General features: G+C 48.0%; 99 protein-coding genes, 1 other RNA gene, 1 pseudogene and 1 riboswitch (2 of these 102 cut by a window edge). Of the genes and pseudogenes, 51 read left to right on the forward strand and 50 right to left on the reverse strand.

What is annotated here, in order from left to right; genetic code table 11:
- The 11 genes from RS889_RS18445 to RS889_RS18495 all read right to left on the reverse strand — a co-directional run.
- Positions 1 to 1,284, reverse strand: the 5' portion of a protein-coding gene (locus RS889_RS18445; protein WP_315708297.1) for an AMP-binding protein. Its footprint begins 192 nt before the window's first position; only the first 1,284 of its 1,476 coding nucleotides appear in the window; its start codon is at positions 1,282 to 1,284; the stop codon falls past the left edge of the window.
- Positions 1,285 to 1,287: 3 nt separating this feature from the next.
- A complete protein-coding gene (locus RS889_RS18450; RefSeq protein ID WP_315708298.1) occupies positions 1,288 to 3,249 on the reverse strand; it encodes an aminotransferase class I/II-fold pyridoxal phosphate-dependent enzyme in 1,962 nt (653 codons plus the stop codon).
- A complete protein-coding gene (locus RS889_RS18455; RefSeq protein ID WP_021014645.1) occupies positions 3,246 to 3,509 on the reverse strand; it encodes an acyl carrier protein in 264 nt (87 codons plus the stop codon). The genes RS889_RS18450 and RS889_RS18455 overlap by 4 nt, the downstream gene beginning before the upstream one ends.
- Positions 3,503 to 4,549, reverse strand: a complete 1,047-nt coding sequence (locus RS889_RS18460; protein WP_315708299.1) for a methyltransferase — start codon at positions 4,547 to 4,549, stop codon at positions 3,503 to 3,505. The genes RS889_RS18455 and RS889_RS18460 overlap by 7 nt, the downstream gene beginning before the upstream one ends.
- Positions 4,550 to 4,559: 10 nt before the next feature.
- Positions 4,560 to 7,121, reverse strand: a complete 2,562-nt coding sequence (gene pigE / locus RS889_RS18465) for a prodigiosin MAP biosynthesis aminotransferase PigE (protein WP_315708300.1) — start codon at positions 7,119 to 7,121, stop codon at positions 4,560 to 4,562.
- Entirely contained in the window at positions 7,118 to 9,718 is a 2,601-nt protein-coding gene (pigD, locus tag RS889_RS18470) for a prodigiosin MAP biosynthesis protein PigD (RefSeq protein ID WP_315708301.1), read from the reverse strand. Before pigD ends, pigE begins: the two co-directional genes overlap by 4 nt.
- A gap of 162 nt (positions 9,719 to 9,880) precedes the next feature.
- Positions 9,881 to 12,553 (reverse strand): prodigiosin ligase PigC, encoded by a 2,673-nt coding sequence (gene pigC / locus RS889_RS18475; protein ID WP_315708302.1) that lies wholly within the window; start codon positions 12,551 to 12,553, stop codon positions 9,881 to 9,883.
- Positions 12,550 to 14,562 carry a prodigiosin MAP biosynthesis oxidoreductase PigB gene (gene pigB / locus RS889_RS18480; RefSeq protein WP_315708303.1) on the reverse strand — a complete coding sequence of 671 codons (2,013 nt, stop codon included), beginning with the start codon at positions 14,560 to 14,562 and terminating at the stop codon, positions 12,550 to 12,552. The genes pigC and pigB overlap by 4 nt, the downstream gene beginning before the upstream one ends.
- Complete coding sequence (pigA, locus tag RS889_RS18485; protein WP_315708304.1) at positions 14,559 to 15,719, reverse strand: prodigiosin MBC biosynthesis dehydrogenase PigA; 1,161 nt, start codon at positions 15,717 to 15,719, stop codon at positions 14,559 to 14,561. The genes pigB and pigA overlap by 4 nt, the downstream gene beginning before the upstream one ends.
- A 921-nt stretch (positions 15,720 to 16,640) precedes the next feature.
- Entirely contained in the window at positions 16,641 to 18,305 is a 1,665-nt protein-coding gene (locus tag RS889_RS18490; protein WP_315708305.1) for an FAD-dependent oxidoreductase, read from the reverse strand.
- 47 nt (positions 18,306 to 18,352) lie between these two features.
- Complete coding sequence (locus tag RS889_RS18495; protein ID WP_315708306.1) at positions 18,353 to 19,213, reverse strand: MBL fold metallo-hydrolase; 861 nt, start codon at positions 19,211 to 19,213, stop codon at positions 18,353 to 18,355.
- Between the two features lie 130 nt (positions 19,214 to 19,343).
- Here RS889_RS18495 and RS889_RS18500 point away from each other — a divergent pair, with 130 nt between their 5' ends.
- From RS889_RS18500 to RS889_RS18530, 7 genes are all read left to right on the forward strand, one after another.
- Positions 19,344 to 19,700, forward strand: a complete 357-nt coding sequence (locus tag RS889_RS18500; RefSeq protein ID WP_315708307.1) for a metalloregulator ArsR/SmtB family transcription factor — start codon at positions 19,344 to 19,346, stop codon at positions 19,698 to 19,700.
- Positions 19,690 to 20,118 carry a YeeE/YedE family protein gene (locus tag RS889_RS18505; protein ID WP_315708308.1) on the forward strand — a complete coding sequence of 143 codons (429 nt, stop codon included), beginning with the start codon at positions 19,690 to 19,692 and terminating at the stop codon, positions 20,116 to 20,118. The genes RS889_RS18500 and RS889_RS18505 overlap by 11 nt, the downstream gene beginning before the upstream one ends.
- Before the next feature lie 53 nt (positions 20,119 to 20,171).
- Positions 20,172 to 20,594, forward strand: coding sequence for a DUF6691 family protein (locus tag RS889_RS18510; RefSeq protein WP_315708309.1), 423 nt, complete (start codon positions 20,172 to 20,174; stop codon positions 20,592 to 20,594).
- A 40-nt stretch (positions 20,595 to 20,634) separates the two neighbouring features.
- Positions 20,635 to 21,450, forward strand: coding sequence for a sulfite exporter TauE/SafE family protein (locus tag RS889_RS18515; RefSeq protein ID WP_315708310.1), 816 nt, complete (start codon positions 20,635 to 20,637; stop codon positions 21,448 to 21,450).
- A gap of 431 nt (positions 21,451 to 21,881) precedes the next feature.
- Positions 21,882 to 22,295, forward strand: a complete 414-nt coding sequence (locus tag RS889_RS18520; RefSeq protein WP_315708311.1) for a GNAT family N-acetyltransferase — start codon at positions 21,882 to 21,884, stop codon at positions 22,293 to 22,295.
- A gap of 29 nt (positions 22,296 to 22,324) precedes the next feature.
- On the forward strand, positions 22,325 to 23,014 hold the full coding sequence (locus RS889_RS18525; RefSeq protein ID WP_315708312.1) for a helix-turn-helix transcriptional regulator: 690 nt from the start codon (positions 22,325 to 22,327) through the stop codon (positions 23,012 to 23,014).
- A gap of 13 nt (positions 23,015 to 23,027) precedes the next feature.
- Positions 23,028 to 24,335 (forward strand): cytosine permease, encoded by a 1,308-nt coding sequence (locus RS889_RS18530; RefSeq protein ID WP_315708313.1) that lies wholly within the window; start codon positions 23,028 to 23,030, stop codon positions 24,333 to 24,335.
- A gap of 207 nt (positions 24,336 to 24,542) precedes the next feature.
- On the opposite strand, the gene RS889_RS18535 is transcribed toward RS889_RS18530, so the two are convergent.
- Positions 24,543 to 25,469, reverse strand: a complete 927-nt coding sequence (locus tag RS889_RS18535; protein WP_315708314.1) for a cation diffusion facilitator family transporter — start codon at positions 25,467 to 25,469, stop codon at positions 24,543 to 24,545.
- 299 nt (positions 25,470 to 25,768) lie between these two features.
- Here RS889_RS18535 and RS889_RS18540 point away from each other — a divergent pair, with 299 nt between their 5' ends.
- The 6 genes from RS889_RS18540 to queF all read left to right on the forward strand — a co-directional run bounded on the left by RS889_RS18540 (position 25,769) and on the right by queF (position 35,083).
- A complete protein-coding gene (locus RS889_RS18540) occupies positions 25,769 to 28,291 on the forward strand; it encodes a cation-translocating P-type ATPase (protein ID WP_315708315.1) in 2,523 nt (840 codons plus the stop codon).
- A gap of 57 nt (positions 28,292 to 28,348) precedes the next feature.
- Positions 28,349 to 29,620, forward strand: coding sequence for a ferredoxin reductase family protein (locus RS889_RS18545; protein WP_315708316.1), 1,272 nt, complete (start codon positions 28,349 to 28,351; stop codon positions 29,618 to 29,620).
- Between the two features lie 873 nt (positions 29,621 to 30,493).
- Positions 30,494 to 32,245, forward strand: coding sequence for a polysaccharide lyase family protein (locus RS889_RS18550; RefSeq protein ID WP_315708317.1), 1,752 nt, complete (start codon positions 30,494 to 30,496; stop codon positions 32,243 to 32,245).
- 506 nt (positions 32,246 to 32,751) lie between these two features.
- Positions 32,752 to 33,366 carry a helix-turn-helix domain-containing protein gene (locus RS889_RS18555; RefSeq protein ID WP_021014620.1) on the forward strand — a complete coding sequence of 205 codons (615 nt, stop codon included), beginning with the start codon at positions 32,752 to 32,754 and terminating at the stop codon, positions 33,364 to 33,366.
- Positions 33,367 to 34,236, forward strand: coding sequence for a queuosine precursor transporter (locus RS889_RS18560; protein ID WP_021014619.1), 870 nt, complete (start codon positions 33,367 to 33,369; stop codon positions 34,234 to 34,236). It begins immediately after the preceding gene.
- 4 nt (positions 34,237 to 34,240) lie between these two features.
- The gene (gene queF, locus RS889_RS18565; protein ID WP_021014618.1) at positions 34,241 to 35,083 is read left to right on the forward strand and encodes an NADPH-dependent 7-cyano-7-deazaguanine reductase QueF; all 843 of its coding nucleotides are present in this window, start codon (positions 34,241 to 34,243) and stop codon (positions 35,081 to 35,083) included.
- A gap of 249 nt (positions 35,084 to 35,332) precedes the next feature.
- Here queF and RS889_RS18570 read toward each other — a convergent pair whose 3' ends face one another.
- The gene (locus RS889_RS18570; RefSeq protein WP_315708318.1) at positions 35,333 to 36,244 is read right to left on the reverse strand and encodes a LysR family transcriptional regulator; all 912 of its coding nucleotides are present in this window, start codon (positions 36,242 to 36,244) and stop codon (positions 35,333 to 35,335) included.
- A 109-nt stretch (positions 36,245 to 36,353) separates the two neighbouring features.
- Between RS889_RS18570 and RS889_RS18575 the strand changes: the two genes are divergently transcribed.
- On the forward strand, positions 36,354 to 37,433 hold the full coding sequence (locus tag RS889_RS18575; RefSeq protein WP_315708319.1) for a tartrate dehydrogenase: 1,080 nt from the start codon (positions 36,354 to 36,356) through the stop codon (positions 37,431 to 37,433).
- Between the two features lie 56 nt (positions 37,434 to 37,489).
- On the opposite strand, the gene azuC is transcribed toward RS889_RS18575, so the two are convergent.
- Positions 37,490 to 37,567 (reverse strand): stress response protein AzuC, encoded by a 78-nt coding sequence (gene azuC, locus RS889_RS23880; protein ID WP_369685791.1) that lies wholly within the window; start codon positions 37,565 to 37,567, stop codon positions 37,490 to 37,492.
- A 293-nt stretch (positions 37,568 to 37,860) separates the two neighbouring features.
- Between azuC and RS889_RS18580 the strand changes: the two genes are divergently transcribed.
- From RS889_RS18580 to RS889_RS18620, 9 genes are all read left to right on the forward strand, one after another.
- The gene (locus RS889_RS18580) at positions 37,861 to 39,054 is read left to right on the forward strand and encodes a multidrug efflux MFS transporter (protein ID WP_037380628.1); all 1,194 of its coding nucleotides are present in this window, start codon (positions 37,861 to 37,863) and stop codon (positions 39,052 to 39,054) included.
- Between the two features lie 47 nt (positions 39,055 to 39,101).
- A complete protein-coding gene (locus RS889_RS18585; RefSeq protein WP_315708320.1) occupies positions 39,102 to 39,278 on the forward strand; it encodes a hypothetical protein in 177 nt (58 codons plus the stop codon).
- 105 nt (positions 39,279 to 39,383) lie between these two features.
- The gene (locus RS889_RS18590) at positions 39,384 to 40,613 is read left to right on the forward strand and encodes an ABC transporter substrate-binding protein (RefSeq protein ID WP_315708321.1); all 1,230 of its coding nucleotides are present in this window, start codon (positions 39,384 to 39,386) and stop codon (positions 40,611 to 40,613) included.
- A 157-nt stretch (positions 40,614 to 40,770) separates the two neighbouring features.
- Complete coding sequence (locus RS889_RS18595) at positions 40,771 to 41,643, forward strand: carbohydrate ABC transporter permease (protein ID WP_315708322.1); 873 nt, start codon at positions 40,771 to 40,773, stop codon at positions 41,641 to 41,643.
- A complete protein-coding gene (locus RS889_RS18600) occupies positions 41,640 to 42,467 on the forward strand; it encodes a carbohydrate ABC transporter permease (RefSeq protein ID WP_315708323.1) in 828 nt (275 codons plus the stop codon). Before RS889_RS18595 ends, RS889_RS18600 begins: the two co-directional genes overlap by 4 nt.
- Positions 42,468 to 42,476: 9 nt before the next feature.
- Positions 42,477 to 43,556, forward strand: coding sequence for an ABC transporter ATP-binding protein (locus tag RS889_RS18605; protein WP_315708324.1), 1,080 nt, complete (start codon positions 42,477 to 42,479; stop codon positions 43,554 to 43,556).
- Position 43,557: 1 nt separating this feature from the next.
- Entirely contained in the window at positions 43,558 to 44,322 is a 765-nt protein-coding gene (locus RS889_RS18610) for an MBL fold metallo-hydrolase (RefSeq protein WP_315708325.1), read from the forward strand.
- A complete protein-coding gene (locus RS889_RS18615) occupies positions 44,319 to 45,305 on the forward strand; it encodes a LacI family DNA-binding transcriptional regulator (protein ID WP_315708326.1) in 987 nt (328 codons plus the stop codon). Before RS889_RS18610 ends, RS889_RS18615 begins: the two co-directional genes overlap by 4 nt.
- Before the next feature lie 349 nt (positions 45,306 to 45,654).
- A complete protein-coding gene (locus RS889_RS18620; RefSeq protein WP_051391461.1) occupies positions 45,655 to 45,807 on the forward strand; it encodes a putative selenium delivery protein YdfZ in 153 nt (50 codons plus the stop codon).
- A gap of 104 nt (positions 45,808 to 45,911) precedes the next feature.
- Here RS889_RS18620 and RS889_RS18625 read toward each other — a convergent pair whose 3' ends face one another.
- From RS889_RS18625 to RS889_RS18675, 11 genes are all read right to left on the reverse strand, one after another.
- Entirely contained in the window at positions 45,912 to 46,598 is a 687-nt protein-coding gene (locus RS889_RS18625; protein WP_021014607.1) for a GntR family transcriptional regulator, read from the reverse strand.
- A 342-nt stretch (positions 46,599 to 46,940) separates the two neighbouring features.
- Positions 46,941 to 48,434, reverse strand: a complete 1,494-nt coding sequence (locus tag RS889_RS18630) for an MFS transporter (RefSeq protein ID WP_315708327.1) — start codon at positions 48,432 to 48,434, stop codon at positions 46,941 to 46,943.
- Between the two features lie 422 nt (positions 48,435 to 48,856).
- Positions 48,857 to 50,260, reverse strand: coding sequence for a glucuronate isomerase (gene uxaC, locus RS889_RS18635; protein ID WP_315708328.1), 1,404 nt, complete (start codon positions 50,258 to 50,260; stop codon positions 48,857 to 48,859).
- A gap of 177 nt (positions 50,261 to 50,437) precedes the next feature.
- Complete coding sequence (locus RS889_RS18640) at positions 50,438 to 51,928, reverse strand: mannitol dehydrogenase family protein (RefSeq protein ID WP_315708329.1); 1,491 nt, start codon at positions 51,926 to 51,928, stop codon at positions 50,438 to 50,440.
- A gap of 10 nt (positions 51,929 to 51,938) precedes the next feature.
- A complete protein-coding gene (locus RS889_RS18645; RefSeq protein ID WP_315708330.1) occupies positions 51,939 to 52,409 on the reverse strand; it encodes a NanQ anomerase/TabA/YiaL family protein in 471 nt (156 codons plus the stop codon).
- The gene (gene yiaK / locus RS889_RS18650; RefSeq protein ID WP_315708331.1) at positions 52,406 to 53,431 is read right to left on the reverse strand and encodes a 3-dehydro-L-gulonate 2-dehydrogenase; all 1,026 of its coding nucleotides are present in this window, start codon (positions 53,429 to 53,431) and stop codon (positions 52,406 to 52,408) included. Before yiaK ends, RS889_RS18645 begins: the two co-directional genes overlap by 4 nt.
- Positions 53,432 to 53,594: 163 nt before the next feature.
- A complete protein-coding gene (locus RS889_RS18655) occupies positions 53,595 to 54,890 on the reverse strand; it encodes an MFS transporter (RefSeq protein ID WP_315708332.1) in 1,296 nt (431 codons plus the stop codon).
- Positions 54,891 to 54,962: 72 nt separating this feature from the next.
- Positions 54,963 to 55,973, reverse strand: a complete 1,011-nt coding sequence (locus RS889_RS18660) for a Zn-dependent oxidoreductase (RefSeq protein ID WP_315708333.1) — start codon at positions 55,971 to 55,973, stop codon at positions 54,963 to 54,965.
- A gap of 32 nt (positions 55,974 to 56,005) precedes the next feature.
- Positions 56,006 to 57,220, reverse strand: a complete 1,215-nt coding sequence (manD, locus tag RS889_RS18665; protein WP_315708334.1) for a D-mannonate dehydratase ManD — start codon at positions 57,218 to 57,220, stop codon at positions 56,006 to 56,008.
- Positions 57,221 to 57,444: 224 nt separating this feature from the next.
- Positions 57,445 to 58,101 (reverse strand): DNA oxidative demethylase AlkB, encoded by a 657-nt coding sequence (gene alkB, locus RS889_RS18670; protein WP_315708335.1) that lies wholly within the window; start codon positions 58,099 to 58,101, stop codon positions 57,445 to 57,447.
- A 128-nt stretch (positions 58,102 to 58,229) separates the two neighbouring features.
- Positions 58,230 to 58,658 (reverse strand): multidrug/biocide efflux PACE transporter, encoded by a 429-nt coding sequence (locus RS889_RS18675; RefSeq protein WP_315708336.1) that lies wholly within the window; start codon positions 58,656 to 58,658, stop codon positions 58,230 to 58,232.
- A 95-nt stretch (positions 58,659 to 58,753) separates the two neighbouring features.
- Between RS889_RS18675 and RS889_RS18680 the strand changes: the two genes are divergently transcribed.
- From RS889_RS18680 to tehB, 3 genes are all read left to right on the forward strand, one after another.
- The gene (locus tag RS889_RS18680) at positions 58,754 to 59,620 is read left to right on the forward strand and encodes a LysR family transcriptional regulator (protein WP_315711111.1); all 867 of its coding nucleotides are present in this window, start codon (positions 58,754 to 58,756) and stop codon (positions 59,618 to 59,620) included.
- A 565-nt stretch (positions 59,621 to 60,185) separates the two neighbouring features.
- On the forward strand, positions 60,186 to 61,829 hold the full coding sequence (fumA, locus tag RS889_RS18685) for a class I fumarate hydratase FumA (protein ID WP_021014594.1): 1,644 nt from the start codon (positions 60,186 to 60,188) through the stop codon (positions 61,827 to 61,829).
- Positions 61,830 to 62,020: 191 nt separating this feature from the next.
- A complete protein-coding gene (tehB, locus tag RS889_RS18690) occupies positions 62,021 to 62,884 on the forward strand; it encodes an SAM-dependent methyltransferase TehB (protein WP_315711113.1) in 864 nt (287 codons plus the stop codon).
- Positions 62,885 to 62,946: 62 nt separating this feature from the next.
- On the opposite strand, the gene ribB is transcribed toward tehB, so the two are convergent.
- The gene (gene ribB / locus RS889_RS18695) at positions 62,947 to 63,600 is read right to left on the reverse strand and encodes a 3,4-dihydroxy-2-butanone-4-phosphate synthase (RefSeq protein WP_315708337.1); all 654 of its coding nucleotides are present in this window, start codon (positions 63,598 to 63,600) and stop codon (positions 62,947 to 62,949) included.
- 123 nt (positions 63,601 to 63,723) lie between these two features.
- A riboswitch (FMN riboswitch) is annotated at positions 63,724 to 63,892 on the reverse strand.
- Between the two features lie 158 nt (positions 63,893 to 64,050).
- Between ribB and ubiK the strand changes: the two genes are divergently transcribed.
- On the forward strand, positions 64,051 to 64,332 hold the full coding sequence (ubiK, locus tag RS889_RS18700; protein ID WP_021014591.1) for a ubiquinone biosynthesis accessory factor UbiK: 282 nt from the start codon (positions 64,051 to 64,053) through the stop codon (positions 64,330 to 64,332).
- 57 nt (positions 64,333 to 64,389) lie between these two features.
- Here ubiK and yjeH read toward each other — a convergent pair whose 3' ends face one another.
- Together yjeH and zipA are read right to left on the reverse strand one after the other, a co-directional pair.
- On the reverse strand, positions 64,390 to 65,640 hold the full coding sequence (yjeH, locus tag RS889_RS18705) for an L-methionine/branched-chain amino acid transporter (RefSeq protein ID WP_021014590.1): 1,251 nt from the start codon (positions 65,638 to 65,640) through the stop codon (positions 64,390 to 64,392).
- Positions 65,641 to 65,765: 125 nt separating this feature from the next.
- Positions 65,766 to 66,689: a cell division protein ZipA gene (gene zipA, locus RS889_RS18710; protein ID WP_315708338.1), complete on the reverse strand. Its 924-nt coding sequence runs from the start codon at positions 66,687 to 66,689 to the stop codon at positions 65,766 to 65,768.
- Positions 66,690 to 66,909: 220 nt separating this feature from the next.
- On the opposite strand from zipA, the gene cysZ reads away from it, so the two are divergent.
- The 5 genes from cysZ to crr all read left to right on the forward strand — a co-directional run bounded on the left by cysZ (position 66,910) and on the right by crr (position 71,808).
- Positions 66,910 to 67,683 carry a sulfate transporter CysZ gene (gene cysZ, locus RS889_RS18715; protein WP_315708339.1) on the forward strand — a complete coding sequence of 258 codons (774 nt, stop codon included), beginning with the start codon at positions 66,910 to 66,912 and terminating at the stop codon, positions 67,681 to 67,683.
- 147 nt (positions 67,684 to 67,830) lie between these two features.
- Entirely contained in the window at positions 67,831 to 68,799 is a 969-nt protein-coding gene (cysK, locus tag RS889_RS18720) for a cysteine synthase A (protein ID WP_021014587.1), read from the forward strand.
- 425 nt (positions 68,800 to 69,224) lie between these two features.
- Positions 69,225 to 69,482 carry a phosphocarrier protein Hpr gene (gene ptsH / locus RS889_RS18725; RefSeq protein WP_021014586.1) on the forward strand — a complete coding sequence of 86 codons (258 nt, stop codon included), beginning with the start codon at positions 69,225 to 69,227 and terminating at the stop codon, positions 69,480 to 69,482.
- A 47-nt stretch (positions 69,483 to 69,529) separates the two neighbouring features.
- The gene (gene ptsI / locus RS889_RS18730) at positions 69,530 to 71,257 is read left to right on the forward strand and encodes a phosphoenolpyruvate-protein phosphotransferase PtsI (RefSeq protein ID WP_315708340.1); all 1,728 of its coding nucleotides are present in this window, start codon (positions 69,530 to 69,532) and stop codon (positions 71,255 to 71,257) included.
- Positions 71,258 to 71,298: 41 nt separating this feature from the next.
- Positions 71,299 to 71,808 carry a PTS glucose transporter subunit IIA gene (crr, locus tag RS889_RS18735; protein WP_021014584.1) on the forward strand — a complete coding sequence of 170 codons (510 nt, stop codon included), beginning with the start codon at positions 71,299 to 71,301 and terminating at the stop codon, positions 71,806 to 71,808.
- Between the two features lie 50 nt (positions 71,809 to 71,858).
- On the opposite strand, the gene RS889_RS18740 is transcribed toward crr, so the two are convergent.
- Positions 71,859 to 73,211, reverse strand: coding sequence for an ATP-binding protein (locus RS889_RS18740; protein ID WP_315708341.1), 1,353 nt, complete (start codon positions 73,209 to 73,211; stop codon positions 71,859 to 71,861).
- Positions 73,211 to 73,891, reverse strand: a complete 681-nt coding sequence (locus RS889_RS18745; protein ID WP_021014582.1) for a response regulator transcription factor — start codon at positions 73,889 to 73,891, stop codon at positions 73,211 to 73,213. The genes RS889_RS18740 and RS889_RS18745 overlap by 1 nt, the downstream gene beginning before the upstream one ends.
- Before the next feature lie 190 nt (positions 73,892 to 74,081).
- Between RS889_RS18745 and RS889_RS18750 the strand changes: the two genes are divergently transcribed.
- Both RS889_RS18750 and RS889_RS18755 read left to right on the forward strand, forming a co-directional pair.
- A complete protein-coding gene (locus tag RS889_RS18750; protein ID WP_315711114.1) occupies positions 74,082 to 75,290 on the forward strand; it encodes an efflux RND transporter periplasmic adaptor subunit in 1,209 nt (402 codons plus the stop codon).
- 3 nt (positions 75,291 to 75,293) lie between these two features.
- The gene (locus tag RS889_RS18755) at positions 75,294 to 77,246 is read left to right on the forward strand and encodes a MacB family efflux pump subunit (protein ID WP_315711116.1); all 1,953 of its coding nucleotides are present in this window, start codon (positions 75,294 to 75,296) and stop codon (positions 77,244 to 77,246) included.
- Positions 77,247 to 77,562: 316 nt separating this feature from the next.
- Here the strand turns inward: RS889_RS18755 and idnD are convergent, their stop codons facing one another.
- From idnD to RS889_RS18770, 3 genes are all read right to left on the reverse strand, one after another.
- Positions 77,563 to 78,606: an L-idonate 5-dehydrogenase gene (gene idnD, locus RS889_RS18760; protein WP_315708342.1), complete on the reverse strand. Its 1,044-nt coding sequence runs from the start codon at positions 78,604 to 78,606 to the stop codon at positions 77,563 to 77,565.
- Positions 78,606 to 79,970 carry an MFS transporter gene (locus RS889_RS18765; protein ID WP_315708343.1) on the reverse strand — a complete coding sequence of 455 codons (1,365 nt, stop codon included), beginning with the start codon at positions 79,968 to 79,970 and terminating at the stop codon, positions 78,606 to 78,608. Before RS889_RS18765 ends, idnD begins: the two co-directional genes overlap by 1 nt.
- 115 nt (positions 79,971 to 80,085) lie before the next feature.
- Positions 80,086 to 80,853, reverse strand: a complete 768-nt coding sequence (locus RS889_RS18770) for an SDR family oxidoreductase (protein WP_315708344.1) — start codon at positions 80,851 to 80,853, stop codon at positions 80,086 to 80,088.
- A gap of 405 nt (positions 80,854 to 81,258) precedes the next feature.
- Between RS889_RS18770 and RS889_RS18775 the strand changes: the two genes are divergently transcribed.
- On the forward strand, positions 81,259 to 82,512 hold the full coding sequence (locus tag RS889_RS18775; RefSeq protein ID WP_315708345.1) for an enolase C-terminal domain-like protein: 1,254 nt from the start codon (positions 81,259 to 81,261) through the stop codon (positions 82,510 to 82,512).
- Positions 82,513 to 82,749: 237 nt separating this feature from the next.
- Here RS889_RS18775 and RS889_RS18780 read toward each other — a convergent pair whose 3' ends face one another.
- From RS889_RS18780 to RS889_RS18795, 4 genes are all read right to left on the reverse strand, one after another.
- The gene (locus tag RS889_RS18780; RefSeq protein WP_315708346.1) at positions 82,750 to 83,466 is read right to left on the reverse strand and encodes a FadR/GntR family transcriptional regulator; all 717 of its coding nucleotides are present in this window, start codon (positions 83,464 to 83,466) and stop codon (positions 82,750 to 82,752) included.
- A gap of 387 nt (positions 83,467 to 83,853) precedes the next feature.
- A complete protein-coding gene (locus RS889_RS18785; RefSeq protein WP_315708347.1) occupies positions 83,854 to 84,753 on the reverse strand; it encodes a Dyp-type peroxidase in 900 nt (299 codons plus the stop codon).
- 206 nt (positions 84,754 to 84,959) lie between these two features.
- Positions 84,960 to 85,550 carry an RpoE-regulated lipoprotein gene (locus RS889_RS18790; protein ID WP_021014578.1) on the reverse strand — a complete coding sequence of 197 codons (591 nt, stop codon included), beginning with the start codon at positions 85,548 to 85,550 and terminating at the stop codon, positions 84,960 to 84,962.
- Between the two features lie 196 nt (positions 85,551 to 85,746).
- Positions 85,747 to 86,172, reverse strand: coding sequence for a GNAT family acetyltransferase (locus RS889_RS18795; RefSeq protein WP_021014577.1), 426 nt, complete (start codon positions 86,170 to 86,172; stop codon positions 85,747 to 85,749).
- 175 nt (positions 86,173 to 86,347) lie between these two features.
- On the opposite strand from RS889_RS18795, the gene hemF reads away from it, so the two are divergent.
- Positions 86,348 to 87,283: an oxygen-dependent coproporphyrinogen oxidase gene (gene hemF / locus RS889_RS18800; RefSeq protein ID WP_315708348.1), complete on the forward strand. Its 936-nt coding sequence runs from the start codon at positions 86,348 to 86,350 to the stop codon at positions 87,281 to 87,283.
- Positions 87,283 to 87,738 (forward strand): YaiI/YqxD family protein, encoded by a 456-nt coding sequence (locus RS889_RS18805; RefSeq protein WP_315708349.1) that lies wholly within the window; start codon positions 87,283 to 87,285, stop codon positions 87,736 to 87,738. Before hemF ends, RS889_RS18805 begins: the two co-directional genes overlap by 1 nt.
- 55 nt (positions 87,739 to 87,793) lie before the next feature.
- Here RS889_RS18805 and maeB read toward each other — a convergent pair whose 3' ends face one another.
- On the reverse strand, positions 87,794 to 90,073 hold the full coding sequence (gene maeB, locus RS889_RS18810; RefSeq protein WP_021014574.1) for an NADP-dependent oxaloacetate-decarboxylating malate dehydrogenase: 2,280 nt from the start codon (positions 90,071 to 90,073) through the stop codon (positions 87,794 to 87,796).
- 416 nt (positions 90,074 to 90,489) lie between these two features.
- Between maeB and tal the strand changes: the two genes are divergently transcribed.
- Positions 90,490 to 91,440, forward strand: a complete 951-nt coding sequence (tal, locus tag RS889_RS18815; RefSeq protein ID WP_315708350.1) for a transaldolase — start codon at positions 90,490 to 90,492, stop codon at positions 91,438 to 91,440.
- Positions 91,441 to 91,519: 79 nt separating this feature from the next.
- Here tal and nudK read toward each other — a convergent pair whose 3' ends face one another.
- From nudK to grpE, 3 genes are all read right to left on the reverse strand, one after another.
- Complete coding sequence (gene nudK / locus RS889_RS18820; protein WP_021014572.1) at positions 91,520 to 92,101, reverse strand: GDP-mannose pyrophosphatase NudK; 582 nt, start codon at positions 92,099 to 92,101, stop codon at positions 91,520 to 91,522.
- Positions 92,102 to 92,191: 90 nt separating this feature from the next.
- Positions 92,192 to 93,430, reverse strand: coding sequence for an Nramp family divalent metal transporter (locus RS889_RS18825; protein WP_315708351.1), 1,239 nt, complete (start codon positions 93,428 to 93,430; stop codon positions 92,192 to 92,194).
- A 338-nt stretch (positions 93,431 to 93,768) separates the two neighbouring features.
- Positions 93,769 to 94,356, reverse strand: coding sequence for a nucleotide exchange factor GrpE (gene grpE, locus RS889_RS18830; protein WP_021014570.1), 588 nt, complete (start codon positions 94,354 to 94,356; stop codon positions 93,769 to 93,771).
- A gap of 136 nt (positions 94,357 to 94,492) precedes the next feature.
- Here grpE and nadK point away from each other — a divergent pair, with 136 nt between their 5' ends.
- The 3 genes from nadK (at position 94,493) to bamE (ending at position 97,634) form a co-directional block, all read left to right on the forward strand.
- Positions 94,493 to 95,371 (forward strand): NAD(+) kinase, encoded by an 879-nt coding sequence (gene nadK, locus RS889_RS18835; protein ID WP_021014569.1) that lies wholly within the window; start codon positions 94,493 to 94,495, stop codon positions 95,369 to 95,371.
- 84 nt (positions 95,372 to 95,455) lie between these two features.
- Complete coding sequence (recN, locus tag RS889_RS18840) at positions 95,456 to 97,117, forward strand: DNA repair protein RecN (protein WP_315708352.1); 1,662 nt, start codon at positions 95,456 to 95,458, stop codon at positions 97,115 to 97,117.
- A 181-nt stretch (positions 97,118 to 97,298) separates the two neighbouring features.
- Positions 97,299 to 97,634 (forward strand): outer membrane protein assembly factor BamE, encoded by a 336-nt coding sequence (bamE, locus tag RS889_RS18845; RefSeq protein ID WP_021014567.1) that lies wholly within the window; start codon positions 97,299 to 97,301, stop codon positions 97,632 to 97,634.
- A gap of 90 nt (positions 97,635 to 97,724) precedes the next feature.
- Here bamE and RS889_RS18850 read toward each other — a convergent pair whose 3' ends face one another.
- The gene (locus tag RS889_RS18850) at positions 97,725 to 98,009 is read right to left on the reverse strand and encodes an RnfH family protein (RefSeq protein WP_315708353.1); all 285 of its coding nucleotides are present in this window, start codon (positions 98,007 to 98,009) and stop codon (positions 97,725 to 97,727) included.
- On the reverse strand, positions 98,002 to 98,436 hold the full coding sequence (locus RS889_RS18855) for a type II toxin-antitoxin system RatA family toxin (RefSeq protein WP_021014565.1): 435 nt from the start codon (positions 98,434 to 98,436) through the stop codon (positions 98,002 to 98,004). The genes RS889_RS18850 and RS889_RS18855 overlap by 8 nt, the downstream gene beginning before the upstream one ends.
- Before the next feature lie 155 nt (positions 98,437 to 98,591).
- Here RS889_RS18855 and smpB point away from each other — a divergent pair, with 155 nt between their 5' ends.
- The 9 genes and pseudogenes from smpB to RS889_RS18895 all read left to right on the forward strand — a co-directional run bounded on the left by smpB (position 98,592) and on the right by RS889_RS18895 (position 105,563).
- A complete protein-coding gene (smpB, locus tag RS889_RS18860; protein ID WP_021014564.1) occupies positions 98,592 to 99,074 on the forward strand; it encodes an SsrA-binding protein SmpB in 483 nt (160 codons plus the stop codon).
- A gap of 48 nt (positions 99,075 to 99,122) precedes the next feature.
- Positions 99,123 to 99,486, forward strand: a transfer-messenger RNA (tmRNA) gene (gene ssrA, locus RS889_RS18865).
- 193 nt (positions 99,487 to 99,679) lie between these two features.
- Positions 99,680 to 100,117 carry an integrase arm-type DNA-binding domain-containing protein gene (locus RS889_RS18870; protein WP_345785303.1) on the forward strand — a complete coding sequence of 146 codons (438 nt, stop codon included), beginning with the start codon at positions 99,680 to 99,682 and terminating at the stop codon, positions 100,115 to 100,117.
- Positions 100,015 to 100,269 (forward strand): phage integrase central domain-containing protein, encoded by a 255-nt coding sequence (locus RS889_RS23885; protein WP_425475161.1) that lies wholly within the window; start codon positions 100,015 to 100,017, stop codon positions 100,267 to 100,269. Before RS889_RS18870 ends, RS889_RS23885 begins: the two co-directional genes overlap by 103 nt.
- Positions 100,270 to 100,314: 45 nt before the next feature.
- Positions 100,315 to 100,623 (forward strand): IS66 family insertion sequence element accessory protein TnpA, encoded by a 309-nt coding sequence (tnpA, locus tag RS889_RS18875; protein ID WP_315707813.1) that lies wholly within the window; start codon positions 100,315 to 100,317, stop codon positions 100,621 to 100,623.
- Complete coding sequence (gene tnpB, locus RS889_RS18880; protein ID WP_290180505.1) at positions 100,623 to 100,991, forward strand: IS66 family insertion sequence element accessory protein TnpB; 369 nt, start codon at positions 100,623 to 100,625, stop codon at positions 100,989 to 100,991. Before tnpA (RS889_RS18875) ends, tnpB (RS889_RS18880) begins: the two co-directional genes overlap by 1 nt.
- A 45-nt stretch (positions 100,992 to 101,036) precedes the next feature.
- On the forward strand, positions 101,037 to 102,623 hold the full coding sequence (gene tnpC / locus RS889_RS18885; protein ID WP_315708354.1) for an IS66 family transposase: 1,587 nt from the start codon (positions 101,037 to 101,039) through the stop codon (positions 102,621 to 102,623).
- 28 nt (positions 102,624 to 102,651) lie between these two features.
- Positions 102,652 to 103,299, forward strand: a pseudogene (locus RS889_RS18890) (tyrosine-type recombinase/integrase); the annotation flags it as partial.
- A gap of 23 nt (positions 103,300 to 103,322) precedes the next feature.
- Positions 103,323 to 105,563 (forward strand): hypothetical protein, encoded by a 2,241-nt coding sequence (locus tag RS889_RS18895; protein ID WP_315708355.1) that lies wholly within the window; start codon positions 103,323 to 103,325, stop codon positions 105,561 to 105,563.
- A gap of 618 nt (positions 105,564 to 106,181) precedes the next feature.
- On the opposite strand, the gene tnpC (RS889_RS18900) is transcribed toward RS889_RS18895, so the two are convergent.
- From tnpC (RS889_RS18900) to RS889_RS18930, 7 genes are all read right to left on the reverse strand, one after another.
- Positions 106,182 to 107,768 carry an IS66 family transposase gene (gene tnpC / locus RS889_RS18900; RefSeq protein ID WP_315707817.1) on the reverse strand — a complete coding sequence of 529 codons (1,587 nt, stop codon included), beginning with the start codon at positions 107,766 to 107,768 and terminating at the stop codon, positions 106,182 to 106,184.
- A gap of 45 nt (positions 107,769 to 107,813) precedes the next feature.
- Positions 107,814 to 108,182, reverse strand: a complete 369-nt coding sequence (gene tnpB, locus RS889_RS18905; protein WP_290180505.1) for an IS66 family insertion sequence element accessory protein TnpB — start codon at positions 108,180 to 108,182, stop codon at positions 107,814 to 107,816.
- Positions 108,182 to 108,490 (reverse strand): IS66 family insertion sequence element accessory protein TnpA, encoded by a 309-nt coding sequence (gene tnpA / locus RS889_RS18910; protein WP_315708356.1) that lies wholly within the window; start codon positions 108,488 to 108,490, stop codon positions 108,182 to 108,184. The genes tnpB (RS889_RS18905) and tnpA (RS889_RS18910) overlap by 1 nt, the downstream gene beginning before the upstream one ends.
- Positions 108,491 to 108,817: 327 nt before the next feature.
- Positions 108,818 to 109,831, reverse strand: coding sequence for a substrate-binding domain-containing protein (locus RS889_RS18915; protein ID WP_315708357.1), 1,014 nt, complete (start codon positions 109,829 to 109,831; stop codon positions 108,818 to 108,820).
- 9 nt (positions 109,832 to 109,840) lie between these two features.
- Positions 109,841 to 111,448 (reverse strand): methyl-accepting chemotaxis protein, encoded by a 1,608-nt coding sequence (locus tag RS889_RS18920; RefSeq protein WP_315708358.1) that lies wholly within the window; start codon positions 111,446 to 111,448, stop codon positions 109,841 to 109,843.
- A 772-nt stretch (positions 111,449 to 112,220) separates the two neighbouring features.
- The gene (locus RS889_RS18925) at positions 112,221 to 112,814 is read right to left on the reverse strand and encodes an undecaprenyl-diphosphatase (RefSeq protein ID WP_315708359.1); all 594 of its coding nucleotides are present in this window, start codon (positions 112,812 to 112,814) and stop codon (positions 112,221 to 112,223) included.
- A gap of 321 nt (positions 112,815 to 113,135) precedes the next feature.
- The gene (locus tag RS889_RS18930) at positions 113,136 to 113,978 is read right to left on the reverse strand and encodes an AraC family transcriptional regulator (protein WP_315708360.1); all 843 of its coding nucleotides are present in this window, start codon (positions 113,976 to 113,978) and stop codon (positions 113,136 to 113,138) included.
- 233 nt (positions 113,979 to 114,211) lie between these two features.
- On the opposite strand from RS889_RS18930, the gene RS889_RS18935 reads away from it, so the two are divergent.
- Positions 114,212 to 115,343, forward strand: partial view of an NAD(P)/FAD-dependent oxidoreductase gene (locus RS889_RS18935; RefSeq protein WP_315708361.1) — the 5' portion only. The gene runs 170 nt beyond the window's last position; the window shows 1,132 of its 1,302 coding nt (coding positions 1–1,132); it begins with the start codon at positions 114,212 to 114,214; the stop codon falls past the right edge of the window.

The raw sequence follows: 115,343 nt of genomic DNA on the forward strand, positions 1-115,343 counted from the left end.
CCGGAGATCCCCGAGTTCGACACATAGCGCCGCCCGATCAATCGCCGGATGCTGATGAAGTACCGATTCAATCTCGCCTAACTCCACTCGATAACCATTGATTTTGACCATATCATCAATACGACCACGGAATACCAGACCCTCTGGCGTCATCTCTACCCAGTCCCCGGTGGCATGGCATTGACGTGGATGCAAAGCGGCCTGCCGGGGAACGACCACATTGCTGTAGCCCGGCGTCACACACGGCCCGCTGATCAGCAACTCGCCGCTTAAGCACAGTTGTGCCGTCAGCGGATGTCGGTCACCATTTTCATCTTCGAGCTGTGCCGTCAGTCCTTCAAGGGGAAGTCCAATCGGCACCTGTTTCAACATAGCCAGTCGCGCCCGGTCAATCGCATAGGCCACGCAGACATTGGTTTCTGTGGGGCCATACCAGTTACTGACCCGGCATGGCTGAGGCAAACAAGGCAAGAGCCGTTTTAACGCCGTGACCGGATAGGGCTCGCCAGCGAAAATGACTTGCCGCAGAGATTGGCCGAGCGTCGGGTTCAACAGTGTACTTTTTTCCAGCATGGCTAAAATGGAAGGCACGCTGTACCACACCGATACCGCATGTCTTTGCAGCCCCTGTGCCAACGCGGCGCAATCTTTCTGTTCGCTTTCGCGAATAATCCAGGTGGCAGCACCGACATAAGCACTGGCAAACAGGTCAAAGGTACTTAAATCAAACGCAAAACTGGCGTGATTGGACAGCACATCCCGCGCTGTCAGTTGCGTATCCCGCACCGCCCACTGGATAAAAAAGCCCAGCATTTCGTGGCTGATTTGCACCCCTTTCGGGGTGCCTGTCGAGCCGGAGGTATATAAAATGGCAGCGATGGGATTGTGGTACACCACACGCCCAACCGGTTGCTCCGCATCGAAAGAGGGTTGGCTATCGAGTGTGGCTAACCACGCCGTATCAATAATCAACGCCGGGGCGGCGGCGGCAATAATGCGTTCAATACGTGATGACGGCTGACTATAGTCAATGGGAATGTAGTGGTTACCACTTAGCCAGGTGGCATATATCGCCGCAACCGCATCCAGACTTTTCGGCAGATTAAGCAAAATGGCCTGACCCGATAATCCGGCCTGTCGCAGGGCCGAGGCCATAACGTGAGCGCGAGTGACCAATTGCCGATAATTCCAGTGTTGATCACCACACAATAAGGCTGTCTGTTCTGGCGTTCGCTGGGCGTGCCTGATGAGACTGTCGATAATCACGGGAGTGGATATTGTCATCGGTTAAGCCTCCGCGACACTCGCGTTCTCTTCCTGATGAGCGGATGCATTAACCGGCACACCGACTTCCAGAGCCGATGCCACCAGGATCGCATACGCTTCGTCCAAATCTTCCCGAGTGTGTTCAGAGGTGATGCTAATGCGTAACCGCGCATCCCCTACGCTGACACCAGGGAAAACGACCGTTTGGCAAAACATTCCCCGCGCCCGAACCGCTCGACCAAAGAAGAGCGTCTTGGCATCATCGCCGACCACAATCGGAATAATGGCCGAATCAGAGTTCTCAAGATCAAAACCGGCATTGAGTAATCGGGTGCGGAAGTAGTAAATATTGTCCCACAGTTTGGCTAAACGCTCGGGTTCACGCAGCATCACATCAATTGAGGCGATCACTCCCGCCGCCACGGGTGCCGGAATGGTGGCGGCAAAGACATAGGAGTTGGAATAAAAGCGTAAATACTCAACCACGTCGCCATCACCACAGACATAGCCTCCCAGACCGGACAACGCTTTACTCATGGTTCCCAGTTCCAGATCCACCTGACCTTTCATATTGAAGTGTTCCGATGTCCCCGCCCCGGTTTTCCCTAAAACACCAGTGGAGTGCGCATCATCCACCAACACGCGTGCACCGTAACGCTCGGCCAACTTCATCAACCTGGGCAGGTCAACAATGTCGCCATGCATACTGAACACCCCATCGGTCACAATCAGTTTACCGCCAGGATGATCAGCATATTTGGCCAGGGATTTTTCCAGACTGGTCAAGGAGTGGTTGTAGATCTTGCGCTGCGCGCCAGCCAGCTTACAGCCATCCTGAATACTCATGTGATTGATGGCATCGGTAAACACCAAATCGTGTCTGCTGGTCAGCGCCGAGATGCACCCCAGGTTGGCTGAGTAACCGGAAGGATACACAATGCAGTCATCACGACCTTTAAGTTTGGCCAGTTTGCGCTCCAGCTCTAAATGCAGCACATTACTGCCGGCGATAATACGACAGCCGGTATTGGTGGCCCCATATAAGCTGGCCGCATCCTGGATGGCATGAATGATTTCCGGATGATTCGACAACCCCAGGTAGCTGTTGGAGCCAAACATTAAAAACTCACGATGTTGACCGGTTGCTTCATCAAACATAACGGCCCGGTTTTTACACGGCGTCTCCAGCGGCATGCCATAGAAATAGAGCTGCCGTTTCTTTTTATCCTGATAAAAGAGGTGGAATTCCCGCGCCTTGTGGAAAATATCCGGATGTTCTATTCCCACAAAATCACGCATGGTGCGTGGATCGCCGATCTCGGCATTGATCGCGACGGGTGTCGCTGTTGGCGGAGTCACCTCCGTCGTCGTGTCGGCATCATGGTCAATGTCGGAGTCGGATTGCCCTCTCCCACGTTGTTCAAACCAATCCTGACCTTTTTCTTGCACCAGACGCGCTGCTAAACACTGCTTCAACGCTGACAACGTGTTGCAATTCGCGATGATGGTTTCGCTATTTAATTGCAGCGTATTGAATAGTTCACCCTGAGCGGACGCCACCGACACCGAGTCTATCCCCAGATCACTTTCGATTTCAGCATCCAGCGCCAGCACATTAACATCATAGCCACTATGGCTGGCAAAGATCTGACGGACAAGATTACCAAGCCAAAGGTCAGCGTCCCCGGAGAGAGCAATTGCTGCCGGCTCGACCTTTTCCGACAATTGAAACTCGCGTTGCAAAATGCCGTCAAGCGTGTCCTGGATGGTGTTTATATCCTGAATCAACAATGGCGTATTAAGCTGAAACTGTCTGCTCAGCGAGACGGCAATCTCTGCCAACGCGATGGAATCCACCCCCAGATCATTTTCCAAATGGCTGGTTAACGATAGCTCTGACACGTTGTATCCGGTCAATTGCGCGAAGGTGTGCAATACAGATTGTTTCAGGGTTTCATAGGTCTCGGTCGTTACATCGTTCATGCCGCGCCTCCCTGCTCCGGATGCGCCTTCAGCCGTTGCACCAGCGCAACCATGCTCTGCACGGTGGCGAAATTTGCCGGGTGAATCTCTTGCATGCCAATCGAGACCTTGCTCTCTTGCCTTAAAAAATCCACCAGATCAAAAATTGCAGCCGAGTCAACTATATTCAGCTCAAACAAGGGCGTTTGGCTATCCAGGCCATCCTTTTCACCATCCAAAAACTGAGTAGCAATATGGTTTATCAATTTACTTTCTAACATTGTGAACTCCCGTTGTTATGCGTTGTTTTCTCGCCGACTATCAGTGTACGAGGACCGGATATATCCATGATCCGGGCATTGCTGAATCCTGCCTGATGAAACCGGGACAGATACTCCTGAGGACTGCTTTCGATACCGCCATCGGTGGATACCAGCATGTTCAGCGATAACAGTGCGGTAAACTCAGGGCCTGACTTATCCGCATTCAGCGGCGTTTCCGAGGCGATAAACCGACCACCGACCGGCATCGCATCATAGATATTTTTCAAGATGATCAATTGCGTTTCAGGAGCGTAGTCATGCAGCATCCATCCCAGGTGGATCAGGTCATAATCGCCAATCGGCAAATCACCGCTAATCACATCCCCCTCAAGCACCTGGATCCGCTGCCCATAACCTTGCTGAACCAACTTGTCACGCAAAAACGTCGACGTTTGGGGCAGCTCGCAAATCGCCAGATTCACGCCCGAATAGGCATTGGCTACCGCGATAGGCAAACTCCCAATCCCACTGCCAATATCTAAAAATGCCTGATGCTGTGAGAAGTCATAATCCTGAATAAACCCGTCGATAAAAGGGGCGGCGAATTTTCCCAGAAACTCCTGAAAATCAGTCACGTCATCTGGGTTCTGGTACAAAATATCGAACCAGCTTCGATCATCGCCGAAGACGGTCTGGCGCTGGTGGGTATCGTTTTCAACAGCCGCTTTCAACTCTCCCCATAGCGGGTATAGAAAAGTGTCGATATGACGGCCCAGCCATCCCAGCCACTGTGGTTCATCGCTGACCAAAAACGCCCGGTGTTCCTGCGGCAAATGATAAAGACCGTCCTGTTTTTCAAGATATCCCATCGCCTGCAAGGCAATGAGTAACTGCTCGCTCGAACGCAAAGGACAGTTGAGTAATGCGGCCATCTGTTTAGCGCTGCGATCCTGATCACGCAGGTGATCAAACAACTTTAATGACAGCGCCGTGATCAGCGTTTTGGACTGAAAAAAGCCCATCATCTGGTTGACTGCGTCTTGCTTGGTTAATGTCATTTCAGCGTCCTTACTCTAAAAATGTTGATAGCTCATCGCACACCGTGGCAAACGCACTGACAAAGCGATCGATCTCAGCTTTGCTGATGGTCAGTGGCGGTTGAATTCGAATAACGGTTGAGCTGTTGGCGGTAATAAAGGTCAGAATGTTGTGATCCTGACAAAGCTTGGTCACAAATTTCATGCAGAACATTTCACCCAGTGATTGTTCCATACGCTCCATCGCCGCCTTTAAGTGGGCTTGTACCGGATCAGGCAGGAATTTCCAGGTTGTGTGCCAGTCACCAGGCAGTCGGGTGGCAAATTCGCGGGCCGAAGCATTAACGGCACCAGCGAAGGTTTGATCGAACTGGATCCCTAACATCAAGCCGCGTCCGCGGATTTCCGCCACAAAGGGGTATTGGGCAGCGACATCGGTAAGCGCCTGCTTAAAGTACGTGCCCAGTCGCTCGGCGTTCCCAACCAGATCCTGAGCCAGAATTTCTCTTAACGCACTGAGTGCCACCACCGCCGCGATATTCCCGCCGCCAAAGGTCGAGCTGTGCATCAAAAAGCGGTCTGCGGTGCCATAGGCCCGTTGCCAAATGTCAGCCCGACATAACGTGGCGCCAATAGGCATTACCCCGCCGGACAGTGATTTCGATAGCATCAGTACATCCGGCTCGATCCCTTCCCACTCACAGGCAAAGAGCTTCCCGGTGCGCCCCAACCCGGTTTGTACTTCGTCAACCATCAGTAAGGTGTCGGTTTGGCGGCAGATCTCCTGAACGGCTTGCAGATATCCAGGCGGAGGAATATGGACCCCACCTTCACCCTGAATCGGTTCGATCATCAACGCGCCGATGTCATCACGGCTTAAGGTTTGCCGCAGTGCCTCAATATCAGCAAACGGCACTTCAACCATCAACTCTAGCAGTGGCTTAAAATGACGGCGGTGTTTTTCTCGTCCGGTAATGGATAACGCGCCCAGCGTTTTGCCATGGTAGCTATTTTTCAGATACGCAATGCCGGCCTTGCCCGTCGACGCTTTGGCCAGCTTCATTGCCGCCTCGACCGCCTCCGTCCCTGAATTACTGAAGAACACTCTCCCCATATTGCCAGGGGCGAAATGGCAGAGCACTTCGGCCAACTTGGCAGCTTGCTCGGGGATCGAAATATACTGAATAAAATTGGGCCCCTGAGCATCGAGATAGGCTTTTAAAGCATCGATGATCGGTTGCGGATTGTGACCCAGATTGATGCAACCATAACCGGCCACCATATCCAGAAAGGCTTCTCCGTCAGCGGTAAACAGCTGAGTACCCGAGGCCCGCCGGAATACATTGTCACAGTGTTGCAGTTTGAGAAATTCCACCATCATCGGGTTAATGAACTGATGGTAGCGATCCAGAGTGTCTTCTCTGGCGGGATCCTGGGCAATAATCGCGTCGATAAAGGCTAACTGCGACGCCGGTTGTTGTTCATTATCAGGTTCATCGGAATAAATATCATGGTGATAGTAACGCTTAAGATTGATCACCCGTTGACGATCAATCCGCTCACCATAAGAGGCCAGTGGATAGACCAGGAAACCATGTTTTTCCGCAAGTTCCCCGATTTCAAGCACGTTATCCAGCGCCAGATAGCGGCCCAACGAGAAATTCTCCCGGCGATTTTCCAGTGCCAAAACAATGGTTTCCGCCATACAGCCATTCAGTTGCTGTTTAATGGTGACGTTCAGTGACTCACCACCCAGTTTGACCGCATCGGTGGCCGTAACGCAGCCGCCGTCGATAATCAAAATGTCGTCCCGATCGGGACGCGTGTCAGAATTGATATCTCTGGGCAGTGCCACATCAATAAAGACCGAACCCGGTTGCAGTTTATACGGGTCAATCACGCCTCCGGCGGATGTTGCGGCGACAAACAGTTTACAACGCGGGTATAAATCCTCGGGATCACTGGTCAACGTGACGCGTGAGCGATACTGCTCCGGCAAATGGCTGAGCAACTCGTCTTTATCTTTATGGCCGGCCCGGTGCAGCAGATGCAGGGAAAAACCCTGGGCGAGCAATAACCGGCTCAGCGCCAAACAGATGGAGCCCGGATAGCCGACAATCGCAACCGGCTCCTGCTCTGGCTGAATATCCAGCCAGGACTGAATCTGCATCAGCGCTTTGTAACCCGCATAGGTGGTTAACGAATTACCGGAGGTCACCGGAACCGGTGATTTCTCGGCGGTGGCTTCACCGCGCCGCCCGACGATGGAGGTGAATCCTCCCAAACCGACCAGTTCAGCGCCATCCTCGACCAGCTCTTCGATACCCGACACCACACGATTGGCAATGCCGCGAGCATCAGCCAGCATCTCATCCGCGACCAGCGGCATGTATTTGATCACTCCCTCACAGGTAGCGCCGGTCGCTGAGGTAATTTTGGCAAAGTTCATGAAAGGGACCAGGTTTTCCCGGCGCCAAAGGTCTCGTTTGTACCCGCTATGCAACTCCGTCGAATTACGCTGCAATAAATCAATCATTTTGACATAGCGTTTTAAACCAACCGAGGTTGGATGAGCGATAAATCCAAACTTCATGATATAGCTTCCTTGTTTTGACCTTGGTCGAATGAAGTGCTTGTCGATTCGGGCTGGCGAGCCGCCCAGTCTTTGCGCTCTTGCAGCGCTTCCCGGTCGCAGGGGTCGCGTTGCCAACCTTTGGCTGTGGCTAACGAAATGCCATCCCCTTCATTGTTATGCCCCAGTACCACTGAAAACAGGTTCAGTCGTTTGGGTGTCATCAATGCATGACGAATGGTGTCCTCATCAAAATGAGTGAGTGTTTTACCCTGAATATGAAAATCATCCACCGTCTGCTCAAACGCGGGTTGATCAACGTTCACCAGGCGCATCTGCCGCGATGTGCGGTTAAACAAAATACGTTCCTGATAGGTGTTGATGACCGACAAGCCGCCATTGCAAAAATAGAAAATGGTGATGCTTTTATTGAGTAACTGCGGATGGGTGAGAATGTTGTCGATAAAGGCGGGTAAAATATCCGGCACAATCCCTTTGGCCCCGTCGCCGATAAACGCCACCACATGGGTGGGACTGGTATGCGCCAGATAGCTGGTGGCCAGTAATGCATCGCCCATCAAGGCCCGACCATACCAACCCGAGAAACCGCGCCGCGTCTTGGCAACATTGCGTACCGCTGAAATACCACAGCGCCCCACATCGTAAACCCCGGTAAAATCGAAATTTTCCGTCTTGATTAAATTCTCGATAACCCGATTCAATTGGCAAAAAAAGTAGTTCGCCGACATCGGCAGGCTGGGTAACTGGCTAACAACATCTGAAGGGGAATCCAGATAGGCAGCAATGAGCGCTTTGCGTTTCTCCCGTAGTGCCGCATCGACATGCAGATTGGCTTTCACCGCCCGGAGGAAAGTCAGGCAATCCATATGCAGTTTCAAATCAGCGTACGGCGATAAGTGTCGTTCATCGTGCGTGAGTTGTACCAAATGCACCTTGCGCTCGAGCCGACCATCAGAGAACGGCGTGGTGATCTGCGCCACACGGCTTTTGATCATAAACACACTTTGATCACTCATTGGATTGAGTTTGTCGTTGGTATGCAGGAAGTTGTAAACCCGGGGGCTATAACCATAAATGGCCAGGGTTCCCAAATAGTGGGGATTGCGCTTGCCCTGATAATATTTCGGTGCCGAACCCGGATGCGCTAACGAATCCACCAGCGCCAGGCCGGCAGCATCGGCAATTTCATGAACCAGGGCATACTCATCGTCACTGACCGGTCCTAACTGCCAGACCAGTTTTTCCGGCCCGTCATTAATCAGCGCCATGGCTTGCTCAAAACTGTCGCTTATCGGTGGGCAGTCATAGGCTGGCAAACCAGAAACCGGCGGCAAGTCACCCGGCACCGGCTCCAACGAGAGAGTCGATTCCAGTACATTTTGCGTCGCTAAAATAACTACCGGCCCCTGGGCCTGATGGTAGAGCCGAAATACTTCAGCCAGGCCATCAGCAATCCCGTCAACATCATCAATATAGACATACGGAATGCGCTTGGCGGCCAGGACATCACGCATATCTTCAGTCGGCGTCTGTGTGCCCTGGAAGCTATACCACTGATTATTACGATTCTCTGCGGCAACAATGATGCCCTGTGCTGCCGTCTCTTTCAGATTGATCAGCGTGCCTTTAAATTCATCCATCATGCCGGAGGTCACAACCCCCAGAAAAGGCATGCGATAAAGCTGCCAGTTCGCCATGGCGCCACAGGCAATGGCATGTTCGTTAGGGCCACGCAGAACTAACGCACCATGCGCTTCGGCATGTCTGTCCAGATAACCGATCAGATTAGAGATGATCGAACCGGTATAGTAAGACACCAACCAACGGCTGGCGGCGGTACGCTCAAAGAACTGAATCAGTTGCTCGGCCAGGGTGTTATGAAGTGCCAACGCCCCAATCGGTTTGACACGGCGGTTGGTGTAATTCATCTCAAAAAAGTCCATCCACAAACACAGCAGTTCGGTTTGGAAGATGGCGGGGTCTTCACTGCGGACAATTTCCCGATACTGCTGGGGTAGATAACGAAACGACGAACGGACATCACGAATAAAGGTTACTGTTGAGAAGGTGGTATAAAAAGCGGGGATCCCACCTCTCTGCATGGCGCTATAAAACGCGTCCAGATCCCGGTCAATTTTCTCAATGCTGTCGTCAACATTCCCCAACGAGGTTTGATCGTAAAACAACATTCCCATCTGAAATTCAGGCTGCTGTTCCAGAGCATGGGTATAAATAATTTTCCCCGTCGCTTCGGCAAGACTGGCACACTGGATGACTTGAATATTGAGCGCCTTGCTCTGATTTTTTAGAAAATGAATAGCTTTTTCGCGGGCTTCGGAATAAAGCGGGTCCGACGCTAATTCAGATAACTTCAGCGGAAGTTCCGATTGAATATGCACGCGATTGAACACATAGTCGCGAATATCATTTAACACGCTGAGCCCGGTTTGAAAAAATGCGGGATTGCGCGTCACTACCACCACACCCACAGTGAGGGTATCGGGCTCCATCCCTGGACAGGGGGCTTGTTCTGCTTGCCAAGCCTGCTCATAAGAAGAGGAGCCTGCTTGTCTTGTTTGTCCTATCATGGTTGTCATGACCGAATCCTTATGCAGCCAAAATATAGTTATGACGTCGGCCAATCAGACAAATTTGGCACGACACAGCCCGTAACGACGTTGCCGTGGTTATGACCACTCGCACCGCCATCGTTGTATTGCATTCATTACAGTGAGTTAAATCAGATCGTGACAGCCCGGTTAACCGTCATGGTTGCGCTCCTCTTGGTGTTGGATAATGACCGTCCCGCTATCTCCATCAAGGATCAACATGTCGCCACTATTGATCATCTGGGTGGCGGTTTTCAGGTTCACCACGGCGGGGATCCCAAACTCACGCGCGACAATACAACTGTGTGAAAGTGTGGAACCAATATCCGTGACAACACCGGCCGCCAGGGCAAATAACGGCGTCCAACTGGCATCGGTAAAACGAGCAACCAGAATTTCGTCTGGCTGGAACTCACCGGCCTGGACCTGCAAGTCAGTAATCACCCGCGCTTTGGCCACTACGTTGCCAGGACTGGCCGCCAGGCCAGTGAGTGACCGGATGGTTTTATCATCCTGCGTGGGTGCTTTCACTTTGGGGGTATAGGGACCGACAATCGCCATCGGCGGTTCTTCGGCATGTAAATTGAATAAATGTTGATGGCGATTCTGATCGAGCCGCGCTTTGGAAAACGCCTGTTCAGCTGGGATGGTCCCCGCCACATACGCACGAAACTGTTCAAAATCGACATAGGGCAGATCGGCACTACTGGCAATCCCCTGCGCGTCCAGACGCCGTAGAACTTCTAGCATGATGCAACGGTAGAACCAGGTTTCGGTGATAAACGTTGGCCGCGTCGCTTCACGACGTTCGGCCATCATGCCATACAGCTTGATGAGGGTTTTGAGCTTGAAACGGCCCGACCAGGACATCGCACTGAACAGTGCTTCACTATCCTGCTGACGCAGCAGTTCCGTTTCCCTGAGCTTCTTGTGCAAATCTACCGGGTGTTGCAAATACATCTTCATTACTTGCAATAAATAACTCGGGTCATCACGCCAACGCGGGATACTCAGATCAAACTCCTGGCGACCGCGAGAACCAAATTCAACCAGAAAATCTTCAAAATCACCCTGCCAGAAAGCACGGGATATGTCATGGACAGGTAGCAAGGTGACTAACTCATCGGCACGATGCTGTTCAAATAACGCTTTTAATTCAGGCTTTTGGTTAACCGTCGCAACCAATTTGATGATACCGAGCGTCACTTCGATCGTGCGCAGGTTATTCATTGACGCCTTGATGCGATTTTGCAGACCTTTACCATCCTTGATATAGCGTTCACAGGCTTGCGCCAGCGCATCGTAAAGGGCAAATGATTGCAGGAAAAAAGGCATATACGCCGCACAGCTATCGAGAAAAAAGCGGTCAATCCGTTGCAGCTCTTGGTCCAACTGCTGAAGCGTCATGGCGGTCAGATCAAGCCCCAGAAACCGTGTGGTTTCGTCCTGACGCAGAGCAATCATCTGCTCGACGGTCCTGGCGGCGCTGCGCATATTACGGACTTGCTGTTTTAGCCAGTACCAACAACTCTTGGCATAGTCCCAGCCCTGCACGCCCTCGCCATAGGGGTTTTTATAGTCCCTAAAATCGATCTCGTCCGTGGCATAGCGGGTGGTGAATTTCATTTCATTACGGGTCGGTGGACACTGCCTGAGCATATAGGCCGAACCGGAAATATTCAGATAGACATAGCCCTGGATATAGCCCATATAGATCTGCCAGTGACTAATATCGGCAAGCCCCATGGTCTTGATGGCTGGGCCATGAATGTGCTTTTGATAGAACTGACAGAATGACAACCCCAGTGGCGTCATCAGCCCCGTCACAATCTCTCCGGTATCCATCCGCGAGAAAAAAGCGCCCTCCTTCACAGCCGGGTCGCTCTCCCACGGATTGGCGTAGATAACGTTAGCCGTTTTGGCCGATGTGGTTACCGGACGCGCCTGTAATAACCAGACTTTGTCATCTTTCACCGCCCATTCAATATCCAGTTCGGTGCTGTAGATAAGCTGGGCCTGTCTGGCCAGCGTGACCAACTGTTGCAACTGAGCCGGCGTCAGACTGGGGAGATCCCGTTTGGCCTCCGGGGTTTGCAACAGTGTCACCAGACCATGTTCGTCCCGCTGGCAGTAACTCGGTTTATGGCGAATCTGCTGATCACATAGCTCGCCGGTGGCTTTATCCAGCGTGAAACTATCCGTGGTGACCTGCCCGGAAACCACGCCTTCCCCCAGCCCCCAACAACTGTCAATCACCACCTTATCGGTGCTCCCTGACAGAGGATCCTGAGTAAACATCACGCCCGCCGCATCGGCATCAACCATCACTTGTAGAATCACGGCAATGGCACTGTGCGACGCAGGTTCATGACGATATTGAGCCGCTCGTTCAGCCCAAAGCGACGCCCAACAAGCCTGGACCTTGTGCAACACTGCCTCTGAGCCCTTCACATGCAGGTAAGTCTCGTACTGCCCGGCAAATGACTGACGTTGGCCATCTTCATCCAATGCCGAAGAACGAACCGCAATGGTCGTGTCATGGCCCAGGTGTTGATAAGCATCACCGATAGCCTGCTTTAGCGAGTCGGGAATATCGGCATGCAGGATGGCGTCACGCACCGCAATCAGGTCGCCGTCAGTTAATTCCACCCCAGGCACCGCCTCTTCAATAAACTGTTGGTAGGCTTGTGCCGTCACACAAAATGCCGAGGGTACTGGCAGGCCCGCATGAATCAGGTTGTTGAGTGAATAACCCTTACCGCCCAAGTGGTGATGTTCAAGCGCCTTATCACCGGATATTTCAACAACCAGTGGTTGATTCATCCCGCCACCTCCACGGCATTTTCCGTATCCATGAGTTGCGCTTTAACCGCGTTGGCTGCATCAAGTCCCGACAGGATGGCACTCTCGATATTGCCGACGCCGACACTGTCCTGATTAGCGAAATGAATATTTTCAAATGACTGACGGGCGGTTTCGAATACGCCTTCAGCCTGTTGCCCCACTACCGACGTCACCAGCCCTGCGGGCCAATACCAGATCTGGATATCCTCAATAACCTCGGCACCAATCCCTATGTTGCGCAGAACCTTGGCAATTTCGGCATAGGTTTGCTGTTGTAGCGCTAAAAACGCATTCTGTGCGGTACGGTCTTGCCGCTCTGAGCGAGTCGTGGGTTTAAGCAATGTCAGCACGCCCACATCCACGTCAGCATGATCGTCCATCCAGTTGGCCACCAGGCAAGTCCCCGCTTTACACCAAGAGAATGGATCTTTATTGCTGTCCGGTTCGATCATATAGCCACCAAACGAATGACCCAGCACCGGTTTTGACAGGAATACATTCGCCAGATAGTAGTCTTCATGACGAATGTTCTTGATGGCCGCCAACTGTTTGGCTGGCAATCCCGGTAGCCATGTGGCAAGTTGCGTTTTAGGCGCGGCCCAAATGATCTGTTGAGCCTGCACCTGGCGGGGTTGGCCATTGATCGTGAACTGGATGCATGCACCATTGCGCTGCGGCTCAACCGCTGTCAACTGGACATGGTTTTGCAACGTGACATTGCGCTGATGGCTTAGATACTTACACAACCCCGCACTGATACTGCCATTACCGCCAGGCAAGGTGACCAGGTTTCCGCGCAGATAGCCCACCAGAAAGTGCAAACCGACATAGGCAGAGACATCATGAATATCCAGACACTCAACCCGCAAGGTGGTGGATACTGCATTCTCAACCAGTTTGCCCAGTCTGGCGGGTGGCCGCAGCTGTTCCGGTAACCGGCCAAGCTTATCCGGCTCAAACAAATAGGTGTAAAGGGAAATATTATCGAGCAACTCCATATGCGCTTTGCTCCAGGAACCGTTCGGTGTCCAGGGCAGGCGTGGATAAAAGTCGCCACGAGGAGAGAACTTATCCAGAAAGGTATAAAGATCGGCAAAGATCGGGTCACCAAGTTGTTTGGCCGCTACCACGTAGGGTTTACCAATTATCGCATGCAGAAAAAGCTGGCTGGTCAGCCCCCAGACCGAGAGTTTGAGCAGATAACGTGGTTGCTTAATAAAGCCGACCACAATTTCACCTAAGCATTTGAGCAATAAAAAGGTATCAAAAAAGACCAGCGTGTCCTTTTCGTTGGACTTGTATTTTCCCTCCAGACCAATCTTTTTCAGTAAGCGCAGCATATTCGAACCGGGAAACGGTTCTTGAAAACAAACACCGGCGGTGGGATGCTTTAACCGGTTAAAGGTGTGGTAACGGGCATTCCCCCCGAAAGTTGAACTTTTTTCAAGCACCAACACCCGTTCATGAGTAAATTCACTGGCCGCCGTCAGTCCGGAGGCGCCACCGCCGATAATCACGACATCATACTCATCACCCAAGGGAGCAGAAAACGATGATTCAGAAGAGGGTGTGGGCAGCGAAAAAGACGTGGTCGGGAAGGTTCGCGGCTTAGGCTTACGGTGATACTGACCGCGCAGCATGTAAAGCGCGGCCAGCGCAAATACGCCATCCAGCAACATGACCTGGGGCTGGGACTGATGCAAAATCACCACAAAGACAGCCATCATCAAAAGCTGGGCGTAGATCACCAGCGTCGTCCAGAGTGGGTTGAGTATTAATATCACTCCCGACCCAAACAGCACCACTCCCACCAGGATATTGATCACATCACCATGTGCGCCCAGCCAGATACTCGCCGCCGCGTACCAGGTTCCTTGGTTGGCAATTGCCGCCTGCCGAAGAACAGCGGGAACATTCTCAAATTGCGGGAAAGCTTTCGCCAAACCGGCAAGTATGTAGAGGATGCCGAAGAGCCGTTGAATAATCATGATGATGTTCCCCTTAAACCGAGTTTACGGGCAATAATCTCTTTCTGGATATCATTGGTACCGGAGAAAATTCGACTCGGGATCATATTCAAAAGATGGCGAACCAGGCCGAGTTCCTGATCCATCGCTGCTCCGCCAAAAGTTTGAATGGCATCCAGACCGGATTGAACCGCGTACTCGGAAATCAGCAGTTTACTCATGGCGATATCGGCTTCGGCATCCTGACCCTGATCATGTTTCCAACAGGCGCGATAGAGCATCAACCGGCACTGCTCCAGACGCAGTTTCATATCGATAATTCGATTAGAGACAGACTGGAACTGACCGATCGCCTTACCAAATTGCTGGCGCGCTTTGGCATACTCCAGGGTCGTTTCTAAAAGGCGCGCCAATCCCCCCACAAACAGGGCCGACAAGCAGCCTTTTTCCCAAATCATTGAATCATGGAAAATAGCCCCGCCCGCACCTTCCATCCCGATACGCTGTGATTGAGGAATAAAAATGTCGTTGAAAACGATCTCACTCCAGGGGCAATTAGAAAGACAATCTTTCGGGATCACCTCCCCTACGTTCAGGCCGGGCGTGCCTTTCTCGATAAGAAAGGCCGACACGCCCAGGAACCCGTGATCAGGATTTGTTTTCGCATAGATGATAAATACATCGGCAATCGGCGCATTGGTAATAAAAATCTTTTTCCCATTAAGAATATATCCCCCTTCACAGGGTTGGGCTGTCGCCTTCATATTGTAAATATCGGAACCTGCATCAGGTTCGGTGGCCGCATTTGCTGCAATTAATTTCCCGGTCACCAACGATTCAAGATATTTATCTTTCAATTCACTTGAACCAAAACGATAGAGAGGAATAACACAAGCGCATAAATGGGCGCATAATGAAAACGATAATCCAATATCACGGCTTCCTTTTCCCAGGGCCTCGATCATCAATGCAGTATCAAGCGCTCCCAGCTCAGAGCCGCCAAATTGGTGAGAAACCGGACCATGTGCAAATCCATAAGCAGCAGCTTTTTTCCATAATTCAGTGCTTAAAATCTTCTGTGATATTCGTGTTTGTGCATCTTGATCTAATACATCGCAAGCAAATCTATACGCTGACTCATATATATCTGACTGACTATTTGATAGGTTAAAATCCATAAAACACTCCATTGCTTCCATTGCTACAACGGTTAATTGACTTCGCTATTATCTTTAATGTTGATGAGCACAAAATGCAACACTGGAAAATACGTCGTAATGTGAATAGCTTTCCAGTTACCAGTAACATGGTTATATACCCACACTTAACATATGGGTTAACCTTTGATATATAATAAATTTTTAATAAAACAATAATACACAATATTTTACAAATTACACTTTCAATAAACAAATATTAAACAATCCAGATCTTACATAAGCGTTTGACGTCTTTTTGACTTACAACGCAGTGAGAACATTGATGCATGCTTAATATTGATTTAGCTAAGTATTTTTATTGCAAGTAAATGGATGTCATTGTCAAACCGACGCGGAAACGGCACCAATGACCGAAAGCCATCAGTTAGGGATTTATTGCGCTTATTGTTACAACCTGGTGAAGAAGAATTGGCGTATCGAGGCAGACAGTGACCATATCATGATATAAATTTATAGATTACGATGTGCCTGTGCGTGAGGTTTTTCCTGAATAAAGGGTTAACTGATCAGTTGGATTAATATCGTATTTTATACAAAACATTACTGCCATATATTATTTAAATATTACAATATCATTAAACTTATAGTTTAATAAACTCCGGAGTTAAAACAATAAAATAAATAACTTCATCTAACAATAAAATACAATAATGGTAAAAAGTAATTACCCGATGTTCGAAATATTGAACAAATAAGCATATTACATAATAATGAATATATATGATCTGGATAACTTCAGTTGCAGGATGGCGGCAAGCGAAAAAATATCAGTTATTGCACTCACACAGTGAAATCGTATTTTTATATTACATCATCTGGTTTGGCATGACGGCCCCTATACCTGCCATCATGCCAATGATTAATCCGAACGCTAATGGTTCAGGCGGACAACATCAGGCTGTAGGTTTTATATCCCCCGGACAAATTTCGGGCGCGGAAGCCATGTTGCGTGAGTAACCGATAGGCAACATGACCGCGTAAACCCGATTGACAACCGATTAGAATTTCCTTGTCTTTCGGTAGTTCATTTAAGCGACCGCGTAATTCATCAACCGGGATATGTAATGCTGCTGGATATGTACCAATCGTTTTCAACTCTTGCGAGGTACGTATATCCAGCAAGCACTGTCGCTGATGGTCAATATTCACAATGTCGGCGACATGGCAAATCTTGGTATCACCATTAATCACGTTGCTCGCCAGCATACCTGCCTGGTTAACCACATCACGCGCACTATTAAAAGGAGGTGCGTAAGCAAGCTCAAGGTATTCCAAATCCTGAACTTTCAGATGTGCCCGCTGTGCCACCGCTATCACATCAATACATTTATCAATGCCAGCTTTGCCCACCGCCTGCGCCCCGAAAATATCGCCAGTAATGGGATTAAACAGCAACTTGAATGAAATCGGAGAACTGCCAGGATAATAACTCGCATGATTGGGTGTATGGATATACACCTTCTGGTAGTCCATTTGTAAACGCCCCAGCGCTTTTTCATTCAATCCCACACTGCCAACAGCATGATCAAACACTTTACAGATAGCCGTACCCTGACTGCGCTGGTAGCGACGCTCACCACCCAGCATGTTCTCGGCGGCGATACGCCCTTGACGGTTGGCAGGGCCGGCCAGAGGGACCAGCATCGCATTACCCGTCACCCATTCTGCGGTTTCGACAACATCACCGACGGCATAAATATGCGGGTCAGATGTCCGCATAAACTCATCAACCTGAATACCGCCATGCTCTGCCAATGTTAATCCGGCGCTTTTGGCCAACTGGGTGTCGGGCTTAACGCCGATAGCCAGCAGTACCATGCCAGTAGTCAACTGCTCCGTATTGCTTAGTGTAATTTGCAAACCATCGTGATCATCGATCTGTTTTATCGCGCTTAGGCCGGATTGCAAACGCAAGTCCACCCCCTTCTGGCGGATCACCTGATGTAATGCGGACGCCATCTCGATATCAATAGACGCCATGACTTGTGAACTCAATTCCAGCAATGTGACCTTGAGCCCCAAATGTACCAGGGACTCCATCATTTCCAGACCGATAAAGCCGCCGCCGACCACCGTTGCATGCGTCACCTTATGTTGCTGGATATGCGCCAGAATATCATCCATATCGGGAATAGCTCGTAGAGTAAACACACCAGGAAGCGTGATACCCGGTAACGGCGGAATGATAGGACTGGCGCCCGTGCTTAACAGCAGTTGGTCATAATTTTCGCTGTATATCTCACCGGTGTGCTTATTTTCAATCTGTATCACTCGTTTGGCAGCATCAATATTTAACACTTGATGTTCAACACGCACATCAATGTTGAAGCGTTGGGTAAAATCCTGCGGTGTTTTTACCAGAAGTTGTTGGCGTTCAGGGATTTCCCCACTGATGTGGTAGGGCAGGCCACAATTGGCGAAAGAAACATAGGCGCCACGTTCCAATAGAATGATTTCGGCTGTTTCAGATAAGCGCCTGGCCCTGACCGCCGCAGAAGCACCGCCGGCAACCCCACCCACGATAACGATTTTAACTTGACTCACAGCAAACTCCTTTTTTATATCTTGGAGATAAAAACAATTTTTCTCGATTACAAACGATTTAAGGGAATCTTTAAGTAACTGACGCCATTTTCCTCTGCTGGCGGGAACGTACCAGCCCGGATATTTACCTGGACAGAAGGTAGCAAGAGTATAGGCATCGGCAGGGTTTCATCCCGCGCATGGCGAAGCGCTACGAAGGCTGCCTCATCCACGCCATCATGGACATGAATGTTATGCGCGCGTTGTTCTGCGACCGTACATTTCCATAGGGGGCCACGGCCGGACGGCGGATAGTCATGACACACATACAGACGTGTATCTGCCGGGAAAGAGAGGATTTTTCTGATGGAACGATAGAGCGCCTGGGCATCGCCGCCAGGAAAATCACAGCGGGCCGTGCCGACATCCGGCATGAAAAGGGTATCCCCCAGGAAAATGGCATCATCAATATGAAATGCCATATCCGCCGGGGTATGACCGGGCACATGCATCGTCTGCAACGATAACTGACCGACTGACAGCATTTCACCGTCTTTCAACAAATGGTCAAATTGCGAACCATCCGGCAAAAATGTGCGTTCAATGTTAAAGATATCCTTGAAGATCTTTTGTACTTCAACAATTTTTTCGCTTATGGCGATCTTCCCACCGACCTGCTCGCGTAAATAATGCGCCGCTGAGAGATGGTCCGCATGAGCATGGGTTTCCAGCAGCCAATCGACGGCAATACTATGTTTTGCCAGATAATCAATTAACTTATCAGCGGATGCGGTATGCGTGCGTCCAGATTTGGGATCGTAATCCAGAACAGGATCAATAATCGCGGCATGACCACCAGCCTGATCATAAAGAACGTAACTGACAGTACTGGTGGCAGTGTCGAAAAAACCCTCGATATGTAGTGTCATGGTTAACTCCTTACTGGCGGGTTCCGGTCTATTGCCTTAAACAACAAGACTTGAATTAAATATACGATATTATATTATATAACATTGTAAAGTGTTTTGTTGAACTATACCTTAGTTTGAAAGGATCCCTATGGATAACGCGACGATTAGCCAGGAAAAAATTGACCAGGAAAAAATGCGCGACGCCGCCGCAACAGCCACCACGGTATTACGTGCATTGGCTAATGATGATCGTCTGCTGTTGATGTGTCATCTCAGCCAGGGAGAGGCATCAGTAGGTGAAATGGAAGCGGCCCTGGGTATTTATCAACCAACATTATCACAGCAGTTAGGCGTGATGCGGCGGTTACAACTGGTTGCAACGCGTCGTGAAGGAAAACAGATTTTCTATCGTATTGATGACCCGAAAGTCCTCGTTTTACTCAATACGTTATATCAACTTTACTGTCCAAAAGATGAAACAGAAGGCACAGGTCATGACCATTAATATTGAGCAGTTCACGCCATTGATGAGTTTTCTCGGAGGAATGTTGATTGGGTTTGCAGCATGGATATTGATCCTTTTCTGTGGGCGCATAGCAGGGATAAGCGGCATCCTGGGCGGGTTACTCTCCCCAAAAACGACGGATCGCACCTGGCGACTCGCCTTTCTGATCGGCATCATCGCATCACCCGTCTTGTATAGTCTGGTCGCCCCCTTACCTGCCAGTAAGATCGACGCCCCCTGGCCAGTGTTGATCACCGCCGGATTACTGGTCGGAATAGGTACACGTTATGGTTCCGGCTGTACCAGTGGTCACGGTGTGTGTGGGTTATCGCGTTTATCATTGCGCTCTCTGGTGGCCACACTCACCTTTATGTTGGTGGCCTTTATCACCGTCTGGCTAATGGGTTCGCAAATTTAACCCCCAATTATCTATTCACACTATTTACACCGAGAATCGGTTAAAGGATCCGTATGAACTTACTTTTTTCACTGTTGGCCGGGGTCCTATTTGGCATCGGGCTACTGGTCAGTGGGATGGCAAATCCCGCCAAGGTTATTGGATTTTTAGACATCACTCGTGTTTGGGACCCCTCATTGGCTTTTGTTATGGGAGGCGCAATCAGCGTCGCTTTTTTTGCTTTTCGTTTTGTCAAAGGTCGAACGCAGTCAGTTTATGGCGGACCGATAAGTTTACCGACCCGTACACATATCGATAAGCGGTTGGTGGGGGGCGCCATTCTGTTTGGTCTCGGCTGGGGATTGGCAGGAATCTGTCCCGGACCAGCATTGGTGCTGCTCGGTACGGGTGCGACCAAAGGCATCGTATTTGTGGTGGCAATGCTGGCCGGCATGCTGATTTTTGAACAATTGGAAAAAACCAGACAAAGACATTAATCATGCCCACGCCTACCGGTTCATTCGCTCAGGAAAAAACATGTTCATTTCATTAGTTTTAGGTTTGTGTGTGGGGGCTATTTTAGGGATAACCGGTGCAGGCGGCGGTATTTTTGCCGTTCCTGCCCTGGTTATTGGCATGGGATGGAGCCTCCCACAGGCCGCACCTGTCGCCCTGGTCGCGGTAGCCGGAAGCGCCGCCCTGGGTGCCGTCGAAGCCTGGCGCAAGAATCTGGTGCGCTATCGTGCCGCAATTGTGATGGCATTGGCCGGTATTCCGGTCACCGCTGCTGGCGCTTTTGTCGCTCGCCACACCTCCCCCACGCTACTTACCTTACTTTTCGCCGCCGTAATGATCGTGGTAGCCGTTCGTTTACTGCGCAGCCAACACAAAAAAACCACGACGGACACACAAGAGATCACCACTTATCGTGTCGTGTTAGATGAACATACTGAACGATTCGTATGGACGATGTGGACCTGGTTACTGTTTTTAAGTTTTGGTGCCATTACCGGATTTATGACTGGGCTATTAGCTGTTGGGGGCGGATTTATTATCGTCCCTTTGCTGCGACAATTTACCCCCTTGACCATCCACGGTTGTATCGCTACTTCACTGCTAGTCATAGCGCTGGTAAGTTCCGGCGGTATTGTTACCACTGTTATGCATGGCGCATCATTGCCGCTCCCCATGACCGTATGGTTCGCACTCAGCACGGCTGCTGGCATGTTCATTGGTCGGAAAATCGGCAATTATTTGCCTGATCATATCGCTCAACTCAGTTTTGCCGGATTATTGATCATTGTGGCACTGGGGATGGCGATAAATGCCACGATAGTTAGATTTGCCGCCTGACCACTTTTTGACGGTGGTTAAACCACCGCCAGATAATATCCCTCAGAAGCTTCAGGTGGTTATTTAGTTTATATATCTCCTTCATCGTTCAGGTTACCTGTATGTTGGTCGCGCTCAATTACTCGCCCCTGGTTATAAACTAAATACCCCTCTGGATAGCCGTTACTTGATCCTGTTAAATACTTTCCCTGGTGAGGATAAGTATTGCCGTTTTAATAGTTCATGGCTGTTAGTATTATTAGTTTAATTATTTTATCTCATAGTAAAAATAGACAATACTATTTTTACCGCAATATTATTTCACAATACCACCCTCTTCACAGATTGAAACGAGTAGACATCTCTCTTGTAATAAAAAATATTTCGTGGTATCAGGAAGCACTCACAAGAGTGAGTATTAAGATCAATGACACTTCAGGATTAAAATAAGAATGAATTTGAATATTACCGACACACCTAATCAAAAAGAGGAAGATTATGTTATTAAAAGTTTATGGCAGCACAATGAACAATATGATGCTGTAGATATTCATCCCCTGTTTTTAACCATCACGGACGATGATAACAACATCATCGCCGGATTAGTGGCCAGGACATGGTGGGGAGGGCTTGATATTCAGTATTTGTGGGTGAGTGAGAAGTACCGGAAAAGCGGGTTGGGTAGTCAACTCATGCAAAACGCAGAAGAAGAAGCGCTAAAACGTGGTTGTCATATGGCTTATGTCGATACGTTTAGTTTCCAGGCCCGAGGGTTTTACGAAAAACGAGGATACCGTGAGTATGGAAACTTGTCAGGATTCGCCCATCGACACACTCGTCACTATTTATCCAAGCGTATTCAATGAGTAAACTCTCATTATAAAAGGAGGACGGGATGCCACCGTCAGAGAAAACCATTACAGATTATATCAGTAACCTGATTACTTTACTGGAAGGATTAAATGAGCCGTGGGGTATAAAAGATTTAGAATCACGGCACATCTATATGAATAAAGCGGCATATCTTTACACCAACACACCGCGACACTTTGATATAGAAGGGAGATTTGATGAGGAATTTCCGGCCGAATGGGCTGAACTATCCGATGACTTCAAAGAACATGACCGGCGCACAGAAAAGAGTAAAAAACGCGTTGCTATTATAGAGACTCATTATTGGTATGGAAAAAAAACATTGACGCCGTTTATTAGCGAAAAAATACCCATCTTTGATAACGATAAGAAATGTATTGGAACACTGTGGAATTCCAAACAACTCGACACACTCTCTCCGCTGATATATATCAACAAGGAAAAGCCGACAACATTAAAAACAGAGCTGACCACAACTATTTTCACTAAATCAGAGTTTGATATTATTTTTTGGATGTTGCAGCGATTTTCAAGCAAACAGATAGCGCAAAAAATCAATGTCTCACATAAAACAATAGAGAACAGGATATATAACATGTATCAAAAGGCCGGTGTACATTCACTGCATCAGTTTGAAGAGTTCTGTTATCACCTAGGATTGAATAATTATATTCCTGATTCCCTGATATCCAAAGGCGTGCAATTTATTTAAGGAGATTACTTAAATGGAAAGGATAGATGATTATCCAGTCAGTCGAGTTCCCCTGGACATGAGATTGCCATTTTTCAATGTGGCGTTGGTTCACATCGGCATGCTGACGGCATTGGATCAATTCATGCTCGGGGCGGTATTAGGTAATTCGATGACCTTAAGTCATGCCTATTTGTCGATATTGATAGGCAGTTTTATTTTTGGCGTGGTGACGTTAGGACTTGGTTATGCTGGCATGAAAGAGGGGCTGTCAGGTAGCGTACTCGCGAGATGGTGCGGATTCGGACGTTTAGGTTCAGTCTTGATAGGCGTCGTCATTGCGGTAAGTCTGGTCGGCTGGTTCGGGGTGCAGAATGCCGTTTTCGCCAAAGCGCTCAATTTCGCCTTGAATAACCGTCTCGGCTTCGGCTGGTCAGCGGCAATATCCGGTATCGCGTTGACTTTTTTGGTGGCCTTCGGCTTTAAAGCACTGCGATTTACCGCAAGAATAGCCGTGCCAATGTTCATATTGATTGTTGGGTATATATCAACAATGACACTCGCCGGGCATGGCATTAATGAGCTCATTAGCTCGATACCACCAGGCGTGCCAATTTCTGTTAGTGCTGGTGCCACAATGGTGGTCGGCGGTTGTATTGTCGCCAGCCTGATTACGCCAGATATGACGCGCTATTCAAAAAAAGGGCAGCATGTATTCTGGATGACGATCATGTCGATTATTGTTGGTGAGTTCATTGTTAACGGGTTAGCAATATTAATTGCGCGAGCGTTAAATACTGCTGACGTCGTGACCATTATGTCCCAAACGGCTGGCGGGATCGGTCTTATCGTGGTTATTTTCTCTACATTAAGGATCAACGACATCAACCTTTATTCATCATCCTTAGGAATCGCTAATGCTGTAGAAGGTATGACAGGAAAGAAGCTCAGCTATATGTCGATAACATTGGTTATTGGTTTTATTGGAACGTTTCTTTCTGTGATTGGCATTTTAGACCGATTTGTTGATTTCCTCACTTTGCTCGGCGTTCTTTTCCCCCCCATTATCGGAATAATGTTGGTCGACTATTATATTTTGCAGTCCCATCAAGAACTGCTGACAGAGAGTCGGCGAACAGGGAAACTCCCGGAGATAACAGAAACACCGCGCATTGGTTGGGCCGCGATCATTTCAAGTATTGTCGGTGGCGTAATAGGGTTCGCAATCGAATGGGGAATACCGGCCCTTAATTCATTGTTGGTAGCCAGTATTATGTATTGGCTACTTAAAAAGCACGCCCTCGCTGGCGCGGTTGAACACGAGCAACGTACTGAAACTTGAGCATACACGGAGTCTATGAGGATATTAAGCACCGCTCAGATTGAGGCCTTCATGAGATAGTCTCAACGGTGATAATGGGAGAGAAGAGTAAAGCATCAGCGCCAGGGATGGCGCGGCTTGAGCTTACCAGGATGTACTTGCAGCGTCTTTACGATCCCCCCATTATCACTGCGATGTACATCTGGTCATAAAACGCAAACCGGTAGGTTATCTGCTGGCGTTGGTATCTACCTCAACAGGATCGACATGGGTCATCATGTTCAGAACGGAGAAATTATCCAGCACCGCTTTCCTCGCAGCAACAGCAATATCATGACCTTCCCTGACTGACAATGTGCCATCAATTTCCAAATGCACATCGACAATAATCAGATCGCCCATCTTACGGGTTTTCAAATCGTGAATGCCGGATACACCTTCGGTTGCCAGGATGGTATGTTTGATTTTTTCTTCTATTTTCGAATCAGCGGCTCTGTCCATCAGATCGTGCAACGAATCCCACATGAAAGCCGCACCCATCTTCGACACCATCAAACCCACAACTAATGCGGCGATCGGATCGAGTAGTGTGAATCCCATCAGGTTTCCGATGATACCCACCGAGACAACCAGGGACGAGGCGGCATCCGAACGAGCATGCCAGGCATTGGCGACCAGCATGCTTGATCTGACCCGCTTTGCCACAGCCAGCATGTAGCGAAAAAGGAGCTCTTTAGATACCAGCGCCACCAGTGCCACCCACAGTGCAATGATATGAACTTGTGGGATAGATGCCGGATCCTGAATTTTATGACCAGCGGACCACAGCATTCCTATACCGACGACCAGCAGCAACGTCCCCAACGCGAGAGATGCCGCATTCTCATAACGGTGATGACCGTAAGGATGGTCATCATCAGCTTCTTTCTTGCTTTTATGATTGGCGACCAAAACCACAAAATCAGCGACCAGATCAGATAATGAATGAATACCGTCGGCAATAAGACCTTGAGAACCAGAGAATACGCCGATCGTGACCTGACCCAGAGTAAGAAATACATTTACAACGACACTGACCCAGGTACTTTTACGGGCAGCGTTAAAACGTTCTGACTGTTTGGTGTCGTGTTCATCAAATAGCATCTCTTTTTCCATAAAATATTCCTGCTAAAACCAGCATTGATAATTAGTGATTAACTTATGGTAATTATTCAGAGTGTGGTTTACCGCGGCAAAACCACACCAGCGTCACAGAGATGCAGCACATCGAAGGAAATATTGAATGGCTACGACTCTGAATGACAATCCAGTTTTAGGACTGGGATTGCTGTCCAAAGTGATAACCCACCGGTTAACGGCGATGCTTATTATCTGGGGTTTTATTTGTTCTGTAAACTGCGCTGTTACACCCTCCATAGTCTATCCTTTAATAAGTCGTATCTTCTGGATTTAACATGAATAAAAACCGCCAGCATTTCACCGGCCTTACCACCCGGGAAGCTGATCTGCGACTGTCAAAGTTCGGCCCAAATCAATTGACGGCCAAACCACCCCACCCGGTTTTGATGGTATTGCGGGAAACATTGACTGAACCGATGTTTTTGCTGTTGATTGCAGCAGGCGCTATCTACATGTTGCTAGGTGATATTCACGAAGCCATGTTGTTGGTGGGTTTTGTGCTTATCATTGTGGTAGTCACCGCCTTGCAGTCACACCGAACCGCCAGGGCGCTAGCCGCATTGAAAGAGTTGTCCTCGCCCCACACACACGTCCTGCGTGATGATGAATGGCAACAGATCCCAGCAGAAAATCTGGTTCCCGGCGATGTAATACAAATAGGTGAAGGCGAGCGTTGTCCGGCCGATGGTCAGCTGCTATCCGCGCATGAGCTTGCTGTCGATGAATCACTGCTCACCGGTGAATCTGTCCCGATTGCCAAATTTGTCTTGTCTGCTGATGCTCCCCGTACTCGTGCCGATCTTTGTGCCGGGACCGTCGTCACTCGAGGACAAGGCATCCTGCAAATAACGGCTACAGGCACGCTCACGCAGTTGGGGCAAATTGGCACCAGTCTGGCCGAAATGGAAGACACTCCTTCGCCTTTACAGCAGGAAATTCGTCATTTCATCCGGCGCTTTACTCTATTTGGCGGAGCAGTCAGCTTTATCGTTCTGTTATTGATAGGTCTTATACGCGGCCAATGGGTAGAAGGCTTTCTTGCCGGGATCATGCTGGCAATGAGTCTACTGCCTCAAGAATTCTCCGTCATTCTTACCGTATTTATGGCACTCGGCGCACGGCGGATTGCCACACACGGTGTACTGACCCGCCGGCTTTCTGCCATCGAAACGTTAGGTGAAACACGCGTGTTGTGCGTGGACAAGACCGGCACACTCACCCGTAATCGTATGGCGGTAAGAATGCTGTCGGTGGGCGATGATCTGCTAGATGTTAATGAAATCCAGGCCAGCACATTGCCAGAGGCATTCCATGAACTGGTGGAGTACGGCATTCTGGCCAGCGAACTTGAGCCATTGGACCCAATGGAACTGGCTATTCATCAGATTGGGAAAGTACAACTCTCAGGTACCGAACATTTGCACAATAACTGGGTCCTGGCGCGGGAATATGAAATTGCCCCAGACCTGTTGGCCATGAGTCATCTCTGGCAGGCGCCTGGATTCAAGCATTTCCCGGTCGCCTGTAAAGGTGCGCCTGAAGCCGTGGCTGATCTTTGTCATCTGCCGCCGCAAGCGTCACAGGCTATGTTGGCGCGTGCTGATGAAATGGCCAAACACGGTCTACGTGTGCTGGCGGTAGCCCGGGCACAACATAATCACGGAAACTGGCCTGAGATTCAGCACGACTTTGTCTTTGAGTTACTCGGTCTGGTCGGGTTGGCTGATCCACTGAAAACAGAAGTGCCGCAAGCCATTACCGCATGCCATAACGCCGGGGTACGTGTAGTCATGATCACGGGAGATCACCCGGCTACCGCCCGGGCCATTGCTGATGAAGCCGGTATTCCATCATCACAGGTTATCACCGGCGACCAGCTGAAAAACATGACCGATGAAGAACTCAGTCTGAAAGTCAGCAGCGTCAATATATTTGCCCGTATCGCCCCTATTCAAAAGTTACGATTGGTGAATGCGTTTAAGCGCGGCGGTGATGTCGTCGCCATGACCGGGGACGGCGTTAATGACACACCGGCACTGAAGGCCGCACATATTGGGATCGCCATGGGCAGCCGCGGTACCGATGTAGCGCGACAAGCCGCTGATCTGGTGTTGGTCGCGGACGACTTTGCGGCTATTGTTCAGGCCATGCGTATGGGGCGGTGCATCTACCATAATTTGGTCAAAGCAATTACCTATGCTATCGCCGCACATCTACCGATCATCGGTATTGCCATGTTGCCCCTGCTCTTCGGCGCCCCGATGATGCTGACACCGGCACTTATCGCCTTTCTGGAACTGGTGATCAGTCCAACCTGCTCCATTGTTTTCGAGGCGGAAACCGCCCCCGAACGCTTGATGCATGAACCCCCTCGTTCACAGGGAATGCAACTGTTCAGCAAAAGAACACTGCTGCACAGTGTGGCTCAAGGTGCGTCCGTCTTTGCTGCAACAGGGTTGACCTATTGGATTGCGCACACAATTGGAATGGGAGAGGCCGAAGCTCGCACGCTCGGCTTCCTGACATTAGTGCTGGGAAATCTGGGATTGGTTTACGTCAATCGGGATCTTGACTCGCACTGGATGGCGGTAAACTGGCAATTTGTCAGTGTGGCTGCCGGTTCACTGGGACTCATGCTGTTGATTATTCATCAATCGACGCTAGCTGCTTTATTTGGATTTTTTCCACCGGAAACAAAATATTATGCACTGGTCATCGTCTGTGTCATCACTGGCAGTCTGTGTGCAGCGCTGGGGGGAAAAATCGTTGATATATTTATTGATAAGTTAAAAAAATAATAAATTCCAAATTTTCACCTGTGATGAAAAACTAATCATGATATCGAGGTGACATATATGTATTACTTACTTGGAATAATAGTTATCTGTGCAATGGCATGGTTGACAAGTATCCCCGCTCAGAATGACGTCGTCGATTTTATATATTGGAGAAATCAGATAATTCAGCTTTCCGGATTATTGTCCACGGTTCTGCTCAGTACACTGCTTATTTTTGCCACCCGTCCATCCTGGATTGAACAACGATTAGGCGGGCTGGATAAGCTTTATCTGTTGCATAAAAAAATGGGTATAGCCGCTTGCATTATGATCACCATCCACTGGCTCTTGTCAAAAGCGCCCCGCTATCTGTCTGAGTTAGGTTTCATCCGCCTTGGGCCACATCGGAATCATGGCACAATTCCATGGCGAGGCTTTATGGTCGATATGGGTGAAATAGCATTTTATGGGATAGTGATCATTGTCATCATCAGTCTTATAAAAGCACTACCCTACAATCAGTTCAAAATAACCCACAAAATTGCTGCCATTGTGGCTGCATTAGCGCTAATTCATGGCGCTTATCTTGTAACACCCGCCTTGCGTTGGACATCATTCGGTATATTGACATGGCTGACATCCGCTACCGGTTTTTGCGCCGCCCTCTTTTGCCTCAGTGGTCAAATAGGCAAAAAGCATCGATTCTCAGGAAATATCATCGCCAGTAGATCGCTTAATAACGATGTCATTGAAATAGATATCAGCGCGGCACAAGGGTTTGTGGAAAAATATCAGCCAGGCCAGTTTGCTCTGGTAACCCTCGATGAAAAAGAAGGCTCACATCCTTTTACCGTGATGAAATATGATAGAAAAAATAGCACATTAACATTTGCAATTAAAAAATTAGGGGATTACACGGATAAATTACACGCTTCAATTAAAAATGGAGCATCCGTTTCTGTAGAAGGTCCTTATGGTCGATTCATCTTACCGTCTAACAGCAATACTACAACTTATTGGATCGCTGGCGGCATCGGTATAACACCCTTTATTGCATGGCTGGAAGCGCTGGCTGAACGGAATGAAAAAAGGCCACACACCACGCTGATATATTGCGTTAATAACCATCAGGATTTGGTCTTCGAGGAGCAATTAAAACGCCTCACCGCACTGTGTGGCATTACTCTGAAAATTTTAGTACAGAAACAGGACGGATTATTAGTCCCGTCAACACTAAACAACTATCAGAATAGCGACTATTGGTTTTGTGGGCCAATAGGCATGAGAAAAATGCTATTAGCAAACCTGCCCAAAAACAGAATTCACTTTGAAAACTTTACTTTCAGATGACAGACGATACTGTCTGGTAAAGAGAGTATTAAAAACACCCGTTGAATGGTAATTAAACCTGACCGCCGCTTTCTCCCACCATCTCGGATATATCAATAGATGACTAGATGCAGGAAAGCGGCAACCGAGTGAATCCCCAGGTAGCGGCGAGGGGTATATTGGGATAAGGCACTCAGTCCTGGAAACATCATGATCAATCCGCACCACAAGCATTAATGTTCTAATCAAACGGCGTCACCCTTTTCCTATACCGATAAAAGTTAAAAATGGAGCCATCGGTTGTACCTGCTGCGAAAATCAGCTAATCACTCTTTCCCCAACCTTTTCTCCTTGCTTCTTTTTCTTTATATAGCCCCCAGACAGCGCATGTTTTTTTCTCCGATGAGATCATAAATAAATATCACTTACTTTAGCCCTATAATGTTCATGTGTATGTAAAAACGCCAAGCTTACCACTGTATCAAAATCGTACTTTCCTTGGTGAGCAGGCTCGATATCTGTTCGTCAGAAAATTCGATAGGCACCGACAGCAAGACCTTATGGTAAAAACAAGCTGAGTTTGCGAATAATTTTTCCATTACGCCTTTTCCTTTTTAGATAGAGCTGAATGTTTACACATTCAGATTAAAGGAAAACATGTACCGGGCTATTCTAATATTTCATATTCAAATGCTAATTTTTAAAAGCATCAGACCCACATTCAGTCACTCCCTTCTTTTCATAAAGATGAGATCGATCATCTAATTCTTCACCTCACTGCCACCATGGGTTCTCGGATGGCAGCCGTACAAAGGTTCAACGTATCAGACAGCGGTAAGTTACAAACGGAAACATATCCTGAAACCGTTACGCAATGATAATGGAAGATCCGCTATGATGAACTGTTTGCAAAAATGGCGCACACCGCTGCTGGTCATTCTGCCTTTGTTGGCACTGGCACCTGCAACCGTATTAGCTAGTGCGCCAGTAATCATGAATATCAATGGGTTAAATAGCACACTGGATAATGGACTGGTCAAGTTCAGCTTCGGCTCGGACGGCAGTGCCCAAGGAGTATGGAAAGATGGCACCAACCTGATCACTCATCTTTCCGGCGCAATACGCGACCCCAGTAAAAACCGTAGTTTTTATCTGGATTACTATTCCAGCGGCGTCAATGATTTTATCCCCAAGCGTGTTGAAGTTATCAGACAAACGCCAGAACTGGCCCACATTGCTTATATTGACGATAGCGGTGGCAAACTACGACTGGAATACCACCTGATCATGAAAAAGGGTATCAGCGGCCTCTACAGCTATGTCGTCGCTTCAAATCCGGGACAGGAGGCGGTCAATATCAGTGAACTGCGCAATGTCTATCGTTTTGATGCCAGCCGGATGAACCAGCTCTTCAACAGCAAACATCGTGGTACACCACTGCTGTATAGCGAGTTGGAACAATTGCCTAAAGTTCAGGACGAAACCTGGCGGCTGGCCGACAATAGTGTTTATTCCAAGTATGACTTTGCCGGTTATATCCGGGAAAGTCCTTATTGGGGGGTGATGGGTAACGGCTTTGGTGCCTGGTTAGTGCCAGCCAGTTATGAATATTATTCTGGCGATGCCTTAAAACAGGAACTGTTGGTACATCAAGACGCCATTATTCTGAACTATATGACTGGCTCCCATTTCGGCACACCCGACCTGGTGGCGCCACCGGGCTGGGAAAAACTTTATGGTCCTTGGCTGCTGTACATCAATCAAGGTAGTGACACTCAACTCATCGCGGATGTCAATCGGCAGGCAAGTCATGAACGTGCCAGTTGGCCCTATCGTTGGGTTGAAGATTCACGTTATCCACAACAACGAAGCACACTAACCGGTAAGTTAAACATGAGCGTACCCAAAGCCATGGTCGTGTTGACCTCCAGCGATGAGCCGTTCGATATTCAAACCCATGGTTATTTCTTCTCAGCCAAAACAAAGCGTGATGGTCTCTTTTCTCTGCATAATGTTCCCGCAGGAAAATATCACTTATCGGTATATGCTCTCGGTGGACAACAAATCGGCATACTGGCACAGCGTTCTATTACTGTTGAGAAACAACAGCAAAATCTTGGCACCATCAAGGTCAAACGAGCAGACAGGATTATCTGGAGTATTGGCAAGGCGGATCGTCGCGCCGGTGAATTCAAGTGGGGTGACCGTCCACGCCATTATCAGTGGCAGACACAAGTGCCCGCCAACCTGACATTTGAAATCGGCAAAAGTAAGGACTCACAGGATTGGTACTATGCTCAGACCAAGCCCGGCAGTTGGATAATTCAGTTCAACACCCATGTCGACGCATCACCACGGGTACTGAATATCGCTATTGCCGCAGCCAGTAATAATGGTATGACAACGCCGACCACTACCCCTCAACTGGCGGTGAAGGTCAACGATCAACGACTGAGTACGCTAAGGTACAGCAATGATAAGGCCATTTACCGTGAAGCCATGCAAAATGGTAGATACCACGAGGTCCATATCCCGCTACCTGACGGCGTTCTGAAAAAGGGGGTCAATCGCGTCACACTGGAGTTGCAAGGTGGTATGGTGATGTATGATGCCATCAGCCTGAGTGAGCCGTCTGAAGAGGAATAATCGACGAGTTATCCCATAGCAAACATCCCCCCGCTTACACGGGGGGATGTTATTGATGCTGTCACCACAGTAGTCACTCCCTGTATTTAATCATCAAAATACAAGCGTCCTTTCTTTGGTTCCCCTGGTGTTGGGGGATGACAGATCTCGTTATTTCCAATAAAAAACAAGCAAGCAAATTATAATTTAAAAAATAATAACTTATGTAGCCAATAGCCAATTCATCAGACCAACTAAACGATAGCGCAATGCAAATGTTTAAGTCAACGGATTAGTAGACATAAAGGTGTTATTTGTGTCTACTTTTTATGATTTTTAGGCATTCATTCCAGTTTTACTCATTTATTCTCCTATAGCCTCGCCGCCTCACCACTAGACATATATTGGCTCGCAACCTCACGAATGTTCTGCTTTTCCACAGAAACGGAATCTTGTTCCGCTCAGGGTTGGATGACATCACGGCGTGATATATAGTGGTCTGAGAAGCTATTGCTGAAGGAATTACCATGAAAACAACCAATGCCCAGCGTAAAGTAAACATCATTAAAAATATTGAATATCTGATGCGTACGCGTGGAGAAACCAAAGCCTCTTTTTCAAACCGCACCGGCGTTACGCGAACCACAATCTATAAAATACTTGATGGTCGCGTTAATAACGTGCAGCAATCAACCGTCAACAGAATCTCGGACTTTTTTGGCGTTTCCTGTGAAGAAATAGAAGATTACGATCTTGAAAAGGTCGAGTTACTTAATAAAACCATCTCTTTTGAAGGCAATAGAAATCCGTCTGCCGTACCTATAATTCCTCAGTCAGAACTACTATCTGTATTTGAACAAAAAATTGGACAGTTAACCATTCAATACCCGCTAACCTATTTCTTTGGCGATGAAGCAAATATGCTGGCGATAAAAGTAGAGACCGCTATTGGTGATCAATTCTCACCTAACGACACTATTATTATCAAACGCCCACCAGCACTGGTATTGAATACACCAATGCTCTGCTATTCATACTCATCTGGCTTTATTATCCAATCAGCAGAAGAGCAGTCTACAGCAGATAAAAATAAACCACATGATATAAAGCTTTTGGGATATATCATAGAGGAAAGATTGTAAATGGAGTCTAACAGGAAGTTTAAATTATTAGGTTTTAACCATAGCGGGAAACTATCAGCCAATATCATGGTTCTCGCTACGGGAAAAACCATCAGCATGGATCTGAAGGAACTCACTGATAGTGAAATATCAGAAGATTTCAATCGGCATGAACTGAATGCCTTATACAAAAAGCTTTATAGTGGAAAAGAAATTGTTACTACCTATGATCTTAGTGACCGTCATGATCGTTCCTGGCATGCTTATGTTCTGCTCAGTATCGCACTAACTGTTATTTTTATTTTTTCCACTGTCGCCGGCGTTAAACCCATTAATATTCCCAAATTGAATATGATTGTTCCACCTGCGGTTTTCGTTTATCCCATTACGTTTATTCTGGTGGATATTCTTAATGAATTTTACGGTTTGAAACTGGCCAGACGGACGATTATCATCAGCTTCTTCGCCCACCTTTTTTTCGTGTTGGCGTTATGGATTACCAGCCTGATTCCACCACTGCCCCAATGGGAATACGGCCAAACTTATAATGGCATTATTCATAGTATGATGGCCGTATTGGTGGCCTCCTCTCTCGCTTATCTGGTTTCTGAAAACGTTAATGCCTACGTACTGTATAAAATAAAGATCCTGACCAAATCCAAATATCTGTTTATCCGCGTGATTACCAGTACCGTTACAGCGTCTGCCCTGGACAGTATTATTTTTTGTACCCTGGCGTTCTATAATGTGCTGAGTTTTGAGATAATCAAAGAGATGATTTTGTCGCAATTTCTGATCAAAGTAGTCTATGCGGTGCTGGGTGTCGGCCCTATTTATGGTACCCGCAAACTGTTCAGAAGCTATATCAATACCGCTACGGCAAGGAACTGATTACATGCATATTACGGAAAAAGATCACATCACACATTTGGGCGTCCGCTCCCATTATCCAGACCAGTACTCACCCCAGTTGCTGGAAGCCTTACCCCGCGCCCGTGGCCGGGAAGTGATTGGTTTGAATACGCCGGCGTTACCGTTTACCGGATACGACTTATGGACAGCATTTGAGCTTTCATGGCTGAATAATAAAGGCAAACCCGTGGTGGGAATTGCGGAATTTATTATTCCCGCCAGCTCTGAAAACCTGATTGAGTCAAAATCATTCAAACTTTACCTTAACAGCCTCAATCAGACCCGTTTCCGAGACCTTGAAACCCTGCTCGCGACCTTAATCAACGATTTGTCTGAAGCCGCCAAGGGAGATGTCAAGGTTACGCTGTACCCTGGATTATCTGGTTACCCTTCGGCTATTGATACACTGCCCGGTATCAATATTGACGATCTGGATATTGAAGTGAACAACTATGACTTTAATCCGGATTATCTGAAATACGCCATATCCGAAAAATCAGACGATATCGCTGAAACACTATGCTCCAATTTACTGAAATCCAACTGTCTAGTGACCTATCAGCCTGACTGGGGCAGCGTCGTCATTAACTATGAAGGTAAGCAGATCGATCGAGAATGTCTGCTACGTTATCTGATCTCTTTTCGTCAGCATAATGAGTTTCATGAACAGTGCGTGGAAAGGATCTTCAATGATATCAAACGCTACTGCCAACCTCAGAAACTGACCGTGTTTGCCCGTTATACGCGACGTGGCGGACTGGACATCAACCCATTCCGCAGTGATTTCGAAGAAAAAACAACGACGGGACGCCTGATTCGTCAATAAACCGCTATACCCCAAATAATTCGAGTTGCAGGAAGGCGGAAAGAGAGTGAATCCCGAGGAGCTTACTCAGGTAAGTGATTCGGGTGAACGAACGCAGCCAACACACCTGCAACTTGAAGTATGACGGGTATAACCTTTCCGCCTACGGTTAAACTGAGTCATGCCCGTGCAATACCGGGCATGACGCGATAGAACAATAAAAAAATATATCAACAACCTGGGATGTTCCAGTGTAAACGGGGATAGCGTCTAATCAGTTGCCTCAGTTACCCCTTTCACCATCAAATGCTGCTTCAGGTAGAGAATAAACGTATTAATACGCACCGGTACATGACGGCGATGCTGATAAACCGCATAAATATCCGCATCAGGCGTTTTGAAATCCGTCAGCAGCGCCACCAGTTCCCCCCGTTCGAGATGAGCCTTCACATCCCAGAAAGAGCGCAGGATAATACCTTGCCCATCCAACGCATAATGCACAATCGTTTCACCATCATTGCTGGAAAGGTTGCCGAAAGCACGATGTGTCAGCTCCTCACCGTCCCGATAAAAACGCCATAACGCATAGTCACTCTCATACTGACGCAGCACCAGGCAATTATGGGCAACCAGCTCCGCTACCGTTGTCGGTGTTCCGGCACGTTCAAGATAGGCAGGTGCTGCGCACAATATGCGGGGATTACTCATCAGTTTATGAGCAATCAAGCGGGAGTCCGGTGGCTCCCCCACCCGGATATCAATATCAACCCCGGCATCCAACATGTTTACTGGCAAGCTCGCTAGCCGAAGTTGTATCTCCAGTTCAGGATGCTGCTGGGAAAAGGAGGAAATCAGTGGTGCGACATACCGTCGGCCAAAACCAAAAGAGGCATTGATGGTTAACTTACCGCGTAACGCCAGTTGATTACGGCCCACCACACTTTCCAGCTCTTCAATCTCATTCAGTATCGGTAGCGCCCCTTCAGCATAAAGTTGTCCTTCCGGGGTCAAATCCAGGCGTCGGGTCGTTCGTTGAATCAACTGCACACCCAAACGGTGTTCAAGCCGAGTCAATCGTTTACTGACTGCGGGCAGTGACACGCCCTGTTCCCGTGCCACGGCAGTCAGGCTGCCAAGAAACGCGATGCGACTGAAAAACAGCAGATCATCAATAGCACTCATGCATTCTTCTCTTTAATTCAACAATGACTTGCTCATAAGGCGAATTGTTTACATAAGACAGAGTAAATACACTGGTTCCTACGTTAGTACAACCACACAGGAATCTCTGATGTCTGCACCTCACTACAAAATTGCTGTTATTCCCGGCGATGGAATTGGCAAAGAAGTCATGCCGGAAGGCGTACGGGTGATGGATCGCGCCGCACAACAATTCGGTTTGAACATCCAATGGGAATGGTTCGATTTCGCCAGCGCCGATTACTATCTCAAGCATGGCAAAATGATGCCGGATAACTGGTTTTCCCTGCTGAAAGACGTTGATGCTATTTATTTCGGCGCTGTTGGCTGGCCGGAAGTGGTAGCGGACCACGTGTCACTCTGGCAATCCCTGTTGTTGTTTCGTCGCGAGTTTGATCAGTACGTCAATCTACGTCCTTGCCGCTTGATGCCGGGGGTAAAAACGCCACTGGCCGGACGTCATCCGGGGGATATCGATTTCTATATCGTGCGCGAGAATACCGAAGGGGAGTACTCCAGCGTTGGAGGTACGATGTTCGCCGGTACTGATCGGGAAGTAGTGATACAGGAAACAGTAATGACCCGCGTCGGGGTTGATCGCATTCTGAAATTCGCTTACGAGCTGGCGATGCGTCGTCCTAAAAAACACCTCACATCGGCGACCAAATCCAATGGTATCGCTATCACCATGCCATATTGGGATAGCCGTGTCGCAGAGATGGGGAAAAACTATCCGCAGGTCACGGTGGATAAATTCCATATCGATATCCTCAGCGCCAACTTTGTACTGCATCCGGACTGGTTTGATGTGGTGGTTGCCAGTAACCTGTTTGGCGATATTCTTTCCGACCTTGGTCCGGCCTGTACCGGCACCATTGGCATTGCACCATCGGCCAACATCAACCCGGCCCGAAATTTTCCCAGCCTGTTTGAACCGGTACATGGTTCAGCGCCGGATATCGCGGGGAAAGGCATTGCCAATCCGATTGGTCAAATATGGTGTGGCGCGATGATGCTGGAACACTTAGGGCATTTCGATGCCGGTGCAGCGGTATTGAAAGCAATTGAAACTGTGCTGGCGCAAGGGCCGGAACAGGCGCCACTGACGCGAGATCTGGGAGGGAAAGGCAATACTGAATCATTGGGAAGAGCGATTGCTGACGCACTGTAAGTGAGAATCGAGAAAACACAAAAAAAGGCCGCTAAACGGCCTTTTTCATAGAAATATTAATGCATGGCGCCAGGAGGAACATCTTTATAGACGTTGACATAAGCGGCCAGGATTTTTTTCAGTAATTTACGCACGTTGATTACCTTGGTTTACGTTGTTGTCTTGTTACTTACCGGTGAAATATTCTACTGAATGTTGATAAACACCACAATATTTTTGTGATATGCATCACAAAAATATTCATGTATTCATCTTCTGGTGTATTAATAACGCGACATATGCTGGTTTTTAGGACCTAAAATCAGACAAGTTTTAACGTACTGATGTAACCTGTTTCGTTATTCTTTGATATATAAAAGCATTTCACGATGACATAAAAACAGCCATACTAGTACTTCGCCGCCTAAGTCATTACCATTCTTATCTTATGGAAACATGGAAACTCAATCTCTTCTCTGCCTGGCTAGGATGCTTTTTCACCGGCATGGCAATGAGCCAGATCCTACCTTTTCTACCACTGTATATAGAACAGCTTGGCGTCACTGATCATGCGTCACTGAATCTCTGGTCTGGTCTGGTTTTCAGCTCATCCTTTCTGGTTTCAGCCATTGTCGCACCGCTATGGGGAAGTCTGGCTGATCGTAAAGGCCGCAAGCTGATGCTGTTGCGGGCCGCGCTGGGGATGGCGATCGTCATGTGTCTACAAGGTTTGGCAACCAACGTCTGGCAACTGTTTTTCCTGCGCGCGGCAATGGGCCTGACATCCGGTTTCATTCCCAATGCCATGGCGTTGATTGCCTCGCAAGTGCCACGCACCAAAAGCGGCTGGGCACTGGGAACACTCTCCACCGGGCAAGTTTCTGGCGTGATTATTGGCCCGCTGCTAGGGGGGTTCATGGCGGATCACCTCGGGCTACGGCTGGTATTCTTCGTCACTGGCGGCATGTTGTTCATCAGCTTTTTAATCACGCTATTCGCTATCAAAGAGAGTGTTATCAAAGTCAGTAAAGCCGACCGGCTAAGTGGAAAGGCGGTGTTCTCCACGTTGCCTTTTCCAATGCTGATTATCAGTTTGTTCTTCACCACCATGATGATCCAGATGGCAAACGGCTCGATCAGCCCTATTCTGACGCTATTTATCCGTAATCTCTCGCCCGGTATTGATAATATTGCCTTTATCAGTGGCGTCATTGCCTCCGTCCCAGGTATTTCCGCATTGATATCAGCGCCCCGGCTCGGCCGGTTAGGTGACAGAATTGGTTCTCAGCGAGTGCTGATTGTCGCGTTGATTTTCTGTGCCTTGCTATTTTTCCTGATGTCTTCCGTGCAAAATGCCACACAGTTGGGTATTTTGCGCTTCCTGCTCGGGTTCGCCGACGGTGCCCTGATGCCCGCTGTACAGACCTTGCTGGTTAAATACAGTAGCCAGCAGGTAACGGGTCGTATCTTTGGTTATAACCAGTCTTTTGGCTATATGGGCAATGTCGTCGGCCCGCTGCTCGGTTCCAGCATTTCCGCCATGGTAGGCTACCGCTGGGTATTTTTGGTGACGGCTCTGCTGGTACTGATCAACATGCTACAGTTGCTCATCAGTTTCCGCCGTCTGCCAAGAAAAACCTGATGTTCCAGACTGTTGGCTAACCGATGTATGGCGTCAGAACGGTGATAATGGGAAAGAAGAGTAATGCATCTGCGCCAATACTGGCGCGGATTGAAGCTTACAAAGATGTACTTGCAGCGTCTTTACTCTCTCCCCATTATCGCGGCTACTTGCACTTTGCCATCAAACGCATGTTCTTTATTCTCCATACCCTACACGCCGATAGCCAGGTTATAGCGGCTTAGTTGTCGCATCGCAGACTCTTCATCTGCCTTTCATGATTTTGTCATCTTCCTCCTCAAAGATAGCGCCTGTGCAAACGTATGCACTCCTGAAAAAAGGCGCTCACTATGTTTGGCAAGAAACCACTTTCACGTTTTATTCTCGCTTCCGGGCTGCTGTTTAGCCTGATAGGCCACGCAGCAGATTTGGTCATCGCTGGCCGCGATGACGTTTATGGCAAAGCACTCGACAGCACACTGACCCGTTTCCAGCAGAAACACCCCGGCAAGCAGATTGAACTGCTTAAGCTGCCCTACGGCAACCTGTATGAAAAACTGGTCATCTCCATGCGTGAAAACGCATCAGCCTACGATCTGGTATTGATGGACGATACCTGGAGTCCTGAGTTTGCAGGTAACGGCTGGCTGCAACCGCTACCGAAAAAGATGCAGAGCAATGACTTTATCCCGGCGGTGATGGACATCTCCCGTGTGCCGGAAAAAACCGGCCCGGCATACAGTTTACCGGTAGTCGGTAACGTAGAAATGTTTGCCCTGCGCAAGGATCTGTTCGACAAACATCAGCTTAAAGCCCCCACCAGTTGGGACGATGTGTTGAGCAGTGCGAAAATCCTGCAACAACAGGAACCCGGTATATCCGGCGTGGTGTTCCGCGGCATGAAAGGCAACCCGATCGTCTCTGGTTTTATGCCTATTCTGTGGGCCTACAACGGCGCAGTGGTTAAAGATGGTAAAGCTGCGCTGGATTCCCCACAGGCGTTACAAGCCCTGAAAACCTTCATCGCGTTAAAAGCGTTCGCGCCAACTGGTGTAGATGTTTATAACGCCGCCGATGTCCGTCAGTCGCTGGAGCAAGGTAAAGCAGCGATGGCGATTGAAGTGTGGCCGGCATGGGCGGCGGCGCTGGATAACCCGGACAAATCCAAGGTCGTAGGTAAGGTTGAATTACAACCGGCACCCGGACAGGTTGCCGGCCCATCCCCTATGCTAGGCATCTGGCAGATGGCGATTACCAAAAACAGCCAACACAGCAAGCTGGCGCAAGAATTCCTGACCTACCTCACCAGTGCTGAAAATCAGAAAGCGTTGGCGCTGGAACTGGGACTTCCGCCGACCCGCCGCAGTGTTTATCAGGATAAGCAGATTATCCAGAAATACCGCTGGTATCCGGCACAGTTGACCGCACTGGAAGCGGGCAGAGCCCGCCCACGGATCCGTAACTGGCAGGAAGTAGAAAGTATTCTGGGCGACTATCTGCAACTGGCGTTGATGGATCAAATGCCAGCGCAGGTCGCACTGCAACAAGCTAACCAGAAAATTGCCCAGGCGCTGAAATAATCCGCCGCTGCCGACAACGCGATCCCTGCCACGCGGGGATCGCGTTAAACGCAATACTGCGGTGGAAACAGGACTCCTGCCTGCGCAGGTGTGACACCCAGGCTAACCGCCGAGTTCAACCGGCGGTATCCGTGATTTGATGGCTGAAGGACACTCCATGCTTTTTGATTCCCGCTGGCAGCGCTGGCTGTTACTGCTCCCCGCCACGTTACTGCTGGCAGCGCTCACGCTCTACCCTATCGGACAAATGTTGCTCTATTCGTTCAGCCATGTCGATTATGCCTCCGCGAGCCATCACTGGGTGGGCTGGAATAACTACCGCCAGTTATTCAATGACTGGTTCTTCACCACCAGCCTGAAAAATACGCTGTTGTTCTCACTGGGCAGTTCACTGTTGCAGGTCTTGCTTGGTCTGGTACTGGCGCTGCTGCTGTATCGCCACTTTCCTGGTCGCCAGTGGGTTCTGAGCCTGATGATTTATCCGATGATGCTGTCCACGCTGGTCTGTTCCGCTATCTGGCGCGTCTGGTTTCACTATGATTTTGGCCTGCTGAATAACTGCCTGACATCGCTGGGCCTGATGCCGGTGGAGTGGCTCTCCAACCCACACATCGCCTTATTATCACTGATGCTGGTGGATATCTGGCAGTGGACGCCGATGGCCTGCCTGATCATCCTGGCAGGATTGCAGTCAATCCCCAAAGAGCTGCTGGAAGCAGCACAAAGTGACGGTGCCAACGGCTGGCGACGTTTGTGGTATGTCACGCTACCGCTTATTCGTCAACCTATTTTGCTGGCGCTACTACTGCGCTCCATCGACACCTTCAAACTGTTTGACAAGGTCTATGCGTTGACCGGCGGCGGCCCCGGCTACGCCACAGAGACGCTGTCACTGTACATCTATCAGCAAGGATTCAAGTTTTTTAATCTGGGGCTGGCCAGCGCCGGAGCCGTCATCATGTTGTTGTGTGCCAGCGTGATGAGCCTGACATATGCCTGGCAATTGATGCGCAAAGGAGAACCCCAATGACACGTTTTTCCTGGTTATCGATCTTGCGCGCCACGGCCATTATCACGGCGATGCTGTTTTTTACTCTACCGATTATCTGGATGGCATCGGCGGCCTTTAAGTCTACCGCCGAATTTTCCAGCCGACACAGTCCCTTCTGGCCACAGCACTGGACACTGACCCACATCACTACCTTGCTGGCAAACGGCTTTGTAGACCGGCTGATCAACACACTGCTGGTCGCAGGCGGCGCTACCGCACTGTCCCTGCTGGTCGGGTTTATGGCGGCTTATACGCTGGCGCGTCACCGTTTTCCGGCACGACTGGACACGCTGTTTCTGTTGCTGGTATTGCTGATCAAAATGATGCCGCCGATTGTGGTGGCTATCCCGTTGTTCTCATTACTGAAAACGCTGCATCTGCTGAATAGCCTCGCCGGATTGGTACTGGTATATCAGGTTTATACGCTACCATTCTGTATCTGGATGCTGCTGAGTTTTATCCGTGAGATCCCACTGACACTGGAAGAGGCCGCGGCGATGGATGGCGCCAACCTGTGGCGACGTCTGCGCTACATCGTCATCCCCGCCTGCGCGCCTGGTCTGGTGGCAACCGCCATTTTCACCCTGATCATCGCCTGGAACGAATTTCTCTTTGCCCTGCTTTATCTGCAAACACCGCAGCAGTTCACACTGCCACTGTTCATCGCCAATTTTATGACGGAAAACCAGGTGTACTGGGGAGAGCTGATGAGTATCGGCCTGCTCTCATCACTGCCGGTGCTGCTGGTGGCGGGTTTTGTTCAACGTTATTTGTTACGCGGCTTTGCCGTTAGCCAGAAATAGGAATCCGGGATGAGTGAATTACAGTTACACCACATCACCAAAGGCTTTGGCAAACAGTCGGTGCTGAATGATATCGATCTGCACATCAATCACGGCGAATTGATGGTATTTGTCGGCCCTTCCGGCAGCGGTAAATCCACATTGTTGCGGATTATCGCCGGGCTGGAACAGCAGGACAACGGCCACATCCTGCTGGATGGCGAGGATATTTCCCGTCAGGCACCAGGACGGCGTGAAATGGCGATGGTATTTCAGTCCTACGCGCTCTATCCCCATATGACGGTAGCGGAAAACATGGGCTTTGCGTTGAAGATGGTCGGCGAGAAACAACCGGTGATTGCGGAAAAAGTCGCGCGGGTGGCAGAGATGCTTCAGCTCACACCACTTCTGAAACGCAAACCCGCTGCGCTCTCCGGCGGACAACGCCAGCGGGTGGCTATTGGTCGAGCCATCGTGCGTAAACCACGTTTATTCCTGTTCGATGAACCGCTCTCTAATCTGGATGCCAGACTCAGAACCCACACTCGTGTACAGCTCAAAGCGCTGCATCAGCAACTGGCCGCCACAATGATTTACGTAACACACGATCAGGTGGAAGCCATGACATTGGCTGATCGGATCGTGGTATTGCATAACGGTAGCATCGCCCAGATTGGCACGCCGGAAGAGTTATATCACCGGCCCGCCAACCGGTTTGTGGCCGGATTTATCGGTTCGCCGGAAATGAACTTCTTCCCGATCATCGCCGAACAACCGCTGGCGCCGTGGTTGCAACGGCTGTCATTGACCAATACGGCCGCCGTCACGGTAGGCGTGCGCCCGGATGCCTTTGAAATCATCGATAGCGTACCGACTTTTCAAGTGGATCTGCTGGAAAGTCTGGGTGCGGTATACCACCTGCATGGTCACTTTATTCATGAACCGCACATTACGGCGGTGGTGGAAACCCGTCAGACAGTTAAGCCAGGGAACCGACTGGCGCTTAATGTCAATTTATCTCGCTGCCACTGGTTTGACGTAGCAGGCAATCGCCTGACTTCCCCTGCTGTTTCCTGTAGCGCAACGCAGAAAACCGGAAAGGGAATGTAATATGGAACTGGATATTCTAGGTAGCGGGGAAGCCTACGACAGTCAGCGGATCAATGCCTCTATACGGCTCATCAAAGGGGATTTTCAGTTACTGATCGACTGCGGACCAACGGTGCCCCAGGCACTCTGGCAACGGCAGATCCAGCCGGATCAGATTCAGGCGGTCTACTTTACCCATTGTCACCCCGACCATGTGCTGGGCTTCACGACCTGGTTGAACTGGTGCGAGTCTTGTGGACGCACTGCACCACTACAAGCTATTGCGCCCCGTCAACAACTGACTCAGTTACAAGCGCTGGCGGATTTCGCTTTTTGGCCCGCCAACCGGCCACAGTTCGCTATCCATTGGCTGGCAACCGATCAGTTGCACACCCTTGGCCCGTGGCAATGCCAGACCGCCGCCACACGCCACTCAGTACCTAACGTATCACTGCTACTAACCGGGCCAGAAGGTTCGCTGTTTTACAGTGGCGATGGAGCGTTGTCTCCGAAGAGTGAAGCGTTACTCGCGCAAGCGGATATGGCGCTGGTGGAGTGTTTTTCCGTACAGGACAGTGCCTCGCCTTATCATGGCTCCTGGTCAGAGATCCAACACTTTACCCGCAAACCAGATGCCATGCTGGGGCTTTATCACGTTCAGCAAATGCAAAAACCCTTACTTCAACAAACGCTGAAGCAGACAAAGCAGGTATTCCTACCCGAGCAAGGGGAACGCTGGCAACTGCATAATGGCATCTGGCTACCTATCGCAGGAAGACAATCATGACGGTAAAACGTGTCACATCCATTGACGTCGCCCGCTGTGCGGGGGTTTCGCCTTCCGCCGTATCTCGCACGTACACAGCGCAGCACAAGGTCAGCCCGACAACCCGAGCCAAAGTTCTGGCAGCAGCGGAAACGCTGGGGTATCGCCCCAATGCGCTGGCGCGGGCGCTGGTAAATTCCGGACGCCAGGGCTCTGGCATTATCGCCGTGGTGATGAGCGAGTTCGACAATCCGTTTCAGCCCTATCTATTTTGCCTGTTAACCCAGGCGTTACAACGACATGGCTTCGTGCCCATGCTGATCACCGTTATCGAACCATGTGATATTCGAGCCCAGTTGCAACAGGCACTCTCCTATCAAGTGGAAGCCGCGATTATCTCAGCCGGCAGTCTGTCACAGCACACCACTGAACGTTGTCTGGAACTGAATCTGCCCATGGTACTGATGGGCCGCGAGGATAAGCGTGAAACCATTACTGCTGTGTTGTCCGATAACCGGATGGCCGGACAACTGGCGGCAGACTATCTGGTCAGTCTTGGTCTGACCCAGTTGGCGTTTATCAGTGGCCGGCAAGATGGACAGGCTTCGCAGGAACGACTGGCTGGTTTCTGCGCCGCACTGCAACAATGCGGATTGCCATCGCCGTATATCATGATCAATCAGGATTACGCTTATCACAGCGGGTATCGCGCCATGAAGCAGCTGTTGCAATGCTATCCCGCGACTGAAGGCGTGTTTTGCGCCTGCGACGCACTGGCGTTTGGCGCGTTGGATGCCCTGCGACTGGAAGGTGGCGACACACAGAAAATTATCGGCTGCGATGACACACCGATGGCAGCGTGGGAAGGTTACCGACTGACCACGATCCGCCAGCCGGTGGAGCAGTTGGTAGAACAGGTACTGGTGAATCTGGAACAGGTACTGAATGGCACCGTCAGCGGTGGGGCTACGGTGCGTATCAAGCCAACGCTGGTAGTACGTTAATATGAAACGACTGAACGACAATAATGGGTACCGTGGCAATAAACCAGGTGAATTCCTGGGAGTTGACTCCATGACAAATCCACCAGAAGCCGATTTGAACGCAGTGTGCAGCCGCCCCGTAGAAACGAGGCCCATGAATGGGGCAAGTGTAACTGGGGAACGACACAATACACCGGCAGTTTGACAGATGACGGGTATAGAACCATTTTTTATAATCCGACTAATGTTCTGGCACCGATTCCTCTCACGCAGTAGGATCAAAGACGGTTTTTGTGGTCAAACGAAGGAGGTTATTGTGTACACAGCGTATGACAGATACAGAAATCCACTCAACCCCGGTTGTCGGGTGATGCAAAACGGTTCTCATCTGGTGGGTACTATTGCCGCTATTCACGACGAAAAGTTGAAACGTGAAGAGGTCCGTAAAGCAAAATGTGTTGAGCTGAAAAACGTGGATGGCTATTTCGCACCAGAAGAGCTGATGCGTCTTGGGGGAGACTAAACCACGTTTATCGGGCGTCGTTCTGTCGCCCGATAATCATGTTTTCCGTCACATATTTTTTCTCATTATCCGCAATAAATCCCACCGCACACCTAAAACCCGCATCAGAAATGCTCGAACCAGTCGCGATTCTGTTGGGCAATCGGGGTGATGGAATAGATCATTTCCTGAAGGTGTATACGAATGGCATTCTCCGCATCATCCGCATTGTGGGCTTTCAACGCGTTGAAAATCTGGTAATGCTGCTGAATCAGACTCTGTGGCGGTGATACCTGGCTCAGACTGAGGAAACGAACTCGGTCCATGGTGGACTTAATGGAATCTATCGTATCCCATGCCAACGGACAACTCGCCATCTGGGTCAAAAGGCGGTGAAAATCATCGTCAAGGTTAAGAAATTCCCGCATCTGGTTGTTTTGCGCGGCCAGCTCCTGCCGGTGCAAATTATGTTCCAGAATCAGCAGTTGTTCATCCGTCGCCGCTTCAGCAGCACGACGGGCAACGGCACACTCTATCGCCTGCCGAATGAACCTCGCTTCGGCAACCCGCTGCTCCGAAATTTTCATCACAAAAGTACCGCGCTGGGGCAATATCTGCACCAAACCAGCTTCGGCCAATTTGATAAACGCCTCACGGACTGGCTGTCGAGAAACATCAAAACGCGTAGATATTTCCTTTTCGGATAACAACGTACCCGGAGGAATACTGCACTCAACGATATCTTTACGCAGCAAACGATATATTTGCTGATTTATCGGCTCATTGTTGTTGATCTGAGAAGATGTATCCATACCACACAGTGATTTATTCAAGAAATTTATCAATCATGATACATGTATAATCAAGACGATATCCATCTTCTTTTCCCAGCATTACATCAATCTGGCGTTAATCATCATCACGCCCATATTTTATTGAATGCATGTAAATTTGGCTCAGTCTATACTCAAAATAATTCGAGGTGCAGGAAGGCGGCAAGTGAGCGAATCCCGATGAGCTTACTCAGGTAAGTGATTCGGGTGAGCGAACGCAGCCAACACACCTGCAACTTGAAGTATGACGGGTATATATGGAGGAACACTATACCGTCGGCAAGTGACGGTATAGTGGAGTGTGTATCTGAACAAGGAAGGTTAGTCTGTCCAGACTTTTTCATATTTATAACCGGTTAAATCTTCAACAACCTGTTTGGTATTTACATCTACGGTTTGTTTACTACCGTGATCTCTTAAACGTTCAACTTCATTGACCAGAATAGTGTGTGTTTTCTTATTCAATCTAAAGGTCAACGCGATCATTAATGCCAGAACTAATAAAATCCCCGTTCCCATAAACAGTAGTAAGGAAATTGTTTTTATCGCTTCTGGTGATTGAATGCTACTACCCGTTACAAACCCACCTTCCTGCAAAACCACCCCGACAATAAAGGTAGCGATAGCAACGGTGGTTTTTCTGGAAAATGTCATTACTGCGGCAAATAACCCTTCGCGCCTTTTTTTCGTAATGGCTTCGTCTACATCCGGGATAAAGGGAAAGACATTCCAGGGAGTGAACTCCAGCACACATCGTCCAACCTGATAAATACCTGCAATGACAAACAACAGCATGATTTTTGACTGTGGTTCATAAACATACACCGCATACAGGCCCCCCAGACACAGCAACATGACGGAATAGGCAAATATATACAGTCTGGACGGTCCATACTTGATCATAGCCAGACCGGCCAACAGCGTCACCGGCAACCCGATAATACTTAATGACAGCAAACTGGCTGCCACAGAAGAAGAAATACTCAAACAATATACACAGAAGAAAACAAATACGGTGTTATAGATGTCTTTAGCCGTAAACGACAGTAAGTAGATGGCTAAATGTTTCCTGAATGCTCTGACTTTTAAAGTAGAAGCATATTCGGCCCACAGATTACAAAAACGAGTGAACTGTTCTCCAAGCGTCCTCTTCTGAGTGGCTTCCGGGGACTCTAATACCGCCTTCATCTCATCCGTCAATTCACGTTCCCAGGTGACTTTATAAGAGATAAATACACAGATGGCGAACAAAATAGCGAAAAACAAACCATTCACAAAATAGGCCGATGGGTTATGTTCCCCAAAATGGCTAATCAACAAACCAGGGATAAAGGTTGCCAGAAATGTCCCGACTGCCGATAAAAACATGCGGCATGTTGACAGTTTGGTACGCTGATTAAAATCTTTGGTCATTTCCGATGGCAGCGTTTCCCATGGTATCAATACCATGGCTGCAATCACTTCAAATAATAGATAAACCGTCAGATAGAACCAGTAGTTCATACCATTCACCCACAAGAGGGTATAAACCAGCATTAATGGTGTGCCAATTAGCAGGAAAAATCTCCGCCTGCCAAATTTCTTGCCGAAATAATTCTTGTAAAAATGGTCGGTAAAGCTACCCATAAACAAGCTGATTATCGCATCGACAATACGGGCGATCGCAACAATTGACGCGGCTTCTATAGGTGTTAAACCAACAAATGTGGTATAGAAAAATAACAACCAGGCACCGATAACCGTAAAGGCGCCTCCACCCATAATATCTGTTAACCCATAGCCGATGCCAATGGGTACGGTAACTTTTTTAGACATTCTATTAAGCCTCTATTTGCAAAAAATTATACGCAATGAAGATATCGTGGTAAAAATGTTTTTTTAATAAGGCCATCAGATACAGAGAAAAAATCATCTTCATATCTAACTTATTTGAACATCATCATTTTCACCTGGTGTATTCATCTCCTCGACAATGAAAATCCTGATAGCGCTCTATTTTATTTTTATAAAAATCTCAAAAAACAACACAATCTAAAATACAGCTGATAGATAAAATTCCATTTAATAAAGACAGGAAAAAATCATATCAGGTATATACCCGTCATACTTCAAGTTGCAGGTGTGTTGGCTGCGTTCGCTCACCCGAATCACTTACCTGAGTAAGCTCATCGGGATTCGCTCACTTGCCGCCTTCCTGCACCTCGAATTATTTTGGGTATAGTTATCCTTATTTAAAACTAAAAATTAAAGTAATCCCGTGAGTTCTGATAACAGATGCTCTTAATCAGTCGGGTTAGTAGCTCATTATCGTCAGGTATTTCACCATCCGTTACCCACTCCCCGACTAGATTGCATAAAATACGGCGGAAGTATTCATGTCGGGTATAAGAAATAAAGCTACGTGAGTCAGTCAGCATACCGACAAAATTCACCAGCAAACCATGATCAGCCAGCGCGGTTAATTGTCGAATCATTCCACGTTTGGTGTCATTGAACCACCATCCCGCCCCCAATTGCATACGGGATTTCACAGCGCCTGCCGCCTGAAAATTTGCCAGTGAAGAAGCCACGACATCGTTATAGGTTGGATCCAGGTTATAAAAAATAACCTTAGGCAGCGCGTCATTACGCGACATCGCATCAAGCAACCCATTTATATTACTGGCGACATCCGTTTGATCACAGATAGAGTCATAACCGACATTGGCGCCTAACTGTTTAAACATACGGCTGTTATTATTACGGGATGCGCCAAAATGAATTTGCATTGCCCAGTCACGTTTGGCATAAGAGGCCGCTAACGACAACAACACCGCAGATTTATAGCGAGCATCATCATCGTGAGATAATGCCAGACCTTGTCGTTTTTTCGCAAAAAGCGCTTCCTGCTCTTTTTCATCCGACAGCATGAATTCCAACTTGGTTAAATCATGATCGGATAAACGCCCTCCTTTCTGATGAAAATAGGCTACACGCCTCTCTAATGCGTCGAGGAAGTCTTGAAAATTGGTGATCGTCTTATTGTTCAATTGTTCCAGACGGCCAATAAACTGAATAAAGGTGTCGCCATGACCATCGAGGGCCTCATCCGGCCGGAACGTCGGCAACACTTTGGTTGTAAATGTTTTATCTGCCCGCAGAATATCATGATATTCCAGTGAGTCAGTCGGTGCATCTGTTGTACAAATGGTTTCCACATTAGATTTCTTAATTAATCCTCTCGGAGAAAATGCCGGTGAACGGAGTAATTCATTACATTTTTCCCAAACAGATTTCCAGTTATGACTATTTAACGTCTCCGTGATCCCGAAATAGAACTTTAATTCCAGATGCGTCCAGTGATAAAGCGGATTACCAATACACGATTCAACGGTTTCAGCCCATGCCTGGAATTTCTCTATTGCTGTTGCATTCCCGGTTATTTTCTCTTCCGGAATACCATTAGCACGCATTGCCCGCCATTTATAATGATCTCCGGCCAACCAAAGCTCCGTGATATCAGCAAATGGTCTGTCTTCAGCGATTACTTTTGGATCGAGATGACAGTGATAATCAATAATCGGTTGATGCTCAGCTACATCATGATAAAGTTTACGAGCGATCTCATTATTTAAAATAAAATCCTTTCCGATAAACGCCATACTTTCCCCCTTATGTAAATAAATTCACACCACAGTCCATTTATTTCCTAGAGGGAAGATAATATCCTTTCCTCAATAAGAAAAAATAACGTCATATTTAGTGCCAATTCATTAATATATAGGGATAATGTGTCACACCGTTTATCCCTATTACTCAATATCAGTCAGATTATGAAATCAGTATTTATTTACCTTCGGCAAAATCAGGCCAACTGATTTTTTTGCACCATGCGTTTGCAGTAATGTATAAGCCGCAGAGACCTGCTGAATAAAAATAGAACTGTCTGGCAAATCGTTACCAAATACGTCACGCAAACTTAATAACGCGTTGACTCTGGCCTGGCCATCCACACTTTGTGCCACCAGTTGTGCCAGTTTTTCTTTCAATGGATCACTGATCTCAATAGTTTGCCCTGCATCGTCCACACCACTGACATAGCGCATCCATCCCGCCACGCCCAGTGCCAGAAAATCAAAAGGCTCGCCTTTAGCCAGATGGACACGAATTGAGTCCAGCATGCGTTGTGGCAGCTTCAACGTTCCGTCCATCGCAATTTGCCAGGTACGGTGCTTCAGCCCGGTATTCCGATAACGCTCGAGCAATGACTCGGCATAAGCCACCAGATCGACATTTTCAACATGCAACGTTGTTGCCTGCTCATTCAGCATCAACTGCCGTGCTGCCTGAACATAGTCCTGGTCCTGCATGCACTCATCAATATACTGATAACCCGCCAGATAACCGAGGTAAGCCAGAAAAGAGTGACTGCCATTCAGCATTCTCAGTTTCATTTCTTCGTAAGGCAGTACATCAGCGACCAATTCTGCACCGGCCCTCTCCCAATCGGGACGTCCAGCGACGAAATTATCTTCAATGACCCATTGTCTAAAGGGCTCGCAGGCTATCCCCACCGGATCCTGAATGCCTCCAATGACCTGTGTAATTTTCTCCAGAGAGTCTGGTGTTATCGCGGGAACAATCCGATCAACCATCGTTGAAGGGAAGCTGACGTTGTTTTCGATCCATGTGGCCAACGTAACATCCTGCGCTTTAGCCAATGCAAGAACTACGTTGCGGGTGACGCTGCCATTATTCGGCATATTGTCACAGGACATCACGGAAAACGGCATCAGGGATTTTTCCCGACGTAACCGCAATGCTTCAATAATCACTCCAGGCGCGGAGTGTGGCTGACGCGGGTGAGCGATATCATGCTGGATCAACGGGTGACTCACATCAATAGATGCGGTTGACGGTAAATAGCAATACCCTTTCTCCGTCACCGTCAGCGAGACAATCGCAATATCAGGCTGAGTCATCGCCGCAAGCACCTTCTCAATACCATCCACTGCGCCGTGCAGCGCTTGTCGCACAACACCCACGACACGACCATGCCAATGGCTGCCACTCATTTCACAGACGGAATAGAGTAAGTCCTGTTGTTTCAGATCAGCAATTTGCTGTTCGCCGCCAATCAGGTTAACTTCGCAATATCCCCAGTCGCTGCCATGTTCAGCAGCCAGTTGATCAGCGAAAACCGCTTGATGTGCCCGATGGAATGCGCCGAAGCCCAGATGCACGATACGTATTTTCAGTAAACTACGGTCATATACAGGAACAATCACGCCTGGCGACACTTGTTTAAGATTATTTTGTGAAAGATTCATCGAAAGACTCTCATTTCAAATTCAGCAAGCTAAGCGGAACCTTAGCCACAATTTTACGAACCGGCTGTACTGCTTCCACCTGACATAACGGAGTGTGAATGTCCCAGGGGAACAGCACGATAAAATCACCACTATTGAGGATCAAGGATTTTTCGTTACCTGATTTTCCATAATAGAAATCATTGTCCTGTTCAGGATGTGCCTCATCCGATGTACGCGAGAGCACCGGCTGATATTCCAGATACTCAGTGCCAGAAATAACGAACTGTACATCTATATTCTGTCGATGAGTTTCAGCGATACGGGTTGCTGATGGCGCAGTATTCGCATGGAATGTTTTGTAAACCACACCCTGCTCGACCATTTCACCGTCTGGATGCTGGCTAAAATCCAAATTACGGATCCGAGCCAAAACGTCATAGATAGTCTCAGCAAACTCAGCTCGGCTTTTTTCTAGTTGGAGAATATTGCCAATAATCATGCGATCACCGATTTCGACAATGCCAAAACTTCAGCCCACACCCCATCGTCGACCGGAATTCCCTGAACCCGATTTTCATTGCGGGTTTTCATCTCACGCTCTCCTGGGTAGTAAACCTCTTTCTGCCCTTCGGCAAGTTCCGACGTTGTAACGTAATCCGCTACACTATCAGCCATACGATTACTGAAATCACTCCCGCCAAGCTGAGTTGGATCAAAAACGATAAAAATCTGACTGGCCCCGGTACAACTGCCTCGTCCAACTTTATCGATCTCATTCGTTGGATTACCGGCAGAAAGCAGAGCGGCCATCGCATCAAGCAGAATTGCCATACCGGAACCTTTCCAATAACCGGTAGGGAGAATACGCATGGATTGTTCAATCGGGCCTGGCTCATCCGTCAGGTTGCCCTCTTTATCGTAGCCGCCGGGGAAAGGTAAACGTTCGCCTTTCAGGCGCGTTACCTGTAACTTTCCGTACGCATATTGCGACATCGCCATATCCAGTACCAACGGCCCTTTTTCACGCGGCACCGCCATCACAAAGGGGTTATTACCCAAGCGGGTATTTTTAGCGCCCCATGCTGGCATGCAAGATTCCGTATTGGTCCAGCAAATGGCAGCGAGCCCTTTTTCTGCGGTTTTCCATCCATACGTGCCGCCTCGCATCCAATGTGTGGTATTACGTAATGCAACAATACCGATGCCATTTTTACGTGCGACTTCTGTCGCTCTTTCAACAGCAAACAATGCGTTAGTAATACCGACACCTTGATTACCATCATAAATTTCAATAACACCTAATGATTTAACTTGAGTGGGTTCAGCCTGAATATCAACCCAACCTTTTTTAACGTAATCGACAAACCGGGATACGCGATTCAATCCATGTGAATAGATGCCATCACAGCTGGATTCAGTATGAATCTGAGCACAAACCTCGGCTTTTTTTTCACTTAATCCCACATTCAGAAATGCTTTTTTCACCGTCGCTTTCATGACATCAAAATTAATTCTTTGCATATATCCCCCCATTAATTATGTGAGTTAAAGATGACTGTTGTTTCTATTCAGAAATCATGATCAAGAAGGATGACATACCGCATCAATAATTAATGTTGGTTGAATTCCATTTAATAACATCATGACATATACCTGCTAAATATTCCGAATACAACAGAGTGGATTATAATGTAGACGCTGATTTCAATGATTCGTTTGATAACTTTGGCGGTTTAATCACCAACAATACTAATACTGCCCCCAATGCTGCCACACCACCAGCAAGAATAAATGCACTGTCAAACTTACCGGTGTTTTGCACAATAAAACCGGTAACGACAGGACCGACAATCCCTGAAATACTACCAATTAAATGAATAAATCCACTGGTGCCACCAACGCGGCTTTTATGTACCACATCCTGAATAATCGCCCAATAGATAGCACCTGTAATATAAAGGAAAAAAATAGACACAGACATTAACATAACCGCTGGGACAACACTGGAAACCATCCCCGCGAATGCGACGCATACTGCGGCAGAAAAAAGAGATACAACTAACACTATTTTACGCGAGAGCAGTAACCATCCGGTAATTTTAAATATCTTATCTGATATCCAGCCGCCCAATGCCAAACCAACGAAACCGACAATCCATGGGATAACTGTAGTTAGACTCATTTCTTTAATATTAAGACCATGTGCCTGCACCAAATAAGCCGGAAACCAACTGAGAAAGAAAAACAGAATATAGTTGTAACAAAAGAAGGCGAAGGCAGTGACAAGAATTATCGGTTGGCAAATATAGTATCCCAAGCCATGCGCAGCCTGAGTAAGTTCATCTTCAGAAGAGAGATTCTCTTCTTTCAATTGATTAATCAGCGCCCGTTCATTCTCGGTAATCAGCTTGCTGTGAGACGGGTTGTCTGACGAAATAAAAAACCAAACCACCATCCAGACAATACCCACCGCGCAGATAATCATAAAGGCGGGACGCCAGCCAAAAGAGAGTGCAAGATACCCGACAATAGGCCCGGCGACAGCGCCTCCCAACGGCGATCCGGCACTTAACAGTCCCATCGCGGTAGCAGCCTGTTTTTTGGGAAACCATCCGTTGATCATTTTATTCGCCGACGAACAGATAGGACCTTCCGCCATGCCGAACAGTACCCGTAAAATCAATAATGACCAGAATCCCGTTGCTATTGCCGTCATGCCGCAGAAGATGGACCATAATCCAACAGCGAATCCCATTACTAATGTTGGACCAAATTTATCTACCGCCAATCCACCAATAAAATTAAATAATGCATAACCAAAAAAGAAACTACCAAAAATCATGCCGAACTGTTCAGCATTAATCATCAAATCTTTTTCGATCATAGGAACGGTAATAGATAAGGCCACACGATCAAGATAATTAATCATGTAAACCATAAATAATAAGAAGACAATAACCCAACGTAAATTTCTGAACATAATTGCTCCGAAACATTAATTTATTTTTAGTAATGTAGAGGCAGAGGCAGCATAGCCGCCTCCCTGGAGTCGTTAATTCATGCTTAAAATAACCTTACAACAACTATGCTGATCTTTCTCAAATAGGCTCATTGCCTTTTCTATGCTCTCTAACGGAACATAATGCGTTACCAACTTTTCCGGTTTAATAAATCCTTTCACCATCCATTCAATAACAATGGGGAAGCGATGACTATTCAGACGAGAGGTAAATAATGATAACTCTTTACTGGTTAGACTCTGCTGTGTAATTAAACTGGGTTCGCCAGAAAACCCAAGTAGACCAATACGTGCGGCAGGTGATGCTAATGATGCCGCTTCAGCCAAAATAGAAGGATGACATGCCGCATCAATAATTAATGTCGGTTGAATTCCATTTAATAAGTCAGACAAGGGTGTCTGGCTATTATCCAATATAATGTCAGCGCCATTTTCTTTTGCCATAGCCAGACGTTCAGGCAACCGATCGGCAACAATAACCTGTTGTACGTTGTAAACGCCTTTTAATACCTGAACGGCGGTGAGCCCCATCGGCCCGGCACCATATACCAGCGCGACATCTTTTGCGGTCGGTTGTAAAAAGGCAGTAATGTTGGCCGCGATCGTGAAAGGTTCAACCAAACTCGCCAGCTTGTCTGGTATTGAATCAGGAATACGGTAAGCATTGGTTGCAGGGGCACAAGCGTATTCGCTGAAGCCGCCATCACGATGTACGCCGATGACCTGTAACTCGCTACACACATTAGGACGACCGACAGAACAAGGGTAACAATGTCCGCAGCTAACCACCGGGTCTACCGCAACACGTTCCCCAATACGCGAGACATCAACGCCCTCACCCACTGCATCAATAATGCCAAAAAACTCATGACCAATAACCCGAGGATATTTCGCAAACGGATTGTGTCCGTGCCAGATATGCACATCAGAACCACAGATACTGGCATAGCTCACCTTTACCCGAACTTCATTCGCGGTGGGCTGAGGCAGCGGACGTTCCTGAATAATCAGTTTTCCTGGTGTTTCAATCACAACACTTTTCATTGCCTGGATTCCTGTTTTTTAATTGTCACTATTTACCAGTTCCACATCGTGCCATCTTCCAGACGCGCGACGGGCAAACAGGCTGGCTCATAGGGATATTTAGCGGCCAGTTTTTCATCAAAATCGATACCCAATCCCGGTTTATCGCTGGGGTGCATGTAGCCGTCTTCGAATGTCCAGTGATGTGGGAAGACTTCCAGCATCTGTTCGGAATAGCCCATATACTCCTGTACGCCGAAGTTCGGTACCCACAGGTCAAAATGCAACGCCGCCGCCATACAGACCGGGGATAAGTCAGACGGGCCATGAGAACCGGTACGCACCTGATACAAAGAGGCAAAATCAGCAATACGACGCATACCGGTAATGCCGCCCGCATGGGTAATGGTGGTACGGATGTAGTCGATCAACTGCTCTTCGATCAGTTGTTTGCAATCCCAAATGCTGTTAAAGACTTCCCCCACCGCAATGGGCGTTACCGTATGCTGGCGAATTAAGCGGAAACATTCCTGGTTTTCAGCAGGCGTAGGATCTTCCATCCAGAACAGGCGATAATCTTCAACGCTCTTGCCAAAACGGGCCGCTTCAATCGGCGTCAGGCGGTGATGCATGTCATGCAGCAGATGTTCGTTAAAACCAAACCGCTCGCGCACCGCTTCAAAGAGTTTGGGCGTGAAGTCGAGATATTTTTCGGTCGACCATAACTGCTCTTCAGGCCAGTTACCTTTCGTGGCCGGTTCATAAGCCAGACCTTTACCTTTCGCCATGCCATAGGTGGTTTTCATGCCCGGAACTCCACACTGTGTGCGGATGGCTTTAAAACCCATTTCCTTATGTTTGGCGTAATCATCCAGCACCTCATCAATGCTGTGACCCGTCGTGTGACAATAGACCATCACACCACTGCGGGAAGCGCCACCCAACAACTGGTACACCGGCATATTGGCAACTTTTCCTTTGATATCCCACAGCGCCATATCCACGGCGGAAATGGCAGACATGGTGACCGGCCCTCGTCGCCAATACGCCCCTTTATAGAAATACTGCCAAATATCTTCAATCTGATGTGCATCACGGCCAATCAACTGCGGGCAGACATGATCTTTGAGATAAGACGCGACGGGTAACTCACGGCCATTCAATGTGGCATCGCCCACGCCGGTCACGCCGCTGTCGGTCGTAATTTTTACGGTGACGAAGTTACGCCCTGGACAGGTAACAAACACTTCAGCACTGACAATTTTCACTTTTCGTATCCTTTTAAACTCGATATAACGGCTTAGTTCTAATGCAACTACCATACAAGTATAACCAAATATAAAAATTGAAGCACCTCACAGTTATGCATTCAGGAAAAGGAAAGATCCCGACAGGATCCTGATGACAAAATGTCACCACTCATGATGAGCTTAATACTTAGTTAGGCAGGAATAATCAGGAAAAACAGTCGTGTTCGTGTGGTGGGAACCTACTAACCGGCTTTGCGAAAAGTCAGGTTAAAGCGGTATACGCCCGGCATACCCGCCGGAAGTGGGCCGGTTTTTAACGACTGAACCGCATGGTAATACAATCGAGACGCCCCACCCCACACCACAACATCACCATGCCCCAGTAACAGCCTTTGAACCGGATCATTGCGTTTTATGCCACCGAATAAAAACGTCGCGGCCAGCCCCAATGAAAAAGAAACAATAGGCTGGCTAAAATCCCGCTCGTCTTTATCTTGATGTAGTGAAAGCCGGCTCCCCACGTCATAACGGTTAATCAGACAAGCATCGGGGAAAAAATCCGGGAATCCTGCCGCCTGCGCGGCGAAGGTCGCCAGTTGAAAAAACAGCGCCGGCATCTCAGGCCACGGCTGAGCGGTTAATGGATCTTCGGTCACATAGCGATAGCCGCGTTCATCTGTCACCCATCCCCGCGGGCCACAGTTAGTCATAGCCACCGACATGGTATAACCGCCTGGCGTCACCATATGGCGAAACGGTGAAGCGTGGGTAATCTCATCAATCAGGGTGATCAGTGTCTGCGCTTGTTCCCACACATAACCATGCAGGATGGCGGCACCCGGCGCCAGGTTTTCTGTCCAGCGCCTGGGCATTTCATCGGCAAATAAATCGAAAGTCATCGTTACTCCGCGTTCGATCTGTCTCTCTGACAACATTTATCCTGTCTTCACGGGCATGCGCCGCATTCTGCAAACAAAATAGTTATCGCTGATTGACTCAATGCCAACGCGTACACTGCAACCGTGATTTAATGTGAACCCACTACCTTCTCACGTCGAAGAACTCGCTCGCGCAACGTATCATAAACCCAATTATAAGCGACGGTATAAGGCAGGAAAAACAGGAAAAAACCCATCTCAATCAGGAATGCTTGCCACAGGGTAATATTCAGCATCCCTGCGGCCAGCGGCAGACCGATCACGATAAAACCACACTCAAAACCAACCGCATGGCTTATACGTATGGACAGACGTCGTTTGATTCGGCTTACCGGCCACAGCCGATCGAACAGACGGTTGTAAATCACATTCCAGATCATTGCCACGCTAGAGAGCATCATCGAGAGCAGACCTGTGTCAAATAGCGGACGATCCCTCGCTGGCGCACAGATTAAAATCGCCACGACCTCAAATCCTACGGCATGAACCATCCGTTCATATAAGGTTTTTTCTTTCATTTCACACCACAGTTGATAAAACAGTGGTCATTTTCATCGCTATAATCAATAGAAAGAAATTAGTTTCCATCGAAAAAAGCGATAGAGGTATGATGATGCGTTATTCTCCTGAATCCTTGTTAGCTTTCGTGACAACTGTCAATACCGGTTCTTTTTCCGCAGCGGCGCGCCATTTACATAAAAGCCAGTCAACAATCAGTACTTCCATCGCTAATCTGGAAGCCGACCTGAGGCTGACGCTGTTTGACCGACACGGACATCAGCCCGTATTGACTCCGGAAGGCCGCAAAGTGTTGACACACATTAAGGCGATCCTGTCAGCCAGCGAAGCACTGGATGAATTAGCTATCCGACTAGGAGACAGCACCGAGCCAAAACTGACGTTCGTACTCTCTGAAACCTGGCAAAACATCCACTATGAGTCTGTCTTACAACGCTTTTCCCAGCGGTTTCCTGATATTGAGTTTGAATGCCTGATTGCCGAAGATGAAGATGTGCTTGACCTATTACAATCCCAGCGCGCCCATGTGGGTATACTGCGCGCCCGGCCGCACTATCCAACGGATATTTCGGTGTCGCGACTGCGGGTGACAACAGAGATGTCCGTGTTCGTTGCCACCACTCATTCATTGGCTCAGATGCCAACCGTAACCACTAGCCAACTCGCCACCGTGCGGCAATTGTGTCTGAATACCTACGCACAAGGAGAACGTCCCCAGACTGAAGGGCTCATCTGGTCCGCGCCCTCTTACCTGATGTTACTGGAAATGGCAGAGCAAGGATTCGGTTGGAGTATTCTTCCACGCTGGCTCATTACACAGTACGGCAATCAGAAGCTAACAGAACTGACGCTACCCGGTTGGCCACAGCACATTAAAGTAGATATCGCGTGGTCACGCCCTCACCCACCGGGTCCAGCCGGGTTATGGATGATTGACAACCTGCTGGCACAAAGAGAGTAAATATCCAGGAGTTACTCTCGCACATAGCAGTAACAACGGTTTCTTTTACGATGCATGGTTATTGCAACCCGTCAGGGAATTAATTAAACAATAAACCACATTTATTTAGTGGTTATTAAACTCACTCATCATCAATACTTTAATTAATTAAGTTAATTAACTGATTTAATGTTTATGCTGTTCATAAAAGCACATTACGGGCGCAAACCATTGCTATTTTTTCAATAAAAACATGATAGAGATTAATAATAATGTGACACAACAAAGTGGTACTAAGCGTTATAAAACCCTACTATGATAAAGCTTATTGCTTTTTTCATAACGCAAATTGAGATTGCCACGATGACGAAGACCTGCACAAGAACATAAATAAAAGTCCATACCCAATAGATTTCAAAATGCTAAAATCGTCAAAATATAGATCTATGTGAAAAATACAACAGGGTAGCAAGCCTGACTCAGGTTCATGATGGCAAAATAAGCCAGCCCATTGGGATAATCTCTAAGGAAATTAAACCTAACAGGATTAACACCTACAATTAATACAGCTGTAAGTGAGAAAACAATGCCGAATAAACCTTTTTATTACCAAGAACCGTTTCCGCTAGATAAAGATAATACTGAGTACCGTTTAATCAGTAGCGACTATGTTTCCGTCGCTCAATTTGAAAACCAGGATATCCTTAAAATCGCCCCGCAAGCACTGACACTGCTGGCACAACAGGCTTTCCATGATGTCTCCTTCATGCTTCGCCCCGCTCATCAGCAACAGGTTGCTGATATTTTGAGCGACCCCGAAGCCAGCGAAAACGACAAATATGTCGCTCTGCAATTTCTGCGTAACTCTGAAATCGCCGCCAAGGGAATTCTACCTACCTGTCAGGATACCGGCACAGCGATTATCGTCGGCAAGAAAGGCCAGCGCGTGTGGACTGACTGTAACGATGCAGAAGCCTTGTCTCACGGTGTTTACAATACTTTTACCGAAGACAATCTGCGTTACTCACAAAATGCGGCACTGGATATGTACACAGAGATCAACACCGGCACTAACCTGCCCGCACAGATCGATCTTTACAGTACCGAAGGCGAAGAATACAAATTCCTGTTTGTTACCAAGGGTGGTGGCTCCGCAAATAAAACCTATTTGTATCAGGAAACCAGAGCATTGCTGACACCGGTAAAATTGAAAAACTTCCTGGTGGAAAAAATGCGCACACTGGGCACCGCAGCCTGTCCGCCTTATCATATCGCGTTTGTCATTGGTGGTACTTCTGCGGAAACCAACCTGAAAACAGTGAAGCTGGCATCCACCAAATATTACGACACGCTACCTACAGAGGGTAATGAGCACGGTCAGGCGTTCCGTGATGTGGCCTTAGAGCAGGAATTGTTGCAGGAAGCCCGTAATCTGGGTCTGGGAGCACAGTTTGGCGGTAAATATTTCGCCCATGACGTACGTATTATCCGGCTGCCGCGTCACGGTGCGTCCTGTCCGGTCGGTATGGGGGTTTCCTGCTCCGCAGACCGCAATATCAAAGCCAAAATCAACCGCCACGGCATCTGGCTGGAGCAGTTGGAACAAAACCCTGGTAAATATATTCCGGAACACCTGCGTCAGGCTGGTGAGGGTGAGGCTGTCCATATCGATCTCAACCGCCCAATGGCAGATATTCTAAAGACACTGTCACAATATCCGGTATCTACTCGCCTTTCTTTGAGTGGCACTATCATCGTGGCTCGTGATATCGCCCATGCCAAACTGAAAGAACTCCTGGATAATGGTGAAGCGTTGCCGCAATACGTGAAAGATCATCCGATCTACTATGCAGGCCCAGCAAAAACCCCGACCGGTTATGCTTCCGGCTCTCTTGGCCCCACTACGGCTGGACGTATGGACTCTTATGTAGATCTGCTGCAATCCCACGGTGCCAGTATGATCATGCTGGCAAAAGGTAATCGCAGCAATCAGGTTACCTACGCCTGCCATAAACACGGCGGTTTCTACCTTGGCAGCATCGGTGGCCCGGCCGCGATCCTGGCAGAAAACAGCATCAAGAGCCTGACCTGCGTGGAATACCCGGAGCTGGGTATGGAAGCTATCTGGAAGATTGAAGTAGAAAACTTCCCGGCCTTTATTCTGGTGGATGATAAAGGTAATGACTTCTTCCAACTGATACCGCCAAACAAATGTAACACGTGCGACTAAATATCACCGATAGTCCAGTAAAACCCCGAGAGTGTCGGGGTTTTACTGTTTTCCCTGTCTGTTTCCCCCTCTTCAGTAACAATACCACCCACAGCCAGATGCCTTAATTGATGCATTTATAATACATGTTATTGGACATACTATGACAAGGTTTATAGAATCACCTCATGACACAGAGACAAGAGGTTTTTATGCAGGCGTTGATTTGCTACAAACAGATGCCAGTGTGGAACAGTAACACGTTACCGGCAGCGTTCAGGGAAAAGCACAATACTCAGGAAGGTACCTGGGCAAGATTACATATTCTGAAAGGCAATCTGACTTTCGCACAGTTAGAAGAGAACGGCGACACTCGAGAGTTACACTATTTTTCGGTCCAACAACAACCACCTTATATTGAACCCCATCATTGGCATCGCATCGTTTCATGTTCTGATGATATGGAATGCCAACTTGGTTTTTACTGTAGCACAGAAGATTATTACCACCAGAAGTATGAGTTAACCCGCACCCATTCAGAAGTCATTAATGCAATAGACTATATCAAACCGGGTAAAGCATTGGATTTGGGTTGTGGTCGTGGCCGTAATTCACTCTATCTGAACCTGAAAGGCTTTGAGGTAACGGCCTACGATAAGAGTGCGCAAAGCATCAGTGTGCTAAATAACATTATCACCCATGAACAGCTCAACGGGATCCATGCCACTGTACATGACATTAATCTGGCGGATATCCACGCCTCCTACGATTTTATCTTGTCCACGGTGGTATTCATGTTTCTGGATCGGGAACGTATCCCTTTTATTATCCGCAATATGCAGCAAAATACATCGGCAGGAGGTCACAATCTGATAGTGACCGTCATGTCGACAGACGATTTCCCTTGTACCATTCCGTTTTCGTTTACCTTCAAACAGGACGAGCTACGGCACTACTATACCGGATGGGAATTGCTCAAATACAACGAAGACGTTGGCGAGCTGCATAAAACTGACGCTAACGGCAACCGTATCCAACTACGCTTTGCCACTTTGTTAGCGAGAAAACCGGAATAAATTCCCAGAAAAAAAGGCCGACAAGTCGGCCTCTGCTATATCGTTCAGTTCAAGTCACCAAATCAGCTTGCTTTGCGCTCCAGGGCGTGACGATATTCCACCAGATCTTCAATGGTCAGCACAGGCATATCGTGTTGTTTGGCAAAAGTGATCACTTCAGGTGCGTGAGCCATGGAACCATCATCGTTAGTTAATTCACACAGCACACCAAACGGTTTCAGGCCAGCCAGTGTCATCATGTCGACAGTTGCTTCAGTGTGACCCCCACGAACCAGAACCCCACCCGGCAGAGCACGCAGCGGGAAAACATGACCAGGGTGATTCAGGTCGCTGGGACGGGCATCATCGGCAATCGCAGCACGGATAGTGGTAATACGGTCAGCGGCAGACACGCCGGTGGTTACACCTTCTGCGGCTTCAATCGTCACCGTGAAGGCCGTCTGGTAATGGCTGGAGTTATGCTCCACCATCATGGGCAGTTCCAGCGCCTGACGGCGTTCTTCTGTCAAGCACAGGCACACAATGCCACTGCCATGACGGATCGTCAGTGCCATCTGTTCCACCGTCATCTTCTCCGCAGAGAAGATCATGTCACCTTCGTTTTCACGATCTTCGTCGTCCAGCACCATAACACCACGCCCTTGACGCAGAGCATCAAGCGCACGTTCAACGCGTTCAACAGGAGTACCAAATTTGGAAAGTAATGTCTGATTCATGGTAAAAAACCTCACCGTTATTATGGGTTACCAGAATCAGGGCGATCTTGAGGAGTTGCTTTTGTCACTGATTGCAACAAAAACCAATAAAATAACGCGAGCAGGCATTAACCTGACAGAAACCGTTAATCTCTCCCATCCGGACTATAACCGTCGGCTCCGGAATTTCACCGGATCTGCTGACCTCAGGCTGCACGGGCAACCTGAGCGCTCGCGGGCTTCCAACGGATATACATCAGTATATCGCTGGTTTACCGCCGGTGGGGAATTACGCCCCGCCCTGAGAATAAGTTCGATAACTATAACGCCAATTATATTACAGAGCAATTCATAACATGGGTGTGCAGAGTGAAATTACACACGATGGCAATCACTTTTAGTTTATACAACGCCTGACACGCATTACACTTACAGACATCATTATGCCGTCAGAGAAACCAGGAAAACCTCATGATTGACCCGAAGAAAATAGAACAAATCGCCCGCCAGGTGCATGAATCCATGCCCAAAGGCATCCGGGAGCTGGGTGAAGACGTGGAGAAAAAAATCCGCCAGGTGTTACAGTCGCAACTCACCAAACTCAATTTAGTCAACCGGGAAGAGTTCGACATACAAACGCAGGTACTTTTACGCACCCGCGAAAAACTGGCGATGCTGGAGCAAAGGCTGGCTGAGCTTGAAACGAAAACAGCCGCTGAGGCTGCGGCGCAACAACCTACTGATCACGAGTAGCGCATCAGACAGAGCCATGACGAATCCGGCTCTGTCTTTTGTATACCAATAGTGGTTTTATTCTGATAGCAACGCAGTAGACTTATGCGGCAAAAACAGCCACAGCGCACCGAACATTATCAGTGCGTAGAGCGACTTCCCACCAATTACGACCAACAAAGCACCACAGAGTACGCTGCCGATAGCCGCCATCACTCGCGAGCGTCCCCGTAATAAACGACATCCCGCCAGCATACAGAGCAGGTATATCAGCACAAAAATACCATTGGCATACACAATCAGCGTATCCAGCGGTAGCGCCAGCCAGTAAATCAGCACACAACACACCAGGCAGCAGAGCACCACGACAGAAAGAGCATTAACGGGAGCCTGGCCGGCGGAGAGCTTTGCCAGCGGGCTACTGCTTGGTGCCTGTGACCACACCAGGCGAGAAAATCCCTGCGTATAAATGTTCACGCTGGCAAAGCAGGCAAGATAGCCCACGATACAGGCAATCCACAACGCACGCTCACCAAACAACCGTACAACGATGTCTGGTAACGATGCCGTAGCGGCCCTACCCGGGCCATAGGCGCCAAAATGCAGTACCGCGACAGTACATCCCCAGTAGACGACTCCAGCGACCAACATGCCGATCAACAATGCGCGTGGGAAATCCCGTTCCGGTGATTTGAATTCTGTTGCCAGATGAGCAAACGCCTCCAGCCCGACAAAACACCAGAACATAACCGCTAGCGCATTAAAGGTATGAGGCCATGAAATATTATCCAATGCTGGCCAGGGAATTTGTGCCGGCGTAATATCGCCCCGCCACCAGATAGCCACCACCAGGGCAACCACCAGGAATGCGATAATCGTTTGGATCGTGGCACTGGAACCGGCACTGCGTATCCCCAATAGCCAAATAACACCAAGCGTCAGCAGCTGAACCACCAACAACCCTCGCTCTCCCCACCCAAATGCCGCCTGCCAGAACCCGGCGGCAATTTGCATAGCGGCCGGCAAACCAATAGGAATAACAGACAAAAACAACCAGCCAGTCACCCGCGCCAAACGAGGGCCAAACGCCAACGTTACAAAATGCGCGGCTCCTCCAGCATTTGGGAAATGACGCCCCAGAGAAGCAAAAGCAATGGCAATAGGAAAGACGAACAGGATCAACAACGGCCAGGCCCACAAACTATCTGCATGTGATGATTGCGCCACTAATGCCGGTACAGCAAATACGCCGGTGCCCAATAGCGATGTTGACAGCAATCCGATACCCTGCACTAAACCAATTTCCTGTTTTAATCCATTCGCGCTCACAACCGACCCACCCTGTATTTCTATTGTTCACCACAGTTGGAATACTCAAACACATTCATCATGGTGTAAAAGTAAAAAGCCCCCGTAAGCGGGGGCTTTTTACTTTTACATCTAAACCACAGCTATCAACTATTGGCTTTCAGTACATCACGAATTCGAGCTTTATAAGACTCAACCTTTTGCGGCGTCATCATTCGTCGTTCATCATCCAACACCACGCCGCCGACATCATCTGCAATACGCTGAGCTGACTGTAGCATCAGCTTGAAATTCTGATTGGCATCGCCGTAGGAAGGCACCATCATAAAGATTGACACGCCAGGCGTCGAAAACTCGGACATTTCATCCACACTGAAAGACCCTGGCTTCACCATATTTGCCAGACTAAACAACACCGGACCACCGCCCGCAGGATTAACGTAACGATGGAAAATGCTCATCTCACCAAACTGGAAACCTGACTGCAATACACTCTGCAACAGCACTTCACCGCCGATGATGCCACCGTGGTGGGCCGCAACATGCAACACCAGTACGACTTCTTTTGCCGCGGCATCCTCATCAGGCGCGGATTCTGCCACCGGTGCATCAAATTCAGACTCTGAATAGGAAGTTTCAGACGGCTCTACAGACTGATCGTCATCCCTTGGCCGCTGCCGAGGCGGCACAACACCAGAATCATGCTGGACATGAAAAACGTCCTCCGACGTGTTTTCACCCAACAGTGGATCGTAATCATCGTCAGATGCTGACATAGAACGCTGACTTGGTGGAGAAGATGGTTTGTCAGCCGCATTCTGCCCCTGAGTATTATAGCTACCCAGAGATGGTTCATTCTCCGTTCGAGTCTTCCTGACACGAACTTCACCCACACCTTCGTCAAGCTCCTCAAGCGGCGTTTCAGTACGTTCCGGCTTGATACGCTTAACGGGACGATCTCGAAAAAGGGACGAACGCTCTTTACGGCTTGTCCACAAGCCGTGCAGTAACAGTGCTATAATTGCGATCGCGCCAACAACGATTAATATCAGACGCAAGTCCTGCATCATTGCTATCCCAGTTGTTCCAATACATTGCCACCACGGCAAACCCTCATACCACTAACTCTATTTGCCTGTGTACACAAGTGCAAGTCTGGTCGGTAGTTTATGATAATAAAGATAGATAGTACGCACCTTTTTGCTGTTTTTTCATACAAAAGCGCTCTAGCCAGCAGAAAATCATCTCTATATGATGCGATAACCTGCAATTAATGGAGCGACCGACAAGATGTCTGACCTGCAATACACTGATAACAACCATAGTGGTATCTATTACTTTGTGAAAGGATGGCATTTGCTCTCTCTTCCCGGCATCCGTCGTTTTGTCATTCTTCCCATGCTGATCAATGTTCTTTTGATGAGTGGCGCTTTCTGGTGGCTGTTGCATCAGCTAGATAACTGGATACCCCGCCTCATGGCCGATATTCCACATTGGTTGCAATGGCTAAGTTATCTCATCTGGCCACTGGCTGTTATTTCTGTCTTGCTGGTTTTCAGTTACTTATTCAGCACCATCACCAATTTTATTGCCGCTCCTTTCAATGGTCTGCTGGCCGAACAGTTGGAAGCGCGCCTGACTGGAAAACCGCTGCCGGACAGCGGCATCATCAGCATCGCCAAAGATATTCCCCGCATCATGAAGCGTGAAGTTCAGAAACTGGCCTATTATTTACCTCGGGCAGTGGTATTGCTACTGCTCTATTTCATACCGGGAATCGGTCAAACACTGGCACCTGTAATTTGGTTCATGTTCAGTGCCTGGATGCTGGCAATACAATATTGTGATTATCCATTTGATAACCATAAAGTCAGTTTTCCTGTCATGCGAAGAGCACTACGGCAGCACAAGATGACCAATTTGCAGTTTGGCGCCTTGATTAGTTTGTTTACGCTCATTCCGGTACTTAACCTGGTTATCATGCCAGTTGCGGTTTGTGGCGCAACGGCGTTGTGGGTTGACCGTTATCGCCATCTGTCCGAGGCACTAAAACCACGCCGGTAATGTAATCGGTTGATATCAAGTAAATGATGAAAATATATTTCCTAAGAACATAACGATATAACGATTCCTTACTTCACTGGCCGCCATGAACAGGTATTCTCTCTGATGTTCACAAAAAAATTTCATACAGTCATTAAAGGACAGGCTATGAGCAAGATCTATGAAGACAATTCTTTTACAATCGGCCATACGCCGCTGGTTCGCCTGAATCGTATCGGTAATGGGCGCATCCTGGTCAAGGTTGAATCCCGTAATCCAAGCTTCAGCGTAAAATGCCGCATCGGTGCCAATATGATTTGGGATGCGGAAAAACGTGGCGTACTGAAATCGGGTATCGAACTCGTAGAACCTACCAGTGGTAACACCGGTATTGCTTTAGCTTACGTTGCTGCTGCACGTGGCTATAAGCTGACGCTGACCATGCCGGAAACCATGAGTATTGAACGCCGCAAGTTGCTCAAGGCGCTGGGAGCCAACCTGGTACTGACTGAAGGTGCCAAAGGGATGAAAGGCGCGATCACCAAAGCAGAAGAGATCGTTGCCAGCGACCCGCAGCGTTATCTGATGCTGCAGCAGTTTAGTAACCCGGCCAACCCCGAAATTCATGAAAAAACAACTGGCCCGGAAATCTGGGAAGATACCGACGGTCAAGTGGATGTATTCATCGCTGGGGTGGGTACAGGGGGGACATTAACGGGAGTAAGCCGTTACATCAAGAACACCAAAGGTAAAGCGATCACTACTGTCGCCGTTGAACCCACTGATTCTCCGGTAATAAGCCAGGCACTGGCTGGTGAAGAAATCAAGCCGGGTCCACACAAGATTCAGGGCATCGGTGCTGGATTCATCCCAGACAATTTGGATCTGAAGCTGATTGATCGCGTAGAGAAAATCAGCAACGACGAGGCTATCCAGACAGCCCGCCGGTTGATGGAAGAGGAAGGTATTCTGGCTGGTATATCCTCCGGCGCAGCAGTAGCTGCGGCACTTAATTTACTAAAAGAAGATGCATTTTCAAATAAAACTATCGTCGTTATTTTACCTTCTTCCGGTGAACGTTATCTGAGTACAGCCCTGTTTGCTGATCTGTTTACCGAACAGGAACTACAGCAGTAACCCTCCACCATACGCACAAATAGTAATCAAAATGTTAAAAAAAGCACCTCGCGGGGTGCTTTTTTGCGGCAGACTTCAAACTTTCCATTACTTATGCATTGCTTTTCCGAGCCAAGTTTAGTATTTAACCGGTCAATTATTTTGATGCGTGAAATTAATATCCGTTAAGATCCTTTTTGCAAAATCGCGCTTGGTAGGGATGAAATAGTGAAAGTAAACTTCCCACACTGCCAGTGTTCGAGTAGAAAACAGGTGATTATTACTGATATTGTAATAAGGGAAACGTGAAGTTGTCTCCTTGCCGCATCCCGGCCTGCCCCTGTAACATGCTCAGGGTGCTAACCAAACAGGCTAAAGTTCAGTGAACACACTAAACTTTAGCTCCACAACACTAATTTTTAATCCAATAAGTTGGGGAAAACAGAATGTTCCAACAAGAAGTAACTATTACCGCTCCGAATGGCTTACACACGCGACCCGCTGCCCAATTTGTCAAGGAAGCCAAGGGCTTTGCTTCAGAAATCACCGTTGCTTCCAACGGAAAAAGCGCCAGCGCAAAAAGTTTGTTCAAATTACAGACACTCGGTTTAACTCAGGGTACTGTTGTTACTATTTCAGCAGAAGGTGAAGACGAACAGAAAGCTGTTGAACATCTGGTTAAACTGATGGCTGAGCTCGAATAAACGGCACGGTCTTTTTAGTGAACATCAGTATCAAGTAAGGTAAGGTTATGATTTCAGGCATATTAGTATCACCCGGTATTGCTTTTGGTAAGGCACTTTTACTGAAAGAAGATGAAATTATCATCAACCGAAAAAAAATCTCTGCAGATCAAGTAAATAAGGAAGTCGACCGTTTTCTGGAAGGTCGCGCCAAAGCGTCTAAACAGTTGGAAGTGATCAAGACCAAAGCGGCAGAAACGCTGGGTGCAGAGAAAGAAGCCATCTTCGAAGGGCATATCATGTTACTTGAAGATGAGGAATTCGAGCAGGAAATCATATCCCTGATTAAAGATGAGCACGCCTCTGCCGATGCAGCGGCGTTTTCTGTTATCGAGAACCAGGCCAAAGCGCTGGAAGAACTTGATGATGAATACCTGAAAGAACGCGCGGCGGACATGCGCGACATTGGCAAGCGTCTGCTGAAAAATATTCTCGGCATGAATATCGTTGACCTGGGCGACATCCAGGAAGAAGTGATTCTAGTCGCAACTGATCTGACGCCATCTGAAACTGCGCAGTTAAATCTGGACAAAGTGCTGGGGTTCATCACTGATATTGGCGGACGGACATCACATACCTCTATCATGGCTCGTTCACTGGAATTGCCAGCCATTGTGGGCACCACCGACGTCACCAAGCAGGTTAAAAACGGCGATTTTCTGATTCTGGATGGTGTCAACAACAAGGTTTATCAAAACCCAAGCCAAGAAACAATTGACCAGCTCAAAACGGTTCAGCAGCAATACAACACCGAAAAATATGAGCTCGCCAAACTGAAAGACCTGCCAGCCATAACACTGGATGGTCATCAGGTAGAAGTCTGTGCCAACATTGGTACAGTACGCGACGTAGCAGGTGCCGAGCGTAATGGTGCCGAAGGTGTCGGCCTGTACCGCACAGAATTTCTGTTCATGGACCGTGATTCCTTCCCGACAGAAGAAGAACAGTTCCAGGCTTACAAGGCCGTGGCTGAAGCCGTAGGTGCACAAGCAGTGATTGTCCGCACCATGGATATCGGTGGCGACAAAGATTTGCCATACATGAATCTGCCAAAAGAGGAAAACCCTTTTCTCGGCTGGCGGGCTATTCGCATCTGTCTTGACCGTAAAGAAATTCTTCATGCACAGTTACGCGCCATTTTGCGTGCGTCCGCATTTGGTAAACTGCGAATCATGTTCCCGATGATCATTTCAGTCGAAGAAGTTCGTGCCCTTAAAGCCGAACTGGATATGCTGAAAGTGCAGTTGAAAGAAGAAAGTAAAGCTTATGATGAGAATATCGAAATGGGCGTAATGGTGGAAACACCGGCAGCCGCAGCCATTGCTCACCATCTGGCGAAGGAAGTTGATTTCTTTAGTATTGGGACAAACGACTTAACTCAGTATACTCTGGCTGTAGATCGCGGTAATGAGCTGATTTCCCATCTCTATAACCCGATGTCCCCAGCGGTATTAACCCTGATCAAACAGGTGATTGACGCATCTCATGCCGAAGGCAAGTGGACAGGTATGTGTGGTGAGCTCGCTGGAGACGAACGTGCTACACTACTGTTATTGGGAATGGGTCTGGATGAATTCAGCATGAGTTCTATCTCTATCCCAAGCATCAAGAAAATAATTCGTAATGCAAATTACGAAGATGCGAAGGCGCTGGCGGAACAGGCTATGACCCTACCAACTGCAGAAGAGTTAAGTAACCTGGTAAGCCGGTTCATTAAAGAAAAGACGCTTTGCTGATACCACTACGCTGGCCCAATATTAATGCTTAGGAGAGAATCATGGGTTTGTTCGATAAACTGAAATCTCTGGTTTCTGATGATAAAAAAGACACTGGCAGCATTGTGATCATTGCCCCGCTGTCCGGAGAAATCGTAAATATTGAAGATGTTCCTGATGTTGTTTTTGCCGAAAAAATCGTAGGTGATGGTATAGCGATTAAACCGACAGGCAACAAAATGGTGGCCCCGGTTGACGGCACCATCGGTAAAATATTCGAAACTAACCATGCTTTTTCTATCGAATCAGACAGTGGCATCGAACTCTTTGTTCACTTTGGGATTGATACCGTCGAACTGAAAGGCGAAGGTTTCAAACGCATCGCGGAAGAAGGCCAGCGGGTGAAGAAAGGCGATTTGGTGATCGAATTCGATCTGGCTCTGCTGGAAGAGAAAGCTAAATCTACCTTAACACCAGTAGTCATCTCCAATATGGATGAGATCAAAGAATTGACCAAACTGACCGGGACAGTAGTGGTCGGAGAAACACCGATAATCCGCATCAAAAAATAATACCGATTACCAATTATTATATAAATGGCGCCTGGGTGAAGGCGCCGTTTTCATTTCCAGCGTGGGATACAGACCCGAATCAGTAATCCGCCTTGTCCCCGGTTTTCTGCTTCAATCTTACCACCATGAGCCTGTATTGCCTTGCGGGCAATCGCCAGCCCTAAACCATATCCTTTACCTGATAGTGGCGAATCTATGCGTATAAACGGGTCAAAAATACTGGAAAGCTTGCTTTTCTCTACACCAGGCCCTTGATCAGCCACACCGATAATCCATTCCTGCTCATCTCGTCCCAAAGTAACTGACACCTGTTGCCCATGCGAAGAAAAACGCAGCGCATTCCTGAGAATATTGTCAATTGCGCGACGAATCAGTTCTGAAACACCAGTCACCGTATAATCATCAAATCCACCGGTGCTCAATGTAATCTCAATCCCTGGAACCTGTGCCTCATAACGGGCGTCATTCACCACCGCCGTCACCAACCCAAGTAAGTCAAAGTATTCTTCATTAGCGGCCGTGTTTTCAGTACGTGACAATGTCAACAACTCACCGATCATTTTGTCCATACGTTCAGCTTCACGCTCAATACGGTGTAATGAATTTTCCAGGTTACCTTCGTTCTGTCGTACTAATCCTATCGCCAGTTGCAAACGAGCCAGTGGTGAACGCAACTCATGTGAAACATCGTGCAACAGTTGCTCTCTGGCACTGACCAGCACTTCCAGCCGCTCAGACATTGAGTCGAAATCACGGGCCACATCACTGATTTCATCATGACGCCGTCGCATGGCGGGCAGCAATCGCACTGATAAATCGCCCTGAGCTACTCGCCCAAACCCGGCGCGCAATTGACTGAGTGGACGTGTCAGGTTCCAGGCCAACATCCAGCTAAAAATCAATCCGCCCAAGACACCAATCCATACCATTGGTGCAGGCAGATGCAGAAACTGTTGTATCTCTGGTGGCCCGGGCAAGAACTCTTTACGCCAGATCTTCGTATCAAAATAAAGCTGGTAATGCTCACCGTTTGGCCCGGTAACCTGTGTCAGGATGTTCTCGGGTGAAGATCTGAAGCGATCCCAAAATCTATCGGGTTCACTGTGCTTATCAGTGATGGAATCTATTGGTGTGGGAAAATCTTTCGTGAAGACTTTTAAGTACCGACGCTCACTTTCAGGCCATGTGGCGACTACCGCTTTTAACCTAGGCAATCCTCCCTGTTGCAGGGCCTGAGTCGCTAACGCTATCTGTAAAGTGCTAACATGTTTTTCCACCTGAACTTCCGGTGGATCACGCCGGTCACCATAAAAAGAGAACCCCACCCACATTAGCTGAGATATAAAAATAAACGTGAACCACAGCCCCAACAGTATTTTCCAGAACAACCGCCCATACATCATTAACGTATCCGATAACCAACACTACGTACTGTTTCAATCAGCAAAGAACATCCATCCAGGGCAATGAGCTTTTGGCGAATATTACTGATATGTACATCAACACTACGATCATAGGCCTCGCGCTGGCGACCCAGACATTTTTCTGACAGCTCGTCTTTTGTCACTACACGTTCAGGAGATCGCACCAACAGTTCCAGGAGATTAAACTCAGAAGCCGTAAGATCAAACGGCTGACCACGCCACTCACTGCTACGCGTCGCTGGATTAAACACCAGATCGCCATAACTAACGATACCGGTGTTATCGGTTTTATCCGGTTTTTCTTCATAACGCCGGAACACCGCCCTCAGCCGAGCAACCAATTCTCGGGGATAACAGGGTTTCGGTACATAGTCATCCGCACCCATTTCCAGCCCAATGACCCGATCAATATTGTCACCTTTGGCTGTTAGCATAATGATTGGCAGTTGACGATTACGCCTGACATTGCGAAGGACATCAATACCGCTCATATCCGGCAGCATAATGTCCAGAATCATTGCGGCATACTGATCGGACATTGCACCTTCAATGCCCTCTTTTCCTGTCAATACCTGAGAAGCTGAGAATCCTTCCGCTCCCAGATACTCGCAAAGCATTTTTCCCAGTTCTGCATCATCATCCACCAGTAAAATTTTCATGCACTATCCCCATTATATTTTTACATTACAGAATCTATTGTCAGGCCTGGCCTTGATCTTCGCAGTCGGATTTACGGAATTCTTACTTTTCCCTTAAGGAAATACTACGTCTCACTACTGAAGTGAAGAGTAAATTATCACCTCTTGATGCCTTTCGTTTAGCAGTAATAGTGAGGAAACTCCTGTTTTGATAAAATCGCGTTTACTTTCAGCCCGCTCGCTACTGATATTATTGTCAGTAATAATCGTTGCGCTGCTTTTCTCCCTGTTCTTCGCCCATCAAGGTACTCCGGTACACTATATTACCACCCCGGTTGTTGTCCGCGATTTAGAGCAAACTGTATTAGCCGATGGCACCATTCAGGCACAAAAACAGGTAAGCGTGGGCGCGCAAGTTTCAGGGCAGATAAAAACATTGCGCATTACATTGGGTGATAAAGTCAAAAAAGGCCAGTTATTAGCAGAAATCGATGATCTTACCCAACAAAACTCGCTTAAAGACAGCGAAGCCGGGCTGAAAAATATTCAGGCCCAACGGTTGGCTAAGCAAGCCACGATGAGAAACGATCTACTCAGTTGGCAGCGTCAGAAAATGCTAATGAAAAAAGGCCTGGGAGTGCAGGCCGATTACGATAGCACACAGACCACTCTGGAAGCCACTCAGGCGGAAATAGCTGCACTTGATGCGCAAATCATTCAGGCCAAAATCGCGGTTAACACGGCCCAGGTTAACCTGGGATACACGAAAATCCGCTCTCCCATTGACGGCACTATCGTATCGATTCCGGTTGAAGAGGGCCAAACGGTCAATGCAGCACAAAGTACGCCCACGATTGCCAAAGTTGCCAATCTGAAGACCATGACGGTAGAAGCAAAAATATCAGAAGCTGATGTTATTAAAGTCAAACCCGGAATGCCGGTCTGGTTCACTATTTTAGGCAACCCCAAGAAACGCTATCAGGCTGTATTACGTGCAATAGAACCCGCCCCGGAATCCACCAGCACGGATAGCACATCAAGCACCAGCACGACCAGTTCAAGCAGTACCTCATCCTCCAGCACAGCCATTTACTACTACGGTCTGTTTGATATTGATAATCCAGGAGAAGTCCTTAGGATTTCCATGACGGCACAGGTCTATATTCTGTTGTCATCAGTAAAAAACGCGCTGGTTGTACCGGTTACCGCATTAAGCACGATCGACGGTAAAAATGTGGTTCAGGTCGTTGGCCCCTCAGGGGAAATATCAACGAGGGAAGTAAAGACCGGGGTTACCGATAATGCTTATGTCCAGTTGGCGTCGGGTGTCAAGGCCGGAGAGGAAGTGATTGTCAGTCAGCAAAGTAGCAGCGGAACAGCCACCACACAGCAACGTTCTGGCCCACCGATGGGATTCTGAATGATGGCGATTCCTTTACTTCAACTCACCAATATCACACGTCGTTTTGTTAACGGCGATCAAACTACTGAAGTCCTGAAGAACATCAATCTTACCATTCAGAGCGGAGAAATAGTCGCGATTGTTGGTGCGTCAGGTTCGGGGAAGTCAACACTCATGAACCTTCTCGGCTGCCTGGACAAGCCCTCTGAAGGCGACTATCAAATTGCAGGACGCTCGATTCTCTCACTGAATAACGATCAACTGGCTGAACTACGGCGTGAGCATTTTGGCTTTATTTTTCAGCGTTATCATTTACTCAACAACCTTACTGTTCAGGATAACGTAGAAGTACCGGCTATTTATGCGGGAAAAACACGCCATGAACGCCAACAACGATCTATTGAATTGTTGTCCCGGCTGGGGTTGGGAGAGCGCATTCACTACCATCCAAGTGAACTGTCGGGAGGTCAACAGCAGCGTACCAGCATTGCCAGAGCACTGATGAATGGCGGCGACGTCATTCTGGCGGACGAACCCACCGGGGCGCTGGACAGCACCAGCGGCCAGGAAGTCCTGAACATATTGAAGGAACTGCACCAGCAGGGACAAACCATCATTATCGTGACTCACGATATGCACGTTGCCCAACTGGCCGAAAGAATTATCGAACTAAAGGATGGTGAAATTATTACCGACAGCCGGACAAGCTCCGCAGTCCCTGTGGTTACGCCCAAACCGGCAGCAACGATCATCACCGCGAATCCGTTCAGCCAGTTCCGTAACCGCTTTTTTAACGCATTTGAAATGGCTTTACGCGCCATGAATGCCCAGCGGATGAGAACATTTCTGACCATGCTGGGCATCATTATCGGTATCGCTTCCGTCGTTTCTGTCGTCGCGCTCGGCAAAGGATCACAACAACAAGTATTGGCAAATATCAACGCCATGGGTACCAGTACGCTGGAAATTTTCCCCGGCAAAAGTTTTGGTGACATGCGTTCCAGCGCGATCCAGACACTACGGGCCAACGACATCGAGCCACTGGCTGAACAGCCTTATGTTCATAGCATAACCCCCTCACTTTCCACCAGCGCCACATTGCGCTATGGCAACATCGCGGTATCCACCAATGTCACTGGCGTGGGCGAACAGTTTTTCACTGTACGGGGATACACCATTGATGAAGGCATTACCTTTCCGCCATCCAGCGTAAAACAATTGACCCAGGATGCCGTTATCGATCAAAACACCCGGGCAGAGTTGTTCAGTCCAGGGGAAAATCCAATTGGACAGGTTATTCTGCTGGATTCTTTGCCTTGTCGGGTGATTGGTGTTGTCACCCGTAAACAAAGTGGTTTTGGCAGTGATGACAATCTGAATGTCTGGATTCCCTACACCACCATGATGTGGCGTATGGTCGGCCAGTCCTATCTCAAAAGCATTACGGTAAGAGTAAAAGATAACGTTGATCTCAGCGTAGCCGAGCAAGGCATCACGCAAGTACTGACCCGTAAACATGGTACCAAAGACTTTTTTATCATGAATACGGACAGTATTCGCCAAACCATTCAGAAAACGACATCGACCATGACACTGCTGGTTTCGCTGATCGCTCTGATCTCGCTGATTGTCGGTGGAATTGGTGTGATGAATATCATGCTGGTTTCAGTAACGGAGAGAACACGAGAAATAGGCGTTAGAATGGCGGTCGGTGCCCGCACCAGCGATATTCTACAGCAGTTTCTGATTGAAGCTGTCCTGGTGTGTCTGCTTGGTGGGTTTCTGGGCGTGATACTGTCTTTGCTTGCCGGCGTTATCTTCAGGCAGTTTACCAGCAGCTTCTCCATGGTTTATTCCACAACATCCATTATTGTAGCGTTCTTATGCTCCAGCCTGATTGGCGTGATATTTGGATTTTTTCCTGCCAAACGGGCCGCAAACATGCAACCTATCCATGCGCTGGAAAGAGAGTAATCTAATGAAAAATAGGCGTATTCTTATCTGAATCGAGAAAGAAACACACGCAAGAGTACCACTCTAATTCCTGGTTGAGTAAAAGAGGCAGGATATTTGCCGTTTCTACTAACTATACCCGCCATCTTTCAAATTGCAGATGCGTTGTTTGCCCTCACTCACCGCCAGCCATTTACTGGCGGTGGGCAGTTGGGGATTTACTCGGTTGTCACCCGCCTGAAACTTGAAATCTATTGGGTATAGATATGAATAAGCTGCCATTATCCGGCGGCCAATATATCTGGTAATCCCATATTGATCGCCTCAAACATGGCATTCAGAATTTAATCTGTACTTTTGATGATACTGTTTTATCAGCAGCGGTGATCAGCGCCATTTCAATATCTTCCGGTTTATATTCACCACTCAGTAAAGGTAGCGGATCAATACGGTGATCTTGTAACCACTGTACTGCGGTTTCAAATTCACCGACAAAACGGAATGATCCGACCCAACGAATTTCCTTCACCAACATCGACATTACCGGATACTCCACATTTCCCGCGCCCATTCCGACCTGCACGACAGTGCCAGCCGGTCGCGTCAGCGACACAGTCGACTGGACGCCCGCCACGCTGCCGGAAGCCTCGAATACGACATCAAAATAACCGTTATTTTCGAAATAGAGCGAAGCATGCTCTTTCTCCATCGGGTTAAATGTAGCGGTTGCACCCATTTCACGGGCTAATTCCAGACAACGACTGCTGATGTCAGAGGCCACTAATTCAGTGGCTCCGGCGCTGCGTGCAGCCGCAAGAATCAAACAACCAATAGGCCCCGCGCCAATAACCAACACTTTTTTGCCAACCAACGAACCCGCTACATTCACCGCGTGAATGGCAACAGCCAAAGGCTCGGCGAAAGCCATAACTTTAGGAAGCGTCTGCCCATCATAAGGAATACATTGTTTTTCATTCACCACCACATATTCCGAAAATCCGCCGTTAACATGTGGGGTAAACTGGGCGCTCCCCATAAAACGCATAGTAGTACAAAGATTCTGTTTCCCTTCCAGACAGAATTTACAGTGGTTACAAGGCTGTGATGGATTAATAGCTACAGGCTGACCGGCATATAATTTGGAGCCGATAGGTGATTTGCTGACGATACCGACAAACTCGTGGCCAACTACCATCGGTTGTTTCAGAATCGACATACCTGCTCGTCCATGCTGGTAGTAGTGAATGTCAGAACCGCAGATACCACCGCAGTCCACTTTTATCAGCACATCATTCTCTCCATATTCCAGTTCACGCTGTTCCACACGCACATCTTTTTCACCATAGGCGAAACAGGCTTTACAACTCATTGTTTGGTTCATTATTTAGCCTCAACATTAAGGGATTTCGCAGTAGATTGCGGTATTGAAGATTTTCCGGATTCAGGAGGGACGATGACTTCGATCTTTCCAACCAAAAAGGCATAGGCCAGCAACCCGATAAGGGCAACAGCGGCGATGTACCACATGGCATAATGAAAATTATTGGTACGCTGCAGAATTACGCCAATAACGATAGGACTGATGACACCGGAAAGATTGCCGCAAATATTCAGGCAACCACCCATGGTGCCAATAAAATTACGCGGGATAATATCACTCCATACTACCCATCCAAGATTGGAAAAGGCATTTGCAAAGAAGGCGATAGACAGAATCGCAATAGCAATTACAGGTTGGTTTTCAAAGAAATTGACCAGGCAGATAATCATTGTCAGGAACAAACCGGACATTACTGGCAGTTTGCGGGAAAAAGTACGTGACTTTCCTTTCTTCAACAACATGTCACTCAAGGTACCGCCGCACAGTACACCAGCCATCGCCATCATGTACGGGAAGGATGCCCCCAGACCAGCCTTGGCAATTGACAGGTTAAGTCCTTTCTCCAGATAAACGATAAACCAGGTCAAGAAGAAATACAGGGTGGAAGAACAAGCGAACTGGGCAATAAACAGTCCCCATATGGTACGTTTTTTCAGGAAAAAAGTGATATCACTCCAACGAACCTTATCACTGACATTGGTCTGATTTTCCGAGCCATAGCCACCCCCTTCACGAATATAGTCCAGTTCAAGCTGATTGGTTTTATCACTATGCTGAGGATCACGGTATTTCATCAGCCAATAAATGCCGAACAGTATCCCCATGCCGCCAGAGAGATAAAAAGACATTTCCCAGCCATAGATCGCCACAATGAATGACAGCACAGGCGTTAACAGTGCCAGACCAATATATTGTGCGCTGGAGTAAATAGCCGTAGCACGGGCACGCTCATGATCCGGAAACCAGGTAGCGATGATCTTGGTATTGGAAGGAAAAGAAGGTGCTTCAGCCACTCCGATCAATGCCCGGCAGGTTAACAACATCATGAATGAGGCTGTCGTGGTGACAAACAGGTGATGGGAAGAAAACCCCATCATAAAGGTAAATATGCTCCACAGTATGATGGCGGAGCCATACAACATACGTGAACCAATACGATCGAGCACATAGCCAATCGGGATCTGGCTGGCGGCATAAAACCAGGTAAACATCGAGAATAACAGGCCAAGCTGAGTGGCGCTTAAATCAAATTCGGACTGAAGATTGCTCCCGGCGACGGAAAGGTTGGCTCTATCCATGTAATTTATTGCCGTCACAGTAAATAACAGTGACAGAATAAAAAATCTTGATTTTGTTGCTTTCATTTTTTTGTCCTGGTCAATTGTTAGTTTTTCTTTTATTAACAGATAAATAAGCAGGTTTAATCCACGGCAGAGAAATGCCGTGGGTAGAGCCTTGATCAGGTAAGATGTGGCTTGGTTACAACACGGCCAGCCAACCGCCATCGACGTATATAATCTGACCATTGATGTAGTCAGAGGCTGTAGAGGAGAGGAATACAGCGGTACCAATCAGTTCTTTCGGGTGTCCCCAACGTTTAGAGGGATTACTGGCTTTTACCCAAGCATCAAACTCTTTATTCTCTATCAGAGCGGTATTCATATCCGTGAGGATGTAGCCTGGGCCGATCGCATTGGTCTGAATATTAAATTCCGCCCATTCTGCGGCCATGGAACAGGTGAGTAGTTTAATCCCACCTTTTGCCGCAGTATAAGGTGCGACAGTAGGACGTGCGGCCTGACTGGTTAATGAGCCAATGTTGATGATTTTTCCGCCATTTCCCCGGGAAATCATCCGTTTTGCGGCAGCACGTGAAACAATAAATGCACTGGTCAGATTGGTATCAATAACGCGTTTCCACTGCTCCAGTTCCAACTCAACCATGGGTTTTCGATATTGAATACCTGCGTTATTGATCAGGATATCCACGTACAGGCCTTGCTGCTCCAGCGTGGCAAACGCACTTTCTACCTCGTCTTCATTTGTGACATCAAAAACTATGCTATTTGCCTGATAGTCTTTCTCGCGTAATTTCTGTACCGACGCATTCAGTAAGTCTTCTCGTATGTCATTTAAAATCACACTGGCACCAGCAGCAGCCAGCCCTTCGGCATAGGCAAAACCCAGACCACGAGCAGAACCCGTAACCAACGCTGTTTTTCCTGTTAAATCAAATAGAGCTGACATAACAAAATCCTCATTTTTCATCATTAAAAGAAGAAATAGACACCACCAACTTGTATGACGTCATTTGTATTTAAATTGTTACACAGCTATTTTTAAATCAACATAAATTGGTTACTTTTGGAATTACGATCACAAAACAAACTTTTAATAGTTTTGGTAAACAAATAAAATTACTTATTTTTCAAATAAATAAAAACAATAACAACAAAAAATATTGCCATCATCATTTTCTTTTCGAGTGTATAAATAATGAAATAGCAAAAAAACAACTTGTATGACGACATATAAGTTGATAGATATGATTGCAGGCAATAACTGGATGTTTGTTGTTGATGGGAACGAGCATATGTCTGCGTATTGGACAATAAACCCAATTGGTTTTAGCATTGAAATTAAGGAGTTACTGTGAGTAGTGTGAAGATCACCGCAGTGAAGACCATCCTGACAGCACCAGGAGGAATTGATCTGGCAGTGGTAAAAATCGAGACCAGTCAACCCGGCCTTTATGGCCTGGGCTGCGCTACCTTTACCCAACGGATTCATGCAGTTAAAACTGCAATTAACGAATATATGGCACCTTTCCTTATTGGTAAGGAGCCAACACGTATTGAGGATATCTGGCAATCTGCCTGCGTCAGTGGATACTGGCGAAATGGCCCGATTATGAATAATGCCCTTTCCGGCGTGGACATGGCATTGTGGGACATCAAAGGCAAGCTGGCCGGGATGCCGGTCTATGAATTACTTGGCGGTCGATGCCGCGATGGGATCCCTTTGTATGTTCATACCGATGGGAGTGACGAGCTTGAAGTCGAAGACAATATCCGTGCGCGTATGGAAGAAGGATACCAGTATGTTCGTTGTCAGATGGGCATGTATGGCGGCGCGGGTACCGACGATCTGAAACTGATTGCCACCCAGTTGGCGCGAGCAAAAAACATCCAACCCAAACGATCTCCGCGCAGCAACACGCCGGGTATCTATTTCGATCCTGAAGCTTATGTAAAGAGCGTGCCGCGGTTGTTCGAGCACTTACGCAATAAACTGGGGTTCGGAATTGAGTTCATCCATGACGTTCATGAGCGCGTAACACCCATTGCCGCTATTCACCTGGCAAAAACCCTGGAGCAATACCAGCTGTTTTATCTTGAAGATCCCGTAGCACCAGAAAACATCGACTGGCTGAAGATGCTGCGCCAACAATCCTCCACGCCTATCTCAATGGGAGAGTTATTTACCAGCATCAATGACTGGAAACCGCTGATCACCAATAACCTGATCGACTATATTCGCTGCCATGTCAGTACTATCGGCGGAATCACCCCAGCCAGGAAACTGGCGGCGCTAAGTGAAATTCATGGTGTACGTACTGCCTGGCACGGTCCTGGGGACATTTCACCAGTAGGAGTTTGCGCCAATCTGCATTTGGATATGAGCGTAACCAACTTTGGCATTCAAGAGTACACACCGATAAATGACGCATTACGTGATGTGTTCCCTGGATGCCCGGAGATAACGCAGGGTTATGCCTATCTAAGCGAGCGTCCTGGGCTGGGAATTGATATTGACGAAAATAAAGCCGCCAAGTACCCCTGTATTGGCGGCATTCCATCCTGGACCAACGCCCGCACACCGGATGGCACGGCATCCCGTCCTTGAGAGCGTAAAATGGCTGCCTGGCAGCCATTCAGACGGCTGACAAGCCTATGTATGGGGCCCAAACGGTGATAGTGGGATAGCTGAGTAAAACACCTGTGTCGGGGGGGGGGGCAAAGCTTGGCTTACAGTAATGCACTCGCAGCATCTTTACCTTCCCCCCCCATTCTCACCGCTATAGCTCTTTGTTATAAGCCAGAGGCAATCTGAAATGTCTGTCTGTGCAACTGTTTCAATTATCTATTCATTTTTCGATACTGACTGTTTTAGCTTTTCAATCGCAATAACATTATCTGACATTGCTTCATTGAGTACCGCTACGGCGGTAGAAGAGTCACGGTTCTTGATAGCCATGAATACTTTGATATGTGCCTCGACACTTTCTAGCGAGATACCCAATGCTCGATTCAGTTCCTCAAGGTAGTAGTAGTAACTATCCTTAATGGAATTCATTACATTGTAGAATACCTTGTTCTGTGAAGCCTTAGCGATCGCCAGGTGAAAATCAAAATCTGCCTGAGAATATTTTTTATAGTCATCCCTGTTTATTAACATGCGATTCAATGCCTGTTCCAGCGCAGAAATATCCTCCGTGGTTGCATTCTGAACAGCCAACTCCATACATTTGAATTCAACAGTCTGGCGGAACACCATCATATCGTGAAACTCTTCCCGACTGAGATGCATGATCGGCTGTTGCTCATTGAGCAGGGTATGCAGATTGAGTTTCTCAGTAACAAAGCTACCTTTCCCATGCTGCGTAATCACAATACCCAGATCGCGTAAACGTTGCACGGCACTACGGATGCTGACACGGCTGACATTAAACGATGCTGTCAGTTCAGACTCTGAAGGGAGCTTACAGCCTGCCGGCCAACTGCCATCCAATAGTTTTTCCTTAATTTGCTCATATACCGCATCGACGACATTGTGTTTTTGTATTGATTGGATGCTCATAATCCTTATCGTATAAGTTGTCCTACAACATATCATTGGTATAGCATGCGGCATGAAACGTTGACCACTGTTTTGTGCTCTGAATCTAACGAAAACGTGGCGACACCAATACTGACAGTACCCTTTTTCCGTTCCCGCCTTGCCAAGGATTGTCTTCTGGTTCCCATATCACCGACGAAAGAAAATGATGATTATTGCCAGCACGACACCGGTATCATCGACCAGACGTTGTAGTGTGATAAACAGAATATTGCCAATGCCGGGTGTGGACGCAGTCACACCATCTTCCCCGATGAATTATCAGCATTTCCTACAGGTTAATTATTTTCCCCATAAAAAACAGGCACCGTTGAACGGTGCCTATATAACAAAATACGGGTTAATGCGTTACAGCGATAGCAAGCGATCAAGAGAGGGTGCAAAGAAATAGCTGCCGCTCACTGCGCGGGTAAAACGCAACATATCGTCACGTTTCCCGTCACGTTCACCGAACATGCTCAGCAGTTGTTGTTCTATATTGTACAGGCGGGCACAGTAGGCGATGAAGTAAAGACCGTTTTTGCCGCTGGCCGTCCCGTAAGGTAAGCTCTGACGCAGAATTTTCAGCCCCTTGCCATCTTCTTTCAAGTCAACACGGCTGACATGAGACGTCGCTGGTCGTTGATCTGACGACAATTCTTCATTGTCCTGTTTAGTGCGACCAATAATTTGTTCTTGCTGCCCTACGCTCATCCGCTGTAACTGCTTCAGGTTATGTTCCCAACGCTGAACGAAAACATAACTGCCGCCCGCTCCAGACTTCTCGTCAGGAATAATGGCAACACTATGACGCTCATCACCTTGCGGGTTTTCGGTACCATCCACAAAACCGCTCAGATCGCGCTCCTCTATCCAACGAAAGCCATGAGTTTCTTCTTCGATATGGATGGTCTTACCAAAACTGGACAGCACTGCCTGTGCCAAAGTGAAATTGACATCGTGGCGCAGAGACTGAATATGAATCAACAGGTCGCGCTGGGTAGCGGGTGCCAGGCCGTTACCTAATGGCGTGAAAGGTTTAAGCTCTGTCGCACTGTTTTCACAGTCCAACTCACGCCATACGTCGTCACCAAACGCAATAACAGCTCCCAGGCCAGCATCAGGGAAACGCTGCTGCAACTCACTCAATGCCTGACAAAACTTTTTGCAACCCTGGCGGATGGCATCAAATTCCCCTTGAACCATCGCTTCCATAAAAATGGCAAAACGGCGATGCTCCAGCAAAATACCGCTTTGAATTTGTGTCATCTCTTGCTTCCTCACGTTATTCAGTGCCTTAGTTGTTATCTGGCATCCACCATGCGCAGCCTGCTCATCATACCGGATACGGTAAATTTTACTTTGCTTCAGCGCAAAATGTTCCGGTAATCACATCGGTAAAGAAAGAAACTGGGAAATACGCTGGCGATAGGGGGTAACAAGGCGCGCGCCACAGACGCAACGCCTATAAATGCTCAGTTTCTGGCTTGGGCATGCCAGATAATTTTACTGACCTTCCATTTTTTCAGCATATCGTCAGGAGGCATCAACCCTTCCGGCCCACTCCATGTCCCAGAAAACAGGTAGCTAACGTGTTTGCTTTGCGGAGCAACACACTCCACACTTTGTGCGTTATTACCCTGCCCTAATCGACAAACATCAAACGCTTTACTGTAGTACGAACCGAATTCATCACCAATTTTCACACCCCATTGGCTGGCAATGCTCTTATCCTGTACTTCCACCTTGTTCACATGGCCTTTAGGCTCGCCGCTAATCACCAGCATCACGTTGTTATCTTTGCGAGCTTCATAAAACGCTGTCAGCTTGCCATTTTCGATACCCATGCCACTGAGCAGGGAGTAATTGCCATTCAGCGCTTTATCCAATACCGGCTGTGACAACGGCGTACCGGCGTTGATTCCCCCAACACCAGCATCAGAAACAGTGATTGGACTACCAAACCAGTTGAACGGCGACAAGCTAGACCAGGAAAAACCAGAAAGCGTACTGCATCCCGACAATAGCAGCGGTAATGCCAGAAACAACGGGCGGACTTTAATCACAACTCACTCCTCAAAATGAAACAGCACCTGATTTTTACTTGTTGGACCGATGGTGCAGACCTCAGCCGTTATGTCAGACGGGTAAAAAAACAAAAAGTGCCGCAAAACGGCTATATAGTTTAATCCTTATCAGTAAAAAAACCTGGATACACTGGGCGACCACCGCGTCGTGCGTCTCTCTGGGGAGAGACACAACCTAATACTCCTGATCTTCAATCAGTCGTTTACCCAATGTCACACTATCGACAGTTTCGTAATCCAGCTTTTCATACATCCCGATAACTGCCTCATTATCTTCTCGCACCATCAGGTGGATTTTCGGGCAACCACGGGCAATCAGCTTTTTCTCCAGGCGATTGATCAACGCATTGGCAATACCTCGGCCGCGAAAATCCGGATGGACACCAAGGTAATAGGCGGAGCCACGGTGACCGTCATAGCCACCCATTACTGACCCCACCACCTCGCTACCCACTTCAGCCACCAAAAATAAATCAGGATCATGGTTGAGTTTACGTTCAATATCCATTTCCGGATCATTCCAGGGACGCAACAGATCACAACGTTCCCAAAGGGTGATCACTTCCTCAAAGTCATCTTGCCTGAATATGCGAATTTCCATTGCTGATTGCCATTCGATAAATTAGGGATGTTTTGATTATCGCGTGATTTGTGTCAGACGCAACATCAAATTCATAGGCTTCTGACGGGAAAATACGAGTAACTGCGCTGATATTCATCTGCCGCCGATTCCCGTTATACTGGCTGCTTTCTCCCCCCTCATCATAAGGGACATTATGAGCACACCTGATATCAACCAGGTCAAAAGCTTTCTGCTTTCCTTGCAGGATACGATCTGTCAGCAATTAGAGCGTATTGATGGCGCTGTAACGTTCAAGGAAGATGCCTGGGGACATGCCTCTGGCGGCGGTGGTCGCAGCCGCGTATTGCGACAAGGCAGTGTGTTTGAACAGGCGGGCGTCAATTTCTCTCATGTATCAGGTCCATCTCTGCCGCCATCGGCCAGCACTCACCGACCAGAACTGGCAGGCCGTCGATTCCAGGCAATGGGCATTTCATTGGTTATCCATCCGTTAAGCCCTTACATTCCCACCAGTCATGCCAATGTGCGTTTCTTTATCGCGGAAAAGGAAGATGAACCCGCAGTATGGTGGTTTGGCGGTGGCTTCGATCTCACGCCGTTTTATGGTTTCGAAGCAGATGCCGTACACTGGCACCAAACCGCCTACAATCTGTGTAAACCGTTTGGTGATGACGTCTATCCGCGCTACAAGAAATGGTGTGATGACTATTTTTATCTCAAGCATCGGAATGAGGCCAGAGGCGTTGGTGGTCTGTTCTTTGACGATCTGAACACCCCTGATTTCAACACCTGTTTTGCTTTTATGCGAGCCGTGGGTGAAGGCTTTCTAGATGCCTATTTACCCATTGTGAATCGCCATAAAGACATGCAATGGGGTGAGCGTGAGCGTCAGTTCCAGCTCTACCGTCGTGGGCGCTATGTGGAATTCAATCTGGTATGGGACCGCGGCACGCTGTTTGGACTGCAAAGCGGTGGACGCACTGAATCTATTCTGATGTCAATGCCGCCGCTAGTAAGGTGGGAATACCAGTATCAACCCGAACCCGACAGCCCTGAAGCCGCGTTGTACCACGATTTTCTGCCAGCCCGTGACTGGCTGGGATTATTTGATGAAAAAGGAAAATACTAATGCCGGTTATTTGGGTAGATGCCGATGCCTGTCCCAACGTGATCAAAGAGGTGCTGTATCGCGCAGCGGAACGGACAGAGACACCAGTAACGTTGGTTGCCAATCAATCGCTCAAAGTACCACCTTCGCGTTTTATTCATACCCTGCGAGTACCCGCAGGTTTTGATGTGGCAGACAATGAAATTGTGCGCCGTGCCAAACCTGGTGATTTGGTGGTGACCAGCGACATTCCGCTGGCCGCAGAAGTCCTGGAAAAACAGGCGGTGGCGCTTAATCCTCGTGGAGAGCGTTATACGCCGGATACCATCCGTGAACGCCTTACATTACGTGATTTCATGGATACTTTACGCTCCAGTGGTATTCAGACTGGTGGCCCCAACGTCCTTAACCAGCGGGATCGACAACAGTTTGCCAACGAGCTGGATAAATGGCTACAGCAGAAGGCCGCTTCCTGACAGGGATAAAAAAGCCGGTAGATTTCTCTGCCGGCCTGTCAGAGACCAATATCACTTACCGCAACGTAGTCTGTGCTTCAACCACTGCCAGCGCCACCATGTTAATAATACGGCGAACAGAGGCAATCGGCGTCAGGATATGAACCGGTTTGGCGATACCCATCAGCACCGGACCAACCGTCACCCCTTCGGACGAAGAAACACGCAACAGATTATAACTGATGCGGGCAGATTCCATATTCGGCATGATCAGAATGTTGGCAGAGCCTTTCAACGGACTGTCAGGCATCTGTTCATTACGAATCGACTCCATCAACGCGGCATCGCCGTGCATTTCACCATCGATTTGCAAATCTGGCGCCATCTTGTTCACCAGCGCCAGCGTGTCGCGCATTTTCTTCGCTGTCGGGGAATCAGAAGTACCAAAGCTGGAGTGAGACAGCAATGCCACTTTCGGCTCAATACCGAAACGACGTACTGTCTCAGCCGCCATCAGCGTGATCTCCGCCAATTGTTCCGGCGTTGGATCAGCGTTCACATACGTATCAGCGATAAACGTATTGCCGCTTGGCAACAGCAATGCATTCATTGCACCCGCAACATGCACACCATCACGATAGCCAAACACATCTTCCACTACAGCGAAATGCTCTTCATAATTCCCGACGGTGCCACAAATTAATGCATCGGCTTCGCCGCGATGAACCATGATAGAACCGATCAACGTCAAATTGGCGCGCATCTCACGCTGCGCCTGATCCTGTGAAATACCGCGCCGTTTCATCATCTCAAAGTATTCTTGCCAGTACGCTTTAAAACGAGGATCGGACTCGTTATTCACAACCTCAAAATCTTTTCCGATAGTAATCTGCAAGCCGAGCTTCTGGATGCGTTTTTCTATTACACTGGGGCGGCCAATCAATATCGGGAACGCCAGCCCCAGGGTGACCAATTCCTGAGTTGCATGCAGGATACGCGGGTCTTCCCCTTCGGCCAGCACCACGCGTTTCGACTGTAGACGGGCCTGAGAAAACACCGGTTTCATGAACAGATTGGTCTTGTAGACAAACTCGGTCAGTTTCTCGGTGTAAGCATTGAAGTCCTCGATAGGACGTGTCGCCACCCCTGAATCCATCGCCGCTTTCGCCACGGCTGGTGCAATCTTGATGATCAAGCGCGGATCGAAAGGTTTGGGAATCAAGTATTCCGGACCAAAGGAGAGCTCTTGATCGCCATAAGCAGAGGCGACCACCTCACTCTGTTCCGCCAAAGCCAAATCGGCAATCGCATGAACACAAGCCAGCTTCATCTCTTCGTTGATAACGGTCGCGCCCACATCCAGCGCACCGCGGAAAATAAACGGAAAACACAGTACGTTGTTAACCTGATTCGGGTAATCCGAACGGCCGGTACAGACAATGGCATCCGGGCGGACAGCCTTCGCCAACGGTGGCAGAATTTCCGGTTCCGGGTTGGCCAACGCCAGAATCAATGGATTCGGCGCCATCGTTTTGACCATATCCTGAGTCAGCACGCCAGGACCGGAACAACCGAGGAAAATATCGGCGTCAGGAATGACATCAGCCAGTTTCCTGCAACCATTATCTTCAATAGCATAGGCGGCCTTGGTTTCAGCCATATTCACGTCACGGCCTTTGTAAATCACGCCACGTGAGTCACAAACCACAATATTTTCGTGTCTCAGCCCCAGCGCCACCAGTAAATTCAGACAGGCGATAGACGCAGCACCAGCACCAGAGACCACCAGCCGTACATCAGAAATAGCCTTTTTCACTACGCGAAGACCGTTAAGTACGGCGGCAGTACAGATAATGGCCGTACCGTGTTGGTCGTCGTGAAATACCGGAATCTTCATCCGTTCACGCAGTTTCTTCTCAATATAGAAACATTCCGGTGCCTTGATATCCTCCAGGTTGATACCGCCAAACGTGGGTTCCAGTGCAGCAATCACGTCAATCAGCTTGTCTGGATCCAGCTCATCTACTTCGATATCGAAAACATCAATACCTGAGAATTTTTTAAACAACACTCCTTTGCCTTCCATGACTGGCTTGCCTGCCAGTGCGCCAATATTCCCTAAACCCAGCACCGCTGTACCATTGGAGATAACCGCAACCAGATTTCCTCGTGCGGTGTATTTATAGGCAGCTTGCGGATCTTTGGCAATTTCCAAACAGGGTGCGGCAACGCCAGGAGAATAGGCCAACGCCAAATCACGCTGAGTGACCAGCGGTTTGGTCGGTGAAACCTGAATTTTTCCCGGTACCGGATATTGGTGGAAGTCTAGTGCGCTTTGCTTTAGTTGTTCATCCATTTTTAATTACCTTACCTTTTCGCTTTGTTGTTCAAGTAGGGTTGCGAGTTACTTAAGTATAGTGTTCACCTTTGGTTAAACCATGACGCATTACAAAATCCAAGAGTGAATATCGCTTAATATAATTAATTAATGAGGAGAAAAATCAGTTAGCGAGCGCCCTTCAGGAATAAATTCTCGGACGAGTCTATGCTCAAAGTCTGGGAAATGCAGATAGCCACTCCGGGACCGCTCTCCTGCAAATATCCAGCAACAGAAAACAGATAACACAATGCAGCACGACAGCCTGCCTTATGCTGTGTCATCGACATTTCCCGTCGCAGCAATCAGAGAAAGCGCATGTCATTCTTCCCGGTAATGATGCAGTGTGTTGCCTTGCGTTTTTATTTTCATATTATTGTTCAAGGAGTTAAGCGATGAACCAATTAGAAGCCCTTAAACAGCTAACCGTTGTGGTGGCTGATAGTGGCGATATCGAATCTACCCGTCATTACTCTCCACAGGACGCTACAACCAATCCATCCCTGATCCTGAAAGCGGCCAGCCTGCCACAATACCAACCACTGTTTGACGACGCGCTGGTTTATGCCCGCAAGCAGGGCGGTTCCCGTGAAACCCAACTGATTAACGCCAGTGACCGCCTGGCGGTGAACATTGGCGCGGAAGTGCTGAAAAGTATTCCCGGCCGAATCTCTACCGAAGTGGATGCCCGTTTGTCATTTGACCGTGGGATGTGTGTTGCCAAAGCCCGCAAGCTCATTGGCATGTATGAAGAAAAAGATATTCACCGCTCGCGTATTTTGATCAAACTGGCGGCGACCTGGGAAGGGATTCGTGCCGCCGAAGAGCTGGAGAAGGAAGGTATTAACTGTAATCTGACTCTGCTTTTTTCCTTTGCCCAGGCTCGCGCCTGTGCTGAAGCTGGCGTTTACCTGATTTCTCCTTTTGTCGGACGTATCTATGACTGGTATCAAACCAGACAACCCGTTGCCGAATACGATGCCGAACAGGACCCAGGCGTACTGTCGGTACGTAAAATCTATACGTATTACAAGCAATACCGCTACCCGACTATCATCATGGGCGCCAGCTTCCGCAGGATAGAACAGATTCTGGCGCTGGCGGGCTGCGATCGTCTGACCATTTCCCCTGCACTACTGGAGCAGTTGAAAAATAGCGACGCTCCGGTAGAACGCAAACTCAGACCATCCACCGAGGGTTTCCACCACCCGTTATCACTATCGGAAGCCGAATTCCGCTGGGAGCACAATCAGGATCCGATGGCGGTAGAGAAACTGTCTGAAGGAATACGTCTGTTTGCCGCCGATCAGCAGAAACTGGAAACGTTGCTGGCTGCAAAACTGTAATATCGGATGGCTCACCGTACACAGTAAGGGACACAAAAAAGGGGCGCCATCGCCCCTTATCGATGACTGAACTCTCAGCCTATCTTTCAGTAAACCAGCCTTGAATCTGGGCGTACTGTAATAACATAATAGTCTTACCATCTCTGATATGACCATCTTTGAGCAGAGCCATGGCCTCGGTAAAAGGTAGCTCAACAACTTCAATATCTTCATCATCCACGCCACCACCCCGCATTTCTCGCAGCGACTCATCGTATTCCGCTGCAAAAAAATGAATCAGTTCAGTCACCCCTCCGGGCGACATATAAGCTTCAAACAACTTTTCCACTTTTCCTATAGCGTATCCAGTTTCTTCAATCGCTTCATTGCGGATACAGGCCTCCGGCGACTGGTCATCCAGCAATCCAGCACAGACTTCCAGTAACATCCCGCTGTCGTTACCGTTAACATATGTCGGCATCCGGAATTGTCGTGTCAGCACAACAGTTCCTTTATCCCGGTTATACAACAGAATTGCCGCACCATTCCCCCGGTCGTAAACTTCCCGCATCTGGCGAACCAGCTCGCCATTTTTTCTTTTCAGATCAAATACATATTTATTCAGAACAAACCAGTGGTCGGATAAAATCTTCTTTTCAATAATTGTGATGGGTGACGACATAATTGAGCCCCGGCATACAAAGAATCCGTGGAAAATAATAAGCTTGGTAAAACAGGAATGCACGTGATACTACCAGGAATACAGGCGCGATTAACGCGCCAGCAGCGTATCGACGATCAGATAGAGGTTCAGTGAAACAACGATAAATACAATCAATTTTCCCGTGTTTTGTATCAACCGACTGTTGACCAGATTACCCATTAATTCCCGGTTTCCGGTAAATACCAACAGTGGAATTAATGCCAAAGCGATCCCGAAACTCAGCAGAACCTGACTCAATACCAGCACTCGGGTGGGATCCATACCATACAAAATCACAATAAATGACGGCAACATAGTAACAGAGCGGCGTAACCACAGCGGTATATGAAAATGCACAAAACCTTGCATCACCACCTGACCCGCCAGCGTTCCCACGACCGTTGATGACAGCCCCGCCATCACCAGGCTCAAACCGAATATGGTCGCGGCAGCATGCCCCAGCAATGGTTGCAACGTCAGGTAAGCCTGATCGAGATCGCTAATCCCAGTATTACCACTAAAATGAAATGCCGCCGCCGCCGTCGCCATCATCGCCAGATTCACAAATCCCGCAATGGTCATTGCTATGGAAACATCAACTTTAGTCGCGGTATAACGCTCTGCAGATGTATATTTCCCTTCCCGTTGAGTCAGGGATGAATGCAGATAAATCACATGCGGCATGATAGTCGCACCCAATACCCCGGCAGCCAGCAATACCGCATCCGAGGTCGGAAAACTGGGAATAACCATTCCTTTGGTCAATGCCACTAACTCCGGACGTGAGAAAATCAATTCCACAATGTACGCTGCCGCAACAAACAGCAGTAGACCACCAATCACCATTTCCAGTGGTTTTTGTCCACGCTGTTGCAGCATGAGGATCAAGAAAGTCGCAATACCGGTGAGTACAGCCCCTTCCAGCAGGGACACGCCAAACAGCAATTTAAAGCCGATGGCTGCCCCGATAAATTCAGCCAGATCGGTTGCCATGGCAATGATTTCAGCCTGAACCCAATAAGCCCATACGGCAGGACGCGGGAAACGGTCACGGATATGCTCCGCCAGATTTTTCCCAGTGGCAATGCCCAACTTGGCTGAAAGCAATTGGATCAGCATCGCCATCAGGTTGGCCCAAACCACAACCCACAGCAATTGATAACCGTAAGAAGCACCCGACTGAATATTGGTGGCGAAGTTACCAGGGTCGATATAACCGATCGCTGCGATGAAAGCCGGCCCCATCAAAGAAAGTTTAACCTTTCTCGATTTGCGGCTGACTGATTCGACTACACGACTTCCCGGCATATGAGTGACCCTTCTAAAGCTGTTGTTTTACTACTTTTACATTAATGATAATGATTATCAAGTGCATTTAGAACGGCAATAATTATTACTCTAATAGGTAAAGATAATGATGCATTTACCCTATGAAAAACACCGGATTCAGCAAACGAATATTAACAAATTATAAACAAAAAAACGCAATTATTTAAAATTCAAGAATACTTATTACTTCATGCGAAAAACACCACATGAACACAATAAAAAAACAGAGGGATTACAGGATTAAAGACAGGAAAATTTGAATGGAAATCTTCGAAGACAACCGCAGCGAAGCCATTGTCTTCGGAGAAAAGGGAATATTATTCTTTGGCTTTAGACACAGCCACCATTGCCGGACGCAGTAGTCGACCATTCAACGTGTAACCTTTCTGCATCACCATCATGACGTGATTCGGCTGATGATCGGCAGATTCAAGCATAGTCATGGCCTGGTGGACTTCCGGATTGAACGGCACATTGGCCTCATCAACCACATCAATACCAAACTTATGCACTGCCGCTAACAGAGATTTCAGCGTCAGTTCAACACCTTCAATCATGGCAGACAGTGCCTCATCAGACTTGTCGGCCATTTCCAGTGCGCGCTCCAGATTATCAATCACCGGTAACATTTCACCCGCAAACTTTTCCAATGCAAACTTGTGGGCCTTTTCAATGTCAATATCCGTACGGCGACGAATATTCTCAATCTCTGCGCGAGCACGCATCACGTTATCACGTTCACGCTGCTGTACATCGTTCAACTGTGCTTCCAGTTCGGCAATACGCTCATCACGCGGGTCAACCACTTCTGTCATCTCCGGCATGGCTTCCGCTTTTTGCCCTTCTGCCGTTTCCTTTTGATCCAAGACTTGCTCGTCAGGTGACTTCTGATCTTTACTACTCATGAAATTCTCCGCGGTTTTAGCATTGTTCTCGCTAGTTCGCTTATTATGGGGATCAAACGCGGGGTTTCAAGGGAACGATTCACATATTGCCTTAAAACACGGAGTGCCAGACACTTCGGTGAGGATAATCGATTCAATGAACAAACTATTTAACTGCATCGGCATTGTCGGTCATCCGCGCCATCCCACGGCACTGACCACTCATGACATGCTATATCACTGGTTGAGCGACAAAGGCTACTCAGTGCTGCTCGAGCCACAGATTGCCCACGCTCTCAATTTGAAAGACGCCGTAACCGGTAATCTGGATGATATCGGGCGACAGGCAGATCTGGCCATCGTGATTGGCGGGGACGGCAATATGCTGGGAGCGGCGCGAATACTTTCACGTTATGATGTTAGCGTGATCGGTGTTAACCGCGGCAACCTTGGTTTCCTTACTGATTTGGATCCCGACCATACTCAGCAACAGCTCAGTGATGTACTGGCAGGTCATTACATTTGCGAAAGCCGTTTCATGCTGGAAGCACAGGTATGCCGCACAAAGCAGGCCAACAGTATTAGCACAGCGATCAACGAAGTCGTTCTTCATCCGGGGAAAGTCGCTCATATGATCGAGTTTGAAGTCTATATCGATGATAGCTTTGCCTTTTCTCAACGTTCAGATGGTCTGATCATTTCCACACCTACCGGTTCCACCGCTTATTCCCTTTCTGGAGGCGGCCCTATTCTGACCCCTACGCTGGATGCCATTGCACTGGTTCCCATGTTCCCGCACACACTGTCGGCGCGTCCGCTGGTAATTAACAGCAGCAGTACTATTCGGCTGAAGTTCTCCAAAATCACCAACGATCTGGAAATCAGCTGTGACAGCCAGATCTCGCTGCCAATACAGGAAGGTGAAGAGGTTTTCATCCGGCGTAGCAAACATCACCTCAATCTCATTCATCCCAAAGATTACAGCTATTTCAATACATTAAGTAGCAAACTCGGATGGTCTAAAAAATTGTTCTAAAAATGACCGCAAGCCACTTTACTGTATAAAAAACCAGTTTATACTGTACGTAATCACACTTGTTGTTACATACAGGAAACTACCATGCTGGCGCAACTCACTATCAGTAACTTCGCCATCGTGCGCGAACTAGAAATTGATTTTCAAGCCGGGATGAGCGTCATTACCGGCGAAACCGGTGCAGGTAAATCCATTGCGATTGATGCTCTCGGTCTCTGCCTCGGGAACCGTTCTGATGCCAGCATGGTTCGTCCGGAAGCGGCACGTGCAGATATCTGCGCCCGTTTTTCACTGGCTGACACCCCGGCGGCATTGGTCTGGCTGGAGCAAAACCAGCTTGATGACAGCAATGAATGCCTGCTGCGACGAGTTATCGGTGCCGACGGACGTTCCCGTGGTTTCATTAACGGTACCGCTGTTCCGCTTTCCCAACTACGGGAACTGGGCCAACATCTGATCCAACTACACGGTCAACATGCACACCAACTGTTGCTTAAACCAGAACATCAGCGTCATCTGCTGGATGCCTACGCCGATGAACCTCAATTACTTTCTGCCATGCAGCACGTCTGGCAACAGTGGCACCAAAGCTGTCGTGAACTGGCCCAACACCAGCAGGCAACCATTGAACGGGAAGCACGCCGGGAACTTCTGCAATACCAACTGAAAGAACTGAATGACTTCGCTCCACAGGCCGGAGAATATGAACAGATTGATGCCGAGTACAAGCGTCTGTCCAACAGCGGACAGCTGCTCGCGCTTAGCCAACAAACGCTACAACTGCTTAGTGAAGGTGAAGAACAAAACTTGCTCAGTATGTTGCACACCGCAAAACATCAGCTTTCTGAACTGATCAGCATGGATGAAAAACTCGCTGGAACACTGGCATTACTGGAAGAAGCCGACATCCAAATCAGCGAGGTCAGTGATGAGTTGCGTCATTACAGCGACCAGATGGACCTTGATCCAATCAGATTGTATGAACTGGAACAGCGCATTTCCCGGCAACTAACACTGGCCAGAAAGCATCACATTGCACCGGAAGATCTACCCACTTTTTATCAACAAATGCTTAATGAGCAACAGCAACTGGATCAGCAGGAAAGCGATCATGAAATTCTGAGTCGCACAGTGAGTGAATACCATCAACAAGCCCTGCATTTGGCTGAACAATTACATATTCGCCGCAGCCACCATGCTAGTGAGCTAGCACAGTTGATCACAACCAATATGCATGCCCTGGCTATGCCGCACGGGCATTTCAGCATAAACGTCGAGTTTGCACCGGAATCTCTCGGCATCAATGGTGCAGACCATATTGAATTTCGCGTGACGACTAACCCAGGCCAGCCCCACCAGTCGCTGGTGAAAGTAGCATCTGGTGGCGAGCTTTCTCGTATTGCTCTGATCATTCAGGTCATTACAGCACAGAAAATGGATACTCCGGCGCTGATTTTCGACGAAGTTGATGTCGGTATTAGTGGCCCAACGGCAGCTATTGTCGGTAAGATGTTGCGTCAGTTGGGGGAATCCACTCAGGTTATGTGTGTTACCCACCTGCCACAAGTCGCAGGCTGCGGACATCATCACTTTTTTGTCAGCAAGCAAACTGACGGTTCAGCAACAGAAACCCTGATGCAGCCGTTAGATAAGCGAGCACGATTACAGGAACTCGCCCGCCTGCTGGGTGGCAGTGCTGTAACGAAAAATACGCTGGCAAACGCAAAAGAGTTGTTAGCCGCATAAAAACGTTGAATGTGTTTTTAACAGTGCGCTGTAACGACCTACGGGGTGGTTGTTGAGATGGATGCCATAAAAAAGCCCAACTTTTTTGACTTCCCGGGGTCTTACATGGGTCTTGCAGGTTTTCAAGTCAGGCAAGGTCTATTATCATCTGCAACCTATGCCCTTAAGGAATGTAATCACTATGCGCTGTAAAACGCTAACTATCGTCGCCACGGTGGTTGTTGTTATGCTGACTGCCGGATGTTCCACGCTAGAAAAAGTGGTTTATCGGCCGGACATCAACCAGGGAAACTATCTGGCACCGGCTGATGTCGCCAAAATTCACACCGGTATGACCAAACAACAGGTTATCTATATCTTGGGTACACCGATGCTGAAAGATCCGTTTGGTAGCGATATCTGGTATTATGTCTTCCGCCAACAACCTGGTCACGAAGCAGTGAAACAGCAAACCTTGACATTGACTTTTAACAGTGACGGCGTGCTCACAAACCTGAATAACAAGCCTGCACTGTAACAATGCCCAGATATTGTCGGCGATAGGCGGTTATTCACTTAGTGGTGAACTGCGCCGACAAATAGACAGATAATAAGGTACTTGCGTGCCTTATTTTTTTGCGCGTTCTGCACGTTGACGACGTAGTTCTTTCGGGTCGGCAATCAAAGGTCGGTATATTTCAACACGATCGCCTTCACTGAGTACATCAGTCAACCTGACAGGTCGGCTATAGATGCCGACTTTGTTAATGCTCAAATCAATATCTGGCCGTAATGCTAATAATCCAGAAGCAACAACGGCCTGTTCAACTGTAGAGCCGTCCTCCAGGGTTAATGACCTCAGGTACTGACGATCCGGTAAGGCATAAACGACTTCCACGTGAAGTTCAGGCACGGTAAACCTCTTTGGCACGTTGCGTGAATGCCTGAACCATATTGTTTGCCAGTTCTTTAAAAATCTTTCCGAAGGCCAGTTCAATCAATGCATTCTTGAATTCAAAATCCAGATGCAACTCGACTTTACAGGCATCTGCACTAAGTGGCGTAAAGTGCCAACCTCCATTTAGCTGACGAAATGGACCATCAACCAGTTGCATGGCAATGTTCTGATTGCTGGTTAACCGATTACGGGTGGTAAACGTTTTGCTGATACCGGCTTTTGATACATCAACAGCCGCGGTCATCTCCTCCGGTGTAGAGGACAAAACCCGACTCCCCGTGCACCCTGGCAAAAAATCAGAGTAAGAAGGGACATCATTGACTAGTTTATACATCTGCTCCGCACTGAATGGGACCAATGCCGATCGATTTATCTTGGGCATACAATTTTCCGTGAGTCATAAAACGCGCAAAATAATAGCATTGATAAGCGGTCAGACAAAAATTATGCGAACGTTATCGCACGATATCATCAACATTGCTTTAGACACACCGCAGGGATTTCATTCCCCTTTACATCCAGTATAATGACGACACTATGACAAAGAAAAAAGCGTACAAACCCGGTTCCGCTACCATTGCGCAAAATAAGCGCGCTCGCCATGAATACTTCATTGAGGAAGAATTTGAGGCAGGGCTTACGCTGCAAGGTTGGGAAGTAAAATCACTGCGTGCAGGCAAAGCCAATATAAGCGATAGCTATGTCACATTCATGAATGGTGAAGCCTACCTTTTCGGTGCGACGATTACGCCACTCAACGTTGCGTCTTCACATGTTGTTTGTGATCCGACCCGCTCGCGTAAATTATTACTGAACAAACGCGAGTTAGATTCGCTGATAGGACGAGTCAGCCGTGAAGGCTACACAGTTGTTGCGCTGTCGATGTATTGGAAAAATGCCTGGAGCAAAGTCAAAATTGGCGTAGCGAAAGGTAAAAGAGAACACGACAAGCGTGACGATATTAAAGAACGTGAATGGAAATTAGACAAAGCCCGTATCATGAAGAACGCTAACCGCTAATCAGTGGCTTAGTAGCGGTAGATTCTGGTATACTGGCGAAAGTCTCCTGGGGCTGATCCTGGATTCGACGGGATTTGCAAAGCCCAAGGTGCATGCCGAGGGGCGGTTGGCCTCGTAAAAAGCCGCAAAAAAATAGTCGCAAACGACGAAACGTACGCACTAGCAGCTTAATAACCTGCTTAGAGCCCTCTCTCCCTAGCCTCCGCTCTTAGGACGGGGATCAAGAGAGGTCAAACCTAAAAGAGATCGCGTGGATGCCCTGCCTGGGGTTGAAGCGTTAAATCCAATCAGGCTAGTTTGTTAGTGGCGTGTCTATCCGCAGCTGGCAGGCGAATGTAAAGATTAGACTAAGCATGTAGTGCCGACGGTAGAGTAATTCCGGACGGGGGTTCGAATCCCCCCAGCTCCACCAATTTAGACATCGGGTATTACCAGATAAGTCCGATGAAGTACGAAAAGCCCGCATGGCACAAGCCCTGCGGGCTTTTTTGTGTCTGTAATCGTCCGAGGTCATCCGGCTGAATCCAGAGAAAATTGGTACACGTTTAGGTACACGGTATACTGTGATCCATTAAACGTGTACCAATTATGGAAGGGCTCCAGACATGGCGCGCATCACACGCCCCCTCACTAACAACGAAATCCTCAAAGCTAAACCCCGCGAAAAAGACTTCACGCTTCATGATGGTGATGGCCTGTTCTTACTGTCAAAACATCAGGTAAAAAATTATAGCGCTTCCGCTATCAGCGTCCAGTCAGTGGTAACCGAACGAATTAAAGTCTCGGCTCTTACACTCGCAGCAGCTCGTCAGATACGCGACCAGCATTTGACCACGCTCGCACAAGGTATGGATCCACAGCAGCAGCAAGAGCAAGCATCAGAACTGCGCCAGATTGAGCTGGACAGCATTTTCTCAACTGTGGCAGCAACTGGTTCCAGATTAAAAGCAAGAGCGTCACAGAAGACTATGCGAAAGATATTTGGCGTTCTTTGGATAAAGACGTTTTCCCTGCTATCGGCACGATACCTGTTCAGAAGATAAAAGCCAGAACGATTGTTGAGGCATTGGAGCCAATCAAAGCATGCGGAGCTCTGGAGACAGTTCGCCGTTTGGTACAGCGCGTTAATGAGATAATGATTTATGCAGTTAATACCGTAAGCGCCCTTAAATCGGCATCTTTTTTCAGTGATTAACTGCGCCACACTGCCGCTGTCTACCCTAAACACCGAGGCGCAATCATGACATCTCAACAGCGGGCCGAGCATTGGCGCGAACAGATCACCACCTGGCAAGCATCCGGTCTTTCTGGCCAGGTTTTCTGCCAGCAACAGCAGCTGACATACCACCAGTTTGTTTACTGGCGGCAAAAATATTGTACCGATAACCCGACTCAAGCGCGGGCCCCAGGGTTTGCCAAAGTCACCGCCGACATCACCCACGTCGACACCCCAACCGAGCTGACACTCTCATTGCCCAATGGCCTGGTGATCACCGGTCTTAATGACCGCAATGTTTCCCTGCTGGGCGCTATTCTCAGGCAACTCTGATGCGTAACCGTGACTTACGCCCGGCGCTGGCGATGCCACAGATTTTTCTTTATCGCGCACCCATCGATTTCCGCAAGCAGGTCAACGGGCTGGCGGCGCTGATAGAACAGGAATTGGGACACGATCCTTTTACCGGGGCGCTGTATGCTTTTACTAACCGCCAGCGCAATAAAATCAAATGTCTGATGTGGGAAGACAATGGTTTTGTCCTTTATTACAAGGCGCTGGCAGAGGAGAAGTTCAAATGGCCCAGTCTGGCCGATGACCTGTTACCCCTGACCGGGGAGCAGATTAACTGGCTGCTTGATGGTTACGATATCAGTCTACTCAATGGGCATAAAAAACTGCATTATGATGGCGTTAATTAGTCGAAACAGGAAGCATCAGGTGGCTGTTTTTGTTATAATTTAACCATGAAAACGCCCACTTTCCCGCCAGCCGAAAACCCAGACAACCGCAGTTTATCTGCGGTTGAATTGCTGGCGCAGGTCGAGGAACTTCAGCAACAGCTTCAACATCGCGAATGTTATATCGCCCTACTCGAAGAACTGCTCCGCCTCAAAAAAGCCCAACAGTTTGCCGCCAGCAGTGAGCGGCATACTGACCAGATTGCCTTGTTCGATGAAGCCGAACTGGACGTGGCAATGGAGTCCTTGTTGGCTCAACTGCCGGATGACGTATCGCCGCCCCCACCGCCGTCAGGCACCCAAAAACGCCAACGCGGTTTCTCCGATAGTCTGCTGCGTGAGCGTGTGGAGTTGTGCCTGTCCGACGAAGAAAAAGCCGGTGCCCGCACCACCTTCTTCAGCAAGGTTAAAGAAGAGCTGGCGTTTATTCCCGCCCAGTTAAAAGTCATCGAATACTGGCAGGAAAAAGCGGTGTTTGACCGCGATGGCGAGGAGTTTATTGTGGCTGCCCGCCGCCCGGTCCATCCGCTGGGCAAATGTTTTGCCACCACCGCCTTGCTGGCGTATATCATCGTCGCCAAATATGCCGATGGGCTGCCGCTGTACCGCCTGGAAAACATGCTTGCCCGCAGTGGCCACCCGGTAGGCCGCACCAATATGGCCCACTGGATCATCCGGTTAGCCAAGGTATTTGCCCCGCTGCTGGCCAGGTTGCGTGACGTGCAAAACAGTGGCCGTTACCTGCAAATGGATGAGTCCCGCATCCAGGTGCTGAAAGAAGAAGGCAAAACCGCCCAATCGGACAAATGGATGTGGGTGATACGCGGTGGCCCCCCCGATAAACCCTCAGTGCTGTTCGAGTATGACCCGAGCCGCGCGGGTAGTGTTCCCGTGCGCCTGTTGGCGGGATTCACCGGTATTTTGCAAACCGATGGTTATGCCGGTTATGACGCGGTGTGCCGTGAAAACAATCTCGTGCGTATCGGCTGCTGGGATCATGCCCGGCGCAAATATATTGAAGCGGGCAAAGCGGTCCCCAAGGGCGCAAAATCTGCCAAAGGCAAACCCACTAAAGCGGATGTGGCGCTGGGCTACATCGGTAAACTGTATGGCATTGAACGGAGCCTGCAGGGGCGCAGTGAAGCGGACAAATACCTGGCCCGTCAGCAATATAGCCTGCCGTTGCTCAAGGCATTCAAACTATGGCTGGAGCAGAATGTCGGCAAGATAATGAAGGGATCGCTGACCCGTCAGGCCATGGACTACACGCTCAACCACTGGGCAGAATTGATAGGCTATTGCGATCATGGGCAGGTGAACATCAGCAATGCGTTGGCGGAAAATGCCATCCGCCCGTTTGCGGTCGGTCGCAAGGCATGGCTATTTGCCGACAGTTCGCAGGGCGCCAGCGCCAGTGCCGGGTGTTATTCCTTGATCGAAACGGCGAAGGCCAATCAGTTAGAGCCGACGGCGTATATCCAGTATGTGCTGGATCACATCGGCGAGGCGGATACGCAAGAAAAACTCGACGCGTTATTGCCCTGGAATGTGGACCTGGTCCCCTTTTTAAAAAATGTGTCGCAGTATGGATAGGGGGAGTACGTCGATTTAACGGCGCTTACTTAATACCGGTCTGATAGAAGCTAATCCGGCATCAGGTGTTGGTATGGCTTTTGAGAAACCCAAAAAGCAGAACATGCCAACGCTTCGACCAAAAGAATTGCCTAAGCTGATGCGCTCATTGGTTATGTCGAATTTATCTGTTCCGACACGCTGCCTAACTGAATGGCAGCTTCTGGCCCTAGTTCGTCCTTCAGAAGCTTCGGGTGCCAGATGGGCAGAGATCGATCTCGACGCCAAACTGTGGACGATCCCAGCCGAACGGATGAAAGCTAAGCGTGAACACATTGTTCCTTTATCACGACAAGCATTAGAAATTCTAGAAGTGATGAAGCCTATCAGCGCGCATCGCGAACATATTTTTCCTAGCAGGAATGATCCAAAACAACCCATGAACAGCCAGACAGCTAATGCAGCTTTAAAGCGAATTGGCTATGGTGGTAAATTAGTTGCTCATGGTTTAAGGTCAATCGCAAGTACAACTATGAATGAAGCTGGGATAAATGCAGACGTTATCGAGTCAACATTGGCGCATACCGATAAAAACGAAGTGCGTAGAGCTTATAATCGTTCAATCTATTTAATCCAAATAATAGATCTAATGGATTGGTGGGGGAATTACGTTAAGACACTATATACTCACAATTAAACCTAATGAAAAGAGATATGATAATGTATAACTCATTTGTTACAACGAAAGTCCGACCTATCCGTAAATTATTTATCATTAATGATAATGATCATAAAATATTTTTATCAATATTTATGTCGTTAATGAAAGATATTGATGGAATTTTGAATTTAATTTTACAATCGGATGATTTACTGTTCTCTGAAATAAATAAAGCACTTGTGAATAGCTACGACCCTGATGTTATAATTAACTACTCTAGCCTTGACGATAGAATAATATCAGAATTTTTCAATGCTATAACTTATAATTCTACATCAAGAAATTATGATTTGCGTAATTTCTGCTCTCCAGTTTTTACATTTTCTGGCACGCCTTATTTAACAACAAAAGATCCAACATTAATACCCAGCAAAGTTTATGCCTCATCACATATTGAGTTTACTGCCAATTCTTTATTCCTCGCTTTGAATTTCGGTGTAGTAGATAAGAAAAACTATGTTCACTTAAAAAGAATGCCATCAATATTCCAAGATGTGAATATTTCTTGCATAGCCACTTCCGGTAAAATAAACACCGATTTATTTGATAATAAAATTAAGTATCATAATTTAACCACCATTATAGGATCGGCATATACATCATCAAGCATATACGAAAAAAATTATAATCGACGCGGTTATTTTGATGATAACAACAAAAATTATTTATTTATCTCACATTCGTCTGATTTCAGTTTCATTATTTACTTTTGGAATACTAGAAATAGCTATAACTCCACCAGACTAGCTTGGTTACCACTTGAAACCCTTGAGCAATATATAGAAACCATTTCAAATGAAACCATACTTGTTGTAAGCAATGAAAAAGATAAAAATATAATACTCTCTTATTTCCCAAACAATACATACATTATTGCTGACAGATATTATTTCCCAGCTAATCAAGAGAGATGGATTAATTTTGAACATAATCAATATATCGTAGATCCTTCAGACATCAAAACGCTAACGCATCCCAATGAAAAAACATTCGCAGATATAGGTTTTGGTGGTGGGTTTATTTTTGAAATTAGAGGTCCAGTAGAATTTTCTTACCCGAAAAAATATTTTTTAGGTGAGTGTTTTTCTGATAACTCGGTAGATAAATCAACTTTCCCACATTATTTTACACGCTTGTCTAACAAAGGACTGTCCAAGTACTTCAAACATTTTTCACCTTACAGAACCTCAGGTATAACAGAGTCTTTTAGACTTCCTTCATTTATTTCATTATTACATTCTCATTTTTACCACTATGGTCTCACTTTAAAGCAAACATCAAAAACATTTATATTAGAGCAGTTAATCCATCTGCTCGGGGGAATTAAAAACGCAAGTTTGATTAGCGATAAAAAAATATTTAACTTATTAGTATCACTAACCCCTCATACAAGGACACAAAGACTGGTTCAAAAAGCATTCCCTGAACTTGAAGACAACATATCACAGGATGACTTAATTTCTTACATAGGCACGCTAAAAGATCGAGGCGACATATCGTTACCCTCAACAATTATCACTATGGAAAGTATAGAGGGTAAGTTAAAAGAAAAAAACTCGTCATCTATTCTTTACCATGAGAAACTACAAAACCTTTATAATGCAAAAATCTTATTGAGGGGTAAATACTTTCAATGCACTCATTGCTCAGCAATGCTTTGGTTCCCTTTGGAAACATTACAGAAAATAAACCACTGTGTCGAATGCGGAAATGTAATTAACATACCTATATTCGATAACGGTAAAACATTAAACGACCATTATAAATTAAATCAGTTAGTAGCAAGAGCAGTAGATCAAGGTCAATTGTCTACTTTGTTATTAATAAATTATATCAATAAGCAAGGATATAGCCATTTAAATTATGAATCCAATTATGAAATTTTTAAAGAGACAAATCTCGTATCCGACATTGATGTTTTTGTTAAGATAGGAAGTAAATTGGGCTTGTGTGAATGCAAATCCAATAGTTCCTTTAATACCAAGCAAATCGACGAATTAATCAATATAGCCCAAACTGTAAATTGTGACTTTATAATACTATCCTGCCTTCTTAACATTAATGATGAACGAATGGCTAGGATAATAAATTACCTTAATGATAAGAATCTTGATATGCCAGTATTCGTCATCACTGAAAACGAGCTTTTTACTGAAAAGCCTCAGAGAATCTATAAGTATTTTGAAATAGATTTCACAACTAGTGATTTTTATAAGGGCCCCATACTTCTTGGAAAATAAAAATATAGCAAGAAAAAACTCAATTTCCGCACTATGATTTTATTTTGAGTGTGAATAGCAACCTTATCTCAAGGTTCATAGGATTATGAATCTCAGCTATCAGCGACACTAATTATCTAGCTGTTAAATAATTAACTCGCCAGACAGCGCGCAGTTCTTTCCCCGCCTCGCCTGCCCGCTTTGCAGGGCGGTTTAAATGCAGATGCATGACCGGGCTCAGGCTGTGCCAGGACTGGCGCGGGCGGGGTTCAGGCTGGCAGAGAAATAAATGCAGTTAGATAACGGGGAGTGGACAAATGCACCTGCTGCATGCAGGGTATTTTTCGAAAAAATAACGGGATTTTTTGTGATTTTTCAGGGTGCTGAGAGCTCAGCCGGTAGCCAGTACCGGCGCACATAAATCAGGAGATTTTCGGGGAGTTATTACTGCCGGATATCTGCCCACAAAACTGGGTTTTCCGGCATGGCCGGTCTGCGAAGTACGAAAAGCCCGCATGGCACAAGCCCTGCGGGCTTTTTCATGCCCTTCGACATATTCTAAGGTCTTGTAACTTCCGGTGCCTTTAGGCACCTAACCACCGGGTACTTAGTAAGCGCCGTTAAATCGACGTACTCCCCCTATCCATACTGCGACACATTTTTTAAAAAGGGGACCAGGTCCACATTCCAGGGCAATAACGCGTCGAGTTTTTCTTGCGTATCCGCCTCGCCGATGTGATCCAGCACATACTGGATATACGCCGTCGGCTCTAACTGATTGGCCTTCGCCGTTTCGATCAAGGAATAACACCCGGCACTGGCGCTGGCGCCCTGCGAACTGTCGGCAAATAGCCATGCCTTGCGACCGACCGCAAACGGGCGGATGGCATTTTCCGCCAACGCATTGCTGATGTTCACCTGCCCATGATCGCAATAGCCTATCAATTCTGCCCAGTGGTTGAGCGTGTAGTCCATGGCCTGACGGGTCAGCGATCCCTTCATTATCTTGCCGACATTCTGCTCCAGCCATAGTTTGAATGCCTTGAGCAACGGCAGGCTATATTGCTGACGGGCCAGGTATTTGTCCGCTTCACTGCGCCCCTGCAGGCTCCGTTCAATGCCATACAGTTTACCGATGTAGCCCAGCGCCACATCCGCTTTAGTGGGTTTGCCTTTGGCAGATTTTGCGCCCTTGGGGACCGCTTTGCCCGCTTCAATATATTTGCGCCGGGCATGATCCCAGCAGCCGATACGCACGAGATTGTTTTCACGGCACACCGCGTCATAACCGGCATAGCCATCGGTTTGCAAAATACCGGTGAATCCCGCCAACAGGCGCACGGGAACACTACCCGCGCGGCTCGGGTCATACTCGAACAGCACTGAGGGTTTATCGGGGGGGCCACCGCGTATCACCCACATCCATTTGTCCGATTGGGCGGTTTTGCCTTCTTCTTTCAGCACCTGGATGCGGGACTCATCCATTTGCAGGTAACGGCCACTGTTTTGCACGTCACGCAACCTGGCCAGCAGCGGGGCAAATACCTTGGCTAACCGGATGATCCAGTGGGCCATATTGGTGCGGCCTACCGGGTGGCCACTGCGGGCAAGCATGTTTTCCAGGCGGTACAGCGGCAGCCCATCGGCATATTTGGCGACGATGATATACGCCAGCAAGGCGGTGGTGGCAAAACATTTGCCCAGCGGATGGACCGGGCGGCGGGCAGCCACAATAAACTCCTCGCCATCGCGGTCAAACACCGCTTTTTCCTGCCAGTATTCGATGACTTTTAATTGGGCGGGAATAAACGCCAGCTCTTCTTTAACCTTGCTGAAGAAGGTGGCGCGGGCGCCGGCTTTTTCTTCGTCGGACAGGCACAACTCCACACGTTCACGCAGCAGGTTGGCGGAGAAACCGCGTTGGCGTTTTTGGGTGCCAGACGGCGGTGGGGGCGGCGATACGTCATCCGGCAGTTGAGCCAACAAGGACTCCATTGCCACGTCCAGTTCGGCTTCATCGAACAAGGCAATCTGGTCAGTATGCCGCTCACTGCTGGCGGCAAACTGTTGGGCTTTTTTGAGGCGGAGCAGTTCTTCGAGTAGGGCGATATAACATTCGCGATGTTGAAGCTGTTGCTGAAGTTCCTCGACCTGCGCCAGCAATTCAACCGCAGATAAACTGCGGTTGTCTGGGTTTTCGGCTGGCGGGAAAGTGGGCGTTTTCATGGTTAAATTATAACAAAAACAGCCACCTGATGCTTCCTGTTTCGACTAATTAACGCCATCATAATGCAGTTTTTTATGCCCATTGAGTAGACTGATATCGTAACCATCAAGCAGCCAGTTAATCTGCTCCCCGGTCAGGGGTAACAGGTCATCGGCCAGACTGGGCCATTTGAACTTCTCCTCTGCCAGCGCCTTGTAATAAAGGACAAAACCATTGTCTTCCCACATCAGACATTTGATTTTATTGCGCTGGCGGTTAGTAAAAGCATACAGCGCCCCGGTAAAAGGATCGTGTCCCAATTCCTGTTCTATCAGCGCCGCCAGCCCGTTGACCTGCTTGCGGAAATCGATGGGTGCGCGATAAAGAAAAATCTGTGGCATCGCCAGCGCCGGGCGTAAGTCACGGTTACGCATCAGAGTTGCCTGAGAATAGCGCCCAGCAGGGAAACATTGCGGTCATTAAGACCGGTGATCACCAGGCCATTGGGCAATGAGAGTGTCAGCTCGGTTGGGGTGTCGACGTGGGTGATGTCGGCGGTGACTTTGGCAAACCCTGGGGCCCGCGCTTGAGTCGGGTTATCGGTACAATATTTTTGCCGCCAGTAAACAAACTGGTGGTATGTCAGCTGCTGTTGCTGGCAGAAAACCTGGTCAGAAAGACCGGATGCTTGCCAGGTGGTGATCTGTTCGCGCCAATGCTCGGCCCGCTGTTGAGATGTCATGATTGCGCCCTGCATTTATGGTAGACAGCGGCAGTGTGGCGCAGTTAATCACTGAAAAAAAGATGCCGATTTAAGGGCGCTTACGGTACTTAAATCATGGAGGTACCTATGGCCCGGTGAACAAAACCGCTCACCGATACAGAGATAAAAAACGCCAAGCCTCAGGGAACAGATTACACGCTACATAATGGCGATGCCCGCAACTGCTGATCAAAACCAACGGCAAAAGAGTCTGGCAATACCGCTATTTTTGGCCTTTCATCCAAAGGCGAGCAAAACTTACGTTTGGCCCTTACCCGAAGTCACCCTGGCCGATGCCCAGCGTAATTATTTGGCACCAAAACAGGCATTAAGCCCAGCCTGGGTATCTTTGCTTGGCAGACCAGGCATCGGTTTGTCAGCAATAAGCGTTACGCCGGTGTCAACATATCCAGAAGCTTTCTTGCCGTGTTTGGCATAGGCAACGGCTGCGTCAACCCCCATCGCGGCCATAGTTAAGGGATATTGCTGCGCCGTGGCTGCAATCTTTCCTTCACGTACGTTGTTTACGCCAGCACATCCGCCATCAACAGATAAAATCATGGCACTTTTTTCTTTACCAGCCTCCTGTAGTGCTTTATAAGCACCGGCTGCGGCTGGTTCATTGATGGTATAGACAAGATTAATATCAGGATGCGCTTTCAGGCAGTCGGCCATAACATCATGCCCTTGTTTTTCCGCTCCCTGTGTATAACCGGAGCACAAGATCTCGGGTGCGCCAGACAATTCACTGGAGTCGGCTCCCGCTGCTTGTAATCCTAAACCTTTCATAAAGCCGTTGTGTCGCCTTGCCCCCACTAAATGCCCAGCCGATAAATCCAGCATGGCTATCTTTAATGGTTGACCAGGAAAGGTTAAGGGCATCGCCGCCTGAGCATATTGGCCAATCAATTCGCCAGCTTTATAGTTGTCTGTGGCAAATAGTGCATCAACAGCACTGATGGGATCCGTCGGTGAATCGAGCGCAATGACCTGTACACCCTGGGCTCGCGCCTGCTCAAGGGCTGGCACAACAGCTTTAGCATCACTTGGGGTGATAAGCAGGGTGGTGGCTCCAGCGGCCACCATGGATTGAATCGCAATGATCTGCGAAGCGTAATCTTGATCTTCTTTACCCGCAGCGGTTAGCAGTTTCACACCGTGAACCGTCGCGCCAAGCATGGCACCTTCTTTCATTTTCAAAAAGAATGGGTTGGTATCTGTTTTAGTAATTAAACCGATGGTGATATTAGCATTGCTGCCGGCAAATACTGATGAACTCAACATTGCTGCCGCCACGGCAAAAGCGCAGAAAATTTTCATTAAAATACCTTAGCGAATCGCAATTGTCGTGCCGTTGAGATTTCCCGCACGGGAGATATCAAACTCAGAAATCCCCTGCAATAATATGTGGGCCTGCTGCTTTAAGCTTTCGGCGGCGGCGGCACTTTGTTCAACCAGAGCGGCATTTTGCTGCGTTGCCTCGTCCATCTGTACTACCGCTTTGTTAACTTGATCAATTCCGGTGTGCTGTTCGCTTGAAGCCAGGGTAATTTCAGCCATCAGGCTATTGACACCTTTAACCGCGTTAACCACTTCTTGCATGGTACTGCCAGCCTCATCAACCAGCTTAGAACCGATATTAACCCGGTCGACAGACTCGCCGATCAGATCTTTAATTTCTTTCGCGGCAGTAGCACTGCGTTGTGCCAGGGTGCGCACTTCGCCAGCGACCACGGCAAAACCACGGCCTTGTTCACCGGCACGCGCTGCTTCAACGGCAGCGTTAAGCGCCAAAATGTTAGTTTGGAAGGCGATGCTTTCAATCACATTAATGATTTGAGTGACTTTGCCTGAACTGCTGGCAATCTCATGCATAGTGCTAACGACGCGCTCAACAACGTTGCCACCACGTTGCGCTACTTGTGAAGCGTCATTTGCCATTAGATTACCCTGGTGTGCATTGTCGGCATTGTGTTTAACGGTGGCGGTCAATTGCTCCATGCTGGCAGAGGTCTGTTCTAGTGAGGAGGCTTGTGCTTCAGTGCGACGGCTCAGATCCTCATTACCCATGGTAATTTCGGTTGAAGCGGTGACGATACTTTCCGCAGAAACAGCGACCTGGCTGACTAACTGATACAGTTTCTCCTGCATCTCTCCAATCGCTGCCAGCACGCTTCCCTGTGGCGCGGTTTTTGCCCCTGTAACCTGACTGAGATCGCCACTGGCAATACGCTGGACCACTTGACCTAAAACTGCCGGCTCTTCTCCCAGAGCGCGAACCAGAGCACGGATAATAATCCACCCCAAAATAACCGCCAGACTCAAAGCAACCAGACTGATAATAATAAAAATCAAGCGGGTTTGCTGATAAGCACGTTGAGCGGTATCCAGGCTCTCTTTGGCTTGTTGTTTACTGTACTTCAGATATTGATCGGCAGTATTCAGTAAGGTGATTAATTGAGGCCGTAGTTCACGGTTCATACGGTCAATAGCCTCGGCCTTTTTCTCATCAAGCGCCAGTTCTACAATGTGTTGAGCAATGGGCTGATAAGCCTCTTCAGCGTTGAATATCGCGGCCACAAAATTGCGATCTTTGTCTGTTACATCAGAGTGTTGTGCAATTGCTGCTTGTAGCTGGGCTATCGCTGCGGCTGTTCTCTCTTCAGCGGCTGCAACCTGTTTTTTACCCGCTTCGATATCAGCGGCCTCACTGACCAGCACCAGCCCATAGATATTCAGTGAACTGTCTTTAACGCCGCTAAGGATCAAATTGACCAAAGATTCACGCGCTGAGACTTGCTGAACATGGGTCTTGAATCTGTCGTTAGCTTTGCTCAGGGAATCCACAGAGAGGATGGCAACGGCCAGGACAATGGCAACTAAAATCCCAAACCCCAGAGTAAGCTGGGTACGTACTGTTGCATTTTTAAATTGCATGAATTTCACTCCCAAGTATTGCGGTTTAAAAAGGTAAATCAATTACCGTAAAATGATTGTAATAAAGCTTAAAAAATCAAATACTTGGTTTTATTTTGGCTAAAGATCCTTAATTGAATAATCGGGGATGAAAATCGCTTAAAGGATAGCCAGGCTGACCGTCTCAGACGATGAAAGCGCTATAAGTAAACTAACGGCGTGCAGGAGAAAAACTTGATGGCTGTAACCACAATGTATGGGTAGTTAGTTAAACAATGTGATGGGGTCCAACTATTTGTAGTCATGCTGGGCGGGGGAACGTTTTTTAACTGTCTGTATCGACTGCACCACCGGCAAGACAGATAACATTAACACTTGCCATCAGAACCGACGCCAAAAGGTATTACTATCATCAATCAATAAGTTGGAATCATTACCATACATGACGATGGGCAGTAACAGTTCTGTTGGTAATATGCTTAATTCAGTGAATGTAATCCCGGTGTCAGCAGGAAAGCGCTCAAACTGATGGGGGAATATTACGTAGTATGAATATCGCCCAGGCAACGGGGATGGGTATGTACTACGGAAAGTGTTATCCCGAGCCCACGCGAGCGTTGATCAGACAAGAGCTTCGTCTGGGTCGATGGGCTCGTAATAAATACAGTGGATGTCACCCCGGTATACCCCACATCATCCCTGGATGGCTTAATGCTGTAACATCATTAGCCAGCAGGGCATACAGAATATGATTCAGTGTCTCACTCATAAGATTCTCCCCGCGAGAAAAGTATCATTGCGGCGTAAATCTTTTGGGGAGCCAAAAGAAAAGTTTTGCGCTGATGGCCGCGCATAATGTTGTCAACGCGTCTCCCCACCATTTCCACAATGTAAATGCAATCCCATACGCCAGTACCGAAACAACGGCAGCGCCGACCATATCCAGTGGGAAATGTACACCTAGAAATACCCGAGCCCAGGCAGCAAACAGCGCCAGAGTCATAACAATACTGCCGGTAATCCTTGCGCGAGACATGAATAATGATAAACCTGCACTGATAAGCAAGGTTGCATGATCACTGGGGAAGGAATTATCTGGTATATGGTGAATCCAGGTATAGCCGAGTGAGATCATAAAAGGGCGAGGATGGAAATAAAATAGTCCACTCAGGGCACCAAGACCTAAGGCAATCTCAATAGTCAATGCACAAAATAAAGCCTGCCGACGTCCGGTTTCCCCGGTAAGGAACCATAACCAAAGTAGCAGCACTGGAATGAAAAAAATCGTACCGTCGGCGCAAAATCGTGCAAAAGTGATGATCCCTTCAGGGGTACCGGGTTGAGCATTAATGGATAAAAACCAGGCGCGATTTAATGTTTCAAGCATAATGCAACGCATATCCGTTCAGTTTACGTTGAACCGATTATCGCGACATTACCTTAAGATAGGCTTAAACGGAGTAAACCAATTGAGTCCACTCCGTTACACTTGATGAAATTGCGTAGCGGGCCGGAAACTACCGGGAAGTGATCCTTATAGGCACAGACACTCGCTGCCAGATACACATGCAGGCTCCTCTGGCCTCGCCGGATCAATACGTGGACATCATGTCAAGGTCGTCTCACTGCCCCGCTTTGGGTAAGTTGCATCCGCAGAAAAACAGCAAACAGAGTGAGTAGATGTCTGCCGGACTATCATCTTCGCGTACTAACAGAAATGAATTCGATGAGTGTAGCCGTCCCGGGTGATATGGCGCTGATAATCGCCGGGGGTGACATTTATTAATTGTTTGAACTCGCGCAAGAAATGGGACTGATCGCTATAACCCAAATCCAGTGCCAACGTCGAAAATGATCCTTCTCTGGCGCAATTAATCGCATTAATTGCTGACTGGAAACGCATGATGCGGCAGAAATATTTAGGGGTCATCCCGGTATCTTGTCGAAACAAGCGCTGAATACTACGGCTAGTATAACCAGTTGTTCTCTCTAGCTCATCAAGACGAATATTGCCTTTTTTCTGCTGAATGGACTGAATAATAAACTGGGTTACCAGGGATGGCCTGCGCATACAGTTTGGCGCGAATCGCTCACGAAAGAGCGTGATCTGTTGCTCAAAATGAGTGCTTCCAATAATTTTTTCGAAGGTTTCCCGTGCATCCGGTGCCACATCAAGAAAGTTAAATTCCCGGTCAGGCAGATCTTTTGCTGTCAGATCAAGAAAATCCGGCATCACGCCTGGCATAAAACGCACACCAAAATAGTGGTGTCCACGTTTAAGCTCCACCGACTTTGCTTTAAGTGTCGTGCCGCAAACTCGCGCCAGAGGATGAGTATTGTGGCAATCAAACAGAATATCGGTACAACCATCCGGGACAGCCAGCGTCAAGGCGGCAGTTTCCGCCACCTGAAAGCTGTAGAAATGTGACAGGCCCGTATTACTTATATTGCTCATATCTCGCGCATAGTAGCGCTGGCTGGCACTGACCACAAAATAGGGCTGCTCAGGGCGGACATCATGATCAGATACGCGATGAAATAAAGATAACATAATGGCTTCCTGATGTTCACAAACGTGACGCACATGTTTTAGCCAAAGCAAACCGTATGCCATTTTATTTAAATGACATACCCTTTCCATGCATCCCATCACAAATCACCACGAATCATCACAAATTATTAACAATTTCCGTACCAAGAAGCGATGTCGCAAATATCCAATACATCCACCAGACGCTGGGTTACTAATGGCAGCGACAATTTACCTCAACCTGGAATGCTGCCATGCATATAGATGAAACCGCGACCTATTACACCGCCACAAAAAAGTACCACCTCAACTTCCCGCAAATAGAACGGGATTTTGATGTCGACGTAGTGATTATTGGCGGCGGATTTTCAGGTATCCATACCGCGTTAGAGCTGGCAGAACAAGGGGTTACCGACACAGTGGTGCTGGAAGCGCGCTACCTCGGTTTTGGCGGTAGCGGACGCAATGGTGGACAAGTGATGGCTGGTATCGGCCATGATCTCGATGCGATTAAAAAAGATGTTGGCGAAGAAGGGGTGAAAACCATTATCGAGCTCAGCGAGCTGGGCCCGAAAATTATGCGTGAGCGTATTGAGCGCTACCAGATTGATGCCGACTTCCACAGCGGTTACGCCTACCTCGGTTTTAACCAACGCCAGGCAAAGACCCTGCGCGAATGGGAAAAATTATTTAAATCTCTCGGTAGTGGCGATGAAATCCGTTACGTCGAAGGCGATGGACTAAAAGATATTATCGGCTCCGACACCTATCATGCCGGACTTCTGCATATGGGCGGAGGCCACGTCCATTCTCTGAATTTGCTGCTGGGTGAAGCCAAAGCATTAAGCGAAATCTATGGCGTAAAGATTTTTGAGCACAGTCCGGTCGTTGAGGTCACTTACGGCAAAAAAATCCGTGTGCGCACCGCCAAAGGCACCGTTACAGCGAACAAACTGGTATGGGCCTGCGACAGTTTCCTTAATAAACTGGAGCCTGAATTACACCCCACCACCATAAACACTTATGCGTTTCAGTTAATGACTGAACCACTATCAGATGAATTGATTAACCGGATTAGCCCGATTCGCGGCGCTTACAGCGATATCCGGCCGGTAATCGACTATTACCGAGTGACCAAAGAGAACCGTTTGTTATTCGGCGCCGCTACGCCGTTTCTTGATTACATTCCGAAAGATCTAAAGGAGTGGAACCGTAAACGGATGCTGAATATTTTCCCTTATCTCGACCAGGTGAAAATCGATTTGGCCTGGGGCGGGCCGATGGCCAGCACTCGAAACCTGTTCCCACAGATCGGCACCCTGCGCGATAAAGACAATGCGTTCTTTGTCCAGGGATATTGTGGGTTTGGTGTCACTCCCAGCCAGA

This window comes from Brenneria uluponensis, assembly GCF_032395385.1.
Classification (GTDB): Bacteria; Pseudomonadota; Gammaproteobacteria; order Enterobacterales; family Enterobacteriaceae; genus Prodigiosinella; species Prodigiosinella aquatilis.

Coding starts and splice junctions, on each gene's coding strand:
- cysK (WP_021014587.1), top strand. CDS start 67,831: ATGAGCAAGATCTATGAAGACAATTCTTTTACAATCGGCCATACGCCG.
- pigC (WP_315708302.1), bottom strand. CDS start 12,553: ATGAATCAACCACTGGTTGTTGAAATATCCGGTGATAAGGCGCTTGAA.
- RS889_RS18555 (WP_021014620.1), top strand. CDS start 32,752: ATGAAAACAACCAATGCCCAGCGTAAAGTAAACATCATTAAAAATATT.
- RS889_RS18870 (WP_345785303.1), top strand. CDS start 99,680: ATGGCGCGCATCACACGCCCCCTCACTAACAACGAAATCCTCAAAGCT.
- fumA (WP_021014594.1), top strand. CDS start 60,186: ATGCCGAATAAACCTTTTTATTACCAAGAACCGTTTCCGCTAGATAAA.
- RS889_RS18655 (WP_315708332.1), bottom strand. CDS start 54,890: ATGTTCAGAAATTTACGTTGGGTTATTGTCTTCTTATTATTTATGGTT.
- zipA (WP_315708338.1), bottom strand. CDS start 66,689: ATGATGCAGGACTTGCGTCTGATATTAATCGTTGTTGGCGCGATCGCA.
- pigA (WP_315708304.1), bottom strand. CDS start 15,719: ATGGATTTTAACCTATCAAATAGTCAGTCAGATATATATGAGTCAGCG.
- RS889_RS18605 (WP_315708324.1), top strand. CDS start 42,477: ATGAGTGAATTACAGTTACACCACATCACCAAAGGCTTTGGCAAACAG.
- RS889_RS18575 (WP_315708319.1), top strand. CDS start 36,354: ATGTCTGCACCTCACTACAAAATTGCTGTTATTCCCGGCGATGGAATT.
- nudK (WP_021014572.1), bottom strand. CDS start 92,101: ATGTCGTCACCCATCACAATTATTGAAAAGAAGATTTTATCCGACCAC.
- RS889_RS18895 (WP_315708355.1), top strand. CDS start 103,323: ATGTATAACTCATTTGTTACAACGAAAGTCCGACCTATCCGTAAATTA.
- recN (WP_315708352.1), top strand. CDS start 95,456: ATGCTGGCGCAACTCACTATCAGTAACTTCGCCATCGTGCGCGAACTA.
- RS889_RS18755 (WP_315711116.1), top strand. CDS start 75,294: ATGGCGATTCCTTTACTTCAACTCACCAATATCACACGTCGTTTTGTT.
- RS889_RS18455 (WP_021014645.1), bottom strand. CDS start 3,509: ATGTTAGAAAGTAAATTGATAAACCATATTGCTACTCAGTTTTTGGAT.
- RS889_RS18660 (WP_315708333.1), bottom strand. CDS start 55,973: ATGAAAAGTGTTGTGATTGAAACACCAGGAAAACTGATTATTCAGGAA.
- RS889_RS18825 (WP_315708351.1), bottom strand. CDS start 93,430: ATGCCGGGAAGTCGTGTAGTCGAATCAGTCAGCCGCAAATCGAGAAAG.
- RS889_RS18560 (WP_021014619.1), top strand. CDS start 33,367: ATGGAGTCTAACAGGAAGTTTAAATTATTAGGTTTTAACCATAGCGGG.
- RS889_RS18645 (WP_315708330.1), bottom strand. CDS start 52,409: ATGATTATTGGCAATATTCTCCAACTAGAAAAAAGCCGAGCTGAGTTT.
- RS889_RS18505 (WP_315708308.1), top strand. CDS start 19,690: ATGACCATTAATATTGAGCAGTTCACGCCATTGATGAGTTTTCTCGGA.
- alkB (WP_315708335.1), bottom strand. CDS start 58,101: ATGACTTTCGATTTATTTGCCGATGAAATGCCCAGGCGCTGGACAGAA.
- pigB (WP_315708303.1), bottom strand. CDS start 14,562: ATGATTATTCAACGGCTCTTCGGCATCCTCTACATACTTGCCGGTTTG.
- yiaK (WP_315708331.1), bottom strand. CDS start 53,431: ATGCAAAGAATTAATTTTGATGTCATGAAAGCGACGGTGAAAAAAGCA.
- tehB (WP_315711113.1), top strand. CDS start 62,021: ATGCAGGCGTTGATTTGCTACAAACAGATGCCAGTGTGGAACAGTAAC.
- ubiK (WP_021014591.1), top strand. CDS start 64,051: ATGATTGACCCGAAGAAAATAGAACAAATCGCCCGCCAGGTGCATGAA.
- bamE (WP_021014567.1), top strand. CDS start 97,299: ATGCGCTGTAAAACGCTAACTATCGTCGCCACGGTGGTTGTTGTTATG.
- hemF (WP_315708348.1), top strand. CDS start 86,348: ATGAGCACACCTGATATCAACCAGGTCAAAAGCTTTCTGCTTTCCTTG.
- RS889_RS18570 (WP_315708318.1), bottom strand. CDS start 36,244: ATGAGTGCTATTGATGATCTGCTGTTTTTCAGTCGCATCGCGTTTCTT.
- cysZ (WP_315708339.1), top strand. CDS start 66,910: ATGTCTGACCTGCAATACACTGATAACAACCATAGTGGTATCTATTAC.
- idnD (WP_315708342.1), bottom strand. CDS start 78,606: ATGAACCAAACAATGAGTTGTAAAGCCTGTTTCGCCTATGGTGAAAAA.
- RS889_RS18590 (WP_315708321.1), top strand. CDS start 39,384: ATGTTTGGCAAGAAACCACTTTCACGTTTTATTCTCGCTTCCGGGCTG.
- pigD (WP_315708301.1), bottom strand. CDS start 9,718: ATGACAACCATGATAGGACAAACAAGACAAGCAGGCTCCTCTTCTTAT.
- crr (WP_021014584.1), top strand. CDS start 71,299: ATGGGTTTGTTCGATAAACTGAAATCTCTGGTTTCTGATGATAAAAAA.
- RS889_RS18450 (WP_315708298.1), bottom strand. CDS start 3,249: ATGAACGATGTAACGACCGAGACCTATGAAACCCTGAAACAATCTGTA.
- RS889_RS18500 (WP_315708307.1), top strand. CDS start 19,344: ATGGATAACGCGACGATTAGCCAGGAAAAAATTGACCAGGAAAAAATG.
- grpE (WP_021014570.1), bottom strand. CDS start 94,356: ATGAGTAGTAAAGATCAGAAGTCACCTGACGAGCAAGTCTTGGATCAA.
- ribB (WP_315708337.1), bottom strand. CDS start 63,600: ATGAATCAGACATTACTTTCCAAATTTGGTACTCCTGTTGAACGCGTT.
- RS889_RS18780 (WP_315708346.1), bottom strand. CDS start 83,466: ATGAGCATCCAATCAATACAAAAACACAATGTCGTCGATGCGGTATAT.
- RS889_RS18625 (WP_021014607.1), bottom strand. CDS start 46,598: ATGGATACATCTTCTCAGATCAACAACAATGAGCCGATAAATCAGCAA.
- RS889_RS18530 (WP_315708313.1), top strand. CDS start 23,028: ATGGAAAGGATAGATGATTATCCAGTCAGTCGAGTTCCCCTGGACATG.
- RS889_RS18855 (WP_021014565.1), bottom strand. CDS start 98,436: ATGCCCAAGATAAATCGATCGGCATTGGTCCCATTCAGTGCGGAGCAG.
- RS889_RS18640 (WP_315708329.1), bottom strand. CDS start 51,928: ATGAATCTTTCACAAAATAATCTTAAACAAGTGTCGCCAGGCGTGATT.
- tnpA (WP_315708356.1), bottom strand. CDS start 108,490: ATGACATCTCAACAGCGGGCCGAGCATTGGCGCGAACAGATCACCACC.
- RS889_RS18915 (WP_315708357.1), bottom strand. CDS start 109,831: ATGAAAATTTTCTGCGCTTTTGCCGTGGCGGCAGCAATGTTGAGTTCA.
- uxaC (WP_315708328.1), bottom strand. CDS start 50,260: ATGGCGTTTATCGGAAAGGATTTTATTTTAAATAATGAGATCGCTCGT.
- RS889_RS18615 (WP_315708326.1), top strand. CDS start 44,319: ATGACGGTAAAACGTGTCACATCCATTGACGTCGCCCGCTGTGCGGGG.
- RS889_RS18595 (WP_315708322.1), top strand. CDS start 40,771: ATGCTTTTTGATTCCCGCTGGCAGCGCTGGCTGTTACTGCTCCCCGCC.
- RS889_RS18540 (WP_315708315.1), top strand. CDS start 25,769: ATGAATAAAAACCGCCAGCATTTCACCGGCCTTACCACCCGGGAAGCT.
- smpB (WP_021014564.1), top strand. CDS start 98,592: ATGACAAAGAAAAAAGCGTACAAACCCGGTTCCGCTACCATTGCGCAA.
- RS889_RS18600 (WP_315708323.1), top strand. CDS start 41,640: ATGACACGTTTTTCCTGGTTATCGATCTTGCGCGCCACGGCCATTATC.
- tnpB (WP_290180505.1), top strand. CDS start 100,623: ATGCGTAACCGTGACTTACGCCCGGCGCTGGCGATGCCACAGATTTTT.
- RS889_RS18550 (WP_315708317.1), top strand. CDS start 30,494: ATGATGAACTGTTTGCAAAAATGGCGCACACCGCTGCTGGTCATTCTG.
- RS889_RS18745 (WP_021014582.1), bottom strand. CDS start 73,891: ATGAAAATTTTACTGGTGGATGATGATGCAGAACTGGGAAAAATGCTT.
- RS889_RS18770 (WP_315708344.1), bottom strand. CDS start 80,853: ATGTCAGCTCTATTTGATTTAACAGGAAAAACAGCGTTGGTTACGGGT.
- RS889_RS18920 (WP_315708358.1), bottom strand. CDS start 111,448: ATGCAATTTAAAAATGCAACAGTACGTACCCAGCTTACTCTGGGGTTT.
- RS889_RS18515 (WP_315708310.1), top strand. CDS start 20,635: ATGTTCATTTCATTAGTTTTAGGTTTGTGTGTGGGGGCTATTTTAGGG.
- RS889_RS18495 (WP_315708306.1), bottom strand. CDS start 19,213: ATGACACTACATATCGAGGGTTTTTTCGACACTGCCACCAGTACTGTC.
- RS889_RS18610 (WP_315708325.1), top strand. CDS start 43,558: ATGGAACTGGATATTCTAGGTAGCGGGGAAGCCTACGACAGTCAGCGG.
- tnpC (WP_315707817.1), bottom strand. CDS start 107,768: ATGAAAACGCCCACTTTCCCGCCAGCCGAAAACCCAGACAACCGCAGT.
- RS889_RS18765 (WP_315708343.1), bottom strand. CDS start 79,970: ATGAAAGCAACAAAATCAAGATTTTTTATTCTGTCACTGTTATTTACT.
- RS889_RS18930 (WP_315708360.1), bottom strand. CDS start 113,978: ATGTTATCTTTATTTCATCGCGTATCTGATCATGATGTCCGCCCTGAG.
- RS889_RS18620 (WP_051391461.1), top strand. CDS start 45,655: ATGCAAAACGGTTCTCATCTGGTGGGTACTATTGCCGCTATTCACGAC.
- RS889_RS18740 (WP_315708341.1), bottom strand. CDS start 73,211: ATGATGTATGGGCGGTTGTTCTGGAAAATACTGTTGGGGCTGTGGTTC.
- RS889_RS18520 (WP_315708311.1), top strand. CDS start 21,882: ATGAATTTGAATATTACCGACACACCTAATCAAAAAGAGGAAGATTAT.
- queF (WP_021014618.1), top strand. CDS start 34,241: ATGCATATTACGGAAAAAGATCACATCACACATTTGGGCGTCCGCTCC.
- maeB (WP_021014574.1), bottom strand. CDS start 90,073: ATGGATGAACAACTAAAGCAAAGCGCACTAGACTTCCACCAATATCCG.
- RS889_RS18795 (WP_021014577.1), bottom strand. CDS start 86,172: ATGGAAATTCGCATATTCAGGCAAGATGACTTTGAGGAAGTGATCACC.
- RS889_RS18630 (WP_315708327.1), bottom strand. CDS start 48,434: ATGTCTAAAAAAGTTACCGTACCCATTGGCATCGGCTATGGGTTAACA.
- RS889_RS18545 (WP_315708316.1), top strand. CDS start 28,349: ATGTATTACTTACTTGGAATAATAGTTATCTGTGCAATGGCATGGTTG.
- RS889_RS18785 (WP_315708347.1), bottom strand. CDS start 84,753: ATGACACAAATTCAAAGCGGTATTTTGCTGGAGCATCGCCGTTTTGCC.
- ptsI (WP_315708340.1), top strand. CDS start 69,530: ATGATTTCAGGCATATTAGTATCACCCGGTATTGCTTTTGGTAAGGCA.
- ptsH (WP_021014586.1), top strand. CDS start 69,225: ATGTTCCAACAAGAAGTAACTATTACCGCTCCGAATGGCTTACACACG.
- nadK (WP_021014569.1), top strand. CDS start 94,493: ATGAACAAACTATTTAACTGCATCGGCATTGTCGGTCATCCGCGCCAT.
- tnpC (WP_315708354.1), top strand. CDS start 101,037: ATGAAAACGCCCACTTTCCCGCCAGCCGAAAACCCAGACAACCGCAGT.
- tnpB (WP_290180505.1), bottom strand. CDS start 108,182: ATGCGTAACCGTGACTTACGCCCGGCGCTGGCGATGCCACAGATTTTT.
- pigE (WP_315708300.1), bottom strand. CDS start 7,121: ATGAAGTTTGGATTTATCGCTCATCCAACCTCGGTTGGTTTAAAACGC.
- RS889_RS18680 (WP_315711111.1), top strand. CDS start 58,754: ATGCGTTATTCTCCTGAATCCTTGTTAGCTTTCGTGACAACTGTCAAT.
- RS889_RS18525 (WP_315708312.1), top strand. CDS start 22,325: ATGCCACCGTCAGAGAAAACCATTACAGATTATATCAGTAACCTGATT.
- RS889_RS18585 (WP_315708320.1), top strand. CDS start 39,102: ATGGGAAAGAAGAGTAATGCATCTGCGCCAATACTGGCGCGGATTGAA.
- RS889_RS18510 (WP_315708309.1), top strand. CDS start 20,172: ATGAACTTACTTTTTTCACTGTTGGCCGGGGTCCTATTTGGCATCGGG.
- RS889_RS18805 (WP_315708349.1), top strand. CDS start 87,283: ATGCCGGTTATTTGGGTAGATGCCGATGCCTGTCCCAACGTGATCAAA.
- RS889_RS18535 (WP_315708314.1), bottom strand. CDS start 25,469: ATGGAAAAAGAGATGCTATTTGATGAACACGACACCAAACAGTCAGAA.
- RS889_RS18460 (WP_315708299.1), bottom strand. CDS start 4,549: ATGACATTAACCAAGCAAGACGCAGTCAACCAGATGATGGGCTTTTTT.
- RS889_RS18925 (WP_315708359.1), bottom strand. CDS start 112,814: ATGCTTGAAACATTAAATCGCGCCTGGTTTTTATCCATTAATGCTCAA.
- tnpA (WP_315707813.1), top strand. CDS start 100,315: ATGACATCTCAACAGCGGGCCGAGCATTGGCGCGAACAGATCACCACC.
- RS889_RS18580 (WP_037380628.1), top strand. CDS start 37,861: ATGGAAACATGGAAACTCAATCTCTTCTCTGCCTGGCTAGGATGCTTT.
- RS889_RS18675 (WP_315708336.1), bottom strand. CDS start 58,658: ATGAAAGAAAAAACCTTATATGAACGGATGGTTCATGCCGTAGGATTT.
- tal (WP_315708350.1), top strand. CDS start 90,490: ATGAACCAATTAGAAGCCCTTAAACAGCTAACCGTTGTGGTGGCTGAT.